Origin of the sequence: Streptomyces sp. NPDC007264, from assembly GCF_042869095.1 — a bacterium.
Taxonomy (GTDB): Bacteria; Actinomycetota; Actinomycetes; order Streptomycetales; family Streptomycetaceae; genus Streptomyces.
This window is the reverse complement of record NZ_JBIAFD010000005.1, coordinates 1-114,710: the sequence shown is the minus strand read 5'-3', so window position 1 is coordinate 114,710 and position 114,710 is coordinate 1. Positions and strand designations below refer to the sequence as shown.

Below are 114,710 nucleotides of genomic sequence, written 5' to 3'. Positions count from 1 at the left end.
AAGCTCCAGTGCTCCCGGGCATCGTCCACAGTTTCGTCACCGCCAACATAGGCGACCGGCGGGGCGGCTGTCCGCATCCCGCGCGACCGAAATTCCGCAGTTGACGGTCAGGATTTCGTCACGCTCGCCTTGTTGATCACGACAGTTGCGTTCGGTGCGCCGTCGCCCGCACCGGTGCTCTCACCGGCCGTCGCGATCTTCTTCAGAACCTTCATGCCGGCCGCGTCGATGGTCCCGAACGGCGTGTAGTTGGGCGGCAACTGGCTGTCCTGGTACACGAGGAAGAACTGGCTGCCGCCGGTGTGCTTCTGCCCGGTGTTCGCCATGGCGACCGTGCCCGCCGGGTACACGTTCCCCTTGAGGCTCTTGTCCTTGAGGTTCTCGTCCGGAATGGTGTAGCCGGGGCCGCCGTTGCCGACACCCTTGGGGTCGCCGCACTGCAGCACGTAGATGCCGTTGGTGGTGAGCCGGTGGCACTTGGTGTGATCGAAGAAGCCCTGGCCCGCGAGGAAGTTGAACGAGTTCACGGTGTGCGGGGCCGCCGCCGTCTTCAGCGCGACGCCGATCTCACCGCACGTGGTCGCGAGCCTCATGGTGTACTTCGCCGACGTGTCGATCGTCATCGTCGGCTCCTTCTTCCAGCTCAGCGACTTGACCTTGCCCGCAGCGGGCTTCTGGCACGGGTCCGGCGCCTTGCTGGTCGCCGCGGCGCTCGGGGATGCCTGGGACCCCGCGTTCGCCTTCTCGTCCTCGTTCTTGAAGGCGCCCGCCGCGTACGACACGACACTCCCCACCAGGACCACGCCGAGGACCGACGCGATCACGGAGGTGCGCAGGCGCGTCTTGCGCCGCGCTTCCGTACGCCGCTGCTGCTGCCGCAAGAACTTCTCCCGGGCGAGCTGTCGCCGCCGCTGTTCCTGGGTGACCACGGGGTTCTCTCCTCATGCGTCTCGTCCGCCGACCGGTACGCGTGCGTCTGGTGTGACGACTGCCCGCGCGTGCCCCGTACCGTATATGGGTTCGCTGAGGAATCGGCAGCGCCGGTAGGCTCTGACCCACAGCGAGTCACCGCCGTACGACACACCGAAGGACGATCGTGCTGATTGCCGGCTTCCCCGCCGGGGCCTGGGGGACCAACTGCTACCTCCTCGCCCCCGCCGCGGGCGAGGAGTGCGTGATCATCGACCCGGGCCACCAGGCCACTCAGGGAGTCGAGGACGCGCTGAGGAAACATCGGCTCAAGCCCGTGGCGGTCGTCCTCACCCACGGGCACATCGACCACGTGGCCTCGGTCGTCCCGGTGTGCGGCGCGCACGACGTGCCCGCCTGGATCCACCCCCGGGACCGCTACATGATGAGCGACCCCGAGAAGGCGCTCGGGCGTTCCATCGGGATGCCGCTGATGGGGGAGCTGACCGTGGGGGAGCCCGACGACGTCAGGGAGCTGACCGACGGAGCGCACCTGCGGCTGGCCGGCCTGGACCTGCGCGTCGCGCACGCGCCGGGCCATACCAAGGGGTCGGTGACCTTCCGGCTGCCCGAGACCGCGGACATCCCGCCGGTCTTCTTCTCGGGCGACCTGTTGTTCGCCGGCTCCGTCGGACGCACCGACCTGCCCGGCGGTGACATGGCCGAGATGCTCGACTCGCTGGCCCGCGTGTGCCTGCCGCTCGACGACTCGACCGTGGTGCTGTCCGGACACGGCCCCCAGACGACCATCGGCCAGGAGCGCGCCACCAACCCCTATCTGCGGCAGGTGGCCGCCGGCCAGGGAGCCGAGCCCGCTCCCCGACGAGGAATGTGACGAGAGACCTTCCGTGAGCACCTTCAAGGCGCCCAAGGGCACCTACGACCTGATCCCGCCGGAGTCCGCCAAGTACCTCGCCGTGCGCGAGGCGATCGCGGCGCCGCTGCGCACCTCCGGCTACGGCTACATCGAGACCCCCGGCTTCGAGAACGTGGAGCTGTTCGCGCGCGGCGTGGGCGAGTCCACCGACATCGTCACGAAGGAGATGTACGCCTTCGAGACGAAGGGCGGCGACAGGCTCGCCCTGCGCCCCGAGGGCACCGCCTCCGTGCTGCGCGCCGCGCTGGAGGCCAACCTGCACAAGGCGGGCAACCTGCCGGTCAAGCTCTGGTACTCCGGTTCGTACTACCGCTACGAGCGACCGCAGAAGGGCCGCTACCGGCACTTCTCGCAGGTGGGCGCCGAGGCCATCGGCGCGGAGGACCCGGCGCTCGACGCCGAGCTGATCATCCTCGCCGACCAGGCGTACCGGTCGCTGGGCCTGAGGAACTTCCGGATCCTGCTGAACAGCCTCGGCGACAAGGAGTGCCGCCCGGTCTACCGGGCCGCGCTCCAGGACTTCCTGCGGGGCCTCGACCTGGACGAGGACACCCGGCGCCGCGTCGACATCAACCCGCTGCGGGTGCTGGACGACAAGCGGGAGTCGGTCCAGAAGCAGCTGACGGGCGCCCCGCTGCTGCGCGACTACCTGTGCGACGCCTGCAAGGCGTACCACGAGGAGGTCCGCGAGCTGATCACCGCGGCGGGCGTGGCCTTCGAGGACGACCCGAAGCTGGTGCGCGGCCTGGACTACTACACGCGGACCACCTTCGAGTTCGTCCACGACGGCCTGGGCTCCCAGTCCGCAGTGGGCGGCGGCGGCCGCTACGACGGCCTCTCGGAGATGATCGGCGGCCCCTCGCTGCCCTCGGTGGGCTGGGCGCTGGGCGTCGACCGCACGGTGCTGGCGCTGGAGGCCGAGGGCGTGGAACTTCAACTGCCCGCCGGCACCAGCGTGTTCGCGGTCCCACTGGGCGAGGAGGCCCGTCGCGTCCTGTTCGCCAAGATCACCGAGCTGCGCAAGGTGGGCATCGCGGCGGACTTCTCCTACGGCGCCAAGGGCCTCAAGGCGGCCATGAGGGCGGCCGACCGGTCCGGCGCGCGCTACGCCCTCGTGCTGGGCGGGCGTGACCTGGCAGAAGGGGTCGTCCAGCTCAAGGACATGGAGTCCGGCGAGCAGCACGCGGTCCCCTTGGGGGAGACGGTGGAAACGCTGCGGGCACGGCTCGCGTGACAGACGGGCCGGACGGCACGCGGCCGTCCGGCCCGGCACCCCGCGTCGGCAGGGACCACGCTCCGCTTCGGTTCGCGCTCTTCATGGCGCCTGGACCACCCCCGCGTCGGCGGGGAACGGCGGTCGGAGCACCCGGGACAACGAGCTGCGCACCCGAACGTCACACCCCCTCCACATCGCGGTGGTCATCGCCGCAGTCCTGTGGTCCACCCCCGACCGGCTGCCTGGGACTGCGGAGGGCAGCGCTCGACGTGCGGTACCGTCTCGCGGACCGTCAACTCCGCGGGCGCCGATTCGTCCTGCCGGACGATCCCCACTTTCGGGTGCCCCGCGCGGGTGCCCCGCGCCGGCCGTCGACCGCGGTCACGTCCCCGTATCCCTTGTGCAGCCCCCGGACGTTCACCGCGAGTCCGTTCGCGTGTGTGGTGGTACCGAACGGACTCGGCCGGAATCGAACGCTCCAGGAGTGCCGTACGTACCTCCCTGTGTCCATCGAAGGGTGAAGATCCGTCCTCGTGCGGCACAATGGCGGCGAGCCAGATCCCTTCCCCGAGCATCGGAAACGGCGTGATGAGCAAGACGACAGTCAAGGACGTCTCCACCGGATCCACCGAGCCGGAGCGCACGGACTCGTCCCGGGCGGCGGGCGGCAGCCGTGCGTTCGCGCTGCTGCTGGTGGTCACGGGCGCGGCCGGCCTGCTCGCCGCCTGGGTCATCACGATCGACAAGATCAAGATCCTCGAGGGCAAGGTGAGCGGGAAGACGTTCACCCCCGGGTGCAGCATCAACCCGATCGTGTCCTGCGGCAGCGTCATGGAGAGCAAGCAGGCGTCCGTCTTCGGGTTCCCCAACCCGATGCTCGGCCTCGTCTGCTACGGCATCGTCATCTGCGTCGGCATGAGCCTGCTCACCCGTGCCCGCTTCCCGCGCTGGTACTGGCTGACCTTCAACGCCGGCACCTTCTTCGGTGTGGCGTTCTGCACCTGGCTGCAGTTCCAGTCGCTGTACCGGATCAACGCGCTGTGCCTGTGGTGCTCGCTGGCCTGGGTCGCGACGATCACGATGTTCTGGTACGTGACGTCGTTCACCGTACGCAACGACTTCCTGCCCGCCCCGCGCCCGGTGAAGAACTTCCTGGCCGAGTTCACCTGGGTGCTGCCGGTCACGCACACCGGCGTCATCGTGATGCTGATCCTGACCCGGTGGGGCAGCCAGCTCTGGGCCTGACCGGACCCGGCGGCGTTGTCGGCGGGGTGACATAGGGTTTTGGGCGTGGAGCCCGACCTGTTCACCGCAGCCGCAGAAGAACGCCAGGAGAAGGACCCGACCCGCAGCCCCCTGGCGGTCCGCATGCGCCCGCGCACCCTCGACGAGGTGGTGGGCCAGCAGCACCTGCTCAAGCCGGGATCACCGCTGCGGAGACTGGTCGGCGAGGGCGGCGGCGGTCCGGCGGGGCCCTCCTCGGTCATCCTCTGGGGCCCGCCCGGCACCGGCAAGACGACGCTGGCGTACGTCGTCTCGAAGGCCACGAACAAGCGCTTCGTCGAACTGTCGGCGATCACCGCGGGCGTCAAGGAGGTCCGCGCGGTCATCGACGGCGCCCGCCGCGCCAGCGGCGGCTTCGGCAAGGAGACCGTCCTCTTCCTCGACGAGATCCACCGCTTCAGCAAGGCACAGCAGGACTCCCTGCTCCCGGCCGTCGAGAACCGCTGGGTGACGTTGATCGCGGCGACCACGGAGAACCCGTACTTCTCGGTCATCTCCCCGCTGCTGTCCCGCTCCCTGCTGCTCACCCTCGAGCCGCTCACGGACGACGACGTGCGCGGCCTGCTGCGCCGGGCCCTGACCGACGAGCGCGGGCTGAGGGGCGCCCTCACGCTCCCCGAGGACACCGAGGACCACCTGCTGCGCATCGCTGGCGGCGACGCGCGGCGCGCCCTGACCGCGCTGGAGGCCGCGGCCGGGGCCGCGCTCGACAAGGGCGAGCCGGAGATCGGCCTGACCACCCTGGAGGAGACCGTCGACCGGGCGGCGGTGACCTACGACCGCGGCGGCGACCAGCACTACGACGTGGCGAGCGCCCTGATCAAGTCGATCCGCGGCTCGGACGTGGACGCCGCGCTGCACTACCTGGCCCGGATGATCGAGGCCGGGGAGGACCCCCGGTTCATCGCCCGCCGTCTGATGATCTCGGCCAGCGAGGACATCGGCCTCGCCGACCCGAACGCGCTGCCGATCGCGGTCGCCGCCGCCCAGGCCGTGGCCATGATCGGCTTCCCGGAGGCCGCGCTCACCCTCAGCCACGCCACCATCGCCCTCGCCCTGGCCCCCAAGTCCAACTCGGCGACCACGGCGATCGGCGCCGCCATGGAGGACGTCCGCAAGGGACTGGCCGGGCCGGTGCCCGCGCACCTGCGCGACGGGCACTACAAGGGCGCGGCCCAGCTCGGCCACGCGCAGGGGTACGTGTATCCGCACGACCTGCCCGAGGGCATCGCCGCCCAGCAGTACGCCCCGGACGCGCTCAAGGACCGCGCCTACTACCGTCCGACCCGCCACGGCGCCGAGACACGGTACGCGGACGCGGTGGAGTGGACCCGCAAGCACCTCGGGCGGAAGCAGTCCTGACCACCCTGTAGACTTGCGCGAAGCGCTGCGTCCCGTGTCCGGCACCTCGACAAGAGGAGGCCGGCACCACCAGAGCGGGACATCCAGCCGGAACCTCGTGGCCGTACGGCACGGGGATCCAGGAGCGTCGCGCACCGTCGAACGGTGTCGCGGGCAGCCCACCACCTTCCCGGCAGCCCCGGGTACGGGTCGGTGGGCCACTCGCGTGCTGCACGTATGTGCCCAGACCAGGGGAGCGGCTGCCCGGCAGGTCCCTCGCGGACCCGCAGGGTTTCCCCGGCTGCGGATGCGACCTCCCCTAACCCTGGTGAAGCCGGTTACAGACAGAAACACGAGGTGTTCGGTTCATGGCGAACCAGTCCCGCCCCAAGGTCAAGAAGTCGCGTGCCCTCGGTATCGCGCTGACCCCGAAGGCCGTCAAGTACTTCGAGGCCCGCCCCTACCCGCCGGGCGAGCACGGCCGCGGCCGCAAGCAGAACTCGGACTACAAGGTCCGTCTGCTGGAGAAGCAGCGCCTGCGCGCGCAGTACGACATCTCCGAGCGCCAGCTGGTGCGCGCCTACGAGCGTGCCTCCAAGGTGCAGGGCAAGACCGGTGAGGCCCTGATCGTGGAGCTCGAGCGCCGTCTCGACGCCCTGGTCCTGCGTTCGGGCATCGCCCGCACCATCTACCAGGCCCGTCAGATGGTCGTGCACGGCCACATCGAGGTCAACGGCCAGAAGGTCGACAAGCCGTCGTTCCGCGTCCGTCCCGACGACGTCGTGATGGTCCGCGAGCGCAGCCGCGAGAAGACGCTCTTCCAGATCGCCCGTGAGGGTGGCTTCGCCCCCGACGGCGAGACCCCGCGCTACCTCCAGGTGAACCTCAAGGCCCTGGCGTTCCGCCTGGACCGCGAGCCCAACCGCAAGGAAGTCCCGGTCATCTGCGACGAGCAGCTCGTCGTCGAGTACTACGCCCGCTGACGCTCTCGTCGGACGCGGTACTCCCAGCACGTCGGCCCGCCGTCTCCCCGCCCTCCCGGGCGGGCGAGCCGGCGGGCCGGCGCGTTCGCCGGGCCAGGGGCCGGGAGCCAGGGGCCGGGAGCCGGGAGCCGGGAGCCGGGAGCCGGGAGCCGCGCAAGGAACGCGGCGCCCCCTGCGCGACCGTACCGGCGCGTCGCGCAACTCCCGCTGTCCGCGGCCCCGAATCCGGTACGGGTCGGCCGTCCCGGCGCGATAGGCTCGGGAGACGACTTTTCGACGTTCAGGCACGTTCTAGGGGAGCGGGTGCACGCGGTGTCCGGTGGAGAGGTGGCCGGGATCCTGGTGGCCGTCTTCTGGGCGATCCTGGTCTCCTTCCTCGCCGTCGCGCTGGCGAGGCTGGCCCAGACGCTCAAGGCGACCACCAAACTGGTGGCGGACGTGACCGACCAGGCCGTGCCGCTGCTGGCGGACGCCTCCACCGCGGTGCGCTCGGCGCAGACCCAGATCGACCGGGTCGACGCGATCGCGTCGGACGTCCAGGAGGTCACGTCGAACGCGTCGGCGCTGTCGACGACCGTGGCGTCCACCTTCGGCGGCCCCCTGGTCAAGGTCGCGGCGTTCGGCTACGGCGTGCGCCGGGCGATCGCCGGCCGTCGAGAGGACGAACCCGCCAAGGCGCCCCGGCGTACCGTGATCGTGGGCCGCACCGTCCCGTCCCCGCGACGGGGGAAGCGGAACACCCGGGAAAAGAGAGACTGACCGAGCGATGTTCCGCCGTACCTTCTGGTTCACCACGGGCGTCGCCGCCGGTGTGTGGGCCACCACCAAGGTCAACCGCAAGCTGAGGCAGCTGACCCCCGAGAGCCTCGCCGCCCAGGCGGCGAACAAGGCCCTCGCCGCGGGCCACCGGATCAAGGACCGTGCGACGGACTTCGCGTTCGACGTCCGCGCGGGCATGCTCCAGCGGGAGGCCGAACTGGGCGAGGCACTCGGTCTGAACGCACCCGTGGACCAACTCCCCGCCCCCCGGCGGCACGCCGCCATCGAGAACCGCAACAGCCCGAAGTACGTCGAGAGCCCGACGCACCCGTACAACCGGAATGAGGACCACTGATGGAGTCGGCCGAGATCCGCCGCCGCTGGTTGAGCTTCTTCGAGGAGCGCGGTCACACCGTCGTTCCTTCGGCGTCGCTCATCGCGGACGACCCGACTCTGCTCCTCGTCCCGGCCGGCATGGTGCCCTTCAAGCCCTACTTCCTGGGTGAGGTCAAGCCGCCGTTCCCGCGCGCCACCAGCGTGCAGAAGTGCGTGCGCACGCCCGACATCGAAGAGGTCGGCAAGACCACGCGGCACGGCACGTTCTTCCAGATGTGCGGCAACTTCTCCTTCGGCGACTACTTCAAGGAAGGCGCCATCAAGCTCGCCTGGGAGCTGTTGACCGCGCCCCAGGACAAGGGCGGTTACGGCCTGGAGCCCGAGCGCCTGTGGATCACCGTCTACAAGGACGACGACGAGGCCGAGCAGATCTGGCGCGACGTCATCGGCGTGCCCGCCGAGCGCATCCAGCGCCTGGGCATGAAGGACAACTTCTGGTCCATGGGCGTGCCCGGCCCCTGCGGCCCCTGTTCCGAGATCAACTACGACCGCGGCCCCGAGTTCGGCGCCGAGGGCGGCCCCGCTGTCAACGACGAGCGGTACGTGGAGATCTGGAACCTCGTCTTCATGCAGTACGAGCGCGGCGAGGGCACCGGTAAGGACAACTTCGAGATCCTCGGCGACCTGCCGAGCAAGAACATCGACACCGGGCTCGGCCTCGAGCGGCTCGCCATGATTCTGCAGGGCGTGCAGAACATGTACGAGATCGACACCTCCATGGCCGTGATCAAGAAGGCCACCGAGCTGACCGGTGTCTCCTACGGCGACGCCCATGACTCGGACGTCTCCCTGCGCGTGGTCACCGACCACATGCGCACCGCCACCATGCTCATCGGTGACGGCGTGACCCCCGGCAACGAGGGCCGCGGCTACGTCCTGCGCCGCATCATGCGCCGCGCCATCCGCAACATGCGCCTCCTCGGCGCCACCGGTCCGGTCGTCAAGGACCTGATCGACACCGTGATCGCGATGATGGGGCAGCAGTACCCCGAGCTCGTCACCGACCGCGAGCGCATCGAGAAGGTCGCCCTGGCCGAGGAGGCCGCCTTCCTGAAGACGCTGAAGGCCGGCACCAACATCCTCGACTCCGCGGTGAGCGAGACCAAGGACACCGGCGGCACGGTGCTCTCCGGCGACAAGGCGTTCCTGCTCCACGACACCTGGGGCTTCCCGATCGACCTCACCCTGGAGATGGCCGCCGAGCAGGGCCTGTCCGTGGACGAGGACGGCTTCCGCCGCCTGATGAAGGAGCAGCGGGAGCGCGCCAAGGCCGACGCCCAGGCCAAGAAGACCGGCCACGCCGATCTCGGCGCCTACCGCGAGATCGCCGACAGCGCAGGTGAGACCGACTTCACCGGCTACACCGACACCGAGGGCGAGTCCACGGTCGTCGGCATCCTCGTCGACGGCGCCTCCTCCCCGGCCGCCACCGAGGGCGACGAGGTGGAGATCGTCCTGGACCGCACCCCGTTCTACGCCGAGGGCGGCGGCCAGATCGGCGACACCGGACGCATCAAGGTGGAGTCCGGTGCCGTCATCGAGGTCCGCGACACCCAGAAGCCGGTACCGGGCGTCTACGTCCACAAGGGCGTGGTCCAGGTCGGCGAGGTGACCGTGGGCGCCAAGGCCCACGCCTCGATCGACGCCCGCCGCCGCAAGGCCATCGCCCGCGCCCACTCGGCCACCCACCTCACCCACCAGGCGCTGCGCGACGCCCTCGGCCCCACGGCCGCCCAGGCCGGCTCCGAGAACCAGCCCGGCCGCTTCCGCTTCGACTTCGGCTCCCCGTCCGCGGTCCCGCACTCGGTGATGACCGACGTCGAACAGAAGATCAACGAGGTGCTCGCCCGGGACCTGGACGTGCGCGCCGACGTCATGGGGATCGAGGAGGCCAAGAAGCAGGGCGCCATCGCCGAGTTCGGCGAGAAGTACGGCGCACGCGTCCGCGTCGTCACCATCGGGGACTTCTCCAAGGAGCTGTGCGGCGGCACCCACGTGCACAACACCGCCCAGCTGGGCCTGGTGAAGCTGCTCGGCGAGTCCTCGATCGGCTCCGGGGTGCGGCGCATCGAGGCCCTGGTCGGCGTGGACGCCTACACCTTCCTCGCCCGTGAGCACACGGTCGTCAACCAGCTCACCGAGCTGCTCAAGGGCCGCCCCGAGGAACTGCCGGAGAAGGTCGCGGGCATGCTCGGCAAGCTGAAGGACGCGGAGAAGGAGATCGAGAAGTTCCGCGCCGAGAAGGTGCTGCAGGCCGCCGCCGGGCTGGCCGAGTCCGCCGAGGACGTCCGCGGTGTGGCCGTCGTCACCGGCCGGGTGCCGGACGGCACCACCGCCGACGACCTGCGCAAACTGGTCCTGGACGTGCGCGGCCGCATCCAGGGCGGCCGGGCCGCCGTGGTCGCCCTGTTCGCCGTCACGGGGGGCAAGCCGCTGACGGTCATCGCCACCAACGAGGCGGCCCGCGAGCGCGGGCTGAAGGCCGGCGACCTGGTCCGCACGGCGGCGAAGACCCTCGGCGGCGGCGGTGGCGGCAAGCCGGACGTCGCCCAGGGCGGCGGGCAGAACCCGGCCGCCGTCGGGGACGCAGTGGACGCCGTCCAGCGTCTGGTCGCCGAGAGCGCCCGGTAGGAACGAGCGGGAAACGGTCACGAGCATGAGAAGAGGACGCCGACTCGCCATCGACGTCGGCGACGCCCGCATCGGGGTCGCCTCCTGCGACCCCGACGGGATCCTCGCCACCCCGGTGGAGACGGTCCAGGGACGGGACGTCCCCGCAGCCCACCGCCGGCTGAAGCAGCTCGTCGAGGAGTACGAGCCGATCGAGATCGTCATCGGCCTCCCTCGCTCCCTCTCGGGGGGCGAGGGCCCCGCCGCGGTGAAGGTCCGCGGCTTCGCCCAGGAACTGGCACGTTTGGCGGCGCCGGTTCCGGTCAGGCTCGTGGACGAGCGGATGACCACGGTGACGGCCGGTCAGGGACTGCGTGCCTCGGGCGTGAAGGCGAAGAAGGGCCGGTCCGTCATCGATCAGGCCGCCGCCGTCGTCATCCTGCAGCAGGCCCTGGAATCCGAACGGGTGTCAGGGAAATCTCCCGGCGAGGGCGTCGAAGTGGTCATCTGATCGCGATACGGTAACGTTCCGCGCGATGTGGCGGTGTTCGAACAGCCGCCGCACAGCAAAAGAGGCGGACCGGAAGCCGGGCCACACGCGCCGCGTGACCGCCGCCTCGCGGCTCTAGGGGATCGATGACTGAGTATGGCCGGGGCCCAGGCCCCGCACCGTGGCATCCGGAGGACCCGTTGTACGGGGACGTCGGATGGGGAGGGCAGCAGGCCGACGTGGCCCCGTCCCCCTACGGGGGCCAGCAGCAGTATCCGCAGCAGCCGCAGCAGCACTACGGCGACTGGGAGGGCGCCCATCAGGCCGGGTACGGCCAGGGGCAGCAGGGCTACCAGCAGTACGCGGGCCAGGGCGGGCAGCAGTATCAGGGCGGTCCGCAGTACCCCCAGGGTCAGGGCGGTCCGCAGTACCCGCAGGATCAGGGCGGGCAGCAGTACCCGCAGGATCAGGGCGGGCAGCAGTACGCACAGGATCAGGGCGGGCAGCAGTACCCGCAGCAGGGTGGAGCGCAGTACGGCGGTCAGCCGCAGCAGGAGTACGGCAACGGCGGCTGGGACGGCGGCCGGCCGCAGGCTCCCTACCCCGCCGACCCCGTCGACCCGTACGGCGCCCAGCCGGGTGCCTACGCCGACGGACAGCCCGACTTCTACCAGACGCCCGACGCGTATCCGCCCCCCGAGCCGCCGCATCGGCGACGCGCCGAGCCGGAGCCCGAGACCGACTGGGATCCCGGGCCCGACCAGGGCGAACACGCCTTCTTCGCGGGCGACGACGGCGACGACGACACCGACGACGAACCGGACGGCCGGCGCGGCCGCGGCGACCGGCGGGGGCGCGGTGGCAAGGCCAAGAAGGGCCGCAGCGGAGTCGCCTGCCTGGTGGTCGTCCTGGTTTTTGTCGGGGGTGTGGGCGGAGTCGGGTACCTCGGTTACCAGTTCTACCAAAATCGTTTCGGCCCGGCCCCCGATTATGCGGGTGACGGCAACGGCGAGCAGGTGACGGTCACCATTCCCAAGGGCTCCGGCGGCTACGCCATCGGCCAGGTGCTGAAGCAGGCCGGTGTCGTCAAGAGCGTCGACGCGTTCGTCGCGGCGCAGGAGCAGAACCCGGACGGCAAGACCATCCAGGCCGGCACGTACACCCTGAACAAGCACATGTCCGCGGCCGCGGCGGTGCAGTTGATGCTCAGCCCGAAGAGCAAGAACAACCTGATCATCGCCGAGGGCTGGCGCAACTCCAGGATCTACGCGGCCATCGACGACCGTCTGAAGCTCGAGGCGGGCACCACCCGGGACGTGGCCAGGAAGGAGTGGAAGACCTTCGGCCTGCCCGACTGGGCCGACGGAGCCAAGGGCGTCAAGGACCCGCTGGAAGGATTCCTGTATCCCTCCAGTTATCCGGTCGCCAAGGGTATGAAGCCCGAGGACGTCCTCCGGCAGATGGTCGACACGGCCAAGGAGAAGTACGCCGAGTTCGGCATCCAGGACAAGGCCGAGAGCCTCAACCTGCAGAACCCCCTGCAGGTCCTGACGGTCGCGAGCCTCGTCCAGGCCGAGGGCAAGTACAAGCACGACTTCGAGAAGGTCGCGACGGTCGTCTACAACCGGCTCAAGCCCGACAACACCGAGACCTACGGCCTGCTCGACTTCGACTCCACGGTGAACTACCTGCGCGGCCAGTCCAAGCTGGCGACGGGTTCCGTCAACGCGCTGCGGCAGATCGACGACCCGTACAACACGTACAAGATCAAGGGGTTGCCCCCCGGGCCGATCGACAACCCCGGAGAGGTGGCCATCAAGGCCGCCCTCAACCCGGCCGAGGGAAACTGGTACTACTTCGTCTCGATCAACGACAACGAGACGCTCTTCGCCGAGACCAACGAAGAGCAGAACCGCAACCGCCAGAAGTACCTCGAAGAGCAGAAGAAGGGTCAATGACGGGCACCGTCAGCAAGCGCCGAGCCGCCGTCCTCGGCTCCCCGATCGCCCACTCCCTCTCCCCGGTGCTGCACCGCGCCGCGTATGACGAGCTGGGGCTGACGGACTGGTCCTACGACCGGTTCGAGATCGACGAGGAGGCGCTGCCCGGGTTCGTCGGGAAGCTCGGTCCCGAGTGGGCCGGGCTGTCCCTGACCATGCCGCTCAAGCGGGCCGTCATCCCGCTGCTCGACTCGATCAGCGACACGGCGGCCTCGGTGGAGGCGGTGAACACGGTCGTGTTCACCGACGACGGGCGGCGCGCGGGCGACAACACCGACATCCCCGGGATGGTCGCCGCGCTGCGCGAGCGCGGCATCGAGGAGGTCGCCTCCGCAGCGATCCTCGGCGCGGGCGCCACCGCGTCCTCCGCGCTGGCCGCCCTGGCCCGGATCTGCACCGGCGAGATCGTCGCCTACGTCCGCAGCGGTGCGCGGGCCGCCGAGATGCGGCAGTGGGGCGAGCGGCTCGGCGTCGACGTCCGCATCGCGGACTGGGCGGACGCCGACCGGGCGCTGCACGCCCCGCTGGTCGTCGCCACCACACCGGCCGGGACGACGGACGCGCTGGCCGCCGCCGTACCGGAGCGTCCGGCGACCCTGTTCGACGTGCTGTACGACCCCTGGCCGACCGCCCTCGCGGCCCGGTGGAGCGCGTACGGCGGCGCCGTCGTCAGCGGCCTGGACCTGCTCGTGCACCAGGCCGTCCTGCAGGTCGAGCAGATGACGGGCCGCTTCCCTGCCCCCCTGGACGCCATGCGCAGGGCCGGCGAGAAGGCGCTGTCGGAGCGCTGACGTCAGCTTTCACGTCCGCTTGATGGACCGCGACCGGTCCGGGCCCCCGAACGTGGGAGGATCGGAGGTGGCGGGCCAGGGCCGCGCACCCGGTCGCGCCACCGCAGTTCCAGGCGCGAGCATGAGGAGCACCGTTGAGCAGGTTGCGTTGGCTGACCGCGGGGGAGTCCCACGGACCCGCACTCGTCGCCACGCTGGAGGGCCTTCCCGCCGGCGTGCCGATCACGACGGAGATGGTGGCTGACCACCTGGCCCGGCGGCGGCTCGGCTACGGACGCGGTGCGCGGATGAAGTTCGAGCGGGACGAGGTCACCTTCCTCGGCGGCGTCCGCCACGGTCTCACCCTGGGCTCCCCGGTGGCGGTCATGGTGGGCAACACCGAGTGGCCCAAGTGGGAGAAGGTCATGGCGGCCGACCCGGTCGACCCGGCGGTGCTGGCCGAACTGGCCCGCAATGCGCCGCTGACCCGCCCCCGCCCCGGGCATGCGGATCTGGCGGGCATGCAGAAGTACGGGTTCGAGGAGGCCCGGCCGGTGCTCGAGCGTGCGTCGGCCCGGGAGACCGCGGCGCGTGTGGCACTGGGCGCGGTGGCCCGGTCGTATCTCAAGGAGACGGCCGGTATCGAGATCGTCTCGCACGTGGTGGAGCTGGCGGCGGCGAAGGCGCCGTACGGGGTGTACCCGACACCGGCGGACGTCGAGCGGCTGGACGCGGACCCGGTGCGCTGCCTGGACGCGGACACGTCGAAGGCGATGGTCGCGGAGATCGACCAGGCGCACAAGGACGGCGACACGCTCGGTGGTGTCGTCGAGGTCCTGGCGTACGGCGTTCCCGTGGGCCTGGGCTCGCACGTGCACTGGGACCGGCGGCTGGACGCGCGGCTGGCGGCGGCGCTGATGGGCATCCAGGCGATCAAGGGGGTGGAGGTCGGTGACGGCTTCGAGCTGGCGCGGGTGCCGGGTTCGAAGGCGCACGACGAGATCCTGACGACGCCCGAGGGCATCAGGCGGGCGACGGGTCGCTCGGGTGGCACCGAGGGAGGTCTGTCCACCGGTGAGCTGCTGCGGGTGCGGGCGGCGATGAAGCCGATCGCGACCGTGCCGCGCGCGCTGAGGACGGTGGACGTCGCGACGGGCGAGCCCACGCAGGCGCACCACCAGCGTTCCGACGTGTGTGCGGTGCCGGCGGCGGGGATCGTCGCCGAGGCCATGGTCGCCCTTGTCCTGGCGGACGCGGTGGCGGAGAAGTTCGGCGGCGACAGCGTGGCCGAGACCCGCCGCAACGTGCAGTCGTACCTCGACCACCTGGGGATCCGATGAGCGCGCCGGTGGTGGTCCTCGTCGGCCCGATGGGGGTGGGCAAGTCCACCGTCGGGCGGGTGCTGGCGCAGCGGCTCGGCGTGGGCTACCGGGACACGGACGACGACATCGTGGCCGCACAGGGCCGCTCCATCGCCGACATCTTCGTGGACGAGGGCGAACCGGTCTTCCGTGCCCTGGAGAAGGCGGCGGTGCGCACGGCGCTCGCCGAGCACGAGGGGGTGCTCGCCCTGGGAGGCGGCGCCGTCCTCGACGGCGGGACGCGCTCGGCGCTCGCCGGCCGGCATGTGGTCTATCTGTCGATGGACGTCGAGGAGGCGGTCAAGCGCACCGGCCTGAACGTGGCCCGGCCGCTGCTGACGGTCAACCCGCGCAAGCAGTGGCGGGAGCTGATGGAGGCGCGCCGCCCTCTGTACGAGGAGGTCGCGACGGCGGTGGTGGCCACCGACGGCCGCAGCCCCGAAGAGGTCGCCCAAGCGGTCCTGGACGCAGTGGAGTTGAAGCAGGCATGAGTGAGGCAGTGACCCGGATCCAGGTCGGCGGCACCGCCGGCACCGACCCGTACGAGGTCCTGGTCGGCCGGCGGCTCCTCGGCGAGCTGGCCGGGTTGATCGGCGACCGGGCCAAGCGGGTCGCGGTGATCCATCCGCAGGCACTGGAGGGGACGGGCGAGGCACTGCGCGCCGATCTCGCGGAGCAGGGCTTCGAGGCCGTGGCCATCCAGGTGCCCAACGCGGAGGAGGCCAAGACCGCCGAGGTCGCCGCCTACTGCTGGAAGGCACTGGGCCGGTCCGGCTTCACCCGCACCGACGTCATCGTGGGAGTGGGCGGCGGCGCGACCACCGACCTCGCCGGGTTCGTGGCCGCGACCTGGCTGCGCGGTGTGCGCTGGATCGCGATCCCCACCACCGTGCTGGCCATGGTGGACGCGGCGGTGGGCGGCAAGACGGGCATCAACACGGCCGAGGGCAAGAACCTGGTGGGTGCCTTCCACCCCCCGGCCGGGGTGCTGTGCGACCTGGCCGCGCTGGAGTCCCTCTCGGTCAACGACTACGTCTCCGGGCTCGCCGAGGTCATCAAGGCCGGTTTCATCGCCGACCCGGTGATCCTGGAGCTGATCGAGGCCGACCCGCAGGCCGCCCGCAGCCCGGCGGGCCCGCACACCGCGGAGTTGATCGAGCGCTCCATCAGGGTCAAGGCCGAGGTGGTCTCCGCCGACCTGAAGGAGTCGGGCCTCAGGGAGATCCTCAACTACGGGCACACGCTCGGCCACGCCATCGAGAAGAACGAGCGCTACACGTGGCGGCACGGCGCGGCCGTCGCGGTGGGGATGCACTTCGCCGCCGAACTCGGCCGCCTGGCGGGCCGGCTGGACGACGCGACCGCCGACCGCCACCGCACGGTCCTGGAGTCGGTGGGGCTGCCGCTGCACTACCGCCACGACCAGTGGCCGAAGTTGCTGGAGACCATGAAGGTCGACAAGAAGTCCCGCGGCGATCTGCTCCGCTTCGTCGTCCTGGACGGCCTGGCCAAGCCCACCGTGCTGGAAGGCCCCGACCCGGCGGTCCTGCTCGCCGCGTACGGCGAAGTGGGGGAGTAGTCCCCTTCCGGGAGGCGTGGGGCGGGTGACTCGTTCCGCTCGGCGCCGGTTGCCCCGATTTGCCTGTGGCAATGGGCACTTCGGGGCACGGCAGGGCGTTCACACAACGGCGGCCGGGGACGGTACCGTTCGGTAGGGAGCGGGGTGCCACGCCCCGCTGCCAGCGTCGATCGCCTGCACGAGACGGAGTGGCACCGGATGCAGCACGCAGTGGGAGCTCCGCTGCCGCCGCCCCACCAGCCGGGGCACGGTCCGGCGACCGCCTGGTCACCGGCCGCACACCACCCGGGACAGCCGGGCGCCCACCCGGGCCCCGTACCGCAGACCCCGCCCGCGCCCGCGTCCGCGCCGGGCTTCGCCGGACCTCAGATGCCCCCGGGCGCACCGCACGCGTCCGTACCGCCGCAGCACGCGTCCGTACCGCCCGTCCCGCCGCAGCACGCGTCCGTACCGCCCGTCCCGCCCGCCCCGGACACCACGGGCCATGTGCGGCTCCCGCCCGGCGGCCCGGTCGGCATGCCGAGCCCACCGCCGGCCGTGAGCGCCCCGGACCCCGCGTCCACCACGCTCGCCGTGCTGCTCATCGGCCCCGCGGGCGCGGGCAAGACCAGCGTCGCGAAGTACTGGGCCGACCACCGCCGGGTCCCGACGGCCCACATCAGCCTCGACGACGTCCGCGAATGGGTGCGCTCGGGCTTCGCCGACCCGCAGTCGGGGTGGAACGACAACTCGGAGGCGCAGTACCGTCTGGCCCGCCGCACCTGCGGCTTCGCGGCCCGCAACTTCCTGGCCAACGGCATCTCCTGCATCCTCGACGACGCCGTCTTCCCCGACCGCCCGGTCGTGGGCCTCGGCGGCTGGAAACGGCATGTGGGTCCCGGTCTGCTGCCGGTGGTCCTCCTGCCGGGTCTGGAGATCGTCCTGGAGCGCAACGCGGAGCGCACCGGCAACCGGCGCCTGAGCGACGAGGAGGTCGCCCGGATCCACGGCCGCATGGCCGGCTGGTACGGCTCCGGGCTGCCGATCATCGACAACTCCCAGCTGGACGTGGAGGGGACCGCACGCGTCCTGGACGAGGTGCTGGCGCGGTCCATCGCGAGCCCCCCGGCGTGGTGAGGCCCTGGGCCCCGAATCTCCGACGCGCATGCCCCGGGCCCTGGCCCCCGGGCGTCCCGCGCGGATGCCCCGCCGCCCGTCCGGCCGCTCTGGAACGGCGACATCCGGCCGCCGCTCATAGGCTCGGGTCATGTCAGAGGTGTACGCGGCCCGCCGCGAGCGGCTGAGGGAACGCTGCAGCGCGGGCGGCAGCGCGACGGCGCTGGTCTCCCGCCCCGCCAACGTCCGCTATCTCGCGGGCGCCGCGCCGCGGGGTGCCGTGCTGCTGCTGGGCGTGGGCGAGGACGTCCTGCTGTGCGCCGGACCACCGGACGACCAGCACGCCGACGGCCGGCCCGACGAGGCGGTGCGGGTGCATCCGCTGCCGGTGTCGAGCGGGGATCCCGCCGTCGCCGCGGCCGATCTGGCGGCCGCACAGGGTGCCGAGTCCCTGGCGGTCGAGGAGCACCACCTGACCGTCGCCCGGCATCGCGCCCTGGGGTCCGTCGCGCCGCGGCTGCGGCTCGCCGACCTCGGCGGGGCCGTCGAGCAGCTGCGGCTGGTCAAGGACGAGGAGGAGATCTCCCTCCTGCGGATCGGCGCGGAGATCGCCGACCAGGCCCTGAGCGAGCTGCTCGAATCGATCCTCGTCGGCCGCACCGAGCGCCACCTCGCCCTGGAACTGGAGCGCCGGCTCGTCGACCACGGCGCCGACGGTCCCGCCTTCCCCACCTCCGTCGCCGCCGGCCCGAACTCCGGCCGCCGCGGGCACCGCCCCACCGACCGGCGGGTGGAGGAGGGCGACTTCCTCTCCGTCTGCCTCGGGGCCGCCTACCGCGGCTACCGCTGCGAGATCGGCCGGACCTTCGTCATCGGCACCTCGCCGGCCGACTGGCAGGTCGAGCTGTACGATCTCGTCTTCGCGGCCCAGCGGGCCGGACGCGAGGCCCTGGCGCCCGGCGCCGGCTACCGCGACGTGGACCGGGCCGCACGGCAGGTGCTGGATTCGGCGGGCCATGGCGAGGGCCTCCCGCCGATGACCGGGCACGGTGTGGGACTCGAAATCGACGAGGACCCACAGTTGGCCCCCACGGCCATGGGTAAACTGGACGCTTGCGTGCCGGTCACCGTCGAACCGGGGGTCCACCTCCCCGGCCGGGGCGGGGTCCGGATCGATGACACGCTCGTCGTGCGCTCCGAGGCGGACGGCGGACCCGAGCTACTCACCATCACGACCAAGGAGCTGCTCGCGCTGTAGCGCGTGCCCCGGGGTCGTACGTCAGTCCAGGAGATTCCGCAACCGTGGCTTCCACGAACGACCTCAAGAACGGCATGGTGCTCAAGCTCGAAGGCGGCCAGCTCTGGTCCGTCGTCGAGTTCCAGCACGTCAAGCCCGGCAAGGGCCCCGCATTCGTGCGCACCAAGCTCAAGAACGTGCTCTCCGGCAAGGTCGTCGACAAGACGTTCAACGCCGGTATCAAGGTCGAGACGGCCACTGTCGACAAGCGCGACATGCAGTTCTCGTACATGGACGGCGACTACTTCGTCTTCATGGACCTGGAGACGTACGACCAGCTCCACGTCGACCGCAAGGCCGTCGGTGACGCCGCCAACTTCCTGATCGAGGGCTTCACCGCCACCGTCGCGCAGCACGAGGGCGAGGTGCTCTTCGTCGAGCTGCCGGCGGCCGTCGAGCTGACCATCGCCGAGACCGAGCCGGGCGTCCAGGGCGACCGCTCCACCGGCGGCACCAAGCCCGCCACGCTGGAGACCGGCCACCAGATCCAGGTCCCGCTCTTCATCACCACCGGTGAGAAGATCAAGGTGGACACCCGTACGAGCGACTACCTCGGCCGGGTGAACAGCTAACCGTGGCTGCCCGTAATACGGCCCGTAAGCGCGCCTTCCAGATCCTCTTCGAGGGCGACCAGCGCGGGGCCGACGTCCGCACGGTCCTCGCGGACTGGATCCGGCACTCGAGGACCGACACCCGGCAGCCGCCGGTGAGCGAGTACACGATGCAGCTGGTCGAGGGCTACGCGACGTACGCGAAGCGCATCGACGAGCTGATCGCGCAGTACGCGGTCGGCTGGACGCTCGACCGGATGCCGGTCGTCGACCGCAACATCCTGCGCCTCGGTGCCTACGAGCTGATCTGGGTCGACGAGACCCCGGACGCGGTGGTGCTCGACGAGATGGTGCAGCTCGCCAAGGAGTTCTCCACGGATGAGTCGCCCTCGTTCGTCAACGGCCTGCTCGGCCGGCTGAAGGAGCTGAAGCCGTCGTTGCGCCGCGACGAGCGCTGAGACGCACGAGCACCGGAGGGCCCGCAGCACATCGGCTGCGGGCCCTCCGGCGTCCGTGCTTCGCGTCCGCGCGGGCGGCTGCCGCGGGCCGCAGCACGCCGCCGGGGTGGCCGGAACCGCATGGTTCCGGCCACCCCGGCGGCACGTTTCTGCTGAGGCTGGAGCGGTCAGCTCTCCTCGTGGGCGACGGCGCGGCGCGCGTCCGCGTCAAGAACACCCCAGTTGATCAGCTGCTCGGTGAGGACCGAGGGCGACTGGTCGTAGATGACCGCGAGCGTGCGCAGGTCGTCCTGGCGGATGGACAGCACCTTGCCGTTGTAGTCGCCGCGCTGGGACTGGATCGTCGCCGCGTACCGCTGGAGCGGGCCCGCCTTCTCGGCCGGCACGTTGGCCAGCCGCTCCAGGTCGAGGACGAGCTTCGGCGGCGGCTCGGCGGCTCCGCCCGGGGTGGTGCCGGGCAGGAGCTCCTGCACCGGGACCCCGTAGAAGTCCGCCAGCTCGGCGAGGCGCTGCACGGTGACGGCGCGGTCGCCGCGCTCGTACGAACCGACCACGACCGCCTTCCAACGTCCCTGGGACTTCTCTTCCACACCGTGGAGGGAAAGGCCCTGCTGGGTGCGGATCGCCCGGAGCTTGGCCCCGAGCTGTTTGGCGTATTCGCTGGACATATGGCTCCCCGGACACGGTGTCGACGTGCGGCTCGGCCGCGCGGCTGGTGACTCACTGTGAGGTTACGCAGCGTGACTCTGCCCCGTCAAGCCGAACGGTCCGCACCGACCCTTCCGTGGCAGACGGACCGCGATGCCGCCGGACGGGTGACGCCCGCGCCCAGGGGGCGATCGGCCGCGAGAGGCGGGCTGGTACCGTGGATGGCGCAATCCCGACGTCCTTTAAGGTCCGTCCCGTGAGACGGAGAAGGAGGTCCGTTTCGTATGGACACACAGCAGCATTCCGATGCCCGGCCCGTCCTCGAAGGCCCTGACATCGCGCGGGTGCTGACCCGCATCGCCCACGAGATCGTCGAGCGCGCCAAGGGCGCCGACGACGTGGTGCTCCTCGGCATCCCGACCCGTGGCGTCTTCCTGGCCCGGCGGCTGGCCACCAAGCTCGAGCAGATCACCGGCCGCGGCATCCCGGTCGGCTCCCTCGACATCACCATGTACCGCGACGACCTGCGCATGCACCCACCGCGTGCGCTGGCCCGCACCGAGATCCCCGGTGACGGCATCGACGGCCGCCTCGTCGTCCTCGTCGACGACGTGCTCTTCTCCGGCCGTACCATCCGCGCCGCCCTCGACGCCCTGAACGACATCGGGCGTCCCCGCGCGGTCCAGCTCGCGGTCCTGGTGGACCGCGGCCACCGCGAGCTCCCGATCCGCGCCGACTACGTCGGCAAGAACCTGCCCACGTCGCTGCGGGAGACGGTCAAGGTCCAGCTCGCCGAGGAGGACGGTCGCGACACCGTGCTGCTCGGCGCGAAGCAGACCCTCCCGGGCGCACCGCAGTAGTGCTCCGGCGGCGCACACGACTGCCGTGCGCCCTCGAGTGCCTCAGACGCGCGCCCGTCTGCCGGGCCGTGCCCTCCGGGCCCCCGGACCCCCGCTTCCCGAATGAACTGCCTTACGGAGCCTGAAAGATGCAGCGTCATCTCATCTCGGCCGCCGACCTCACCCGCGACGACGCCGTCCTGATCCTCGACACCGCCGAGGAGATGGCCCGGGTCGCCGACCGGCCGATCAAGAAGCTGCCGACCCTGCGCGGCCGCACCGTCGTCAACCTCTTCTTCGAGGACTCCACCCGCACCCGGATCTCCTTCGAGGCCGCCGAGAAGCGGCTGTCCGCGGATGTCATCAACTTCTCCGCCAAGGGGTCCAGCGTCTCCAAGGGCGAGTCCCTGAAGGACACCGCCCAGACCCTGGAGGCCATGGGCGTCGACGCCGTCGTCATCCGGCACGGCGCCTCCGGAGCCCCCTACCGCCTGGCCAACTCGGGCTGGATCGACGCCGCGGTGATCAACGCCGGCGACGGCACCCACCAGCACCCGACGCAGGCCCTGCTCGACGCCTTCACCATGCGCCGGCGCCTGGTCGGCCGGGACGCCGGGCTCGGCCGCGACCTGGCGGGCCGGCGCATCACGATCGTCGGCGACATCCTGCACAGCCGCGTCGCCCGCTCCAACGTCGACCTGCTGCACACCCTCGGCGCCGACGTCACCCTGGTCGCCCCGCCCACCCTGCTGCCGGTCGGCGTCGGGTCCTGGCCGTGCGAGATCTCCTACGCCCTCGACAGCACGCTGCCCAAGTCCGACGCGGTGATGATGCTGCGCGTCCAGCGCGAGCGCATGAACGCCGCCTTCTTCCCGACCGAGCGCGAGTACGCCCGCCGCTACGGCCTCGACGCCGACCGCATGGCCCGGATGCCCGAGCACGCCATCGTGATGCACCCCGGCCCCATGGTCCGCGGCATGGAGATCACCGCCGAGGTCGCCGACTCCGGCCGCTGCACCGCCGTCGAGCAGGTCGCCAACGGCGTCTCCATCCGCATGGCGGTCCTCTACCTGCTGCTGGGCGGCAACGAGCCCGCCGTGGCGCAGCCGTCGCCCACCACCACCCTGGCAGCCAGGCCCTTCGCGCCCGCCTCCGACCTGCGTACCGAGGAGAAGTAACCAGATGAGCAAGACCCTGATCCGTGGTGCGAAGGTGCTCGGCGGCGAGCCGCAGGACGTGCTGATCGACGGAGACGAGATCGCCGAGGTGGGTACGGCCCTCGCCGCCGAGGGCGCCGAGGTGGTCGAGGCCGGGGGCAAGGTGCTGCTGCCGGGCCTGGTCGACCTGCACACCCATCTGCGCGAGCCCGGCCGCGAGGACTCCGAGACGGTCCTGACGGGCACGCGGGCGGCCGCGAGCGGTGGCTACACGGCCGTGTTCGCCATGGCCAACACCTTCCCGGTCGCCGACACCGCCGGCGTCGTCGAGCAGGTCTGGCGGCTCGGCCGGGAGCACGGCTACTGCGATGTGCGCCCAATCGGCGCGGTCACCGTCGGCCTCGAGGGCAAGCAGCTCGCGGAGCTGGGCGCCATGCACGAGTCGGCGGCGGGCGTCACGGTCTTCTCCGACGACGGCAAGTGCGTACACGACGCGGTGATCATGCGTCGCGCGCTGGAGTACGTGAAGGCGTTCGGCGGTGTCGTCGCCCAGCACGCGCAGGAGCCGCGGCTGACCGAGGGCGCCCAGATGAACGAGGGCGTCGTCTCCGCGGAGCTGGGCCTGGGCGGCTGGCCGGCCGTCGCCGAGGAGTCGATCATCGCCCGGGACGTCCTGCTCGCCGATCACGTCGGCTCCCGCGTGCACATCTGCCACCTGTCCACCGCCGGGTCCGTCGAGATCGTGCGCTGGGCCAAGTCCCGCGGCATCGACGTCACCGCCGAGGTCACCCCGCACCACCTCCTCCTCACCGACGAGCTGGTGCGCACGTACAACCCGGTCTACAAGGTCAACCCGCCGCTGCGCACCGAGCGCGACGTGATGGCGCTGCGCGAGGCCCTCGCCGACGGCACGATCGACATCGTCGCCACCGACCACGCCCCGCACCCCCACGAGGACAAGGACTGCGAGTGGGCCGCGGCCGCCATGGGCATGGTCGGCCTGGAGACCGCGCTGTCCGTGGTGCAGGAGACCATGGTCGCCACCGGGTTGCTCGACTGGGCCGGTGTCGCCGACCGCATGTCCTACGCGCCCGCGAGGATCGGCCGCGCCACGGGCCACGGCCGGCCCGTCTCGCCAGGCGAGCCGGCCAACCTCACGCTCGTCGACACCGCATACCGTGGGCCGGTGGACCCCGCGGGCTTCGCCTCGCGCAGCCGCAACACCCCCTACGAGGGCCGTGAGCTGCCGGGCCGTGTCACGCACACCTGGCTGCGGGGCAAGGCCACCCTCGTCGACGGGAAGCTCGCGTGACATCTCTCTACCTGCTGGCCGCCGGGAGGAAATCGGCGGAAGTGACCGACTGGGCCGCCCGCGTCGGCTGGCTCGTGGGACTCGCCCTGTTCGTCGCCCTCGTCTACTGGCTGATGCGCGAGGGCTGGAAGTGGCGCGGCACCCTCCAGAGCGACCTGCCGGAGCTCGTCGCCGCGCCGGACGACCCCGGCCCGGTGAAACTGGAGATGACCGGTCGCTACCACGGCTCCACGACCGCCGGGCAGTGGCTGGACCGGATCGTCGCGCACGGCCTGGGGACCCGCAGCCGGGTCGAGCTCACGCTGACGGACGCGGGCCTGGAGGTCGTACGCCCCGGCGCGAGCGACTTCTTCGTCCCGGCCGGACGGCTGCGCGGCGCCCGGCTCGACAAGGGCATCGCGGGCAAGGTCCTCACCGAGGGCGGTCTGCTGGTCGTGACCTGGGAGCACGGCGACAGGCTGATCGACTCCGGGTTCCGCTCCGACCGGGCGGCCGAGCACAGCGACTGGGTCGACGCCCTGAACCAGATGATCAACAAGACGGAAGGCGCACGATGACGACCTCCACCAGGGGAGCCTCCAGGGTTCCCGCCGTACTCGTCCTGGAGGACGGCCGGATCTTCCGCGGCCGCGCCTACGGGGCCGTGGGGGTGACCTTCGGCGAGGCCGTGTTCTCCACCGGCATGACCGGCTACCAGGAGACCCTCACCGACCCGTCGTACCACCGCCAGGTCGTCGTGATGACCGCCCCGCACGTCGGCAACACCGGCGTCAACGACGAGGACCCCGAGTCGCGGCGGATCTGGGTCGCGGGGTATGTCGTGCGCGACCCCGCGCGCGTGCCCTCCAGCTGGCGCGCCCGGCGCTCGCTGGACGAGGAACTGCGCCACCAGGGCGTGGTGGGCATCTCCGGCGTCGACACCCGGGCCCTCACCCGTCACCTGCGCGAGCGGGGCGCCATGCGCGTCGGCATCTTCTCAGGCAACGCGCTGCCCGACGAGGGCGTCATGCTCGCCGAGGTGCGCCAGGCGCCCGAGATGGAGGGCGCGGACCTCTCCGCCGAGGTCGCCACCACCCAGCCGTACGTCGTCCCCGCGATCGGCGAGAAGAAGTTCACCGTCGCCGCCGTCGACCTCGGCATCAAGGGCATGACCCCGCACCGCATGGCCGAGCGCGGCATCGAGGTGCACGTGCTGCCCGCCACGGCGACCGTGGACGACGTGTACGCCGTGCAGCCGGACGGCGTGTTCTTCTCCAACGGCCCGGGCGACCCGGCCACCGCCGACCACCCGGTCTCCGTCATGCGGGCCGTCCTCGAGCGCGGGACGCCCCTGTTCGGCATCTGCTTCGGCAACCAGATCCTGGGCCGCGCGCTCGGCTTCGGCACCTACAAGCTGAAGTACGGCCACCGGGGCATCAACCAGCCGGTGCAGGACCGCACGACCGGCAAGGTCGAGGTCACCGCGCACAACCACGGCTTCGCCGTCGACGCCCCGCTCGACACGGTGTCCGACACCCCCTACGGCCGCGCCGAGGTCTCCCACGTCTGCCTCAACGACGACGTGGTGGAGGGGCTCCGGCTGCTCGACCGGCCGGCCTTCAGCGTCCAGTACCACCCCGAAGCGGCAGCGGGTCCGCACGACGCCGCCTACCTGTTCGACCGCTTCGTATCCCTGATGGAGGGCCAGCGTGCCTAAGCGCACCGATATCCAGTCCGTCCTGGTCATCGGCTCCGGCCCGATCGTCATCGGCCAGGCCGCCGAGTTCGACTACTCCGGCACCCAGGCGTGCCGGGTCCTGAAGGCCGAGGGCCTCAGGGTCGTCCTGGTCAACTCCAACCCGGCGACGATCATGACCGACCCGGAGATCGCCGACGCGACCTACGTCGAACCGATCACGCCGGAGTTCGTCGAGAAGATCATCGCCAAGGAGCGGCCGGACGCGCTGCTGCCCACCCTGGGCGGCCAGACGGCCCTCAACACGGCCATCAAGCTGCACGAGAACGGCGTCCTCGAGAAGTACGGCGTGGAGCTGATCGGCGCCAACGTCGAGGCCATCCACAAGGGCGAGGACCGCGACCGGTTCAAGGAGGTCGTGGAGGCGGTCCGGGAGAAGACCGGGCACGGCGAGTCCGCCCGCTCCGTGATCTGCCACTCCATGGACGAGGTCCTGGCCGGCGTCGAGCAGCTCGGCGGCTACCCCGTCGTCGTCCGCCCCTCCTTCACCATGGGCGGAGCCGGCTCGGGCTTCGCGCACGACGAGGACGAGCTGCGCCGCATCGCCGGCACCGGGCTCACGCTGTCCCCGACCACCGAGGTGCTCCTGGAGGAGTCCATCCTCGGCTGGAAGGAGTACGAGCTGGAGCTGATGCGCGACAAGCACGACAACGTCGTGGTCGTCTGCTCCATCGAGAACTTCGACCCGATGGGCGTGCACACCGGCGACTCGATCACCGTCGCCCCCGCGATGACGCTGACCGACCGCGAGTACCAGATCCTGCGGGACATCGGCATCGCCGTGATCCGCGAGGTCGGCGTCGACACCGGCGGCTGCAACATCCAGTTCGCGGTGGACCCCGCGGACGGCCGGGTCATCGTCATCGAGATGAACCCGCGCGTGTCGCGCTCGTCGGCCCTCGCCTCCAAGGCGACCGGCTTCCCCATCGCCAAGATCGCCGCCAAGCTCGCGGTCGGCTACACGCTCGACGAGATCCCCAACGACATCACGCAGGAGACCCCGGCCTCCTTCGAGCCGACCCTCGACTATGTCGTCGTCAAGGCCCCGCGGTTCGCCTTCGAGAAGTTCCCGAGCGCCGACAGCACGCTGACCACGACCATGAAGTCGGTCGGCGAGGCGATGGCGATCGGCCGCAACTTCACCGAGGCGCTCCAGAAGGCGCTGCGCTCGCTGGAGAAGAAGGGCAGCCAGTTCACGTTCGTGGGCGACCCCGGCGACAAGGCCGCGCTGCTGCGCGAGGCCGTGCGCCCGACGGACGGCCGGATCAACACCGTGATGCAGGCCGTCCGCGCCGGTGCCACGCCGGAGGAGGTCTTCGAGGCCACCAGGATCGACCCCTGGTTCGTCGACCAGCTCTTCCTGATCAAGGAGATCGCGGACGAGCTGGCCGGGGCGGAGCGGCTCGACACCGAGCTGCTCGCCGAGGCCAAGCGGCACGGCTTCTCCGACCAGCAGATCGCCGAGATCCGCGGACTCCGTGAGGACGTGGTGCGCGAGGTGCGGCACGCGCTGGGCGTGCGCCCGGTGTACAAGACGGTCGACACGTGCGCCGCCGAGTTCGCGGCCAGGACGCCGTACTTCTACTCCTCCTACGACGAGGAGACCGAGGTGGCGCCGCGCGAGAAGCCCGCCGTCATCATCCTGGGCTCCGGCCCGAACCGCATCGGCCAGGGCATCGAGTTCGACTACTCGTGCGTCCACGCCTCCTTCGCGCTGAGCGACGCCGGGTACGAGACCGTCATGGTCAACTGCAACCCGGAGACCGTCTCCACGGACTACGACACCTCCGACCGCCTGTACTTCGAGCCGCTGACGCTGGAGGACGTGCTGGAGATCGTCCACGCGGAGCAGCAGGCCGGTCCGGTCGCCGGCGTCGTGGTCCAGCTCGGCGGCCAGACGCCGCTCGGCCTGGCGCAGGCGCTCAAGGACAACGGCGTGCCCGTCGTGGGGACCCCGCCCGAGGCGATCCACGCCGCCGAGGACCGCGGCGCCTTCGGGCGGGTGCTCGCCGAGGCCGGTCTGCCGGCTCCCAAGCACGGGACGGCGACCACCTTCGAGGAGGCCAAGGCCATCGCGGACGAGATCGGCTACCCGGTCCTCGTCCGGCCCTCCTACGTCCTCGGTGGACGCGGCATGGAGATCGTGTACGACGAGGCCCGGCTGTCGTCGTACATCGCGGAGTCGACCGAGATCAGCCCCTCCCGCCCGGTGCTGGTCGACCGCTTCCTCGACGACGCCATCGAGATCGACGTCGACGCCCTGTACGACGGCGAGGAGCTGTACCTCGGCGGCGTCATGGAGCACATCGAGGAGGCCGGCATCCACTCCGGCGACTCGGCGTGCGCATTGCCGCCGATCACCCTGGGCGGCTTCGACATCAAGCGGCTGCGCGCCTCGACCGAGGCCATCGCCCGCGGCGTCGGCGTCCGCGGACTGATCAACATCCAGTTCGCGATGGCCGGGGACATCCTGTACGTCCTGGAGGCCAACCCGCGCGCGTCCCGCACGGTCCCCTTCACCTCGAAGGCGACCGCGGTGCCGCTGGCGAAGGCCGCCGCCCGGATCTCGCTGGGCGCGACCGTCGCCGAACTGCGCGAGGAGGGCCTGCTGCCGGGGAACGGCGACGGCGGCGAGCTCCCGCTCGACGCGCCGATCTCCGTCAAGGAGGCCGTGATGCCGTGGTCGCGGTTCCGCGACATCCACGGCCGGGGCGTGGACACCGTCCTCGGCCCGGAGATGCGCTCCACCGGCGAGGTCATGGGCATCGACTCCGTCTTCGGCACCGCGTACGCCAAGTCGCAGGCCGGCGCCTACGGGCCGCTGCCGACCAAGGGCCGCGCCTTCATCTCGGTCGCCAACCGCGACAAGCGCTCGATGATCTTCCCCGCGCGCGAGCTGGTCGCCCACGGGTTCGAGCTGCTCGCCACCTCCGGCACGGCCGAGGTGCTCAAGCGCAACGGCATCAACGCGACCATCGTGCGCAAGCAGTCCGAGGGCACGGGGCCGCAGGGCGAGAAGACCATCGTCCAGTTGATCCACGACGGCGAGGTCGACCTGATCGTCAACACCCCGTACGGCACCGGTGGCCGCCTCGACGGCTACGAGATCCGCACGGCGGCGGTGGCGCGCTCCGTGCCGTGCCTGACGACGGTCCAGGCGCTCGCCGCGGCCGTCCAGGGCATCGACGCCCTCAACCACGGCGATGTGGGAGTCCGCTCGCTCCAGGAACACGCGGAACACCTGACCGCGGCCCGCGACTAGCAGCCCTGAGGGGGACATCGGAAACGGTGTCCCCCTCTTCGTGAGGACACTGAGAGATGTACAAGCTTTTCTTCCGCCTGGTCTTCTCCCGGATGGATCCCGAGCAGGCCCACCACCTGGCCTTCCGCTGGATCCGTCTGGCCGCGGGCATCCCGGTGCTGCGCACCTTCGTCGCCGCCGTGCTCGCGCCCCGCCACAAGGAGCTGCGCACGGAGGCGTTCGGGCTGCGGATGCACGGTCCCTTCGGGCTCGCGGCGGGCTTCGACAAGAACGCCGTCGGGATCGACGGCATGGCGATGACCGGCTTCGACCACGTCGAGATCGGCACCGTCACCGGGGAACCGCAGCCCGGCAACCCGAAGAAGCGGCTGTTCCGGCTGGTCGAGGACCGGGCCCTGATCAACCGCATGGGCTTCAACAACGAGGGCTCGCTGGCCGTCGCCGCCCGCCTGGCCTCGCGCACGCCCGTCTTCCGGACGGTCGTGGGCGTCAACATCGGCAAGACCAAGGTGGTCCCGGAGTCCGAGGCCGCCGCCGACTACGTGAAGTCGGCCGAGCGGCTCGCACCGTACGCCGACTACCTGGTCGTCAACGTCTCCTCCCCGAACACGCCCGGGCTGCGCGACCTGCAGGCCACCGAGGCGCTGCGCCCCCTGCTGAGCGCCGTCCGCGAGGCCGCCGACCGCACGGTCACCGCCCGGCGCGTCCCGCTGCTGGTGAAGATCGCCCCCGACCTCGCCGACGAGGACGTCGACGCCGTCGCCGACCTCGCCGTGGAACTGGGGCTGGACGGGATCATCGCCACGAACACCACCATCGCGCGTGAGGGGCTCGGCCTGGTGTCCGACCCCGCCGTGGTCGAGGAGACCGGCGGCCTCTCGGGCGCGCCGCTGAAGGCACGCTCCCTGGAGGTGCTGCGCCGGCTGTACGCGCGGGTGGGCGACCGGATCACGCTCGTGGGTGTCGGCGGCATCGAGAACGCGGAGGACGCCTGGCAGCGCATCCTGGCCGGCGCCACCCTGGTGCAGGGCTACAGCGCGCTGATCTACCAGGGGCCCTTCTGGGCCCGCGCCGTCCACAAGGGGCTCGCCGCGCGCCTGCGCACGAGCCCGTACGCCACCCTCGCCGACGCGGTCGGCGCCGACGTGAGGAAGTCCGCATGACCGCCCACCCGTCACCCGACCACCACCCCTCGACGAGGCCCCTCGGGCCGCAGAGTCCTTCCGGAGAACCCTTCGGCGCACGGCTGCGCCGGGCCATGGACGAGCGCGGTCCGCTCTGCGTGGGCATCGACCCGCACGCCTCACTGCTCGCGGAGTGGGACCTGAACGACGATGTCGCCGGCCTGGAGCGGTTCAGCCGCACGGTGGTGGAGGCGGTCGCCGAGCGGGTCGCGGTCGTCAAGCCGCAGAGCGCCTTCTTCGAGCGCTTCGGGTCGCGCGGTGTCGCCGTCCTGGAGAAGACGGTCGAGGAGGCGCGGGCGGCCGGGGCCCTGGTCGTCATGGACGCCAAGCGCGGCGACATCGGCTCGACCATGGCCGCGTACGCCGAGTCCTACCTCCACAAGGACGCCCCGCTGTTCTCGGACGCGCTCACGGTGTCCCCGTACCTCGGCTACGGGGCGCTCAGGCCGGCGGTGGAGCTGGCGAGGGAGAGCGGTACCGGGCTCTTCGTGCTGGCGCTGACCTCCAACCCGGAAGGCGGCGAGGTCCAGCACGCCGTGCGGTCCGACGGCCGAACGGTGGCGGCGACGATGCTCGCCCACCTCGCCGCCGAGAACGCGGAGGAGCGGCCCCTGGGCTCCTTCGGCGCGGTCGTCGGCGCCACACTGGGTGACCTGTCGTCGTACGACCTGGACATCAACGGGCCGCTCCTCGCGCCCGGCATCGGCGCCCAGGGCGCCACTCCCGCCGATCTTCCCGGGGTCTTCGGGGCGGCGGTGCGCAACGTGGTGCCGAACGTGAGCCGGGGTGTGCTGCGGTTCGGCCCCGACGTCCTCGCGCTGCGCGAGGCCGCGGACCGCTTCGCGGAGGAGACCAGGGCCGCCGCGGCCGCGGCCTAGGGCGTTCCCGAGGCCCCGCCGGGCCTCCTGGAAGGCCGCTCGAGTCGGGATACACCCTCAAATCAGGGGCGATATGTCCGAAAAGTCTGGCTCGACGGAGGCTGACCAGGACTTTTCCGCTGTTCTCGCTGACTCTGGCGGACTTGCCCGCTAGTCTCCGACGAGTGGGGGCACCTCCCGCGCCCTCAAGGCAGTGGGGGAGGACGGGCAGCGTGTTGCTCGTGGCTCCCCAGGTGTGGGGCGACTAGGTTCCTCACCGGTCCGTATCCGACAGTTCGACATCCGAGGTGACGTAGGCGTGGCTCTTCCGCCCCTTACCCCTGAACAGCGCGCAGCCGCGCTCGAAAAGGCCGCCGCGGCTCGCCGGGAGCGGGCCGAGGTCAAGAATCGACTCAAGCACTCCGGCGCCTCTCTGCACGAGGTCATCAAGCAGGGCCAGGAGAACGACGTCATCGGCAAGATGAAGGTCTCCGCCCTCCTCGAGTCCCTGCCGGGCGTGGGCAAGGTCCGCGCCAAGCAGATCATGGAGCGGCTCGGGATCTCCGAGAGCCGCCGGGTGCGCGGTCTCGGGTCCAACCAGATCGCCTCCCTGGAGCGCGAGTTCGGCGGCACCGCCAGCTGAGTCCGGGCCACTCCGGTTTGCTGGAATAATCGCTGCATGAGTGAACGTTCGCGGCTGACCGTGCTCTCCGGCCCCTCAGGGGTCGGCAAGAGCACGGTCGTCGCCCATATGCGCAAGGAATACCCCGAGGTCTGGCTCTCGGTGTCGGCCACGACCCGTCGGCCCCGCCCGGGCGAGCGTCACGGAGTCCACTACTTCTTCGTCACCGACGAGGAGATGGACAAGCTGATCGCCAACGGCGAGCTGCTGGAGTGGGCCGAGTTCGCGGGCAACCGCTACGGCACCCCGCGGGCCGCGGTCCTGGAGCACCTGGAGGCCGGCGTGCCGGTCCTGCTGGAGATCGACCTCCAGGGCGCCCGCCAGGTCCGTGAGTCCATGCCCGAGGCCCAGCTGGTGTTCCTGGCTCCTCCCTCCTGGGACGAGCTGGTGCGCAGGCTCACCGGGCGGGGCACCGAGCCGCCCGAGGTGATCGAACGCCGTCTGGAGGCGGCCAAGATCGAGCTGGCGGCCGAGCCGGAGTTCGATGTGACCCTGGTCAACACCTCCGTCGAGAATGTGGCGCGCGAGCTGCTAGCCTTGATGGACGTTGTGTGATCAGGGTTGTGTGATCAGGTCTGATCTTTCCCATCTTTCGGAAGGTAGAGCGTGTCCTCTTCCATCACCGCGCCCGAGGGCATCATCAACCCGCCGATCGACGAGCTCCTCGAGGCCACCGACTCGAAGTACAGCCTCGTGATCTACGCGGCCAAGCGGGCCCGCCAGATCAACGCGTACTACTCGCAGCTCGGTGAGGGCCTCCTCGAGTACGTCGGTCCGCTCGTCGACACCCACGTCCACGAGAAGCCGCTCTCGATCGCCCTGCGCGAGATCAACGCGGGTCTGCTGACCTCCGAGGCCGTCGAGGGCCCCGTTCAGTGATGACCCCGCGGCGGCGCTGAGCGTTTCCGCTCGGCCCACCGCAGAGCGTCTTTGTCCGCAGGCCCGGCAGGGGTCTCCCGGCAGCAGCCGGGACCGACTGCCGGGCCTGTGGCCTGCCCGGGAGTGCGGGAGATCCCCCCGCGGTCATGCAGCATGGAGTCGTACGCCGCCAGTCGTGGCGTACACGCGTCGAGTGCGGGGAGGCCCGGTGGACAAGCCGAAGGTCGTTCTGGGGGTCAGCGGCGGGATCGCCGCCTACAAGGCATGCGAACTGCTGCGCAGACTCACCGAGTCGGGCCACGACGTACGCGTGGTGCCCACCGCCTCCGCCCTCCACTTCGTCGGCGCCGCCACCTGGTCCGCCCTCTCCGGCAACCCCGTCGCCACCGAGGTCTGGGACGACGTCCACGAGGTCCCGCACGTCCGCATCGGCCAGCACGCCGACCTGGTGGTCGTGGCGCCGGCGACCGCCGACCTGCTCGCCAGGGCGGCCCACGGCCTCGCCGACGACCTCCTCACCAACACGCTCCTCACCGCCCGCTGCCCGGTCGTCTTCGCCCCGGCGATGCACACGGAGATGTGGGAGCACCCGGCGACGCAGGACAACGTGGCGACGCTGCGCCGCCGCGGCGCCGTGGTGATCGAGCCGGCGGTCGGCCGCCTGACCGGCGTGGACACGGGCAAGGGCCGGCTGCCCGAACCGGCCGAGATCTTCGAGGTCTGCCGCCGGGTGCTGGCGCGGGGCGTGCGAGAGCCCGACCTCGCCGGCCGGCACGTCGTGGTCAGCGCCGGCGGCACCCGCGAGCCCCTCGATCCGGTGCGCTTCCTCGGCAACCGCTCCTCCGGCAAGCAGGGCTATGCCCTGGCCCGCACGGCCGCGGCCCGCGGCGCCCGCGTCACCCTGGTCGCCGCGAACACCGGCCTGCCCGATCCCGCCGGGGTCGACGTGGTCCAGGTGGGCACCGCGGTGCAGATGCGCGAGGCGGTGCTGAAGACGTCGGCGGACGCGGACGCCGTGGTGATGGCGGCCGCGGTGGCCGACTTCCGCCCGGCGGCGTACGCGACGGGCAAGATCAAGAAGAGGGACGGCCAGGACCCCGAGCCCCTCACCCTGGTCAGGAATCCGGACATCCTCGCGGAGATCTCGGTGGACCGGGCCCGCCCGGGCCAGGTGATCGTCGGCTTCGCCGCGGAGACCGACGACGTGCTGGCCAACGGCCGGTCGAAGCTGGAGCGCAAGGGCTGCGACCTGCTCGTGGTGAACGAGGTGGGGGAACGCAAGACGTTCGGCTCAGAGGAGAACGAGGCGGTCGTGCTCGGCACCGACGGGAGCGAGACGCCGGTGCCCCACGGGCCCAAGGAAGCGCTGGCCGAGACGGTCTGGGACCTCGTCGTGGACCGGCTGACCTGAGTCCCCCGCCGGCGGCGGCCGCCGCCGACTTCGCACATTCGCGCGTGGCGACCCTGGAAAAGAGCGTGTGGCATTGGGCAGAATGCCCGTGCCGCAGGTCACAGGGCTCCCGAGAGGCGAGACGCCGGGCCGGCGGCCGAGCGCGACCGATAAACTGTTCCAGGACGACGCCGGGCGCAGCCCCCGTCCCGTCCGCCAATGATCAGCCAGCAGCCGCTGCAACCACAGGGAGCGTTGTGTCCCGTCGCCTGTTCACCTCGGAGTCTGTCACCGAGGGTCACCCGGACAAGATCGCTGACCAGATCAGCGACACCATTCTCGATGCGCTTCTGCGGGAGGACCCGACGTCCCGGGTCGCCGTCGAGACGTTGATCACGACCGGCCTGGTGCACGTGGCCGGCGAGGTCACGACCAAGGCGTACGCGCCGATCGCGCAGCTGGTGCGCGAGAAGATCCTCGAGATCGGTTACGACTCGTCGAAGAAGGGCTTCGACGGCGCTTCCTGTGGTGTCTCGGTGTCGATCGGCTCCCAGTCCCCGGACATCGCGCAGGGCGTGGACGCCGCATACGAGTCCCGCGTCGAGGGCGACGACGACGAACTGGACCGCCAGGGCGCGGGCGACCAGGGCCTGATGTTCGGCTACGCGACGGACGAGACCCCGACCCTGATGCCGCTGCCGGTCTTCCTGGCCCACCGGCTGTCCAAGCGGCTGTCCGACGCCCGCAAGAACGGCACGATCCCCTACCTGCGCCCGGACGGGAAGACCCAGGTCACCATCGAGTACGACGGCGACAAGGCGGTCCGCCTGGACACGGTGGTCGTGTCCTCGCAGCACGCGAGCGACATCGACCTCGACTCGCTGCTCGCGCCCGACATCCGCGAGTTCGTCGTGGAGCCGGAGCTGAAGGCGCTCCTGGAGGACGGCATCAAGCTGGACACCGAGGGCTACCGCCTGCTGGTCAACCCCACCGGCCGCTTCGAGATCGGCGGTCCGATGGGTGACGCGGGCCTGACCGGACGCAAGATCATCATCGACACGTACGGCGGCATGGCCCGCCACGGCGGCGGCGCGTTCTCCGGCAAGGACCCGTCCAAGGTCGACCGCTCGGCGGCGTACGCGATGCGGTGGGTCGCCAAGAACGTGGTCGCGGCCGGCCTCGCCGCCCGCTGCGAGGTCCAGGTGGCGTACGCGATCGGCAAGGCCGAGCCGGTCGGCCTGTTCGTCGAGACCTTCGGCACCGCCAAGGTCGACGCGGAGCGGATCGAGTCCGCGATCAGCGAGGTCTTCGACCTCCGCCCGGCCGCGATCATCCGCGACCTCGACCTGCTGCGCCCGATCTACGCGCAGACGGCCGCCTACGGCCACTTCGGCCGCGAGCTCCCGGACTTCACCTGGGAGCGCACCGACCGGGTGGACGCGCTGCGGAAGGCGGTGGGGCTGTAGGCCCCGGTCCTTCGGATCGTCCCGGCCCGGGCGGGGTCCGGGTGCACGTCCGCGGCGTCGTCGGTTGCCGACGCTCCGCGTCGGCGCCGGCCTCCGCCTTGCGCCGCACGCCCCGGACTCCGCTCGGGCCGGCTGGAAGGCACCGTGGCCTTCAGCCGGCCCGCTCCCTTGTGTGACGGCGCCTCCCTGCAACCGTTCCCGTCAGCGCCGAACCGACCGGAGGCGGACGATCATCGCTGCTCGGTGACGGGACCGAGCCGGGCCAGGAGCGTCCTCGCCGCGGCCTGCGCCTGCCGACGGCGGGTGGGGTCGGTGACTCCCTGCATCTGGAATGCCCAGTGCGCCTCGACTAGGCAGGCGAGGGCGTAGGCGGTCGCGGCGACCTGCTCGGGCGATGCCGTGGGGTGGGCGGCCCGGAGCCGAAGCTCGGCGTGGGGGAGCCACTGACCGGTCCACACCTGGTGGAGCCGACGGCGGACGTCGGCATCGCGGGCGGCGAGCGCGACCAGTTCGGTCCAGATCACCAGGTCCTCCTGGCGCTGGTAGGCCCCCGGCTCGAACAGCCGCTCCACCTGCTCGTCGATGTCGCCGTCTTCTTCGCCGAGCATGCGCTCTCCGTAGGAGGCGACGGCCTCGTCGATGAACGCGGTCACCAACTCGTCGCGGTCTCGGAAGTAGTGCAGCACGAGAGTGCGCTGCAGTCCGGCGGCGGCCGCGACGTCGGCGATGGTGGTGCCGGCCAGCCCGTTGCGGGCGACGGCAACGGCCATCGCCCGCAGGATCTGCTCGCGGCGTTGACGGGCCGGCCGGCACGCGCTGCGCTGGTCCGTCGACCACCGGCTCACCTCACCGCACCGTGCCGCACTGATCGCCGAACGGGTCGGAAAACGGTCCACCGCGCGACCCTCGAGGCTCCTGCGGCCGGGGCGTCTTCCCCCGCTGTTCGGCCTCGCCGTCGGCACCCGGGACGGCAGGGCGGCGACTGTCGGCTGCGCGCTCGTCCGGGTCCCCGGCGGCCTGACCATGGGCGAAGCGACCGGCATCCCCCTGGGAGCGGCGGTCGGGCTGCTGCCGGGGAGCCGGCCGGGCGTGGCCACTCCGGAGACGCTGCTGGAACCCGCCGACTTCTACGCCGCGCTCGCCCCGCACTGCGTCGGCAGCCCGCGCCCGGAAGAGGTGACCGTCACGACCCGCTCCTGGGATCCCCAGGCCACCGCACACCTCGACGGGGTGCTCGGCCCGGCCCGCTCCCTCCTGCTCTGACCGGACCGCCCGGCGCCTCCCGGGGACGCCAGGGCCCGGAGCGATCTCGGGCGCGGGTCCGTGTCAGTGGTCTTTGCGAGAATGCACCCGTGCACAGCGGGAACGGGCAGCAGGGGGCGGGCGGCGAGGACGCCGTGCCGCCCGAGAGCCTGCCTACGAATCCCCGTCGGGACCCCTCGGGCCCGGGCGAGGGTCCGTACACGGGCCCCGAGCAGCTTGCCCTGATCCGGGACGCCGTGCGGAAGGCCAGGACGCCCAGGGCCCGGCCGCGCACCTGGCGGGGAGCCGCGCTGGCCGGGGAGCTGCCCGTCGCGCGCGTGCTGGTCGACAAGGGCGTGCTGCATCTGGACCGCTACTTCGACTACGCCGTGCCGGAGGACCTCGACGCGGTCGCCAGGCCCGGTGTGCGGGTGCGGGTGCGCTTCGGGGCCGGCGGGCGCACCGTGCGGGAAGGGCGGCGCGAAGGGGGCGGGCTCATCGACGGGTTCCTCGTCGAGCGCGTGCCCGAGTCCGACTACGCGGGGCCCCTCGCCGCACTCGCCCAGGTCGTGTCGCCCGAGCCCGTGCTCTCGCCCGAGCTGCTGGGGCTCGCCCGGGCCGTCGCCGACCGCTACGCCGGCAGCCTCGCCGACGTGCTGCAGCTCGCCGTGCCGCCGCGGCATGCCCGGGCGGAGGCCGCCACGACGGGCCCACCGCCCCCGCCGCCGCCCCCGCCCGTCCCGGGATCCTGGCAGCGGTACGGGAGGGGGCCGCAGTTCCTCGCGTCGCTGGCCGCCGGCGGTGCCCCGCGGGCCGTGTGGACCGCGCTGCCGGGGCCGGAGTGGGCGGAGGAGATCGCCCGGGCCGTGCAGGCCGCGCTCGCCTCGGGACGGGGTGCGCTGGTCGTCGTGCCCGCCGGTCGTCCCGCCGCGCGGGTCGACGCCGCGCTGCGGGCGCTGCTCGGCGACGGGCAGCACGCGGTGCTGACCGCCGACGCCGGGCAGGAGCGGCGGTACCGGGAGTGGCTCGCCGTGCGGCGCGGGTCCGTGCGGGCCGTCGTCGGGACCCGGGCCGCCATGTTCGCGCCCGTGCACAACCTCGGACTCGTCGTGGTCTGGGACGACGGCGACAGCGGGCACAGCGACGACCATGCCCCCCATCCCCATGTCCGCGAGGTGCTGGAGCTGCGCGCCACCCGGGACAAGTGCGGCTTTCTGCTGGGGAGCTGGAGCTGCACCGTCGAGGCCGCCCAGCTCGTCGAGAGCGGGTGGGCCGCCCCGCTCGTCGCCGACCGGGACCGGGTGCGGGCCGCCGCCCCCCTGATACGGACCGTGGGGGACGCGGACCTCGCGCGCGACGAGGCGGCCAGGGCGGCACGGCTGCCGACGCTCGCCTGGGAGGTGGCGCGGGAGGGGCTGCGCCGCGGACCCGTGCTGGTGCAGGTGCCGCGGCGGGGGTACGTGCCCCGGACCGCCTGCGCCCGGTGCCGGGTGCCCGCCCGCTGCCGGTCCTGCGCCGGGCCGCTGGCCGCGCAGCAGGCCGGGGAGCTGCGGTGCGGCTGGTGCGGTCGGGAGGAGACCGCCTGGCGCTGTCCGGAGTGCGGCGGCGCCCGGCTCCGGGCCCAGATCGTGGGGGCCCGGCGCACCGCCGAGGAGCTGGGGCGTGCCTTCCCGGCCGTCGCGGTGCGGACCTCGGGGCGGGAGCAGGTGCTGGACACGGTGCCGGGGACGCCCGCCCTGGTCGTCAGCACGCCCGGGGCCGAGCCCGTCGCCGAAGGCGGGTACGCGGCCGCGCTGCTCCTCGACGGATGGGCCATGCTCGGACGCCCCGATCTGCGCTCGGGCGAGGAGGCACTGCGCCGGTGGCTGGGCGCGGCCGCGCTGGTGCGGCCGCAGTCGGCCGGCGGGACCGTCGTGGTCGTGGCCGAACCGACGCTGCGGCCCGTGCAGGCGCTCGTCCGCTGGGATCCCGTCGGGCACGCGGTGCGGGAGCTTGCCGAGCGGGCCGAGCTGGGCTTTCCGCCGGTGTCGCGGATGGCCGCGGTGTCCGGGCCGCCCGAGGCCGTGTCCGGGCTCCTCGCCGAGGCCCGACTGCCGTCCGACGCCGAGGTCCTGGGGCCCGTGCCGGTGCCGGCCGGGGAGCCCGGGCGGCAGCGTCGGGCCGGGGGACCGCCGCCGGGGGAGCGGTGGGAGAGGGCGCTGGTGCGGGTGCCGCCGGGGAGCGGGGCCGCGCTGGCCTCCGCGCTGAAGACCGCGCTCGCGGCCCGGACGGCACGCGGGGGGAGTGAGGCGGTGAGGATCCGGATCGATCCGCCGGACATCGGCTGACGGCGGGGATGCGTCGCACGGCGGTGCACGAGCGACGGGCCGTGGCGTGCCACTCCGGGACACGGCTGCCTCCCGGTGCGGCCCGGGAGGCATACGGGAGTGTCGCTCAGCCGTTGCGCGGGCCCGGGAAGGCCGTCGGCCTCACCTCGTCCCGCAGGGTGGGACTGCCGGCCGTGGGCTGCGTCGGCATGGAGCGGGCCGCGGGCACCGTGGCCATGCCCGGGCCGACGTTGAGCGTGCGGGTCCCGGACGGTTCCGGTGCGCGATCGGCCTCGGCCGGCGCCTGGGCGGTGGCGCGGCGGGCGCCGTAACGGCGGTGGACCGCCTGCTTGGTGACCCCGAGCGCGGAGCCCACGGCGTCCCAGGAGAAGCCGAGCGAACGGTCGAAGTCCACGGCCGCGGTCACCAGGGTCTCGACGCTGTCCCGCAACTCCTGGGCGAGACGGACGGTCGGCGCGGGGGCGCGTCCGTAGACGACGAAGCCCGTGGAGGGGCCGGAGCGGCGCGGGCGGTAGACGTTGCCCAACTGGGCGGTGAGGGTACGCAGCGCGTCCACCTGCCGGCGGACCCGCTCGATGTCCCGCACCAGCAAGTGCAGGCTGGCCCGGGCCTGGGCGTCGTGGGTTGCGTGGTCGGCCATGAACAAGCCTCTCGAACCGGCGTTGAAAAGGATGGGGCCGCGATCGCGGCCCGTTGCGGTCAACTCTCTCTTGACCAACGCGTGTGCCGGTCTGTGGTCACGGTGCAGGGCGTAACCGCATATGCATACGCCCCCGGAGGGTGGTGTGCGCTGCGGGAGCACACACCGCTGGTCAGGGCGGCTGTCGGGAGGCCGGCGCCCCGGCGCCCCTAGACTGGTGTGCCCGCACGCTCCGGCACCGCCGGGGACCTGTGGGCCCGTCAGAACTCCCGCCCCGAGAGGCCGTCCACCACCCATGAGGCTCGTCTTCGCAGGTACCCCCGAGGTCGCCGTCCCCGCGCTGGACGCTCTGATCGCGTCCGAACGGCACGAGGTGGCGGCCGTCGTCACACGGCCCGACGCACCGGCGGGACGGGGCCGCAGGCTCGTCGCCAGCCCCGTCGCGGAGCGGGCGGAGGAGGCCGGGATCGAGATCCTCAAGCCGAACCGGCCCCGGGACGAGGACTTCCTGGCGCGGCTGAGGGAGATCGCGCCCGACTGCTGCCCCGTCGTCGCCTACGGCGCGCTGCTGCCCCGGGCCGCCCTGGACATCCCCGCCCACGGCTGGGTCAATCTGCACTTCTCCCTGCTCCCCGCCTGGCGCGGTGCCGCCCCCGTGCAGCACTCCCTCCTGTCGGGCGACGAGATCACCGGCGCCTCCACCTTCCTCATCGAGGAAGGGCTCGACTCCGGGCCCGTCTACGGCACCGTCACCGAGCGGATCCGGCCCACCGACACCAGCGGCGACCTCCTCACCCGCCTCGCCTTCGCCGGGGCCGGGCTGCTCGCCGCCACCATGGACGGCATCGAGGACGGCAGCCTCAAGCCCGTGCCGCAGCCCGCCGACGGCGTCACGCTCGCACCGAAGATCACCGTCGAGGACGCACGGGTCGACTGGTCCGCGCCCGCCCTCCGCGTCGACCGCGTGGTGCGCGCCTGCACGCCCGCGCCCGGCGCCTGGACCACGTTCCGGGGCGAGCGGCTCAAGCTCATCCAGGTCGCCCCCGTGCCCGAGCGGTCGGACCTCGCCCCGGGCCGGCTGTCCGTGGGCAAGAACGACGTGTACGCCGGCAGCGGCTCCTACGCGGTCCAACTGCTGTGGGTGCAGGCCCAGGGCAAGAAGCCGATGCGGGCCGCGGACTGGGCGCGCGGGATGCGCATCGAAGCAGGGGAGACCCTGGGGAGCTGACCTGCCGGCCTGGCCGCCGCCCCGCCGACGTAGGCTGGGAGGCGCATTCCCTCCCACACCCGGAGCACCTTTTCGTGAGCGACCAGTCCCGTCGTCCCCGCAGGCCCGCCAAGCCCTACCGCCGGCCCAAGAAGGACCCCGTCCGTGTTCTCGCCTTCGACGCGTTGCGGGCCGTCGACGAGCGGGACGCCTACGCCAACCTGGTGCTGCCGCCGCTGCTGCGCCGGGCGCGGGAGGCGGGCGACTTCGACGCCCGGGACGCGGCGCTCGCCACCGAGCTGGTGTACGGCACGCTGCGCCGGCAGGGCACGTACGACGCCGTCCTGGCGGCCTGCGTCGACCGGCCGCTGGGCGACGTGGACCCACCCGTGCTCGACGTGCTGAGCCTCGGTGTCCATCAGCTGCTCGGGACGCGGATTCCCCAGCACGCCGCCGTCTCCGCCACGGTCGAGCTGGCCCGGGTCGTGCTGGGCGACGGGCGGGCCAAGTTCGTCAACGCCGTGCTGCGCAAGGTCGCCCAGGCCGATCTCGACGGCTGGCTGGAGCGGGTGGCGCCGCCGTACGACGAGGATCCGGAGGACCACCTCGCCGTCGTGCACTCGCACCCGCGCTGGATCGTGTCCGCCCTGTGGGACGCCCTGGGCGGGGGCCGCGCCGGGATCGAGGACCTCCTCGAAGCCGACAACGAGCGGCCCGAGGTCACGCTCGTCGCCCGTCCCGGCCGTGCCACCACCGAGGAGCTCCTGCGCGAGGAGGCCGCGGAGCCCGGACGCTGGTCGCCGTACGCCGTCCGGCTCACCGAAGGAGGCGAGCCCGGTGCCGTCGACGCCGTACGGGAGGGCCGTGCCGGCGTGCAGGACGAGGGCAGCCAGCTCGTCGCGGTCGCGCTCGCGAACGCACCGCTCGACGGACCCGACCGTGCCTGGCTGGACGGCTGCGCGGGGCCCGGTGGCAAGGCCGCCCTGCTCGCCGCCCTCGCCGCCGAGCGCGGAGCCGTGCTCCTCGCCTCCGAGAAGCAGCCGCACCGGGCCGGCCTCGTGGCCCGGGCGCTCGCCGGGAATCCCGGTCCCTACCAGGTCGTCGCCGCCGACGGGACCCGTCCGCCGTGGCGGCCCGGCACCTTCGACCGCGTCCTGATGGACGTGCCCTGCACAGGGCTCGGTGCGCTGCGCCGCCGGCCCGAGGCCCGGTGGCGCCGCCGGCCCGAGGACCTCGACGGATTCGCGTCGTTGCAGCGCGCCCTGCTGCAAACGGCCCTGGAGTCCGTACGCGTCGGCGGAGTCGTCGGCTACGCCACCTGCTCGCCGCACCTCGCCGAGACCCGCGCCGTGGTCGACGACGTGCTCAAGCAGCACGGGGGCGCCGAACTCGTCGACGCCCGGCCGCTGATGCCCGGCGTCCCGGCCCTCGGTGACGGCCCCGACGTCCAGCTGTGGCCGCATCTGCACGGGACGGACGCGATGTACCTGGCGCTCGTCCGAAGGACCCGCTGAGCCGCCGTACCGGCGGGGCCGCGACCACCGAGCGAGGAGCCCCCGACGCAGGGGTGCCCGGCCCGTCCTCGCCCGCGGCCTGCCTTCGGCCGGGTACCGGGGGGAGCAACCCGTCCGGAGCATGGCAGGCTTGGGGCATGGCCGTGCAGATCAACCCCAGCATCCTGTCCGCCGACTTCGCCCGCCTCGCCGAGGAGGCGAAGGCGGTGGAGGGCGCCGACTGGCTCCACGTCGACGTCATGGACAACCACTTCGTCCCGAACCTCACGCTCGGCGTGCCGGTCGTAGAGTCCCTGGTACAGGCGACGGACACCCCGCTGGACTGCCATCTGATGATCGAGGACGTCGATCGGTGGGCACCCCAGTACGTCGAGGCGGGTGCCTCGTCCGTCACCTTCCACGTCGAGGCGGCCGCGGCACCGGTGCGACTCGCCCGCGAGATCCGCGCCAAGGGAGCCCGGGCCTCGATGGCGCTCAAGCCGGCGACGCCCGTCGAGCCGTACGAGGATCTGCTGCCCGAGCTGGACATGCTGCTGATCATGACCGTCGAGCCGGGCTTCGGCGGCCAGGCGTTCCTCGACATCATGCTCCCCAAGATCCGCCGCACCCGGGAGCTGATCAGCAAGCACGGCCTCGAGCTCTGGCTGCAGGTCGACGGTGGTGTCTCGGCCTCCACCATCGAGCGCTGCGCGGAGGCGGGCGCGGACGTCTTCGTGGCCGGTTCGGCGGTGTACGGGGCGGCCGACCCCTCCGCGGCGGTGCATGCACTGCGCACCCAGGCGGAGCGTGCGACGGCCCGCGCCTCCTGGGCCTGCGACGACTGAGCCAACGGAAGCTGAACGCCGACCGTCCGGGCTGAGCGGGCAGGCCGGATCTGCAAGGATGAACGGCGTATGCCGAGTGTGAACAGCAGTGAGGAGATGGCCGTGTCGGGTATGTCGTCGGGCCGGTCAGCCATGCGGATGGGACCCGCTGAGCTGGTGCAGGCGGCGGCCATGGCCCGCCGCTTCTACCTCGAGGGCAAGTCCAAGATCCAGATCGCGGAGGAGTTCGGCGTCAGCCGCTTCAAGGTGGCCCGGGTCCTGGAGACCGCCCTCGAGCGGGATCTCGTGCGCATCGAGATCCGTGTGCCGGCCGAGCTGGACGCCGAGCGCTCCGACGCGCTGCGCGCCCGCTACGGCCTCAGACACGCCGTCGTGGTCGAGTCCCCGGCCGACGCCGAGGAGTCGCCCGACCCCGAGAACCTGGGTGAGGTGGCCGCCGACCTGCTCGGCGAACTGGTGACCGAGGGCGATGTGCTGGGCCTGGCCTGGGGCCGCTCCACCATCCACATGGCGGCCGCGCTGGACCGGCTGCCGCCGTGCACGGTGGTGCAGCTGACGGGCGTGTACGACGCCGGGACCGCCGAGCGAGGCTCGGTGGAGGCCGTCCGCCGTGCCGCGCAGGTCTCGGGCGGTGACGCCCACCCCATCTACGCGCCGATGCTGCTGCCGGACGCCGCGACCGCCGAGGCGCTGCGGCACCAGACCGGGATCGCCCGGGCCTTCGAGTACTTCGACAAGGTCACGGTCGCCTGCGTGTCCATCGGCTCCTGGGAGACGGGCATCTCCACCGTGCACGACATGCTCACCGAGGAGGAGCGCTCCCACTACGCGTCGCTCGGTGTCGCCGCGGAGATGTCCGCGCATCTCTTCGACGCCACGGGCCGTCGCATCGGACGGGACCTGGGGGAGCGGTGCATCACCGTCAAGGCGGACCAGCTCCGGCGCATCCCCGAGGTCGTCGCGATCGCGGGCGGGCAGCGGAAGGCGTCCGCGATCGACGCCGTGCTGCGGTCCGGGCTCGTCACCAGCCTGGTGACCGACACGTCGGCGGCGGACTACCTGATGACGGCGGGACCGACGCCGGCCCCGGCCCTGAACCGTGCCGACCCGGACGGGAGCTGAGGGGACCGGCAGGAGCTGAGGGGACCCGGCGGACCTGACCGCGGATCGTGCGGGCAGGCCCGCGGCGGCAGGCTCCGGGACCGTGCGTCGCGGGCCCGGTGGGCCGCTGCCCCGACCGTTGTCCCGGCCGAGCCCGCCCGGACCGGGCCGGGCCGGACCGAGGCGTGACCGCCGGGGCCGCGCAGCGGAACGCACCGGACCATGATCATGGGCATGCGCGCGGGAGCTGTGTGCCCGTCCGTTCCTTCCGGCGGGCAAGCCCGCATCCGGGTAGTATCTCGATGTAAGGCAGGTCTCACCACCTGGCGCGACCCTCACTTCTCCGTTCGGAGGAACCGACGAAGCTGAGGGCGTTTTGCTGTGTCTTCGTGGTAGTGGCCTGCGTCATCTCGTGTGAACAAATGGGCCCCATGCGTTTTCTTGAGCCTGGAACCGGACGGCTCGTACCGTGCTCCTCGGCACCCTACGACCTGACGTACGACGACGTCTTCATGGTGCCGAGCCGTTCCGCGGTCGGCTCCCGCCACGGCGTTGACCTCGCCTCCCCGGACGGCACGGGCACGACCATCCCGCTCGTCGTCGCCAACATGACCGCCATCGCCGGCCGCCGCATGGCGGAGACGGTGGCCCGGCGCGGTGGCATGGTCGTCATCCCGCAGGACATCCCGATCGACGTGGTGACCGAGGTCGTCTCCTGGGTCAAGGGCCGCCACCCGGTGCTGGACACCCCGATCGTGCTGGCCCCGCACCAGACCGTCGCCGACGCCCTCGCGCTGCTGCCCAAGCGCGCGCACAACGCGGGCGTGGTCGTCGACGGCGAGCACCGGCCGATCGGCGTCGTCACGGACTCCGACCTCTCCGGCGTGGACCGCTTCACGCAACTGGAAGTGGTGATGTCGAAGGACCTGCTGCTCCTCGACGCCGGCATCGACCCCCGCGAAGCCTTCAACGTCCTCGACACCGCCAACCGCCGCTACGCGCCCGCCGTCGACGAGGACGGCAGGCTGGCCGGCATCCTCACCCGCAAGGGAGCCCTGCGCGCCACGCTGTACACGCCGGCCACGGACGCGAACGGCAGGCTGCGCATCGCCGCCGCCGTCGGGATCAACGGCGATGCCGCGGGCAGGGCCGAGCGGCTCATCGAGGCGGGCGTCGACACGCTCGTCATCGACACCGCGCACGGCCACCAGGAGTCGATGCTCGCGACCATCCGGACGGTGCGGGCGCTGAACCCTCGGGCCCCGGTGGTGGCGGGCAACGTGGTCGCCGCCGAGGCCGTGCGCGACCTGATCGAGGCCGGTGCGGACATCGTCAAGGTCGGCGTGGGTCCCGGCGCCATGTGCACGACGCGCATGATGACGGGTGTCGGCCGCCCCCAGTTCTCGGCGGTCCTGGAGTGCGCGGCCGAGGCGAGGAAGTACGGCAAGCACGTGTGGGCCGACGGCGGTGTCCGCCACCCGCGCGACGTGGCGATGGCGCTGGCGGCGGGCGCCTCCAACGTGATGATCGGCTCGTGGTTCGCGGGCACCTACGAGTCGCCGGGTGACCTTCAGCAGGACGCGGACGGCCGCCTCTACAAGGAGTCGTTCGGCATGGCGTCGGCACGCGCGGTCCGCAGCCGTACGGCGGAGGAGTCGGCGTACGACCGCGCCCGCAAGGCCCTGTTCGAGGAGGGCATCTCGACGTCCCGCATGTACCTCGACGCGGCCCGCCCGGGCGTCGAGGACCTGATCGACGCGATCATCGCGGGCGTCCGGTCCTCCTGCACCTACGCGGGCGCCGGCACCCTGGAGGAGTTCGCCGAGCGGGCCGTCGTCGGCATCCAGAGCGCGGCCGGCTACGCGGAGGGCAAACCGCTGGACGTCAGCTGGCTCTGACGCGCCATCAGGAGCGGACTGCGCCCCCGCTCCCCCGCCGGCGGGGGAAGCGGGGGTCGCCGCCGCCACGGCCCGTGTTCTACTTCCGGTACGGCCACCGGAGCTCCCGGCCGCCCGCCGCGCACCCCGCGGCACCGGCGGCAGCCCCGCGGCACCCGCAGCCACCGCACAGAAGTGAACCATCCGCCGTGCTGAACGATCTCGACGAACGCATCGTCCACGCCCTCGCCGAGGACGCCCGCCGCTCCTACGCGGACATCGGGCAACTGGTCGGACTGTCCGCCCCCGCCGTGAAGCGGCGCGTGGACCGGCTGCGCGCGACCGGCGCGATCACCGGCTTCACCGTCCGGGTGGACCCGGCGGCGCTCGGCTGGGAGACCGAGGGATTCGTCGAGATCTACTGCCGCGGCAACACCTCGCCGGAGACCATCCGGCGGGGCCTGGAGCGCTACCAGGAGGTCGTGGCGGCCTCCACCGTCACCGGTGAGGCGGACGCGGTCGCCCAGGTCTTCGCCTCCGACATGCGCCACTTCGAGCGCGTCCTGGAGCGCATCGCCGGAGAGCCGTTCGTGGAACGGACGAAGTCCGTGCTGGTGCTGTCCCCCCTGCTGCGGCGCTTCTCCTCGGGCTCGCCCACCTGAGCGCTCCGCCGGACGTCCGGTACGCGTCCGGTACGCCGCCCGCGGGTGCGCCGTGGCCGGCCGCGGCCACGCGGCGGAGCCGCACACCCGCCCAGCCGCGCTCCCCTTCGGGACACCGCGGAACCGCACCGGACCTCGCCGGGCCCGCTCACCGCTGGTGCTGTGACCGGGAAGGTTCACCGGCTCGCGACGCCCGGCACGGCTCCCCCACGCTCGGCTGCGCTCGCGCGGGAGGGGCCCCCACCGCCGCGTTGTCGCATCGCCCGCGTACATCCGGTACGCGGGCGACACTCCGCCTTGCGATGCTCCCCCGCAGCCCGAAGGGCGCGGGAGGTGCCCCCGGCACCGGACGCCGCGAGCTTCCGGCAAACCTTCCCCGCCACAGCACCAGCCGCGGTCAGAAGGCGAGGTCGCGTGGCTCGGCGCGCACCGTCACCCACTTCAGTTCGGTGAACTCCTCCGCGGCGAAGCCGGTGCCGAACCGGCCCCAGCCGCTGTCCTTGACGCCGCCGAACGGCATCTGCGGCTCGTCGTTGACCGGCTGGTCGTTGACGTGCACGATGCCCGCCTCCAGCCGCCGGGCGACCTCCAGTCCCCGGTGGGGATCGCCCGTCAGGACACCGGCGGCGAGCCCGTAGCGTGAGGCGTTGGCGCGCTCGACCGCCTCGTCCGCGCTGTCGACCGTTTCCAGCATCACGACCGGTCCGAAGGTCTCGTCGAACGCGAGCTCGGCGTCCTCGGGCACATCGGTGAGGACGGTGGCCGGATAGCACGGCGGCTCGGCCGTTCCGCCCGTGAGCACGCGGGCGCCCATCGAGACGGCCTCCTCGACCCGGCGGGTGAGCAGGGACAGCGCCCACTTGTTGATCACCGGCCCGACCACCGTGCGCGGGTCACCGGGGTCACCGGTGGGCAGCGCGGCCGCCTTCGCGGTGAACAGCCGGGTGAACTCCTCGGCGATGGGCCGCTCGACGAAGATGCGCCGGGCGCACATGCACACCTGCCCCTGGTGCACGAACGCTCCGTAGACCGCGGCGTCCACGGCGCGGGGCAGATCCGCGTCGGCGAGGACGATGAGCGGGTTCTGGCCGCTGAGCTGGAGCACGACGCGTTTGAGGTGGCGTCCGGCCGTCTCGGCGAGCCGCCGGCCGGTCGGCGTGGAACCGGTGAAGTCGATGCGGCGCACGCTCGGATGGGAGATCAGCGCGTCACCGATGGCGCCGGCGTCGCCGGGGGCGTGCGTGACGACGTTCAGCACGCCCGGGGGCAGCCCGCCCTCGGCGAAGAGCTCCGCCCAGAGGGTGCCGCCGGTGATCGGGGACTCCTCGGACGGCTTGAGCACGACCGTGTTGCCGAGCGCGATCGGGCCCACGACGCCACGCCCGGACAGCACCAGGGAGGCGTTCCAGGGGGCGATGGCGGCCACGACCCCGACCGGACGCCGTACGGCCAGGGCCCGGGTGCCCGGGATGTCGGACGGAAGGACCTGCCCGACCGCCGCGTAGGGAAGTCCGGCCGCCTGCCGCAGCAGGGAGACGCTGAAGTCGACCTGGATGGTGGCGTAGCGGCGTCCGCACCCCGTCTCCGCGCTCAGCAGGGCCACGACCTCCTCGCGACGCCGCTGGAGGGCGTCGCCCGTGCGCAGCAGGATCTGCTGGCGCTCGGCGGGAAGCGTGTCGGCCCAGCCGTCGAACGCCGTCCGGGCGGCGTCGACCGCCCGGCGCGCGTCGTCGGCGCCGCCGGCGGCGACCGTGGCGAGGACGGAGCCGGTCCACGGCTCGCAGTCCCGATAGGTGCCGCCGCCCAGCGGCTCGGTCCATTCGCCCCCGATGTAGTGGCGCACCACGCGCGGGGTCGCCGGGCGAAGGTCCGCCGTGGGATCGGGACGGGTCACCGGATCAAGTCTCCTCCGCGGACGTGCTCGGGTCGCTCGTCCGTCGCCGCAGATGGTAACCGGCCGGGAGCGACTGGACGTGGCGCCGGTCGTCGACCGGGCTCCACAGCCCGCGGGGCAGGAACAGTGCGAAGGCCACGGCGGTCGGGCCGAGCCCGATGAGGTACAGCCCGATGAGGTACCGGGCGGCCTCGTCGGCGAAAAGGAACTGCCCGGCGAAGAAGAAAGTCCAGCGGCGTTCGAACATATGAAACGTCGAGCTACTATGCGGCATGACCTCACGGCCCCCGTCCCCCGAGTCCGCCCGGCCCCCACGCCCCGCTCCGGCGGCTGGTGCCGAGGGTGAGGCCGCGGGTCGGAAGCCGACCGCCGCGGGCTTCTCCCAGTCCCTCGAGCGCGGACTGCTGATCCTCGCCTCGTTCAGCGAGTCGCGCCCCGTGCTCGGCATCTCCGACCTGGGCCGTTCCGTCGGTCTGAACCGCAGCACGACCTACCGCTACGTGGCGACGCTCGCCAAGCTCGGCTATCTGCAGCAGGATCCGGACTCCAAGAAGTACTCCCTGGGCCCCCGGGTCGTCGATCTCGGATTCGCGGCGATCAACTCCCTGGAGATCACCCGCTTTGCCGGCCCCTCCCTGCAGGGCCTGTCGGACGAGACCGGCTACACCGTGAGCATGGCCGTGCTCGACGGGCCCGACATCGTCTACCTCGACAGGCGCCGCAGCGGCCGGGCCGACAGCTTCGCCCTGGGCCTCCACCTGCACGTCGGCTCACGGCTGCCCGCCTACTGCACCGCCCTGGGCAAGGTCCTGCTGGCCCATCAGGAACCCGCCGCCCTCCGCGAGTTGATCGACCGTACGGACCTCGCCCGGCGCGGTCCGAAGACCATCACCGCCCGCGAGCAGCTGATGGTCGCGCTGGCCCGGGTGCGCCGGACCGGGATCGCGCTGAACGACGAGGAGCTCGCACCGGGACTGCGATCGCTGGCCGCACCGGTGCGCGACCGGACGGGCGCCGTGGTGGCGGCGGTGAACATCGCCGTCCACCTCACCGTGTGGAACGCCTCCGTCGAGTCCGTGATGACGCGCCTCGAAGGCCCGCTGCGCCGCACGACCGCGGAGATCTCGACCCGGCTCGGCCACCGGTCGTACGCCTGAGGTCCGGCCCGTTCGATGGGCGGTCGCACCCCTCATCGTCCGAACAGCTGAGACAGTCGTCTCTCTGTCTCGAACAGTGCGCCCGCGATTCATTGACAGAGCCTCCCGCCGGTTGCAGACTCGCGCAGCCCGAGCTTTCGCGAAGGTGAGTTCACCAGGCGAACAACGCTGTTCTCCGGGTCGGGAGGCTGTCATGCGTATCCGAGCCGCCGTGTTCGACGAGCAGGACGGTCCCTTCCGTCCGGAGGACGTGGAGACCGACGAACCGGGCCCGGGCGAGGTCGTCGAGCCCGCCCTCCGGACGCCCCGCTGACGTCCTGCCCTCTCACCGCATCCACCCGAAGGAACTTCCATGCCCATCACCCGTGAACTCCTCATCGGCGGCAAGGACGTGCCCGCCGCCTCCGGCCGTACCGCTGTGGACGTGAACCCCTACACCGGCGAGGTGTACGCGACCGTCGCCGCCGCGGGCCCGGAGGACGTCGCGCGGGCGGTGGCGGCCGCGGACGCGGCCTTCGCGGGGTGGGCGGCGCTCGCGCCGTTCGCCCGGCGTGCGATCTTCCTCAGGGCGGCGGACCTGCTGGACGCCCGGGGTGAGCAGGTGGCCGAGGTCATGGCGCACGAGGCGGGCGGTACCCGGCCGTGGGCCTTCTTCAACGTGGCGCTGGCCGCGAACATCCTGCGGGAGGCGGCGGCCGCGGTCACCGCGCCGCGTGGCGAGGTGCTCAACGCTCAGGAGGAGGGCACGCTGGGGCTGGCGGTGCGGGAACCGCTGGGCGTGGTGGCCGCGTTCGCGCCCTGGAACGCGCCGGTCATCCTGGGGGTACGGGCGGTGGCCGCGCCCCTGGCGGCGGGCAACACGGTCGTGGTGAAGCCGAGCGAGGACGCGCCGATCGCCTGCGGGCTGCTGGTCGCCGACGTACTGCGCGAGGCCGGGCTGCCGGACGGGGTGCTGAACGTGGTCACCAACGCGCGGGAGGACGCCGCGGCGATCGCCGAGGCGCTGATCGCCGACCCGCGGGTGCGGGCGGTCAACTTCACCGGATCCACTCCTGTGGGCCGCATCGTCGGCACCCACGCGGCGACCCGACTCAAGCCCGCCGTGCTGGAGTTGGGCGGCAAGAACGCGGTGATCGTGCTGGCCGACGCCGACGTGGACCACGCGGTCGACGCGGTCACCTTCAGCGTGTTCATGAACTCCGGACAGATCTGCATGTCCGGCGACCGCATCCTCGTCCACGCGTCGCTCGCCGAGGAGTTCACCCAGAAGTTCGTCGCCAAGGTCGCCGCGCTGGGGACGGGCGACCCCACGCATCCGAGGACCGTGGTCGGGCCCCTGGTCAGCACGGCCGCCGCACAGCGGGTGGCCGCGCTGGTCCAGGACGCCGTCGCCAGGGGCGCCACGGTGCTCACCGGCGGCGGGGAGCCGGAGGGCGCGGTGCACCCGGCGACCGTGCTCACCGGTGTCCCCGAGGAGGCGGACCTGCACCACGCGGAGGCGTTCGGTCCGGTCTGCGTGCTCGACACCTTCACCGACGACGACAGCGCGGTGGCCGTCGCCAACGACACGGACAACGGCCTGACCTGCGGCATCATCACCGAGAACGCCACCCACGGGCTCGCCGTCGCCCGCCGGGTGCACACCGGCATCGTGCATATCAACGACCAGTCCGTCGCCGATGAGCCGCACGCGCCCTTCGGCGGGGTGAAGGCTTCCGGCTACGGCCGCTTCGGCGGACGCTGGGGCATCGAGGCGTTCTCCAACACCCGCTGGGTCACCATCGCCACCCAGCAGCCCCACTACCCGTTCTGACCCTCACCGGGCCCGGCCGCGGCGGCCGGGCCCCGCCCCGCCCCGCGGTCCTGATCGGCCGTCGTGCGGGCCAGCGCATTGTTGCCCATCGAATTGTGCACGCTGAAGCTCACCGCGTCCGAGCGGTAGCGGTCGTCCGACCACTCCACCGGGCGTCCTTCGCGGGTGGTGGTGACCCGGCGGACCCGCAGCAGAGGACTGGTGCGCCGGACGCCGAGCAGCTCGGCGTCCCGGGCGCCCGCCGCGACCGCGTCGATGACGTGCTCCCCGTACGCGAAGACCACACCCGTGTCGTCGAACAGCCGTTGGGTGACGGAGGGGCACTCGGGCTCGATGGCCTCGACCGCCGGGGAGATCCAGTCGGCGTACACCGTCCGTTCCAACAGGACCGGTTCGCCGTCCAGCCCGCGCACCCGCAGGACGTGCAGTACGGGTCTCCCCTCCCGAAGGTGGAGCCGTACCGCGTCCTCCCTCGTCGCCGGGCGGTACTCCTGCGCCACCACACGCCCGGTCGCCTCCCGCCCCATCGCCCGCGCCCACTGGGCGAAGCTGCGCAGTTCCGCGAAGCTCTGGCTGCGCCGGCTCGCCAGGACCACCCGGCGGGCGCCCTGCCGCGATCCGATGAGCCCCTCGCCGGTCAGCGCCGCGAGGGCCTGGCGGACCGTCCCACGCGAGACCCCGTACCGGGACGCGAGTTCCGTCTCCGTGGGCAGCAGGCTGCCCACCGTGTACTCCTCGCGGTCGATCGCCCCCCGCAGTTCGTCGGCGATCTCCTCGTGGCGCGCCGCCATGCTTCCCCTCACCGTCGATTGCTGTGCACAGCGTGGCCAGCCTAGTCGAGATCCGAAGGTGATCGACGGAGCCGCGGATTATGCAAAAAATCAGGGCTCAGGGTTTCGCAGGTGTTTACGGAGAGGACACCATTGGCAGGCTGACTGAGGTCAACTTGTTCAGACAAGTCTCCCGTCCCCCTGAGCCCTGCGCGCACTCCTGGAGAGACCCCGTGACCGTCTTCCTGCCGAGAACCGCCGCCCTCGGCGGCGGCCTTGCCGTCATCGCCGCACTCGCCCTCAGCGCCTGCGGCGCCGCCCCCGACAACGCCTCGGCCTCCGCCGACGGCAAGAGCGCCGCCACCGCCACCTCCGCCGCGGACTTCGGCGGCATGGACGCCCTGGTGAAGGCCGCGAAGAAGGAGGGCACGCTGCATGCGATCGCCCTGCCCCGCGACTGGGCCAACTATGGCGCCCTGATCGACGGCTTCCAGAAGAAGTACGGCATCAGGATCGAAGTCGAGAATCCGGACGGATCCAGCCAGGACGAGATCAACGCGGTCACCTCCCGCAAGGGACAGGGCCGCGCGCCGGACGTCCTCGACCTCGGCAGTTCCTTCGCGCTGAGCGCGGCCCAGCAGGGACTGCTCGCGCCGTACAAGGTCACGGGCTTCGACGGCATCCCCGAGGGGCAGAAGGACGCGCAGGGCCGCTGGTACAACGACTACGGCGGCTATGTGTCCATCGGGTGCGACGCCAAGCGCGTCAAGGAGTGCCCCACCACCTTCAAGGACCTGCTCAGGCCGCAGTACAAGGGACAGGTCGCGCTCAACGGCAACCCGACCCAGTCCGGCTCCGCCTTCGGCGGCGTCTACGCGGCGGCCCTCGCAGGCGGCGGCTCGTTCGACGACATCCGGCCCGGCCTCGACTTCTTCTCCCAGCTGAAGAAGAACGGCAACTACACGCCCGTCGAGTCGACCCCCGCCACCGTCGAGAAGGGCGAGACCCCGATCAGCATCGACTGGGACTACCTCAACGCCGGGTACGCCGACGAGTTCAGGTCGAAGGGCGTCGACTGGAAGGTGTCGGTGCCGTCCGACGGCAGGTTCGCGCAGTACTACTCGCAGGCCGTCAACAAGGGTGCCCCGCACCCGGCGGCCGCCCGCCTGTGGGAGGAGTATCTCTACAGCGCCGAGGGGCAGAACCTGTGGCTCAAGGGGTACGCACGACCGGCCCTGATGGCCGCCATGGAGAAGGCCGGCACGCTCGACAAGGCCGCCGCGGCCAAGCTGCCCGCGGTCTCCGGCACGCCCACCTTCCCCACGGAGGCCCAGCAGGCCAAGGCCAAGGGCGTCCTCGCCCAGGGCTGGGGCAAGGCCGTCTCCGGGTGACGACCGAGTCCCGCGACATGACCCTCGCCGCCGCTCCCGCGCCCACCGCGGCCGACTCCGCGCCCGCCGCCCCCGTGCGGCGGCGCGGCGCGGCCGGGTGGCTCGCCGTCGTCCCGCTGCTCGCCTTCACGGCCGTCGCCTTCGGCGTGCCCGCCGTCGCCATGCTCAACGGCGCCTTCACCGTCAGGGACCAGGCCACCGGCGCCACCGCGTACACCACCGCCAACCTCACGGCCTCACTGCACGGCGCCTACCTCACGGCGCTGCTCGGCAGCGTCAAGCTGTCGGCCGTCTCCGCCGCCATCGGAGCGGTCCTCGGACTGCTGCTCGCCCAAGCCGTGGTGACCTCGCGCTTCCGCGCTCTGCGCGAGGCCGTGCTCACGGCGTCCGGCGTGCTCGCCAACTTCGGCGGCGTGCCGCTCGCCTTCGCCTTCGTCGCCACCCTCGGCAACTCCGGCGTGCTCACCCGGCGGTTCGGCCTGGCCGACCACGGCTGGGACCTCTACAGCTTCTGGGGCCTCACCCTCGTCTACCTGTACTTCCTGATCCCGCTGATGGTCCTCACCATCACCCCCGCCCTGGAGGGCCTGCGCTCCCAGTGGCGCGAGGCGGCGCAGAACAGCGGCGCCACGCACGCCCAGTACTGGCTGCACGTCGCCCTCCCCGTGCTCGCGCCCTCCCTGCTCGGCGGCTTCGTGCTGCTCTTCGGCAGCGCCTTCGCCGCCTACGCCACCGCGGCCGCCATGGTGGGCAGTTCGATCCCGCTGGTCACCCTCCAGATCGCCGACGCCCTGTCCGGGAACGTCCTCGTCGGTCAGGAGAACGTGGCGCTGGCCCTCAGCCTCGACATGGTCCTGGTCGCGGTCCTGGTGATGGCCGTGTACCTGCCCCTGCAACGACGGAGCGCGCGATGGCTCGCCTGACCTTCCGCATCCGCCCCGGACGAGCACTCGTCCTCGTCGCCGCGGGCCTGTACTTCCTGGTTCCGCTCGCCGCCTCCGTGATCTTCACGGTGGACGTCCCGGGCCAGGGCGTCACCTTCGACGCCTACACCGCGATCCTCGGCACCGACGGCTTTCTCGGCAGCCTGCTGCTGTCGCTGGAGCTGGCGGCCGCCACCATCGCCGTCGTCCTGCTCCTGATGGTGCCCGCCCTGGTCGCGCTGCGTCTCGGCGCGCCGAGGCTGCGGGCCGTCGTCGAGATCGTCTGCGCGCTGCCGCTGGTGGTGCCGCCCATCGCGTTCGTCGCCGGCATCAGCACGGTCCTGAAGTGGGGGCCCGACCACCTCTCCCGCACCCCGCTCTTCCAGACGTTCGTGGCCGTCCAGAACCCGGACTTCCCCTTCGTGCTCGTCCTCGCATATGTCGTGATGGCGCTGCCCTTCGTCCACCGGGCCCTGGACGCCGGGCTGCGAGCCATCGACGTGCGCACCCTCGTCGAGGCCGCCCGCAGCTGCGGCGCCGGCTGGCCGCAGGCGCTGGTGCGGGCCGTGCTGCCCAACCTGCGCGGGGCGCTGCTCAACGCCGCCTTCCTCACCCTGGCCCTGGTGCTCGGCGAGTTCACCGTCGCGCACCTGCTGGGCTTCAGGCCCTTCGCCGTGTGGATCGTGGACATCAGCGGCGCACAGGCCCAGATGTCCGTCGCCGTCTCCGTGCTCAGCCTGCTCGTGACCTGGGCGCTGCTGCTGGCCCTCGCAGCCGTCGGCGGGCGTCGCACCCCCTCCCGTACCGCATCTCAGGGATGACACCGCCATGACCCTCACTGCCCCCGAGAACGAGAAGACCACCGGATCCGAGGCCGCGACCGTGGAGTTCCGCGGTCTGCGCCGCGCGTTCGGCAGCACCGTCGCGCTGGACGGCCTCGACCTCGCCGTGCGGCCCGGCGAACTCCTCGCCCTGCTCGGCCCCTCCGGCTGCGGCAAGACCACCGCGCTGCGCATGCTCGCCGGGTTCGAGCACCCCGACTCCGGTGAGGTGCTCCTCGACGGCGAGGACGTCACCCGGGTCCCCGCCCACCGCCGCGACGCCGGGATGGTCTTCCAGTCGTACAGCCTCTTCCCGCACCTCAGCACCCTCGACAACGTGGCCTTCGGGCTGCGCATGCGGAAGGTGCGCACCGCGCAGCGACGTGCCCGCGCCGCGGAACTGCTCGACCTGGTCGGCCTCGGCGATCAGGTCGAACGCTTCCCGCACCAGCTCTCCGGCGGTCAGCAGCAGCGCGTCGCGCTGGCCCGTGCCCTCGCCCTGCGCCCGCGCGTCCTGCTGCTCGACGAGCCGCTGTCCGCGCTCGACGCCAAGGTGCGGCTCACTCTGCGCGAGGAGATCCGCCGCCTCCAGCAGGAACTGGGCATCACCACCCTGTTCGTCACGCACGACCAGGAGGAGGCGCTGTCGATGGCGGACCGGGTCGCGGTGATGCGCACCGGACGGCTCGAACAGTGCGCGGCACCCGCCGACCTGTACCGCCGCCCCGCCACCGCGTTCGTCGCCGAGTTCGTGGGCACGATGAGCCGGGTCCCGGGGCGGCTCTCCTCGGGCGCGGTCGAGGTGCTCGGGCAGCGGCTGCCCGTCGACGGGGACACGCCCGCGGCGGCCGAGGTGGACGTGCTGGTGCGGCCCGAAGCGGTGCGGGTGTCCGCCGACGCCTGCGGTGACGCGCACGTGGTCGCCACCGCCTTCCTCGGAGCCACGGTCCGGCTGACCGTCCGCCTCGCCGACGCCACCGAGGTGAAGGCCGACCTGCCCGCGCACGAGGCCGCCGCGCTGACCGCCGGTGCCGCCGTGACCGTGTCGCTGCCGCAGCGGCCGGTGCTCGTCGCCGAACGCGCCGGGTGAGGCGGCCGCCCCCACCCGTAGCACTCCCGCCCTACTCCCACCCCCCGCGCGAAAGAGAGAACCGTGACCCGACTCCCGCTCCAGGCCGTCCTGTTCGACATGGACGGCACGCTCGTCGACACCGAGCGGCTGTGGTGGGAGGCGGTGGAGCGGGTCGCGGCCGGACTCGGCCGGCCGCTGGCGGAGCACGACCAGCCGCAGGTGCTCGGCCGTGCCGTGGAGGACACGGCCGACTGGCTGGCCGACGTCACCGGCGCCCCGGCCGCGGGCGTCGCCGCCGACCTGCACCGTGAGTTCGCGGGCCGCGTCCGCGGCGGCATCGTGCCCCGCCCCGGCGCCCTCGACCTGCTCGACGCGCTCGCCCGCGACGGCATCCCCGCCGCGCTGGTGACCGCCTCCCCGCGGTCCGTCGCCGACACCGTGCTCGATGCGCTGGGCGCCGGCCGGTTCGCGGTCTCCGTCACGGCCGACGACACCGTGCACACCAAGCCCGCGCCCGACCCGTACCTCGCCGCGTGCCGGGCGCTCGGTGCCGACCCGGCCGGCTGCGTGGCCGTCGAGGACACCCCCACGGGCGTCGCCTCCGCCGAGGCCGCGGGGTGCGCGGTGCTCGCCGTGCCGTCGCTCGTGCCGATCGCCGCGGCGCCCGGGCGGACCGTGCTGAGCAGCCTGGAGGAGGTCACGCCCGAGCGGCTGCGGTCCCTGCTGACACACGAACTCCGCGTGATGAGCTGGAACCTCTGGCTCGGCGGCAGCAGGGTCGACGACCACCGGGCCAAGCAGGTCAAGGCCGTCCTGGAGGCCGGCGCCGACGTCGTGGGCCTGCAGGAGACGGGCGGCACCGCGGCCCAGGAACTGGCGGAGGCGCTGGGCTGGTACCACCACCGGGCGGGCGAGAACCTCGGCGTCATCAGCCGTCACCCGATCACGGCCCGCCTCGGGGACCCCGGTGTCGGCTTCTACGGAGCGGCGGGCGTCCGCATCCGGGTCGGCGGCGGGCGCGAGGTCGACGTCTGGACGGCCCACCTGCACTACACGCCGTACGGGCCCTACGAGTCCGCCTTCGACGGGCTGCCGGCGACCGTGCTGATCGCCCACGAGGAGGTGCGGCTCGCCCAGATGAGGGACACCCTGCGGCGGATCGAGGAGTCGGCCGACGACGGCGTCCCGGTCGTGCTCGTCGGCGACTTCAACTGCCCCTCGCACCTGGACCGGCCGGACGTGGCGTGGCCGGTGACCCGGGCGGCCGAGGAGGCCGGCCTGCGCGACTCCTACCGGGAGGCCCATCCGGACCCGGTCCGCGACCCCGGCCACACCTGGTCCCCGATCCACCCGGTGCACGAGGACGGCAGCGGACGCCCCGAGCCGCAGGACCGGATCGACTACGTCCTGCACCGCGGCCTGACGGTCCTCGACTCCCGCACGGCCGTCACCGGCACCCCCCGCCCGTGGCCCGACGTCGCCGGCAACGACTGGCCCTCGGACCACGCGGCGGTGATCACCGCCTTCGCCGTGCCCGCCTGACCGCACCGCACCCTTCCGACAGTGCGCCGGGCGCGGGTCACGGCTGGCGGCGGCCGGTCCGCGGGCCGGGGCGGGGCGGGGGCGGAAAGGGCCGAGCGTGGGGGTGCGCAACGAATCGACGGTGGCGCCGCGGCGGACGCAACGATCAGCTCATCGGCGCGCAACGGCTCGTCCTTGTCCGGCCGACCGGCCGACCGTACCGTCGAACCAGTCCCCGACCCCCTCCCGTACCGGTGGAGAACACGCATGCGTACCGCCCTGCTCCAGAGCTCCGGCCACCCCGGCTCGGTCGCCGAGAACCTCAAGGTCCTCGACGAGGCCGCCGGCCGTGCCGCCGCCGCGGGCGCCGGACTGCTGATCGCACCGGAGTTGTTCCTCACCGGGTACGCCATCGGCGACGACACCGGCCGGCTCGCCGAGCCGGCCGACGGGGACTCCGCGGACACGGTCGCCTGGATCGCGTCGCGGCACGGCGTCGCGGTCGTCTACGGCTACCCCGAGCGGTCGGGCGCGCGGGTCTTCAACGCCGCCCAGCTCGTGTCGGCCGACGGCACCCGCCTCGCCAACTACCGCAAGACCCACCTCTTCGGCAGCTTCGAGCGCGACCACTTCGCCCAGGGCGACCGGCCGGTCGTCCAGGCCGAGGTGAACGGCCTGCGGATCGGCCTGACGATCTGTTACGACGTCGAGTTCCCGGAGAACGTCCGCGCCCACGCCCTGGCCGGCACCGACCTCCTGGTGGTTCCCACCGCCCTGATGCACCCGTACCAGTTCGTCGCGCAGTCCCTCGTCCCGGTGCGGGCCTTCGAGAACCAGATGTACGTCGCGTACGTCAACCGGGCCGGGCGCGAGGGGGAGTTCGAGTTCGTGGGGCTGTCCACCCTCGCCGGGCCCGACGGGATCGCCCGTGTCCGGGCCGGCCGCGGCGAGGAACTCGTTCTCGGCGACGTCGACCCCGCCCGCCTGGCGGCCTCCCGCGAGGCCAACCCCTACCTCCAGGACCGCCGCCCCGGTCTCTACGGGTCCCTCGTCTGACCCGCGCCCCTCCCCAGAGTTCTTCAGGGACTTCAGAGTTCCTTTTCGCGCAAGGAGTCGTACCCCATGACGTCCACGGTGCCCAACGCCGTCCAGCACGCCGACGAGCAGCAGCCGCCGATCACCATGTTCGGGCCGGACTTCCCTTACGCCTACGACGACTTCCTCGCCCACGCGGCGGGCCTCGGCCAGATACCCGCGACCGAGCACGGCACGGAGGTCGCGGTCGTCGGCGGCGGCCTGTCCGGCATCGTGACCGCGTACGAGCTGATGAAGATGGGCCTCAAGCCCGTCGTGTACGAGGCCGACCGGATCGGCGGCCGGCTGCGCACCGTGGGCTTCGAGGGGTGCGACCCGTCGCTCACCGCCGAGATGGGCGCCATGCGGTTCCCGCCGTCCTCGACCGCGCTGCAGCACTACATCGACCTGGTGGGCCTGGAGACCAGGCCGTTCCCCAACCCGCTGGCCGAGGCCACCCCGTCGACCGTCGTCGACCTGAAGGGCGTGACCCACTACGCCGAGACGCTCGACGACCTGCCGCAGGTCTACCGTGACGTGGCGGACGCGTGGAACGCCTGCCTGGAGGAGGGCGCCGACTTCTCCGACATGAACCGCGCCCTGCGCGAGCGCGACGTGCCCCGCATCCGCGCGATCTGGTCCAGGCTCGTCGAGAAGCTCGACAACCAGACCTTCTACGGCTTCCTCTGCGACTCGGAGGCGTTCAGGTCCTTCCGGCACCGCGAGATCTTCGGCCAGGTCGGCTTCGGCACCGGAGGCTGGGACACCGACTTCCCCAACTCCATCCTGGAGATCCTGCGCGTCGTGTACACCGAGGCCGACGACCACCACCGGGGCATCGTCGGCGGCTCCCAGCAACTGCCGCTGCGCCTGTGGGAGCGGGAGCCGGGGAAGATCGTGCACTGGGCCCACGGGACGTCGCTGAAGTCGCTGCACGAGCGCGGCGAGCCCCGCCCCGCCGTGACCCGGCTGCACCGTACCGCCGGCAACCGGATCACCGTCACCGACGCGGGCGGCGACATCCGCACGTACAAGGCGGCCGTCTTCACCGCCCAGTCGTGGATGCTGCTGTCGAAGATCGACTGCGACGACTCGCTCTTCCCGATCGACCACTGGACGGCGATCGAGCGCACCCACTACATGGAGTCGAGCAAGCTCTTCGTGCCGGTCGACCGGCCGTTCTGGCTCGACGAGGCCGTCGACGAGCAGGGCCGGCCGACAGGCCGGGACGTGATGTCGATGACGCTCACCGACCGCATGACCCGCGGCACCTACCTCCTCGACGACGGACCGGACCGGCCGGCCGTCATCTGCCTCTCCTACACCTGGTGCGACGACAGCCTGAAGTGGCTGCCGCTGTCCGCGAACGAGCGGATGGAGGTCATGCTGAAGTCGCTCGGCGAGATCTATCCGGACGTCGACATCCGCAAGCACATCATCGGCAGCCCGGTGACCGTCTCCTGGGAGAACGAGCCCTGCTTCATGGGGGCGTTCAAGGCGAACCTGCCCGGCCACTACCGCTACCAGCGGCGCCTGTTCACGCACTTCGTGCAGGACCGTCTGCCCGCCGACAAGCGGGGTGTCTTCCTCGCGGGCGACGACATCTCCTGGACGGCCGGATGGGCCGAGGGCGCGGTGCAGACCGCGCTGAACGCCGTGTGGGGCGTCATGCACCACCTGGGCGGCGCGACGGACCCGGCCAACCCCGGCCCCGGCGACGTCTTCGACGAGATCGCGCCGGTGGAGCTGCCGGAGGACTGACCGGGTCCCGCGGGCGGCCGGTCAGACCCCCGCCGCCCGCGCCTTCTCGTACACCTCGGCGGCGACGTCCTTCAGCTCCTGAGCGTCCCGCACGGCGCTCTGGAGGTCGACGAGGATCTCCTCCAGGCCGATCGCGGCGTGTGCGGCCAGGTCCTCGACGATCTGGTCCGCGTTGCCCTGGAAGGGCCGCCGGTCGGCGCCGTCGTACGCCCCGGCCGAGTACGTCGCGTTCACCCGCAGGACCGTCTGGATCGGCTCCTTGCGCCCGCGCTCCTCCGCCAGCTCCTGCAACGCGCTCCACTGGGCGGCGATCTGCTCGAGGCCCATGCCCACCGGCAGCCAGCCGTCGGCGTGGTCGACGAGCCGGCGCTGCGCCTTCCTGCTGCCCGCGGCCAGCAGGATCGGGATCGGCCGGGCGGGCTTGGGGCCGACCACGGCGGAGGCGATCCTGGTGAGCCCTCCCTCGTACACCACGGGGTCCGGCCCCCACACGGCCCGGCACACCTCGATCACCTCGTCCAGCACCTGGCCGCGTTCCTCGAACGGCCGCACGGACGCGGCCGCGTACTCGTCGAGGGACCAGCCCGTGCCGAAGCCGGCGACCACCCGGCCGCCGCTCGCCGCGTCCAGCGAGGCGAGGGCCTTGGCGAGCTGGAACGGCACGTGCAGCGGCGCCACCAGGACGCTGGAGCCCAGCCGGGCCCGCTCGGTGGCCGCCGCGGCCAGGGTGAGCGTGATCAGCGGGTCGGCCACGCCACGGTAGGTGTCCGGCCAGGGGAGCCCTTCCACGCCGTACAGCCCCTGCGTCGCGGGATCGGGAACCAGGGCCCTTTCATACACCCACAGGCTTTCGTATCCGATCTGCTCGGCGGTGCGTGCCACGTCGGGCACGTCCCGTCCCAGGGTGTACTGCCGGTTCTGCGGAAGACCGAGTCCGAGCCGGGTCGCCATGCGTGGGTGCTCCTTCGCAAGAGATCGGTGGGGCCGTCAACGTACAGCGGCGCGACCGGAGTTCTGGGGGAGATGGGCCGGGATGGCCGGATTCGGCGGCGTCAGCCGGGAAACGGGGTGAGCAGCATGCGTCCGGCGAACCCCACCGCGGCGTCCAGCCGCCGTGCGAACTCCTCGGTCAGCTCCGGCAGTTCCCGCAGCGCCCACAGTGCGCGGGCGGCCGACCAGGCGGCCTCGCGGGCCCGCTCCAGGCTCCACGCGCCGAGCAGATGCGTGAGCGGGTCGGCGATCTGCAGCAGGTCGGGACCCGGCATCAGATCCTCGCGGATGCGCTCCTCCAGCGAGCCGAGAAGGCACCCCACACGCTCGAACTCGTCCTCCAGATCGGCCGGTTCGCAGCCGAGCGCACGGCAGGCGTCCACGACGGCCAGCGCGAGGTCGTGCCCGATGTGCGCGTTGATGCCGGCGAGCGCGAACTGCAGCCGCCGCACGCCGGGATGGCGCCGGAACTGGAACAGCGGCCGCCAGCACGCGGGCAGGGGCCCTTCCTCGGCCACGGACAGATACCGTTCGGCGAACCGGACGTCCAGGGTGGTCGCGGCCCGTTCGTCCGGGAAGCACCCCGCGTCCAGGCGGCGGCCGACCTCCTCGGTGACGGCGAGGTAGACGCGGTTGAAGACCGCGACACCGTCGTGTTCGGGCCAGATCCCGGCGAGCGCGCGCATGCGTGAGACGACCGTGTCCACTCCGGTCGTGGGATGTTCCGTCGGCACCATGGGGGAAGGGTTCCAGTCCGGGACCGGGCGGGGTGCCACCGGCCCGCCCGCTTCCCCATAACGGGGGAACCCGCCGATGGCCCGGGAGAGGGACGGACGGTACGGCGCGGGGCCGAGCCCCTGCTCTGCGGACCTGACCTGCGGATCGGCCGACTGAGCGACCGCTTACCATGGTGGGGTCCGGGGCCGCACCGTCGCGCGCCCCCCAGGCCCACTTCCAGGAGCACGCCCGTGACCGCCGAGACCCAGACCGCGCCCGCCGTGTCGTACGGGCGGCTGGTCCCCGTCGCCGTCCACTTCGACGACCTGGACGCGCTCGGTCTGCTGCACAACGCCCGCTATCCGGTCATGGTCGAGCGCGCCTGGACCGCCCTGTGGCACGAGCGGGGCTTCGGATTCGACGGCGACTGGGAGGCGGCGGGCGACTTCTGCAGCGCGGTCAAGGAACTGCGGATCAGCTACGAGGTCCCGGTCGACAGGCCGGGCCCGTACGCCGTGCACCTGTGGCTGGAGCGGCTGGGGAACACCGGTCTCACCTACGGGTTCCGGTTCTGCTCGGCCGACGGGGCGGTGACCTACGCGCACGGTTCCCGGGTCCTCGTCCGGCTCGACGCGGCCACGCTGCGCCCGACGTCGTGGAGCGGGTCGTTCAGGGCCGTGGGTCGGGAACTGCTGCGCCGCGCGAGCTGACCGCGAGGCGGTCGCGCTCACCCGCCCGCAGCACCCCGGCGAGCCCCGCGAGCCCGCAGGCCAGCACCGTCACCAGGCCGAACGACACGACGAGGCTCGTGGCCTGGGCCAGGGTGCCGATGGCGCCGGGCGCCACCAGTCCCGAGGTGTAGGTGATGGTCGCCACGCCGGCGATGGCCTGGCTGGGGTTGGGGCCGCTGCGGCCCGCCGCGGCGAAGCACAGCGGGACCACGACGGCGATACCGAGACCCATCAGCGCGAAGCCGCCCATCGCCACCGCCGGACGGCCCGCGAGGACGACGAGCAGGCCGCCGAGCGCGGCCAGGACGCCGCCCACCCGGACGGTGCGCACCGCCCCGTACCGGTCCACCACCCGGTCGCCCGCGACGCGCGCGATCGCCATGGCGAGGGTGAAGCCCGTGGTGCAGGCGGCAGCGAGCCCGGCCGAACTCCCCAGCCGGTCGCGCAGATAGACCGCCGACCAGTCCAGGCTCGCCCCTTCCGCGAACACCGCGCAGAAGCCGATCGCGCCGATGAGCAGCGCCGACCTGGGCGGCAGCGCGAACCGGGGCGGCGGTTCCTCGTCCTCGGCGGGCTGCAGGTCGAGCACCCATGTGCAGGCGGCCACGCCCAGCACGGTCAGGACCGCGGCGGCCAGGGCGTGGTGCAGCCGGGCGTCCGAGCCCAGGTGCGCGGCGAGGGTGCCGGCCGCCGAGCCCACCAGGGCGCCCGCGCTCCACAGTCCGTGCAGACCGGACATGATCGACCTGCCGAGACGGTTCTCGACCTCCACGCCCAGGGCGTTCATCGCCACGTCCGCCATGCCCGCCGTGGCGCCGAACGTGAACAGGGCCAGGCACAGCGTCGGCAGGTTCGGCGCGAGGGAGGGCAGGGCCAGGGCGAGCGTCCACAGCGACAGCAGCCCGCGCAGCGCCGTCCGGGCGCCGAAACGGTGACTGATCCGGCCCGCGAGCGGCATCGCGACGGACGCGCCGAGCGCGGGGAACGCGAGGGCGAACCCGAGCTGGCCCGGGCCGGCGTGGGCATGGTCCTGGATCCACGGCACACGGGTGGCGAAGGAGCCGGTGACCGCGCCGTGCACGGCGAAGACCGCGGCCACGGCGTACCGGGCGCGCCTCACCTCGGACTGCTGACGGACCACGTCCCCCATTCTCGGATGCCCTCCCTGTCCGTGTCCGCACCGTCCGTGCTCCCGTAAACTATCAGGAACCCTGCCTGATAGATAGGGAGGGTGACGAGCCGCCCGCCGGGCGGCACCGTAGATCTGGAAGGATCCCGGCATGCCCGCATCCCCGAGCACCGCCCGGGCCATCAACGACCGGCTCGCCCTGCGCCTGCTCCAGCAGGAGGGCGCGTTGACGGCGGGGCAGCTGAAGCAGCTCACCGGACTGTCCCGGCCGACGGTCGCCGACCTCGTCGAACGGCTCACGGCCGCCGGGCTGGTCGCGGTCGTGGGGGAGTCGGGGGAGCAGCGGCGCGGTCCGAACGCGCGGTTGTACGGGATCGTCGCCGACCGCGCCCGTCTCGCGGCCCTCGACGTGCGCACCGAGGGCGTCTCCGTCCTCGTCTCGGACCTCGTCGGCGATGTGCTCGCGGAGGCGTCGGTGCCCATCGGCGGCGACATCGGCACGGGGCTCGCGGTCGAGCGGGCGGTGGCGCTGGTCGAGCGCACGGCGGAGGAGGCCGGCGCCCCGGGGGCGCCCCCGGGCGAGCGTGGTCCGGCGCGGGGGAGGCTGCACACGGTGGGGATCGGGGCGCCCGGCCTGATCGACCCCGCCACCGGCGACCTCCGCGACTCCTCGGGGCTGCCGGAGTGGCATCGCCGACTGGTCGCCGCGCTGCAGGAGCGGCTGCCCGCGCGCGTGATCGTGGAGAACGAGACCAACCTCGCCGCCGTGGCCGAACAGCGTGAGGGCGCCGCCCGCGACCGCGACACCTTCGTGCTGCTGTGGCTGGGGCACGGCACGGGTGCGGCCGTGGTGCTGGACGGCGCGCTGCGCCGCGGCGCGTCCGGCGGCACCGGCGAGATCGGCTTCCTGCCGGTGCCCGGCACCGCGACCTTGCCCTCGGCGACGGACTGCGCGGGCGGGTTCCACTCGCTGGCCGGGGCGGCGGCCATCGCGGAGCTGGCGGACGCCCACGGGCTGGTGACGGAGGGGCCGGCGCCCGGGCTCCGCGCGGCGGCGCTGGTGCGCCGGGCCGTGCGGGAGGCGGAGGGGGCGGATGCCGCGGTTCCCGAGGGCGGCCCGGGGGCCGGGCGTTCGGGTGGCGCGGCTCGTGGCCGCGGGGCCGGCCGCCCCGCCGCCTCCGGGCGTGCCGCCGCCCGCTTCCTCGACGTCCTCGCCGACCGGCTCGCCATCGGCGCCGCCTCCGTGACCGCCGTCCTCGACCCCGGCTGCGTGGTGCTCGGCGGTGAGGTCGGGCAGGCCGGCGGGGAGGTGCTCGCCGCGCGCGTCGGGGAGCGGCTCGCCCGCATGTCGCCCCTGCGGACCGAGGTGCGGGCGAGCATGCTCGGCGGCGGCGCGGTCCTGCGCGGCGCACTGCTGACCGCGAGGGACGGCGCACAGGACGAACTGTTCGCTCCCCCCGCCCGCTGACCGCTTGCTGACCCGCCCGCAGACCGCCCGCAGACCGCCCGCAGACCGCTTGCCGACCGCCCACAGGCCGCCCGCGACGGCGCACGGCCGGGCGGATGCCCCGGTGAAGGCCCGGCGGCGGGGCAAGGGCCTTCGTCACCACCGCCGGGCCGCCCGCGGACGGCGTGACCGCGCCGGGACCGCCGACCCTAAGAGGACTAGACCAAGTTGGTCAATAGGTATGGACCAATTGTGGAACGGTGGTCGCGGGCAGGGGTGTTGCCCCGGCGCCAGGAGGGCCGGTTCCGCACGGGCGGCCGAGGAAGTCCAGTATGTGAACCTGTGAGCCACCACACAGCGGTTCACCCGCATGGCCGTCGAGCGCGCGTGGCACACTGAGGCTGTACCAGAAGCAGCGCACTCCGGGGTCGGTGAAAGTCCGAACCGGCGGTTACAGTCCGCGACCCGGTCGCTTCCAGCGGCCGGTTGACCAGGTGAAATTCCTGGACCGACGGTTAAAGTCCGGATGGGAGGCAGTGCGCGGCGGGCGGGCATCCATGCGCGCCGCCGTCCGGCTCGTCCTGTGGACGGGCCGTCGTCCGGCGACGTCCCGGTGTCCCTGCCCGTGTTCACTGTCGTCATCGACAGGCCCCGGAGTCCGTGCCCGATCGAGGCAGGAGGACCCGGGAAGTGTTCACCGGAATCGTCGAAGAGCTGGGTGAGGTCACCGCCGTCGAGAACCTCGGCGACTCCTCCCGCTTCCGGCTCCGTGGACCGGTCGTCACCGAAGGCGCCCGGCACGGTGACTCCATCGCGGTCAACGGGGTCTGTCTCACCGTCGTCGAGCACGAGGGCGACGAGTTCACCGCCGACGTCATGGCGGAGACCCTCAAGCGCTCCAGCCTCGGCGCCCTCACCGTCGGCTCCCGCGTCAACCTCGAACGTCCCACGGCCGTCGGCGCGCGCCTCGGCGGGCACATCGTGCAGGGCCACGTCGACGGCACGGGCACGCTCCTCGCGCGCGAGCCCTCCGACCACTGGGAGCTCGTCACCGTCTCGCTCCCCGCGGACCTGAGCCGCTACGTGGTCGAGAAGGGCTCCATCACCGTCGACGGCATCAGCCTCACCGTCGTCGAGGCCGGTGCCGACCGCTTCACCGTCAGCCTCATCCCGACCACCCTCGCGCTGACCACGCTCGGTATCAAACAGCCGGGCGACCCGGTCAACCTGGAGGTCGACGTCATCGCCAAGTACGTCGAGCGCCTGCTGGCCGGTCAGGGGGCGGCCCGGTGAACTGGCTCAACTCCGAGGCCTTCACGCTCCTCGGCCAGCACATCAAGTGGTCGGACATGATCGGCAACGTGATCGGCCTGACCGCGCTCGCCTTCGGCTGGCGGCGCTCCATATGGAGCTGGCCGGTGCAGTTCCTGTCCGGCGTCGTCCTGTTCGCGGCCTTCGCCACGGCCCACCTCTCCGGCAGCGCCGGCAAGCAGGTCGTGGTCATGGTCGTCGCCGTCTACGGCTGGTGGCAGTGGAAGCGGGGCACGGGGCAGGCGGCGGACGGGCACATCTCCGTGCGGTTCGCGACCTGGCGCGAGCGGGTCGCCCTCACCGTCGCCGCCGCCGCGGGCACGCTCGCCGTGGCGGGCCTGTTCACCGCCTTCCCGACGCTGTCCTGGGACCCGTGGCCGGACGCGTACATCTTCGTCGGCACCGTCGTCGCCATGTACGCACAGGCACGGGGCATGGTCGAGTTCTGGTTCGCCTGGCTGCTGGTCGACGTGGTCGGCGTCCCCCTCAACTTCGCCAACGGCTTCGCCTTCTCCGGCTTTGTCTACGTCCTCTACGGCGCGCTCGTCCTGTGGGGCATGCGCGACTGGTGGCTGCGCTCCCGCAGGGCCGCGCGGCCCGTCCTGGAAGGAGCCCCGGCATGACGTCCCGCCCCTCTCCCACCGCCCTGAACGAGGCGTCCCCGGAGACGAACGCCTGGGCCGACCCGCATCGCGCCGCCCTGCGGACCCCGGTCCTCTTCGGCGCGGACGACATCGACGACTTCACGCTCGACCCGGTCGAGCAGGCCATCGCCGACATCGCGGCCGGCCGCCCCGTCGTGGTCGTCGACGACGAGAACCGGGAGAACGAGGGCGACCTCGTCATCGCCGCCGAGAAGGCGACCCCCGAGATCGTCGCCTTCATGATGAGCGAGTGCCGCGGCCTGATCTGCGCCCCCATGGAGGGCGCCGAACTCGACCGCCTCCGGCTCCCGCAGATGGTCGACCGGAACACCGAGTCGATGCAGACCGCCTTCACCGTCTCCGTCGACGCCAGCGGCGCCCACGGCGTGAGCACCGGCATCTCGGCCTCCGACCGCGCCACCACGCTGCGGCTGCTGGCGGGCGGAGAGGCGGGCCCCGGCGACTTCGTCCGCCCCGGGCACGTCTTCCCGCTGCGCGCCAGGCCCGGCGGCGTGCTCGTCCGCAACGGGCACACCGAGGCGGCCGTCGACCTCGCCAGGCTCGCGGGACTGCGCCCGGCCGGCGCCATCGTGGAGATCGCCGGCGAGGACGGCCACATGCTGCGGCTGCCGGAACTCATCCCGTTCGCCCGCAAGCACGGCCTGACGATCATCTCCATCGAGGACCTGATCGCCTACCGCCGTACCTCCGAGCCCACCGTCCGCCGCGAGGCCGAGGTCCACCTGCCCACCGCCTTCGGCGAGTTCACGGCCTACGGCTACCGCTCCACCGTCGACGGCGTCGAGCACATCGCCCTGGTGCACGGCGAGATCGGGGACGGCGAGGACATCGTCGTCCGCATCCACTCCGAGTGCCTCACCGGTGACGTCCTCCACTCCCTGCGCTGCGACTGCGGCCCCCAGCTGGAGGCCTCCCTGCGGCGCATCCAGACCGAGGGCCGCGGCGTGGTCGTCTACCTGCGCGGCCACGAGGGACGCGGCATCGGGCTGCTGTCCAAGCTGCGCGCCTACGAGCTCCAGGAGCGCGGCCGCGACACCCTGGACGCCAACCTGGAGCTGGGCCTGCCGGCCGACGCCCGCGACTACGGCGCCGGCGCCCAGATCCTGGAGGACCTCGGCGTCCGCAGCGTGCGGCTGATGACCAACAACCCCGACAAGACCGCCGCACTGCACCGGCACGGCCTCAGGGTCACCGCCCGGGAGCCGATGCCCGTCCAGGCGGGCGAACACAACCTCCAGTACCTGCGCACCAAGCGGGACCGGATGGGGCACGACCTGCCCTGGCTGGACACGAGCGGCGTGTCCACCTGCGGCAACCAGTAAGAGAGCACTGAGGAGAGACGTGAGCGGCAAGGGTGCACCGGAGCTGTCCGTACGCAACGCGAGCGACCTGCGGGTCGCCGTCATCGCGGCACAGTGGCACGAGAAGGTGATGGACGGTCTGGTGGACGGGGCCCTGCGCGCCCTGCGCGAGCTGGGGATCGACGAGCCGACCCTGCTGCGGGTCCCCGGCAGCTTCGAGCTCCCGGTCGCCGCCAAGGTTCTCGCGGGCCGCGGCTACGACGCGGTCGTCGCCCTCGGGGTCGTCGTCCGCGGGGGGACCCCGCACTTCGACTACGTGTGCCAGGGCGTCACCCAGGGCCTCACCCAGGTCTCCGTCGAGACCGGCGTCCCCGTCGGCTTCGGCGTCCTGACGTGCGACACCGAGGAGCAGGCCCTCGACCGCGCGGGCCTGCCCGGCTCCGCCGAGGACAAGGGCCACGAGGCGGTGACCGCGGCGGTGGCGACCGCCGCCACGCTCCGCTCGGTATCCGAACCCTGGCACTGAGGCGCGCACCGGAGCGCGTAGGGTGAGGACCACCATGTCCAAGAAGACGTTCGAGGAGCTCTTCACCGAGCTCCAGCACAAGGCCGCCCACGGCGATCCCGCCACCTCCCGCACCGCCGAGCTGGTCGGCAAGGGTGTCCATGCCATCGGCAAGAAGGTCGTCGAGGAGGCCGCCGAGGTCTGGATGGCCGCCGAGTACGAAGGCAGGGAGGCGGCCGCCGAGGAGATCTCGCAGCTGCTGTACCACGTCCAGGTGATGATGGTGGCGCGCGGGATCTCCCTCGACGACGTCTACGCCCACCTCTGAGCCGTACAGCACACCGCACACCGTACGCACGAACGAAGGAAGCCGACCTCATGCTGCGCATCGCCGTCCCCAACAAGGGTTCACTGTCCGGCCCTGCGGCGGACATGCTGCATGAGGCCGGCTACCAGCAGCGCCGGGAGTCCAAGGAGCTCAGGATCGTCGACCCGGAGAACGAGGTCGAGTTCTTCTACCTCCGCCCCCGCGACATCGCGATCTACGTCTCCTCGGGCCGCCTCGACATCGGCATCACCGGCCGCGACCTGCTGATCGACTCCGGCGCCAACGCCGAGGAGATCCTCCCGCTCGGGTTCGCCCGCTCCACCTTCCGCTTCGCCACCAAGCCCGGCACCGCCGGCGGCGTGGAGGACCTCTCCGGCATGACGGTCGCCACCTCGTACGAGGGCATCGTGGCCAAGCACCTCGCCGACAAGGGCATCGACGCCTCCGTCGTGCACCTCGACGGAGCCGTCGAGACGGCGATCGAGCTCGGAGTCGCCGAGGTCATCGCGGACGTCGTCGAGACGGGCACCTCGCTGCGCAACGCGGGCCTCGAGGTCATCGGCGAGCCGATCATGAAGTCCGAGGCCATCGTCATCCGCCGCGCCGGCGCCGAGGCCGAGGAGACCTCCGAGTCGAAGGTGCAGCAGTTCCTGCGCCGCCTCCAGGGTGTCCTCGTCGCCCGCACGTACGTGATGATGGACTACGACTGCCGCGTCGAGCAGCTGGAGAAGGCGGTCGCGCTCACTCCGGGCCTGGAGTCCCCGACCGTTTCGCCGCTGCACAACGAAGGCTGGGTCGCCGTCCGGGCCATGGTCCCGGCCAAGGAGGCCCAGCGGATCATGGACGACCTGTACGCACTCGGCGCCCGGGCCATCCTGACCACGGCCATCCACGCCTGCCGTCTGTGAAAGACACCACACCGATGCAAGATCTGCCCGTCCTCCCCCTGACCTTCCGTCCCGGGCGCACCCGCGCCGTGCTGCTGTCCGCGGGGACCGCGCTCTTCGCGGCCATCACCGTCCTCGGGATGCTGCTCGAACAGCTCAGCACGGCGGAGCGCCTCGGCTTCGCGCTGACCGGGGCCCTGCTGGGCGGCGTGCTGTTCCTGCTCGCCCGTCCCAGGGTCGTCGCCGAGGAGACCGGGGTCACCGTCGTCAACATCGTCAGCCGGCGTGCCCTCGACTGGGCGGAGATCCTCCGGGTCAACCTGCGTCCCGGCGACCCGTGGGTGTTCCTCGACCTCAGCGACGGCACGAGCCTGCCCGCCCTCGGCATCCAGCCCGGCATCGCCAAGCAGCGCGCGATCGAGGACGCGTGCACCCTGCGGGCCCTCGTCGAGGCCCGCTCCACGGTCGATCCGGAGGTCCGCCGGGGCTGACCCGGGCCCTCCACCCTGCCGCACCCGGCGATGTCTTGACTAATCTGGTGGGCGGAGGTCCCACATCGAGCCTCCGCCCCTGATGCTCCGCCCGGTGCTCAGGGGTTCCTGCTACCCGAGGAGTGACCCCCTCCGGCGATGGACGGATCGTCCTGTAGTACCTGCGCCGCCCCCTGCCGACACGGCGCGGACCCGGTCCGCGACCGCTTTCACGGCGCGGAGGCGGCGGCATCATGACCACCCCCCTGCTGCTCCTCGGGGCGGCGTTCCTGCTGATCCTGGCCAACGGCTTCTTCGTCGCGGCCGAGTTCGGCCTCGTCACGGTCGAACGGCCCGACGCCGAGAAGGCCGCGGCCGAGGGCGACCGGCGGGCCGCTACGGTCGTCGAGTCGCTCAGGGAGCTGTCCTTCCAGCTCTCCGGCACCCAGCTGGGCATCACCATCACCTCGCTCGTCGTCGGCATGCTCGCCGAGCCCGCGCTCGCCGAGGTGCTGCGCGGACCGTTCACCGCGGTCGGCGTCCCCCGCAGCCCGGCGAACGGCATCGCCGTGGTCGTCGGCATGCTGCTCGCCTCGGCCGCGCAGATGGTGATCGGCGAGCTGGTGCCCAAGAACTGGGCGGTGTCCCGGCCGCTCCAGGTCGCGCGCTTCGTGGCCGGCCCGCAGCGCCTGTTCTCACGGCTGTTCCGGCCGGTGATCGCCGCGCTCAACGCGGTCGCCAACCGGCTGGTGCGCGCCTTGGGCGTCGAGCCGGCCGAGGAGCTGGCCTCCGCCCGCACCCCCGGGGAGCTCGTCTCCCTCGCCCGGCACTCGGCACGGGCCGGCGCGCTCGAACAGGACACGGCGGACCTGTTCGTCCGCACCCTGTCCCTGGGCGAGCTGACCGCGCAGCACGTGATGACCCCCCGCGTGCGGGTGAGCGCGCTCCAGTCCACCGCCACGGCCGAGGACGTGGTCAACCTCACCCGGGCCACCGGCCTGTCCCGCTTCCCCGTCTACCGGGAGAAGATCGACGAGGTCGTGGGCATGGTGCACCTCAAGGACGCGCTCGCGGTGCTCGCCCACGAACGGCTGCGCACCCCGGTCGTCCGGATCGCCCAGGCGCCGCTGCTCGTCCCCGAGACGCTGCCCGTGCAGCCCCTCCTGGAGCGGCTGCGCAGCGAGCAGCCGATCGCCGTCGTCGTGGACGAGTACGGCGGCACGGCCGGTGTCGTCACCCTGGAGGACATCGTCGAGGAGCTGGTCGGCGAGGTGCGCGACGAGCACGACCGGCAGGACCTGCCCGAGCTCGCCGCCGCGCCGCCCGAGGACGGCCGGTCGGCGTGGGACGCCGACGGCAGCTGCCGGGTCGACGTCCTGAAGCGGATAGGGCTCGACGTACCGGAAGGGCCGTACGAGACCGTCGCCGGACTCGTCGCCGACCTGCTCGGCCGCATCCCCGCTCCCGGGGACCGGGCCGAACTGCCGGGCTGGCGGCTCACGGTGCGCCAGGTCGGGCACTACCGTGCGGAGCGGGTCCGGCTGGTGAGGGTCGCCGACGCGGCCGTGCAGATCGCGGAGGCGGCGCGATGAGCCTGCTCCAACTCGTGTTCGCCGCGCTGCTGGTGCTGGCCAACGGCTTCTTCGTGGGCGCCGAGTTCGCGCTCGTGTCCGTGCGGCGCAGCCAGATCGAGCCGCTGGCCACCGCGCGGTCCCGGCAGGTGCTGTACGGACTGGAGCGGCTGCCGCAGATGATGGCCGCGGCCCAGTTCGGCATCACCGTGTGCTCGCTGACGCTGGGCGCCGTGGCCGAGCCGACGGTGGCGCATCTGCTGGAGCCGGTGTTCGCGGCGGCGCGCCTCCCCGACGAGATGGTTCATCCGCTCGGGTACGTGATCGCGCTCGCCGCCGTCGTCTTCTTCCACCTGGTGATCGGCGAGATGGTGCCGAAGAACCTGGCGATGGCGGCGCCGGAGAAGGCCGCGCTGTGGCTGAGCCCGGGGCTCGTGGCGTTCGCGCGGCTGTGCCGCCCGGTGACCGTCTCGCTGAGCGCCTGCGCCAAGGTGATCCTCGCCCTGTTCCGGGTCGAGCTGAGGGACGAGGTCGAGGCGGTCTTCACCAGTGAGCAGCTCAACCAGCTGGTGGAGGACTCGGGACAGGCCGGACTGCTCGATCCCGAGGAGCAGGAGCGGCTGGAGGACGCGCTGGAGCTGGGCTCGCGCCCGGTCACGGACGTGCTCCTGGACCCCGTCTCCCTGGTGACCGTGGAGCCCGCCGTCACCCCGGGACAGGTGGTGGCCCTCACCGCGCGCACGGGTTACTCGCGCTTTCCCGTGGTCGCGGGGAACGGCGCCTTCATGGGCTACGTCCATGTGAAGGACGTCCTCGACCTGGAGGACTCCGAGCGGGCGGTGCCGCAGCAGATCTGGCGGCCGATGACCACGCTCGCGGCGGAGCTGCCGCTGGACGACGCGCTCACGGTGATGCGCCGGGCCGCCGCGCACCTCGCCCAGGTGGCGGACGCCTCCGGCCGGGTGCTCGGCCTGGTCGCTCTGGAGGACGTGCTGGAACTCCTGGTGGGCGAGGTCAGGGACCCGGCGCACCGGGAGGCCCCGCCGCAGCCGAGGGCTGCCGAGCCGAAGGAAGCGGTTCCGGGCTGATCCGGGCGGGTGCCCGCCCCCGCGGGGACGCGGGCACCCGCCGGTCCCGGAGCCCGTGTACGAACCTCCGTCCGGAGGTTCGTACACGGGCTCTCACACCCCCGGAGGGGCCTGCGGTCCGCGCCCGGACAGCACCTCTCCGTACGCCTGCATCAGGTCCGGCAGCCGCAAGGTGGACAGGTCGTCCCGGGACGGGATCCCGGGGTACCCGCTCAGCCGCAGGTCCCGGTAGGCACAGCTCTTCTCGTAGAGGGTGCGCAGGAAGCGGCCGTTGCCGAGTTCGTCGATCCAGCCCTGGTCCACGACGTGGCCGGCGATCGAGCGGAGTTCGTCCAGCGCCTCCTCGTCCCAGACGTCACCGTTCTCGGCCGCCAGGACCTCGCCGATCGCGGTCAGTTCCAGAGGGCGGTACGAGGGGAAGTCGACCCGGGTCGTGAAGCGGGAGGACAGGCCGGGGTTGGCGGTCAGGAGGCGGTCCATGCCCTCGGGGTAGCCCGCGAGGATCACCACCAGGTGGTCGCGGTTGTCCTCCGCCCGCTTCAGCAGCACCTGAAGCGCCTCGTCGCCGTACGCGTCCCCCTTGCCGTAGCCCGAGTTGGACAACGAGTACGCCTCGTCCACGAACAGCACGCCGCCGATCGCCGAGTCGATCAGCTCGTTCGCCTTCACGGCGGTCTGGCCCAGGTACTCGCCGACCAGGTCCGCCCGCTGTGCCTCCACCAGATGGTCGCCGCCGAGCAGCCCGAGGGCGTAGAAGACCCGGCCCAGGATGCGTGCCACCGTGGTCTTGCCGGTGCCCGAGGGGCCGGAGAAGACGAAGTGGCGTTTGGGCGGCTGCACGGGCAACCCCTGGCCCGCCCGCAGCCGCGCCATGTTCAGCTGCGCGGACAACGCCTTGACCTGGCGTTTCACCGGCTCGAGACCGACCATGCGCTCCAGCTCGGCCAGCGCCTCCTCCAGCAGCGCGGGATCCGTCGGCCCGGCCGGCAACGCCTGCGCGGGCACCGTGGCCTTTTCGCGGACGGCGTCCCGCTGCGCCGCCAGGCCACCCGGGGGCGGCGGCTCCGGCTCGGAGAGCCTCAGGTCCCGGCCCTCGGCGCCGAAGAGCGGATCGAGACCGTCCGGTCCCTCCAGCGCGTCCCCGCCCACGGTGAGCGCCATCGCCGTGAAGTCGGCCGACTCGTCGTACCCGTCCCCCTCGGCTATGGCCGCGAGCCGCGCCGAGGTGTCCATGAACGCCGGGTCCACCCGGTGCACCGCCCGGTACAGCGGCAGAGCGGCCGCCGAGCGGCCCGTGCCCTCGTGGGCCCTGGCCAGCCAGTACCGCAGCTCCTTGCGCTGCGGCTGCTCGCTGCGGCAGCGCATGAGGGCGGCGGAGAGCAGCGGCTCGGCCTGCCCGTACATCTCCAGACGGACCCGGGCCATCCCTCCGAACAGGCCGGCCTCTATGCCGAGCATGGGGTCGTCGATCAGCGGATCGGTGTGCCGGACCAGCTGCTCCCAGTCCTTGGCCAGGTAGGCCCGGCAGGCGTGCAGGAACCGTACCTGGGGGTCGGCGTCGACGGGGGGCAGCCCCGCCAGCGCCCGGTCCAGTTCGGGGACGTGGCGGCCGTCCAGCCAGTGCGAGGCGTGCGCGAGCAGCAGGTCGCGCGGGCTCTCCAGCACGGGCTGCACCCACCAGCCGAGCCAGTACCAGGAGTTCAGGGTGCGCCGGTGCCGGGAGCGCTGCTCCCCGAAGCGGTCCCGGTGGCGGAACATCCGCAGCAGCGCGGTCGTCGTGTCGATGCGCAGCGCGTGCAGCCCGAGCCAGCCGTCGGCCATCCCCGGGTCCATCCGGACCGCCGCCCGGAACTCCTCCTCCGCCTGTGGATAGGCGCCCATGGTGTAGGCGTCGACACCTCGCAGCCAGGCGAGGTCGGCCGGGGCCTCGGGGCCCTGCGTGCCGAAGTCCATCACGTCCCCCACAAACCGTGCCCCCGATGGTTCACCGCCGGGCGTGTGCCCGGCGGCTGCCTTGCTCGAACCGCGGTGCCGCGGACCGGAGTTGCGACGGTGCGCGGAGCAGCCGCCCGAAGGTCGCACCCAGAGGCATCGTACCTGCGGGGGAGTGGCGCACCGAAGGGTGCCGCACGGGCCGTTCGACGAGGTGGGAGCAGACGGGGCGCACGCCGCGCGGTGACCGTGTGTGAGCGGATCACGTCCCTGGAGACCCGGAGAAGGTGTCCGGGGCAGAACGAAGCCCCCGATCACGGGGGAACAACCGGGGGCTTCGCGTTTGCGGACGGCTCCGAGAGCCGCACATTGAGAACGTAAGACCTGTACGGCCCCCGGGTCAAGCCGACCCGGAGCACTCAAGCAAGTTCTCCCGCAAGGGTCTTCACAAGTTCAGCACACTGATGATGGCTCATCACTGTGGGTGAGCGTGCGGTCCGGGTCGGCGATCCCGGCAGGTCCCGGGGCCACCTCGTACCCCTCCGGTCGCTGCCGCACCAGGAGCTCGGCGAAGGGTCGCGAGGGGTCGTCGGCGAAGTGCCGGCGCTCCGCCTCGGTCCAGGCGGCCCAGAACGCGCGCTGCTCCTCGCCGTCCCTGGCCCGCCCGCGGGCCCAGGCCTCGTCGGCCGGGAGGTCCATCCACAGCAGCCGCGCCAGATGCGGGCGCAGCTCCCGGCGGCCGGCGCCGACGCCCTCGACCAGGACCACGGGGGCGGGCGGCAGTGTGCGCGGGCGCCCGAGACGTCGTGCGCCCCAGTCGTAGGGGCGGTAGTGCGCGCTCTCGCCGCGGCCGAGCGGCTCGACCACCTCGCGCAGCAGCCGCCGGGTCCAGGAGAACAGTTCCTCGTGGGTGGCGATGTCGTCGAGGTGCAGCACGGGCGCGCCGCCGAGCGCGGCCGCCAACCGCCCGGCGAACGTGGACTTCCCGGAGCCCGCGTGCCCGTCGACGCCGACGAGGCGGACGGGGCCGCAGGACGGCGGCAGCCGTCGCAGACGGGGCGCGAGGACGTGAATGACGGTTCCCGGGGTGAGGGGGTGGGCATATTTCGACGGAACATTTTACGCGCGTGTGCCGTGGGCCCCGCGGGCGGGTGCCGGGGAGGGATTCCGCGGACGGCGAAATTTGGTGCGAGGTTGAACAGTTCATTGGTCAATCACCTTGTCCGCGCTTTACCGGCACACCGACGAACCGGTTATTTGGGAATCGCCGTTCCGGTTGCCCCGGATGCTGAGTAGGGTGCCTGATGCGTGACCGGTGAGACGCACGGGGATGGACGGGGAGCATGGCCGCGGGGTTATTCGAGGGGCAGTACGTATGGCATCCGGCGGCCGACGACCGTGAGCTGGCGAGCGTGTGCGTGGAAGTGCGGGCCGGGCGCTATCTGAGCGCCTGCGAACTGCTCGTCGCCACCCGCGAGGACCTGGGGCTGCGTGCCCACCGCTCCCTCGTCCTCGCCTCCGAGGCCGCGGACTCCGACCTGGCCGAACGGTGGCTGGCCGAGGAACCCAGCCAGGAGGCCGCACTGATGTGGGCGCGCGTCGCCGTCCTGCGGGCGCTGCGCGCCGCCGATGCCCATGACGAGCGGGCTCGCGCGCTGGAGCGGATCGCCCTGAACGCGTGCGAGCGCGCCACCGCCGTGGCGCCCCACGACCCCACTCCCTGGGTGGCCAGGCTGGCACTCGCGCGGCTGCACGAGACCGGTGAACACGCTCCGCGGGGACTGCTCACCGAGCCACCCGGCCCCTGGCGGCTGTTCTCGCACATCCTGCGCCTCGATCCCTTCCACCGGGAGGCGCACCACCGCTTCCTCGCCTACTTCTTCAGCCGCCACTGCGGCTCCGTGAACGCCGCCTGGGACGTCGCCGCCTTCCTCAGCCAGCGGGCGCCGGCCACCTCACCGCTGCGTCTGCTGCCCCTGGTCGCGCTCGTCGAGAGCTACAACCCCTCGCAACTGCTCGCGGACCGCGTCTGGGAGCAGCCCCAGTGGCGCTCCACCGCGCTCGCCGTCTACCGGCACTGGCTGCCGGAGGCCGCCGGCTACCGCTTCACCCCGGTGCTCGACCTCGCCTACCTGGCGCACGCCCTGATCATGGGCCAGCGCGAGTTCGAGGCCCGCGCCGTCTTCGTGGCCATGGGGCCCTACGCCTCCCGGATGCCCTGGAGCGTCTTCGGCGAGCCCGAGGAGCAGCTCTCGCGGGCTCGCCGCGCCTGCGGACTGCCCGTGCCGGGAGCCGCCTGACCCGTCCCCCCTTACCGATCGCCCCCACCGACAGAAAGGTCCGGCTGTGTCAGAACGCATGTCAGCGCCCCGTACGAGACGACGTGCGGGCCGGGATCCCGTCACGATCGACGACGACGCGACCCTGCACGCGATGGGTTATCCGCGAAAACTCACACGGCGGTTCCAGGCGTTCGACAATTTCGCCATATCCTTCACCATCATCAACATCCTCTCCGGAATTTTCTCGTCGTTCGGATTCGGCATGAATGCGGGCGGCCCGCGCATTCTCGTCTTCGGCTGGATCGGTGTCTCCGTCATGGTGCTGTTCATCGGCGCCGCGATGGCCGAAGTGGCCTCCGCCTATCCGACGAGCGGGGCCCTTTACTTCTCCGCGGGAAAGCTCGCCAAGCGGCATCAGGGCGCCTGGTCCTGGTACACGGGCTGGCTGAACTTCGTGGGACAGGTGGGCGGCACGGCGGCCACCGGATACGCGGCCGCCACGTTCATCCAGGCGTTCCTCGCGCTGCAGTGGCCCTCGTACGAGCCGACCGCGCACCAGACCGTGCTGATCACGGCGCTCGTCATCGTGATCCAGGGGCTGGCCAACACCTACACCGTGCGGCTCGTCGCCGTCCTCAACCGGATCTCTGTGTGGTGGCTGCTGATCGGGCTCGTGGTGATCGTCGGCGCGCTGGTGGCGGGGCCGGACGAACACCGGCCGGCGTCCTTCGTCACGCATTTCGCGAACAACACCGGCTTCACCAACGGACTGTACGGGGGCATGCTCGGCCTGCTCGTCACCAGCTGGACCTTCACCGGCTTCGACGGAAGCTTCCACATGTCCGAGGAGACGGTCCGGGCGACGGTCAACGCGCCCAGGGGCATCACCCGCTCCATCGGCTACTCCGCCGTCGCCGGACTGGTCCTCATGCTGGCCCTCGTCTACAGCATCGGCGACTACGGCAAGGTGGCGGGCTCCTCGGCGCCGCCCGTCCAGATCCTCATCGACGGTCTCGGGGTGGGCACGGCGAAGCTGCTGCTCCTGATCGTCATCGGCGCCATGCTCTTCTGCGGACTGGCCAACCTGACCAGCAACACCCGGCAGATCTTCGCCTTCTCCCGGGACGGTGCGATGCCCGGCTCCCGCTGGTGGCACACCGTCTCGCCCCGCACCCGCACGCCCGTCAAGGCGGTCTGGCTCGCCGTCGCCTGCTCGCTCGCCCTGGTGCTGCCCGGCTGGTGGTCCCACACCGCCTTCACCGCGATCGTGAGCGTCAACGTGGTGGGACTCTTCCTGGCCTACGCCGTGCCGATCTTCCTGCGGCTGCGGCTCGGCGCCGGCTTCCGGCCCGGCCCCTGGCACCTGGGACGCTGGAGCGCGCCCGTCGGTGTCGTGGCGGTCGGCTGGATCCTGCTCAGCAGCGTGCTGTTCATGCTGCCCCAGGCGTCGCCGATCACCGTCGACTCCTTCAACTACGCGCCCATCGCCCTGGCGGTGGTGCTCGTCGTCGCCACGGTGTGGTGGTTCGCCACCGCCCGGCGCCGCTTCCGGGGTCCGGTCAGCTACGGCCGCCCGGACGAGGTCGCCGCGATGGATCTGGTCTGACCGGGAGCGTGCCCCGTCCGTCCGTCCGGCGGGACGGCGGCCCGGGGCACGTCGGTCCCGGCGCGGGCCCGCGGGTGAGCGGGCCCGCGACCGGTGGCCGTGTCCGGCGGAGCCCACGTTCGTCACCAGTGGTCGAGACCATTATTGGTGGGCGCGCCGAGGGTGAAGGTGCTGGCAGAAGTCGCCGCGGAACGGCCATAGTTGGCGGGCACCATGCGTCTGAACAGCCGCTTCCGGACACCTGGGGGTCACCCACCGATGACCAGAGCCTCACAGCCGTCCCGCAGAACCATCCTCGCCACGGCCGTCGCCGCGGCCACGGCGGCCGGTGCCGCGGGCCGGGCGGCCGCGGCCACCCCGGCGGCCCCCGCGGCCCCGGCCACCCCGGCGGCCCCGCCGGCGACGTCGGGCCCGGTCCCCGTGGACAACCGCGCCTGGACCTCGTACACCGACTGGTGCGGTGGCACCGCCGAGGGCGCCCGTGCCGTCGCCGGGCTGCGCCCCGGTGTGGTGATCGCCGCTCCCGCCGGGCGCACCGACTACACCGACCCGCACACCGGTACGACCTCCACCTGGGAGTACGCCACCTGGACCTCGCCGGTGCACAGGCCGGCGGTGGCGTCCACGGAGGTGATCGCCTCCTGGAACGCGCACACCCCGGCCGGTACGTGGCTCCAGGTGGAGCTGGAGGGCACCTACTCCGACGGCACGGACACCCCCTGGTACGTCATGGGCCGCTGGGCGGCCGGCGACCAGGACATCCGGCGGACGTCCGTCGACGACCAGAGCGACGGCAAGAGCGACATCTGGACCGACACCTTCGCCGTCTCCGACCCCGCGTCGGGGCTCCGCCTGGTCTCGTACCGTCTGCGTCTGACCCTCTACCGCGCGCCCGGCACGCAGCTGACCCCGATGGTCTGGCGGCTCGGAGCCATGGCCTCCGACATCCCCGACCGGTTCACCGTCCCGGCCTCCACGCCCGGGCTCGCCCGGGAACTGGCCGTCCCGCGCTTCTCGCAGGAGATCCACAAGGGCCAGTACCCCCAGTACGACAACGGCGGCGAGGCGTGGTGCAGCCCGACCTCCTCGCAGATGATCATCGAGTACTGGGGCCGACGGCTCACCCGGGAGCAGCTGTCCTGGGTCGATCCGTCGTACGCCGACCCGCAGGTGTGCCACGCGGCCCGGTTCACCTACGACCACCAGTACCAGGGCTGCGGCAACTGGCCCTTCAACGCGGCGTACGCGGCGACCTTCCCCGATCTGCAGGGCGTGGTCACCCGGCTGTCCTCGCTCACCGACCTGGAGACGCTGATCGCGGCGGGTGTTCCGGCCATAACGTCCCAGTCCTTCCTGAAGGAGGAGCTGACGGGGGCCGGGTACGGCACCTCGGGCCATCTGATGACGGTGATCGGATTCACCGCCGAGGGCGACGTGATCGCCAACGACCCGGCCTCGCCCGGCGACGAGGCGGTGCGCCGCGTCTACCGGCGGCGCGAGTGGGAGAACATCTGGCTCAGGACCAAGCGGTACAACGCCTCCGGCAAGGTGGTCTCCGGCACGGGCGGCGTCTGCTACCTGTACTTCCCCGCCCACCTGATGCCGTGGCAGCGCAGGGCGCTGGCGGCGGTGGGCGTCCGCTGACGGCCCCGGGAACACGGCACCGACGGCGCGGCACCCGGGGGACCCGGGGCCGCGCCGTCGGTGTGACCGGGGCGGCCCGGGCAATTCCGGAACGGCTCCGCGTCATTCCGCAATACCGCCGATGTTCCTGTCGGCAGTCGGAGGCGTGGGCCGAAATCGAATGACGGTCAAGAGCGCGGCACGGAACGCCCCTGGCGCGCGGCATCGACCGCTCACGGGCGCGCCGTTCCGAACTCACCACCAATGGAAGGAAGTTATTCGCCGACACCTCGTGCGACGCGTCGTCGACGGATGGTAATCGCGCGTCATGCGCAGGGGCCGAAGGGCTGATCTGCTTCTTCGGATCCCAGCGCGGCCATTACCTCGCCCTTTTCGGGGATTCACCGTCGACGGCCGTCCGCGCCACACCGAGCACACGATCGCACCCGCCTGCGCGGCCCCGTCGGCCGCCCGTCGGCCCCTCGTCCGACTCCCTCCGCCGCGGCCCCGGGCGGCAGCCGCCCCGCGTCTCGTCCCGCGGGCGGACGCCCCCGGTCGGTCCCCGTCCCCGAGCGGGCAGGAGGGCCGAGCCCCATCATTCGAGATGTGGACCGGTTCCGGGGTACTGTGCCTTTCTTGAAGTAAGCGGTCGTTAACTGGTGACTCGGTGCCTCCGATCGGGCATACTCCAAGCGCCAGCCGCTGGTCAGCCGCGTCCGCGACCCGGAGCGGCGAGCATCGACAGGCCCCGTGAGACCCGGCGGAGCCGCCCCACCCAAGGCGCCAGTCCGCCGATATGCCCGAGAGGGAGGAGAGCGTCGCCATGCCCGACCGCGCCCCACAGCCGGTGGACCGTCAACTGCCCACGGAGGAGGCCCGGGACCTGATCTCCCTCGTCCGTGACATCGCGCAGCACGAGATCGCCCCGAAGGCGGCCGAGGAGGAGGACGCCGGGCGCTTCCCGCGCGACGTCTTCGGACTGCTCTCCGCATCAGGGCTGCTCGGCCTGCCCTACGACTCCGAGTACGGCGGTGGTGACCAGCCGTACGAGGTCTATCTGCAGGTCCTGGAGGAGTTGGCCGCCGCCCGCCTCACCGTGGGCCTCGGCGTCAGCGTCCACACCCTGGCCTGCCACGCCCTCGCCCACTACGGCACCAAGGAGCAGCAGGCCGAACATCTGCCCGCGATGCTCGGCGGCGGACTGCTGGGCGCCTACTGTCTGTCCGAGCCGGCGTCCGGATCGGACGCGGCGTCCCTGCGTACCAGGGCCGACCGCGCGGAGGGTGCCGCCCCTGGTGCGGGCGGCGGCGCGGGCGGCGGTGACTGGGTGATCAACGGGACCAAGGCGTGGATCACGCACGGCGGGGTCGCCGACTTCTACACCGTGATGGCACGCACCGCCGGGGAGGGCGCGCGAGGGATCACCGCCTTCCTGGTCCCCGGCGACGCCGAAGGGCTGGGCGGCGCGGTGCCCGAGAAGAAGATGGGCATGAAGGGCTCGCCGACCGCGCAGGTCCACTTCGACGGCGTGCGGGTGCCCGACGAGCGGCGCATCGGCGAGGAGGGCCAGGGCTTCGCGATCGCCCTGTCCGCGCTCGACTCGGGGCGCCTCGGTATCGCCGCCTGCGCTGTCGGAGTGGCCCAGGCCGCGCTCGACGAGGCCGTCGCGTACGCCACCGGACGGCAGCAGTTCGGGCGGCCGATCGCGGACTTCCAGGGGCTGCGCTTCATGCTCGCCGACATGGCGACGCAGATCGAGGCGGGCCGGGCGCTGTACCTGGCGGCGGCACGGCTGCGTGACGCCGGCAGGCCGTTCGCGAAGCAGGCGGCCATGGCGAAGCTGCACTGCACCGATGCGGCGATGAGGGTCACCACGGACGCCGTCCAGATACTCGGCGGATACGGCTACACCGCGGACTTCCCGGTCGAGCGCTACATGCGCGAAGCCAAGGTGCTGCAGATCGTCGAGGGGACGAATCAGATCCAGCGGATGGTCATCGCCCGTCACCTCGCTGGTCCCGAGTCGCGCTGAACGAGTCCCGGCCCGCCGCGAGCCGGGTCGGGCCGGCCGGGGGCGCCGCGAGCCGCACCCACTCCGGGTCGTGGCGTCCCGGCAGCGTGCGCCCGCGGTCGGCCCATGCCTTCATCAGCGCGCGGTAGATGGGCGGGTCCTGGGGCTGGGGCGGCGGGAGCGCCGCCGCCGGTGCCGGAACGAACACCCGTCGCCGGGGCCCGGCCGCCGAAAACATAGGGGTCATACCCGGGGAAACGCCGGGGCGAGGGCACAGGTCACCGGAGCCGGTAATCGAGCGTGAGTTCCCCGTCGGCCCGCAGGGGGCATGGCACACCGTGACCGGCCACGGGCTCGGTCTCGCGACGGCCATGGCGTCGGTGCCGCCGCTGTGCGCACGGCGGGGCCGCCGCGCCGTCCCGGCGGGTGCGGGCGTGCGGGTCGTGCGCCACGACGGCGTGCGGTCGTGGCGCGGGGGCAGATGCTGCGGGGCGGGCGAGGACGCCCGGAGAGCGGTGCGTGAGGTGTCAGGCGGCCTGGCGCCGCATCGCCGGCATCCGCATCGGGCGCGAGCCCGGGCCGCCGACGTGGGAGAACGGCTGCATGCGCCAGTCGAGCCCCTGGGGAAGGGTCAGCAGAAGGGCCGTCTGCTGCCCCTGCGGCTCCACCGCCTCGTCCGCGGGCCGGGCGTCGCCCGCCGCGCGTCCCGTGCCGGCGCAGACCGTGAGACCGAACGGGTTCCACGGGGAGGCGCACAGCGCGTGCTCGGGCAGGACCTCCTCGTCCGCCAGCAGCGCGATGGGCTGCGCGCAGTCCGGGCAGACCACCCGGTACATCTCGAAGGTGTCGTACGCGTCGAACTCCTCGTCCGGTTCGACGCCCTCCGGCTCGGGCTCGACGAGGGGCCGCTGCCGCTTGGACACGGAACGACCGGGGCGCTTCAGACTCTGCATTGGGATTCTCCCCCTCGGGCTGGGCCGACAAGGCGCTGTGGCGTCGACCACAGCAAGCACTTCCCGTCCCGTCCCGACGGTAATCACGAGATCATCACGCGGCCCGCCCGTGGACTGTGGTGTTCGTCACATGCCGCCCGCAGGTGCCGGGCACGGCGCATTTGTCCCACGGACGGCTCACGGACAGCCCTTTGCCAGATCACGAAGCGGGCATGACCTGCGCCGCTGAGGTGTCGGAGGGATCAAGCGCCCTGTAGGTTCTAACGCCATGGAGGAGCTGGACCGACAGATCGTGCAGCTGCTCGTCAAGGACGGGCGGATGAGCTACACCGACCTGGGCAAGGCCACTGGCCTGTCCACGTCGGCCGTGCACCAGCGGGTGCGCCGGCTGGAGCAGCGCGGCGTCATCCGCGGGTACGCCGCGGTCGTCGACCCGGAGGCCGTCGGGCTGCCGATGACCGCCTTCATCTCCGTGAAGCCGTTCGACCCCAGCGCACCCGACGACATCGCGGAGCGGCTCGCCGGCGTGCCGGAGATCGAGGCGTGCCACAGCGTCGCGGGCGAGGAGAACTACATCCTCAAGGTCCGCGTGGCCACGCCCCACGAGCTGGAGGAGCTGCTGGCGCGCGTACGGACGCTCGCCGGGGTGTCGACGCGCACCACCGTCGTGCTGTCGACGCCGTACGAGGCGCGGCCGCCCCGCATCTGACGGACCTGCGTACCGGCCGGCCCCGGCGAGGCGCGAGACTGTTCCCCATGAACGAGCGCACCGCCCCCTCGCAGACCGTCCTGCTGCGCCGAGGAGAAGTCCACAGCCCCGCAGACCCCTTCGCGACCGCCATGGTCGTCGAGCGGGGGCAGGTTGCCTGGGTCGGCTCCGAAGGGGCCGCCGACGCCTTCGCGGACGGCGTCGACGAGGTCGTCGACCTGCACGGCGCGCTCGTCACCCCGGCGTTCACCGACGCTCATGTGCACACCACCGCCACCGGTCTCGCGCTCACCGGCCTCGATCTGTCGGGCGCGCCCTCCCTGGCGGCCGCCCTCGCCCGCGTCCGCGACTTCGCGGCGGCCCGCCCGGACGACCGCGTCCTGCTCGGCCACGGCTGGGACGCGGCCCGCTGGCCCGAACGGCGGGCGCCGCGGCGGGACGAGCTGGACGAGGCCACCGGTGGCCGCCCGCTCTACCTCAGCCGTATCGACGTCCACTCGGCCGTCGGCACCACCGCCCTGCTGGCCCTGGTGCCGGACGTGCGGGGCATGGCCGGCTTCGCGGAGGACGAGCCGCTCACCCGGGACGCGCACCACGCGGTGCGGGCGGCCGCCTTCGCCGCGATCGGCCCCGCCCAGCGGGCCGCCGCCCAGCGTGCGGCCCTCGCCCGCGCCGCGGCCCTCGGCATCGGGTCCGTCCACGAGTGCGGGGGCCCGGAGATCTCCTCGGAGGAGGACTTCACCGCGCTGCTGCGCCTCGCCGCCGGGGAGCCCGGGCCCCGTGTCGTCGGCTACTGGGCCGAGCGGGGCGAGGAGGGCGTCGCCCGGGCCCGGGACCTGGGCGCGCTCGGTGCCGCGGGGGACCTCTTCGTCGACGGTGCGCTGGGCTCGCACACCGCCTGCCTGCACCGGCCGTACGACGACGCCGGGCACACCGGCACCGCGTACCTGGACGCGGCCGAGGTCACCGCGCATGTCGTCGCCTGCACGGAGGCCGGGCTGCAGGCGGGCTTCCACGCCATCGGCGACGCCGCTGTGACCGCCGTGGTGGAGGGGGTCCGTGCCGCCGCCGAGAAGCTCGGCCCGGGGCGCGTCCGCGCCGCCCGCCACCGGGTGGAGCACGCCGAGATGCTCACCCCCGAGACCGTCGCGGCCTTCGCCGAACTCGGCCTGACCGCGTCCGTCCAGCCCGCCTTCGACGCGCTGTGGGGCGGCGAGGACGGCATGTACGCCCAGCGCCTGGGCGCCGGGCGGGCCCGCACGCTGAACCCGTTCGCGGCCCTGCTGCGGGCCGGCGTCCCGCTCGCCTTCGGCTCCGACAGCCCCGTCACCCCGCTGGATCCATGGGGCACGGTCCGTGCGGCGGCCTTCCACCGCACGCCCGAGCACCGGGTGTCGGTGCGGGCCGCGTTCACCGCCCACACGCGTGGCGGCTGGCGGGCCGTCGGCCGCGACGACGCGGGTGTGCTGGTGCCCGGCGCGCCGGCGGACTACGCGGTGTGGCGCACCGGTGAACTCCTCGTCCAGGCCCCCGACGACCGGGTCGCCCGCTGGTCGACCGACCCCCGCTCGGGCACCCCCGGACTGCCCGATCTGACCCCGGGTTCCGAGCCGCCGGTCTGCCTGCGCACCGTGGTGCACGGCCGGACGGTGTTCGTACGGCCGGGCGAGTGATCTCCCGGGGTGGCGCGGGGCCGGACGCCCGCCGTCCCGCCGTCGCGCGACCTGCGTATCCTCTGCCCTGACCAGGGCGTTACTGGAAGAACCGCAGGTCGAACGACTGTTGACAGTAAGGCGCGGAGGGCCGGTAGGTTCGGCGGCGTCCACCACCGGACGTCCGACCGGGGAACCTCCGCGCAGTCGCCTCGGCGCCGCTGGGTCAGGGGTCGTGTGCCGCACCGGCGCATCGCCACTGGGAGCCAGGCTCAGCGCCCGCGTCACGGCGAGGACCGTTCCGGGTGGTCTGGTCGGCAGGGTGTGACCCGGGTGGGGCCCGGACGTTCAGTAGACAACGGCTTTCGGTCGACCCGCAGCCAGCGGGTGCCAGGTCGGCCCGAAGGGCGCCGGGCCCCCATCCGCAGCAGGAGCCGGGCGGCAGCGCGCACCCGCCCCGATCCACGGCGGACGAGGGCTGCCGGATCCGCGGGATGCGGGAACCAGCACTTTTACCCGACTCATGTGTAATCGACACCACCACACGAATGCGCTGTCGCGTCGGTGCAGGCCGTGGCCACTATGGTGGTCCCCTGCGTACGGAGATGAAGGGGCAGCAGTGAACGACGGCGACGGGACCCTCGCGGCAGGAGCCCAGGGGAGGCAGTTCGGTCCGCTCGGCACCGCCTTGGTGATCATTCCGACCTACAACGAGGTGGAGAACATCAGCGCGATCGTCGGCCGGGTGCGGTCGGCCGTGCCCGAGGCGCACATCCTCGTGGCCGACGACAACAGCCCCGACGGCACCGGCAAGCTCGCGGACGAGCTGGCGGCCGAGGACGACCACGTCCACGTACTGCACCGCAGGGGCAAGGAGGGCCTGGGCGCCGCGTACCTGGCGGGCTTCCGCTGGGGCCTGGAGCACGACTACGGCGTCCTGGTCGAAATGGACGCCGACGGCTCCCACCAGCCCGAGGAACTGCCGCGCCTGCTGACCGCGCTCAAGGGTGCCGACCTGGTGCTCGGCTCCCGCTGGGTGCCCGGCGGGCGGGTCGTGAACTGGCCCAAGAGCCGCGAGTTCATCTCCCGCGGCGGCAGTCTGTACTCGCGCCTCGCCCTCGACCTGCCGCTGCGCGACATCACCGGCGGCTACCGCGCCTTCCGCCGCGAGACCCTCGAGGGCCTCGGGCTCGAGCAGGTCGCCTCGCAGGGGTACTGCTTCCAGGTCGACCTCGCCCGTCGCGCGGTCAAGGCCGGGTACCACGTGGTGGAGGTGCCCATCACCTTCGTCGAGCGGGAGCTGGGCGACTCCAAGATGAGCCGGGACATCCTCGTCGAGGCGTTGTGGCGGGTCACGGCGTGGGGCGTGGGGGAGCGCGTCGCCAAGGTCACGGGACGCGGCAAGTCCTCCTGAGCCGAGCGGCCGGCGACGGCGCACGGCGCGCCACGGCCCACGTCAACCGGACGCCGCGTCGCGCCGTCGCTCGTTCGGGGGCACGGGCGGGGCTCCAGGGGGCGCGGAAAGCGGCCGAACGTCCCTTATCCCGCGCTGAGCCCGGCCCAGGCACACTGGGAGCATGACGACTGGCGCACCGACCTCTCCGTACCCCGCCCGGCCGCGGCGTTCCCGGCTGCGCACGTTTCTGGCGCCGGCCGTCGCGGCGTGGCTGGTGCTGGAGATCTGGCTGCTCACGGTGGTGGCGGGGGCGGCCGGCGGGGTCACGGTGTTCCTGCTGCTCGTCGCCGGTTTCGTGCTCGGCTCCGTGGTGGTCGGGCGGGCCGGGCGCCGTGCCTTCCGCAGCCTCGGCGAGACGCTGCAGGCCCGGCAGCCCCAGGCGGCGCCGAGCGGCGGCAACGGCAGCGGCAACGGACCGATGATGCTCGGGGGCCTGCTCCTGATGCTGCCGGGACTGATCTCCGACGCGGCGGGCCTGCTGCTCCTGCTCCCGCCGGTCCAGAAGACGGTGCGCGGGTACGCCGAGCGCACGATCGACCGCAGGCTCGGCTCGGCGCCCTTCGGCAGCTTCGCCAGCGCCTTCCAGCAGGCCCGCATGCACCGTCCCGACGGCAAGGTCGTCCAGGGCGAGGTCATCCGGGACGACGCGCCCGGCACCGACGGAACCGGACAAGGCCCGCTCCCCCCGCTGATGCGCTGATCGACGGCGAACGCTGATCGACGGCAAACAGGGGCGCCGCACGTCACCATGACGTGCGGCGCCCCTGTCGTCCGGCGTGCGTGGTGCCCGCCACCCCTGCCGGGGTCACGCGGACTTGCGGCTGTCCCTCGGATGCACCGCGATGTTCATCGCGCCGGAACGGAGAACGGCGAGACGCTCCTCGAGGACCTCTTCGAGCTCCTCACGGGTGCGCCGCTCCATCAGCATGTCCCAGTGCGTGCGCGCGGGCTTGGCCTTCTTCTCCTCGGGGCCGTTGCCGTCCACCAGAAGTGCCTGGGCGCCGCAGACCTTGCACTCCCACTCCGGCGGGATCTCCGCCTCGACCGAGAAGGGCATCTCGAAGCGGTGCCCCTTCTCGCATGCGTACTCCACGGCCTGGCGCGGGGCCAGGTCGATGCCGCGGTCCGTCTCGTAGCTGGTCACCACGAGGCGCGTGCCGCGAAGAGCTCGCTCACTCATGAATCGTGCCTCCCGGGCTTGTCGCCCACAGGACAGGTGTCGCTGTCGTCGTCATCCGGTCAACGTCCGGTCGGCGGTAAAGATTCCCGTTCCGAGTCCCGTTCCGGGTCGTGCGTCGCCGTCGTAGCCGCCCCTTGTTGTACCCACCGGCGCCCGGTTTGTCACATCTGCTAGCAGATGTCACCCAGCGTTTCGGCTCCATTGCCGCGCAGTAACGGTACGCCTGGCAGGCCAAACGCGTACACTACAGCCTTTTCCCGCGGAGCGTTAAATCGTTTCGGGGACCGGATTGCCCGCGTCGCGCACCGCCCGCCGCACCGGGACCCGTGCCAGCAGCACGAACCCGACCGCGAAGAACGCCACCAGCGAGATGATCGCGTCCCGGTAGCTGCCGGTCAGCTGATAGGTGAGACCGAACAGCAGCGGCCCCAGCCAGCTCATGCCCCGGTCGCTCATCTCGTACGCCGAGAAGTACTCGGCCTCCTTGCCGGGCGGCACGAGATGCGAGAAGAGGGAGCGCGACAGGGCCTGGCTGCCGCCGAGGACCAGTCCGATACCGGCGGCGAGGACGAAGAACCACACCGGCGCGCCCGCGGGCAGGAAGTAGCCGGCCGCGAGCGTCAGGGCCCAGGCGACGAGCGAGCCGAGGACGGTGCGCTTGGCGCCGTAGGTCCGGGCCAGCCGGCCCATGCCCAGCGCGCCGCCCACCGCCAGCACCTGCACCAGCAGCACGGCGGCGATCAGCGTGGACTGGCTCAGGCCCAGTTCCTCGGAGCCGTACACCGACGCCTGCGAGATCACCGTCTGGATGCCGTCGTTGTAGACGAGGTACGCCAGCAGGAAGGCGAGGGTCAGGGGCGTGCCGCGCATGTCCCGGACCGTGGCCGCCAGCTGCCGCCAGCCGTGCGCCGCGGGGGCTGCGGACGACGGCACCCGCCGGTCGCGCAGCCGCCTGAGGGGGACGAGGGTGAAGGTACCCCACCAGACGCCGGCCGAGGCCAGGCAGATGCGCACGGCCGTCGTCTCGGACACCCCGAAGGAGTCGTGCGCGGTGAACAGGACCAGGTTCGCGACCAGGACCGCGGAGCCGGCGGCGTAACCGAAGGCCCAGCCGCGCGAGGAGACCGCGTCGCGCTCCTCGGGCGGGGCGATCTGCGGCAGGTAGGAGTTGTAGATCACCATCGAGACGGCCACCGACGCGTTCGCGACGATCAGCAGCAGTCCGCCGAGCAGATAGCGCTCGCCGGCCAGGAAGAACATGCCCGCGGTGGCCGCGGCGCCCAGATAGGCGCTCAGCGCGAGCAGGGGCTTTTTACGGCCGCTGCGGTCGGCAGCCGAGCCCGCGAGCGGCATGACGATCACCGCCAGGACGACGGAGGCGGAGACGCAGTAGGCGAAGAAGGACCCCGCGCGGACGGGGATCCCCAGTGGGTGCACATAACCGTCCGCGTCCGCCGCCGCCTTGGCCACCGACGTCAGATACGGGCCGAGGAACACGGTCAGCACGCTCGTCGAATAGACGGAGCAGGCCCAGTCGTAGAAGTACCAGCCGCGCTGTTCGCGCCGCCGCTCGGCGGCCTCGTCGGCTGCCGCTGTCAGCACGGTGTCGGTGCCCACCCGCGCCCTCGCTTCCCCGTGGAACGTGATTGCGCGGGGGCGTTCAGACCCAGGTGCCCCGGTCCTCGAGGACCTTGCGCAGCGTGTCGATGTGATCGGTCATGATGCCATCCACGCCGAGGTCCAGGAGCCGGTGCATGTGAGCGGCCTCGTTGACCGTCCATACGTGCACCTGCAGCCCGCCGGCGTGGGCCGCGCGCACGAAGCGGTGGTCGACCACGGGGATGCCCGACTGGGCCACGGGGACCTGGGCGGCGACCGCCGAGCGGCGCAGTGCCGCCGGTATGCCCCAGGAGCGCAACCGCAGGCCCAGCACACCGCGCGTGCCGTACGACGTCGCCAGGCGCGGTCCGGCCAGCCGCTGGGCGCGCACCACACGCGCCTCGGAGAACGAGCCGACGCAGACGCGCCCCCAGGCGTTCGCGCGCTCGATCAGGTCGAGCAGGGGACGCAGCGCGGGCTCCGCCTTGATGTCCACGTTCCAGCGGACCTCGGGGAACTCCTCGAGCAACTCCTCGAAGAGAGGCACCGGTTCGCTGCCCGCCACGCGCGCGTGCCGCACGTCCGTCCAGGGCAGGTCGGCGATCCGGCCCGCCCCGTCCGTCACCCGGTCCAAGGTCGCGTCGTGGAACGCCACCAGCCTCCCGTCGGCCGTGGCGTGCACGTCCGTCTCGATGTAGCGGTAGCCCGCCGCCACCGCGCGCCGGAACTGGGCCGCGGTGTTCTCCAGGCCGTCCGCCGCCCCGCCCCGGTGGGCGAACGCGATCGGGCCGGGGTGGTCGAGATAGGGGTGGCGCGGAAGCGAGGTCACCGCGGCAGTATGGCCTGCTCCGGTTGCCCGGCGGCAACGACCGTGCTGCGTCCCGGTGCCGGGGGAACGGCGAACACGCGCAGGAAGAACTGGGCGAGCGGGCCGATGGACAGCGCGTACAGGACGGTGCCGACACCGACGGTGCCGCCGAGGGCGAAGCCGGTGGCGACGACGGCGACCTCCACGGCCGTGCGGATCAGCCGGATCGAGCGTCCCGTGCGCCGGTGCAGCCCGGTCATCAGGCCGTCCCGCGGTCCCGGGCCGAGGTTCGCCGCGATGTAGAGCCCGGTCGCCACACCGTTGAGCACGATGCCGGCCAGGAGCAGGAACGTCCGCAGGACCAGGGGGCGGACGTCGGGCAGGACGGCCAGGGCGGCGTCCATGGCGACCCCGATCACGAGGACGTTGGAGACGGTGCCGAGGCCGGGGCGCTGGCGCAGCGGGATCCACAGCAGCAGCACACTCGCGCCCACGATCGTCAGCACCACGCCCATGCTCAGGCCGGTGAGCTCGGACAGGCCCTGGTGCAGCACGTTCCAGGGCTCCAGGCCCAGGCCCGCCTCCACCAGCAGGGCGGAGCTCGCGCCGTAGAGCACGAGGCCCGCGTACAACTGGACGAGGCGCCGCCCCAGCCGTCGGCCCGACGTGGACGCGTCAAATGGCAGCACGACATACCCCCCTGTGGTGGTCCTGGACTGATGCATGTCACTCTGTGGCTTGGAAAGAGAAGCCATCCATGGCCAATTCGGGGAAGGTGGACTGGGAATCATGGCGCAGTGGACCTCGGCAGTGGGTGCGGCACAGCTCGCCCGGCTGCTCAGCTCCCAGCAGGACCGCCCCGCGGGCCCGGGCTCCCGCCGCCCGCCCGCCTATCGCGCCCTCGCCGACGGCATCCGGCTGCTCGTCCTGGAGGGGCGCGTGCCGGTCGCGGCCCGGCTGCCCGCCGAGCGGGAGCTGGCGCTCGCCCTGTCGGTGAGCCGTACGACGGTGGCGGCCGCGTACGAGGCGCTGCGCACCGAGGGTTTCCTGGAGTCACGCCGCGGCGCGGGCAGTTGGACCGCGGTGCCGGCCGGGAACCCGCTTCCGGCGCGCGGACTCGAACCCCTCCCGCCCGAGGCGCTCGGCTCGATGATCGACCTGGGCTGCGCGGCCCTGCCCGCACCCGAGCCCTGGCTCACCCGTGCCGTACAGGGGGCCCTGGAGGAGCTGCCGCCGTACGCGCACACGCACGGCGACTATCCGGCGGGCCTGCCCGCACTGCGCTCCATGCTCGCCGACCGCTACACGGCGCGGGGCATCCCGACGATGCCCGAACAGATCATGGTGACCACGGGTGCCATGGGCGCGATGGACGCGATCTGCCATCTCTTCGCCGGGCGCGGCGAACGCATCGCGGTCGAGTCGCCGTCGTACGCCAACATCCTCCAGCTGATGAGGGAGGCGGGCGCCCGGCTGGTGCCGGTGGCCATGTCCGACGGGCTCGGCGGCTGGGACCTGGACCGGTGGCGTCAGGTGCTGCGCGAGGCGGCGCCGCGGCTTGCCTACGTGGTCGCGGACTTCCACAACCCCACGGGCGCGCTGGCCGACGAGGACCAGCGCCGCCGCCTCGTGGACGCGGCCCGCTCCGCCGGGACGGTCCTGGTCGTCGACGAGACGATGAGCGAGCTGTGCCTGGAGGAGGGCCTGGAGATGCCGCGGCCGGTGTGCGGCTTCGACGCGGCGGGCTCCACGGTCATCACGGTCGGCTCGGCGAGCAAGGCGTTCTGGGCGGGCATGCGCATCGGCTGGGTGCGCGCCGCCCCCGATGTGATCCGCAGTCTGGTCGCGGCCCGCGCCTACGCCGACCTGGGCACCCCCGTGGTGGAACAGCTCGCCGTGAACTGGCTGCTGAGCACGGGCGGTTGGGAACAGGCGGTGGACCTGCGGCGCGCGCAGGCCCGTGAGAACCGGGACGCGCTGGTCGCCGCGGTGCGCGCCGCGCTGCCGACGTGGGAGTTCTCGGTGCCGCAGGGCGGCCTGACGCTGTGGGTGCGCGCGGGCGGGCTGTCCGGCTCCCGTCTCGCGGAGGCGGGGGAACGGGTCGGCGTCCGGGTGCCGTCGGGACCGCGCTTCGGTGTGGACGGTGCCTTCGAGGGGTATGTGCGGCTGCCGTTCACGGTGGGCGGCGCGGTGGCGGAGGAGGCGGCGGCGCGCCTGGCGGCCGCGGTCCGTCTGGTGGAGACGGGCGGGTCCGGACCGGGCGACGCGCCGCGCACCTTCGTCGCCTGATTCAGCCGTCCCCGGCGGCCGCCGCCACCGCCTCGACGGGCGTGTTGCGCCGGGGCAGCAGCTCCAGTACCGCCTGCCGGTGGTCGTCGCTGGTCGCGTCGTCGTACGGGTCCGGGGTCGCCGGCACCTGCAGGCGGTGGACCGGGCCCGAGCCCAGGCGGGCGTAGCCGCGGCCGGGCGGGATGTCCTGGGCGGGCGTGGTGTGCGGCGGGGCGCCGAGCACGGCCTCCAGCTCGTCCGGGGACGCCGCGCCGAGCACCACGCGCGCGCGGGTGTACTGCCGGACCGCCGGGGACAGGCCGTCCAGGCCGTCGAACTGCTCGGCGACCACGACCGTGACGTTCGCCGCGCGCCCGTGCCGCAGGGGCACCTGCAGCAGCGTCTGCGGGTCCTCGCGCCCGTCGGCCGCGGCCAGGTGGCCGAGCGCGCCCGGCCGGTCCAGCAGGATCCACAGCGGGCGCCTCACGTCGTCCGGCGGGGGCTGCCCCGCCTGCCGTGCGCGATGGGCGGCGATCAGCCGCCGCTCGGTCTCACGGGTCGCCCACTCCAGGCTCGCGACGGCCCCGGTGAGTCCGCATTCCACGGCCAGCACGCCGTCCCGGCCCGTCAGACACGCGTACTCGCCGGCGTCGCCGCCCTCGACGATCAGGACGTCGCCGTGCTGCAGCGCCTGGAGGGCGACGGAGCGCACCAGCGTCGTCGTGCCGCTGCCGGGCCCGCCGACGATCAGCAGATGCGGCTCGGTGGAGCGCGGGCCCGTGCGCCACACCACCGGCGGCACGTCGCGCCGCTCCTCGCCGTGCGCGAGGGGGAGCGTGCGCCGGACGACGGTCGGGTCGGTGAAGCCGAGCACCGTCTCGCCCGGGGAGGTCACGAAGCGCTGTGCGGCGATGTCGGTGGGCAGGGGCGGCAGCACGGTGAGCGTCAACTGGTTGCCCTCCTCGTCCCAGCCGAAGTGGTACTCCCGGCCCCGGCCGGACTTGGCGTGCAGGAGGTGCTCGATGCGGGCCCGCGCCTCGGCCTCGCCGTCCGTGAAGTAGGCGGGGTAGCGGACGAGGAGGCGGGAGACGCGGCCGCTCTCGTCGAACTCGTACGACGGGAAGGCGTGCGTCCAGTCCCCGCCGTGCGCGTACAGCGGGGCCGGGTCCTCGGCCGTCGAGAAGTACGGCACGAGGGCCTCGTACAGCGAGCGCAGGCGCTTGGTCTGCGATTCGTCCGGGCCCTTGGGCGCCGGCTGTCTCCGGCCGCGGCCCTTCCAGGCCGCCGCCGCCATGAGCGCGATGCCGGCGAGCAGCGGCCCGTAGGGCACCAGGGCCACCACCAGGAGCACCGAGGCGACCAGGAAGAGGAAGGGGCCCCGCCTGTCCTTCGGTGTGTCGGCCCAGGTGCGCCGCCCGGCTTCCGTCAGCAGGCGCAGTCCGCGGGTGACCGTGAGCACCGGCTGGAGGACGTCGGTGGCGCCGTGGGCTGCCGTCCGGGCCAGCTCCCGGCTGCGGGCGATGTGTGCGCTGCCGGTGCTCAGGATGCGGGGGAGGGGGCGGGGGGCCACGGTGTTCTCCTGGTGCTGCGTGCGGAGGGGCGGGTCAGAAGTTGAGCCCGCCCAGGAGACCCGCGAGGCTCGCGCCGCCGGCCTTGATGCCCGGGGCGACGGCGGTGCTCGACAGGTAGAAGCCGAAGAGGGCGCTGACCGCCGCGTGCGAACCCTTGAGCCCGTGCTTGCGGGACAACAGGACGACGACGACGCCGAGAACAAGGACGCCCGACATGTTCAGAACTGGCATTTTCTCTCTCCTGGTTCGTGGGGACGGTCACCATGAGTCCTTCCAGGCTCACAGAATGTATCCATACGATAAAAGGTGCAACAGGGTGAAATTCCACCGTTTTCCCTCGGCCGGCCGAGCTGTCCCGTGTTCCCGTGCGGGTCCATTGCGCTCGTACGGCGCACCTGTGATCCTTGCCGCGCGCGGTGCGGCCGATGTGCCGTGGAAGCCAGTACGCTGGCGATTCACCCGTACGGCGTCACCGCTCGCCGCCGTGCGTACGCGTGTACGACCTTCCCGCGGGCCGTCGTGCGCTCCCGCAGTCCCCAGCAGTCGCAGTGAGAGGCGGTCCGGCCGATGAGTGAAGCCCCCGACCCCGAGGTCGTGGAGCTGGCCACCAAGATCTTCGATCTGGCGCGCCGAGGCGAGACCGAGGCGCTCATCGCGTACGTCGACGCCGGCGTGCCGGCCAACCTCACCAACGACCGCGGCGACTCCCTCGTGATGCTCGCCGCCTACCACGGCCACGCCGATGCCGTCCGCGCCCTGCTGGAACGCGGCGGGGCGGCCGACCGGGCCAACGACCAGGGTCAGACACCGCTCGCCGGCGCGGTCTTCAAGGGTGAGCTCGAGGTCATCCGGGCCCTGCTGGACGGTGGCGCCGACCCGGCCGCGGGCACGCCCTCGGCCGTGGACACCGCACGCATGTTCGGGAGGGCGGACTTGCTCGAACTGTTCGGCGCACCCTGATGCGACCGTTCTGACCGGCGAGAACACCGACAACGGGGGAGGCGGTACGGGGCCGCCCGAAATAAGGTCGCGGCAGCGCAAGACGCCGAGTCATCATGACGTCGTGGTTCACGGACGCGATGGCTGGGCAGGTGTTGCCGCACCGCGCGGACCGTGATGCGGCCCGCAGGGCCACCGACGAGAGGCAGAGGAAGATGGTCTACAGCAAGCAAGAGACGGCGGGCGCCCCGACGTGTTGTCACGCGGCCAGGTAATCCGTGGTCCCCGGTCGCGTCGACGCTTGATGTGAGGCTGTTTCCCATGTTCGAACCGGTCATAGCGCCCAGCGGTACGCTGCTCGGCCTCCTCCAGAGGGGCCGCGGCGACGGCACGCTGCACGCACTCACCGCACCGCGCGCCGAGGCGCTCGCGGCCCTCAACCACTGCGTGCTGCGCGACCCCCGCCACGACTGGCAGGTGGAGAACCGCTCCCTGTACTACGCCCGGCTCTATCTCGACCTGCACGGCGAGCTGGACGAGATCGAGGCGCACCTCTTCGGCGCGGAGGACGTCCTCGACACCGAGGAGTGCCGCACCGGGCTCGCCCTCGCCGTCCTCGGGCACCTCGCCTCGTACGGCAGGCACGACGCGCTCGAACTGCTGCGCAGGTACGCGTCCGTCGGCACCAACTGGGCGTGGGCCCTGGACGAGCTGGCGCTGCGCGACGACGACGCGGGTCTGCGCGCCCTCGCCGCGCCCGTCCTGGCCCGCTTCCCCGCCGATGCCGAAGGGGAGGCCGAGCTCGCCGCCGCCGTGCGGGACGCCTTCGAACCACGGCCCTGGCGGCTGTGGGCCGACGACCCGCGCGAGTCCGTCGCCACCCGCGTGCGCGCCGCCCAGGAGGCCGGGTCCTTCGACCGGTGGCAGCGGCAGCTGCGCCCGCAGGGACCCCGGCCCGGGTGGAGCGTGCAGGCCGTCTTCGATTGGGCCCAGCAGGGCATCGAACGCGGCGCCGCGCTCCATGTGCCCGCCGCCCGCTGCCTCAGCGCCGTCGCGGGCCCCGAGGACCGGCCGCAGATCATCGAGGCCGCCCGCTCCGGCAGCGACGGAGCCCGTTGCACCGCCCTGCGCCACCTGGCCGACGGCAACGACCCCGCCGCCCTCGACCTCATCGAGGGCGCGGTGTCCACCGGGTCCGCCGCCGTCGCCGACGCGGCCGTGGACGCCCTCGAACGGATGCGGAGCGTCGCCGCCGTCGACCGGGCGCGCGGCTGGGCCCGCCGGCCCGACGCCCTGGGCGCCGCCGCCGGGCGCCTGCTCGCCTGCCGGGGCGGCGCCCAGGACAGCGACCTGGTGCTCGCGGCCCTGCGGGAGGCGGTACGGGGCGAGGGCCCCGACGCGCTGACCCTGTGGACCCTCGTCGACGGCACCGGACGGCTCGGCATCGCCTGCGCCGCACCGGTCCTGCGCCATGTCTACCGCGAGACCGCCTCGTCCCACCTCCGTGGCCGCGCCGCCCGCGCCCTGGCCGCCACCGACCCCTCCTTCCCCGCCGGATTCGCCGTCGAATGCCTGTGGGACTGCGAGGAATCCACCCGCGAGATCGCCGCACGGCACGCCGAGACCGGGGACGTCCGCGTCGTCGAGCAGCTGCGCCGGCTCGCCGCGGATCCGGCCGAGGAGGCCGAGGTCCAGACCGCCGTACGCAGCCGGATAGGGCCCGACATGCCGGCCGTGTGAACGCGGGATGACCCGGGCGTCAGGAGCGTGTGGACGCGGGCCGGCCTGCGCGGTCGCACAGCCCAACGCTCATGGGACGTTCCCCGGCCGGAAAGATCGACGTTGACGCGCCCACGTCCGGTGCGGCGAGAACACGGGTATGCGTGTCGTCATCGTGACCGAATCCTTTCCCCCCGATGTGAACGGCGTGGCCCACTGCGCGCTCCAGACCGCCCGGCACCTCGTCGATCGCGGTCACGCTCCCCTCGTCGTCGCCCCCGCCTCCCCCGGATTCGCGGCGCCGCTCGACCAGAGAGCGGCCCCCGCGGCCGGAACCGGGCCCGACGCCCTCGCGCCGTGCCCCGTCGTCCGCGTCCCCTCCCTTCCGCTCCCCGGCTACCCCCAGGTGCGCGTCGCGCTCCCCAGCCGGCGCGTCGCCGCGGCCATCGGCGAACACCGCGCCGACATCGTGCACCTGGCCAGTCCCTTCGTCCTCGGCGTCCGGGGCATGTCAGCCGCCGCCCGGCTCGGCCTGCCGGCCGTCGCCGTCTACCAGACAGACCTGGCCGGATACGCCCGCACCTACATGGGCGCCGGCGAGGCGGCGGCCTGGCGGCGGATCCGCTCCGTGCACGCCGCCGCCGACCGTACCCTCGCGCCCTCCAGCGCGGCCCTGCGCGACCTGGAGGCACACGGCGTGCCCCGGGTGCGGCTGTGGCCGCGCGGCGTGGACACCGCCCGTTTCCGTCCCGCCCTGCGGGACGAGTCGCTGCGCCGCGACCTCGCCCCGGACGGTGAGCTGATCGTCGGCTACGTCGGCCGGCTCGCCCCCGAGAAGCATGTCGAACTCCTCGCCGGCACCTGCGGACTGGACGGCGTGCGCGTCGTCGTCGTGGGTGACGGGCCGAGCGATACCGCCCTGCGCGGCGCCCTGCCCGGGGCCGCCTTCCTGGGCCGCCGCACGGGCGACGACCTCGCCAGGATCTTCGCCTCGCTGGACGTCTTCGTGCACACCGGCCCCTTCGAGACGTTCTGCCAGACCGTGCAGGAGGCCATGGCCAGCGGTGTGCCGGTCGTCGCGCCCGCGGTGGGCGGACCGCTCGACCTGGTGGACCACGGGCGCACCGGGCTGCTCGTGCCGCCGGGCGACCCGGCCGCCGTACGGGAGGCGGTGCGCTCCCTGGCCGCCGACCCGGCGCTGCGCGCGGCCTACGGTGCCGCGGGACGCGCCACCGTCGAGGGCCGCACCTGGGCTGCCGTCGGGGACCAGCTCATCGAGCACTACGGCGATGTGCTCGCCGCACGCAGGACGGCGGTGGCGGTGTGATGCCGGCGTCCGGCCACGACACCGCGGGTGCCGCCACCGGGCGCCCCGCCGGCCGTCTGCGGATCGTGCGGCTCGCGAACTTCGTGACGCCCGCCTCCGGCGGACTGCGCACGGCGCTGCGTGAGCTGGGCAAGGGCTTCAAGGAGGCCGGCCACGAACCGGTGCTCGTCGTGCCCGGCGAGCACCACACCGACCGCGAGACCGAGCAGGGCCGCGTCATCACCCTGCCCGGGCCCCTGCTGCCGGGCACCGGCGGCTACCGCGTCCTCGTCGACAAGCGGCGTGTCGCCGCCCTCCTAGAGGAGCTGGGCCCCGACCGCCTGGAGGTCTCCGACCGGACCACGCTGCGTTGGACCGGGAAGTGGGCGCGGCGCGCCCGTGTCCCCGCCGTCATGGTCTCCCACGAGACCGCCGACGGTGTGCTGCGCACGTGGGGTCTGTCCGAGAACCTCTCCCGGCGGGCCGCCGACGCCCTCAACACCCGGACGGCACACACCTACGCGCGCGTCGTGTGCACCACCGAGTTCGCCGAGCGCGAGTTCGTGCGGATCGGCGCGCGCAACGTCGTACGGGCGCCGCTGGGCGTCGACCTGGAACAGCGGCACCCCGGGCTGCGGGATCCGGGACTGCGGGACGGGTACGTGCGCGGTGCCGGGGCGCTGCTCGTCATGTGTTCCCGCCTCTCCGTGGAGAAGCGGCCGGGCACGGCCCTGGACACCCTGGAGGCGCTGCTGCGGCGCGGGCGGCGTGCCGTGCTGGTCGTCGCCGGGGACGGGCCGCTGCGGCCCCGGCTCGAACAGCGGGTGCGCGAGCGGGGCCTGCCCGTCACCTTCCTCGGCCACGTCGGCGACCGGGACCTGCTCGGCGCGCTGCAGGCGTCGGCCGATGTGTGCCTGGCCCCCGGGCCCGCCGAGACGTTCGGGCTGGCCGCCCTGGAGGCGATGGCCTGCGGCACGCCCGTGGTGGCCAGCGCGTCCTCCGCGCTGCCCGAGGTGATCGGCTCGGCCGGGGCGACCGCTGCCGACGACGGCGACGCCTTCGCGGACGCGGTGGACCTGCTCCTGCAGCGGCCCGCGGACGAGCGCCGGGAGACGGCACGCGCGCGTGCCGAGTGCTTCGGATGGCGGACCGCGGTGGAGGCGTTCCTCACGGCGCACGACGCGCCGTCGAGCGCCCTGCCGTCGGGCGCCCTGCCGTCGGGCGTCGCGCGGCCGGGTGCCGCGTCGCCGGGTGTCGTGACCCCGGCGGCGGGGGACGCAGGCGTGCGTGGCGCGGCCCGGGAGGGCATCCGATGAGACCCGTGCGGTTCGTCGCGCTCGGGGACTCGCTGACGGAAGGCGTGGGCGATCCCGTCGGGGACGGCTGGCGGGGGTGGGCCGCGCTCCTCGCCGAGGGGCTCGCCCCCGCGGACGCCCCGGCGGAGTTCACCAACCTCGCCGTCAGCGGCGCCCAGACCCGGGACGTCCTGGAGCGGCAGACCCCGGCGGCGCTCGCCCTGCGCCCCGACGTGGTCTCCGTCGTCATCGGCGTCAACGACACCCTGCGCTGCACCTTCGACATCCACGCCGTCGCCGCCCGGCTCGACGAGGTGTACGCGGCCTTCCGGGCCCAGGGCGCCGTACTGCTGACGGCCTGTCTGCCCGACCCGGGGACGATGCTCCGTCTGCCGGGGGCGCTGGCGCGTCCGCTGGCCCGCCGTCAACGGGCCGTGAACACGGTCGTGCACGCGCTGTCCGAGCGGTACGGGGCGCTGCACCTGCACGCCGCGGACGGCGCGTGGATCGCCGACCGCGCCATGTGGAGCGCGGACCGGTTGCACCCGGGGGAGAGCGGGCACCGGCAGCTCGCGCTCCGGTTCCACGCGCTGCTCGCCGGAGCGGGACTCGCGGCCGGCACCGCGCCCTGCGCGGAGCCCGGGTCGCCCCCGCCCGGCCGCTCGGCCGGCCTGTGGTGGCTGGCCACCGCCGGCACCGGCTGGGTGGCGCGGCGCTGCACCGACCTGCTGCCGCAGCTGCTCACCCTGGCCGCCGCCGAGGTGCGGCACAGGGCCGGGGGGACCAGCGCCCGACTGGACCTCAGCGCCTCCCACGCGGTGGCGTCCGCGCTGGCCGCGCTGTCGGTGGCGGAGCGGCCCGACCCGGCGTGAGCGGGGGCGGCCGGGGTGCTGTGGGCGGGGGCGGTCGGACCTGGCGTGGGCGGGGGCGGTCGGGGTGCTGTGGGCGGGAGCGGCCGGACGCGGCGTGGGCGGGAGTGGTCGGGGTGCTGTGGGCGGGAGCGGCCGGACCTGGCGTGGGCGGGAGTGGTCGGGGTGCTGTGGGCGGGGGCGGCCGGACGCGGCGTGAGCCGGTCGGCTACCGGCGGCCCACAGCGGTGAAGCGGACGGGGGTGCCCGGGGCCGCCTGGGCGGCGGCCGCGAGGTCGGTGGCCCGGACGACCGCGATCACCGGGTAGCCCCCGGTGGTCGGATGGTCGGCCAGGAACACGACCGGTCTGCCGTCGGGCGGCACCTGGACCGCCCCCAGCACCATTCCCTCGCTGGGGAGTTCACCGGTCCGGGCGCGCTCCAGGGCGGGCCCCTCCGTGCGCAGGCCGATGCGGTTGCTCGCGGAGGACACGCGGTACGCGCGCGTGACGAGCGTGCGCACCGCGTCCGCCGTGAACCAGTCGTCGCGGGGCCCCGGCGTCACCCGCAGCACCAGCTCGGCCGGCGGACCCGGCTGCGGAACGGCGTCCACGCGTGCGGGAGGGCCGGCGGGTCTCCCCAGCGGCAGCACGGCACCGTCCGTGAGCGGTGGCGGGCCGAGCCCGGAGAGCAGGTCCGTGGAGCGGCTGCCGAGCACCGGCTCCACGGCCACCCCGCCCGAGACACCGAGGTAACTGCGTACCCCGGAGCGCGCGGGCCCGATGTCGAGCAGCGCGCCGGCCGGTACGCGCACCGGTGCGCCCCAGGGCGCGGGCCGCCCGTCCACGGTGACCGGGCAGGGCGCGCCGCCGACCGCGACGGTGACCGCGGAACGCGGCCGCACGGCGCAGCCGTTCAGCGTGGTCTCCAGCACGGCCGCCTCCGGCGGATTGCCGACCAGCCGGTTGACGAGTGCCGCGGCGGGCGCGTCGAGGGCGCCCGAGCGGGGCACCCCGAGGTGGGCGTGGCCGGGACGTCCCAGGTCCTGCACGGTGGTCAGCGCCCCGGCCCGTACGACGGCGAGCGCGCGGTCCGTCATCCCCGCCCCACCGGGACGAAGCGGACGAGGGCGCCCGGGGCGAGCAGCGCGGCCGGCACCCGTGTGTCGTCCCACAGCACCGTGTCGGTCGTGCCGATGAGCTGCCAGCCGCCCGGCGACGAGCGCGGGTACACGCCGGTGTACGGTCCGGCGAGCGCCACCGAGCCGACGGGGACGGCGGTGCGCGGGGTGGCCCGGCGGGGCACGGCACGGTGCTCCGGCAGGCCGGTGAGATAGCCGAAGCCGGGCGCGAAACCGCAGAACGCGACCCGGAACCGGGCCGCCGCGTGGATGCGTGCCACCTCGTCCGGCGGCACACCCCACAGTGCGGCCACATCCGGCAGGTCGGGGCCGTCGTACCGTACGGGGATCTCGATCGCCTCCTGCGCGCGCGCAGGGAGCGGCGGGACCTCCCAGCCCGCGAGGCGGGCCGCGAGCCGGGCGGGTTCGGCGAGTCCGTCGAGGAGGACCGTACGGGCCGCGGGGACGATCTCGCGGACCGCCAGCTCCCCGGCCGTCCGGCGGCGCAGCAGCTCGGCGTGCAGGGCCTGGGCCTGCTCGCCGGAGGGGAGTTCGACGAGCAGCGCCTCCTCGCCGACGGGCAGCACCCTCATGCGAAGGCCCCCACACGGATTCCGGAGGACTCCAGGGCGCCGCGCACCCGGCGGGCCAGGGCGACCGCGCCGGGCGTGTCGCCGTGCAGGCACAGGGAGCGGGCCCGGACGGGGATGTCCCGCCCGGAGTGCGAGGGGACGACTCCGAAGCGGGCGAGGCTGACCGAGCGCTCCACGACCGTGTCGGGGTCGGTGACCACCGCGCCGTCCCGGCCGCGCGGCACGAGCGTGCCTTCCTCCGTGTAGGCGCGGTCCGCGAACGCCTCCGTGACGACCGGGAGCCCGGCCTTCTCGGCCACTTCCAGGAACCGTGATCCGGGCAGCCCGAGCACGGGCAGCGCGGCGTCGGCGAGGAGCACGCCGTCGACGACCGCCTCGGCCTGCCGCTCGTCGTGGACCACCCGGTTGTAGAGCGCGCCGTGCGGCTTCACGTAGGACACCCGGGAGCCCGCGGCGCGGGCGAAGACCTCCAGCGCACCGATCTGGTAGGCGACCTCGGCGGCCAGTTCCTCGGGCGGCACCTCCATCGCGCGCCGCCCGAAGCCGGCCAGGTCGCGGTAGGAGACCTGGGCGCCGATCCGTACGCCGCGCTCGGCCGCCAGCTCGCAGACCCGTCGCATGGTGGCCGCGTCCCCCGCGTGGAAGCCGCAGGCCACGTTGGCGCTCGTGACGACGGACAGCAGCCGCTCGTCGTCGGTGAGCCGCCAGTGGCCGAAGCCCTCGCCGAGGTCGGCGTTCAGATCGATCATGGTCCCTCCCGGTCGTCCGGCGTCACACGACGCGGTACTTGTCGTCGCGGGCGTCGGTGATGAACATCTGTCCCGGTGCGTGGGTGATGGCGAACGGCGGGCGCGAGGCCATCACCGCGGCCTGCGGGGTCACTCCGCAGGCCCAGAACACCGGGATGTCGTCCGGCGCGGCGTCCACCGGGTCGCCGAAGTCGGGCCGGCCGAGGTCGTCGACGCCGAGGCCCGAGGGGTCGCCGCAGTGTACGGGGCCGCCGTGCACCGCCGGCAGCAGACTGCTCTCCCGGATCGCCGCTCCCAGGTGCTCGGGCGGAACCGGGCGCATGGACACCACCATCGGGCCGTGCAGCCGTCCCGCCGGACGACACTGGCGGGCGGTCACGTACATCGGGACGTTGCGGCCCTGCTCGACGTGGCGCAGCGGGACGCCCGCCGCGGTGAGCGCCCACTCGAAGGTGAAGCTGCAGCCGATGAGGAAGGACACCAGGTCGTCGCGCCAGTGGGCGAGCACGTCCGTCGGCTCGTCCACCACCTCGCCGTCCCGCCACACCCGGTAGCGGGGCAGATCGGTGCGCAGGTCGGCGCCCTCGGCGAGGGCCGTCGTCCAGGAGCCGGCGTCCGTGACGTCGAGGAGGGGGCACGGCTGCGGGTTGCGCGCGCAGAACAGCAGCATGTCGTACGCCCAGGACGCGGGGACCGAGATCAGGTTGGCCTGGGTGTGGCCGGCCGAGGTCCCGGCCGTGGGGCCGGCGAGCCCCGCCCGGAAGCGGGCCCGGGCCTCGGCGGGGCGCCATGCGTGCGCCTGCTCGTCGACGAGGGTCAGGGGGCGGTCGTCCGTACGGTTCACCGGAGCTCCTTCCCGCGCGTCTCCGGCAGCCCCAGCAGGGCCAGCGCCGCCAGGCCGTATCCGAGCGCGCCGAAGACCAGCGCACCGCCCACGCCCCAGCTGTCGGCCAGGAAGCCCACCAGGGTCGGGAAGACGGCGCCCACGGCGCGGCCCGTGTTGTACGTGAAGCCCTGCCCCGTGCCCCGCACCGCGGTCGGATACAGCTCGCTCAGGTAGGACCCGAAGCCGCTGAAGATCGCCGACATGCAGAACCCGAGCGGGAAACCGAGCACCAGGAGAAGGGTGTCGGCGCCGCTGGGGATGTTCGCGTACGCCAGGACGCAGATCGCCGAGAGCAGGGCGAAGAGCCAGATGTTGCGCCTGCGGCCCAGGCGGTCGGTGAGATGACCGCCGGTGAGGTAGCCGATGAAGGCCCCGGAGATCAGGAACGTCAGGTACGAGCCGGTGCCGACGACGGAGAGGCCGCGCTCCGTCTTCAGATAGGTGGGCACCCAGGTCGCGAGCGTGTAGTAGCCGCCCTGGACGCCGGTGGAGAGCAGCCCGGCGAAGACCGTGGTGCGCAGCAGGCCCGGCGCCTCGGCGGTGCCCGGCTTGAAGATGGCCGTGAAGGAACCCTTCCGGGTGCTCCGTTCGCGCTGGGCCGCCGCCTGGGGGGCGTCGTGCACCCGGCGGCGTATCCAGACCACCAGCAGGGCGGGCAGCGCGCCGGTCCAGAACATCACGCGCCAGGCCATGTCGTCGCCCACGAAGGAGAAGACCAGGGTGTAGACGACGACGGCCAGGGCCCAGCCCACGGCCCACGAGCTCTGGATCGCGCCGAGCGTGCGGCCCCGGTGCCTGGCGCTCGCGTACTCGGCGACCAGGATCGCGCCGACCGCCCACTCGCCGCCGAAGCCGAGGCCCTGGAGGGCGCGGAAGACCAGCAGGGTCTCGTAGGTGGGCGCGAAGCCGCAGGCGACGGTGAAGACGGCGTAGGTGGCCACGGTGACCATCAGGGCCCTGACCCGCCCGACGCGGTCGGCGACCACGCCGGCCACGGCGCCGCCGACCGCCGAGACGACCAGGGTGACCGTGGTGAAGAGCCCGGTCTGTCCGCTGTCCAGTCCGAAGTACGCCGCGAGCGCGACCATGCTCAGCGGCAGCGTGAAGTAGTCGTAGGAGTCCAGGGCATAGCCGCCGAAGGCGCCCGCGAAGGCGCGGCGGCCGCGCGGGCCCAGGGCCCGCAGCCAGCCCAGGGCGCCGCCGTCGGTGACGCGTTCGTCCGTTCCCGGCCGGGTGCCGGAGTCCATGGCCGGTGAGGGAGGGATCGTGCTCATGTGCACCTCGCAGTTGAAGGACGGAGGGTGCTGGGGATCGAGCCTGGCCGTGCGGGACGTTCCGGCGCCGCGGTGGGAGCGGAGCGGTGCCGTGCGAAGCAAGGTAGAGGATCGTTGAACGATCCTTCAATACCCGTGTTGTTTCGTCCTTGTATCTGCGATTGAATTCCGGGCATGACGGAGCAGCTGACGGGACTGGCCGGCGACCGCGCCCTGCTGGGGCGCACCAGCACCGCGGAGCGGGTCTCGGACATCCTCAGGAGCCGTATCGCCGAGGGCTACTTCCCGCCCGGCACCCGGCTGTCCGAGGACAGCATCGGCGGCGCCCTCGGCGTCTCCCGCAACACGCTGCGCGAGGCGTTCCGGCTGCTCACGCACGAACGGCTGCTCGTCCACGAGCTGAACCGGGGTGTCTTCGTGCGGGTCCTGACCGTCGAGGACGTCGAGGACATCTACCGCACCCGCGCCCTCGTCGAGTGCGCCGTGGTAAGGGGCCTCGGCGCGCCGCCGTACGCCCTCGCCGGCCTCGCCGAGGCCGTCGCGGAGGGGGAGCGCGCGACCCGCGAAGGTGACTGGAAAGAGCTGGGCACGGCCAACATCCACTTCCACCGCGAACTGGTGGCGCTCGCGGGCAGCGACCGCACGGACGAACTGATGCGCAGCGTCTTCGCCGAACTGCGCCTCGCCTTCCACGTCGTGGACGACCCGCAGCGGCTGCACCAGCCCTATCTCGCGCGCAACCGGCAGATCCTGGAGACCCTCAGGGCGGGCGAGCGCGACCGGGCCGAGGCACTGCTCGCCGGCTACCTCGACGACTCGCGGGCCGGCCTCGTCGCGGTCTACGGACGCCGCGTGGCCGACGCGGGACAGGACGCCGGCTGAGCGCGTCTGCGTCGTTTGGGCCGTTGTCAGACCGAGGACCTAGTCTGTGCACCGTGACTTCGCCTGCTTCGACGGACCGTGTTCCGCCCCAGCTCAGCGCGGGGCCGCGCCCGGCTTCGGGCCCGGCCGCCGACGAGGGGCTGGCGCGGCGGCTGCGCGCGCTCGCCTGCACCGCGCCGCTGCACGACCTGGACGCGCGCAAGGCCAACCTCGCCGGCGAGTACTCGGTGTACGGGATGGCGGAGGTCGCCCTCGCCGCCATCGACCTGGTCACGCTGAACATGGACTTCGACACGGGCGCCGACCACGACCAGATAGTCGCCCGGCTCATCCCGCGCATCGCCGCCCAGGCCCCGCAGCGCCCCGTCGCCGAGCACGAGCGCGTGGCCCGCTGGGTCCTCGAGAACCTGATCAACGTCGGAAGCGTCGACCGTGGCTTCCGCGCCGTGTACGGCACCTTCGCGCCGGACGGCACGTACGTCCGGCGCGACTACGACTTCAAGCTGATCGAGGAAGTGCCGGGATACGGCGGAAGCGTCTACCTGCGCACCACGGACGAGGCGGTCAACGTCCTCGTCGGCGCTCTCGACACGGACGTCACCAGCGCCCAGATCGCCGCCGAGGTCAAGCTGGAGGTGCTCATCAGCCGCGGCCGCCTCGCCGACGCCCAGCTCGCCGCGGAGCAGGCCCGCTACCGCACCGTGCAGTACTCGGAGTCGCTGCGCAGGGCCCTGGAGGCCACCCGGCGCAACGTCCGCGCGGTGGACTGGCTGAGCGCGGTGCCGGACATGATCGCCGAGGCACTCGACCACGTCGCCGACCGCTACCGCCACGAGAACGCGATCCTCACCAACATCCGCAAGGCCCGCGACGAATCCGAGGACCCCGAGCAGAAGCGGCGCGCCGCCGAACTCGTCGACATCGTCAAGGACTGCATCCGCCGCCACACTCAGCTGCAGTCCCGCCTCCTGGAGGCGGGCCCGCTCTTCCGCGCCGAGCAGGACCGGCAGGCGTTCGCCACGCCGATGACCACGTCGGGGACGGACCTGTACGGACACCTCCTCGCGCCACTGCTGCCGCTCCCGCTGGAACGCGCGATCCGCGTCACCGACGCCTTCTTCACGCACGGGACGGGGCTGCGCACGCCGGCGTCGGTGCGGGTCGGGGATCTCGTCGACCTGCTGCTGACGCCTCCGGTGGAGCGCGAGCACCTCGGGGCCGAGATGCCCGAGCCGGACCTGGTCGCCACGCCGGACGACAGCCGGTTCAGCGAGGAGCAGCTGGCCGCGGCGCTGGAACTGCTCGACCTGTCGGCGGACGCCCCGCGCCGGCTGTCCGGGCTGCTCGCGGACGCACGCCGCCAGGACCCCGACCTGCCCTACCTGGTCGCCCTGCTGGCCGTGCACGCCGCCAGCCCTCCGGTCGGCACGGCCTACCGGCAGGGCGAGGAGAAGCTGCTGTTCGCCGTGGACGACGGCACGGAGCTCGACGACCCCGAGTTCGGCGGCGCCGACCTCGTCGTCGGGACCGCTCTGCTGGATGCGGCGGGCATGGCCGCGGACCGGACAGAGGCGGCATGAGCAGGGACGAGTACCAGCGCAGCAAGGAGCCCCGCCCGTGACCGAGCACGCCGAGTGGAGCGAGCCGGAGGCCGCCGCCGCACCGGTGGGCGCCGCCGTCACCCCCGCCGACGCCGCCGACGCGGCACGGCTCGTCGCCTTCGGGCTGCAGCCCAGGCTGCAGCCCGCACGCGACCTGGAGTACGCCGAACTGCTGCGCCGCTACCGCGAGGACCCGCCGTTCGCACGGCTCGCCGACGCCGTCGCCGCCGGGCTCGGTCTTGTGGTCCTGGAGGTGTCCCCGCGCGCGGGCATGGCCGTCACCGCCGCGGAGGACTCCGTCTTCGCCGTCCGCATGAGCGACTACGCGCGCCGCACCTCGGCCGACTCCGGCGACCGCTTCCTGCACGGGCTCGCCCATCTCGCGGTCGCCGCCCTGTCCTTCCCGCGCCCCGAGGACCTGGCCGACGACGGCTACATCGGGCGGGTCACGGTCCACGGCATCGACGCCTTCGTGCGCCAGGCGTGCCGGCGCCTGGAGGAGCGGGCCGAGGAGCAGGGCGAGAACACCGATCCGGCGACCGGTGCGCCGGGTCTCGAGGCGGCCTGGCGCATCTGGGCCAGACGCAGCGCGACCGGGGCCACCAAGGACGCGCGCAGGCTGGCGGGTTCCACCACCGGCATCGTCGGCAAGGCCGTCGCCTTCCTCACGGACTCCGGGTTCCTGCAGCGCACCGGGGACGAGAACGGCGGCACCTACCGCACGACGGCCCGCTACCAGCTCCAGGTGCGCGACATGGCGGGCAGCGCCGCCCTGTCCGAACTCCTCGACCTCGGCATCGTCCCGGTGACCGACGGCACGGCCACCCTGCTGCCCCCCGAGGACACCGACGACCTGGAGTTGGCGGCGGACGCCGGACTGCCGTTCCACTCCTGACACTCCGCGTTCTTCGAAGACCGAGCACGACCGACGACGAGAGTCCCCCGCCATGTACGAGCTGTCCCGGGTCCGCCTCTATTCCATCGGGCCGGCCGGTGCGCGCTATGCCGACACCGTGCTGGACCTGCGGGGTGTGGGCGATCCGGTGCCCGATCCCGCACCCGTCCAGGCGGAGTTCTTCGCGGAGGAGCCCGCCGGCCCGCCGCGCCGGCCCGCCCCCGCGGGCGTGCTCTTCCTGGAGAACGGCGGAGGCAAGTCCGTCCTGCTCAAGCTGATCTTCTCGGTGATGCTGCCCGGCCACCGCAACACGCTCGGCGGCGCCAGCTCCGGTGTCCTGCGGAAGTTCCTGCTCGCCGACGACTGCGGGCACGTGGCGCTGGAGTGGCAGCACACGCTCACCGGCGAGTGCGTCGTGGTGGGCAAGGCGAGCGAATGGCGCGGGCGCCAGGTCTCCAACGACCCGCGGAAGTTCGCCGAGGCGTGGTACTCCTTCCGTCCGGGTCCCGGGCTCAGCCTCGACAACCTGCCCGTCGCCGAGTCCACCGCCGTGCGGCCGCCGGTGGAGGGCACGTCAGGGGCGCAGGGGCGACGCCGCACGATGAAGGGTTTCCGGGACGCCCTGACGGAGGCGGGCAAGGCGTATCCGCATCTGGAAGTGCACTGGGAGGAGATCCACGACCGCTGGAACGAGCACCTGACGGACCTCGGCCTGGACCCCGAACTCTTCCGCTACCAGCGCGAGATGAACGCCGACGAGGGCGAGGCCGCGGGCCTCTTCGCGGTCAAGAAGGACTCCGACTTCACGGACCTGCTGCTGCGCGCGGTGACCGACACCCGGGACACCGACGGACTGGCCGACCTGGTCAGCGGGTTCGGCAACAAGCTGGGACGGCGCGCCGAGCTGATGGCCGAACGCGACTTCACGGCGGGGTCGGTGGACCTGCTCGGACGCATCGTCGACGCCGCCGGGACACGGGCGCGGGCGCGCGACATCCACGCGGGCGCCGAGCGGCGGACCCGCACGCTGGCACGCCGGCTCGTCGCCCGCGCCGTGCGGGAACGGCTGCGCGCCGCCGACCTGGCCCGGCAGGTGACCGCCGCCGCCCACGCGGTCACGCACGCGGAGGGTGCCCGTGAGCGCAGCGCGCTCATCGCCGCCGAACTGGCCTACCGGCACGCCTCGCTGGCCCTGGCGGGCGCGGAGAAGGCCGCGGCCGCGCAGAAACGGGAGCTCGCCGACGCGCGCCAGCTGTACTCCGCGTGGCAGGCCGCCGAGGCCGTGCTGCGCCATCGTGCCGCCGCCGACCGCTCCGCGCGTGTGGCCGCCGCGATCCGCGAGGCCGAACGGGACGCCGCACCCGCGCTCGCCGCGCGCGCCAAGGCCGCCGTCGATCTCGTACGGGCGCTGCACGCGGCCGCCGAGAGCGCCGAGTCGCTCGCCAACGCGGAGGAGGAGCGCTCCGCCGCACTCCAGGAGGCCGGAGAGTCCGCCCACCGGGACGCGACGACGGCGGCCACGGAGGCGCAGCGCGCCCGCAGCGAGGCGGGACATCTGCGGCAGCGGCTCACCGAGGTCGAACAGGAGACCGCCGAGGCGGTACGCGCGGGCTGGCTGGACGACAGCACGCCCGACGCCGACCCGGCGCGCGCCGCACTCGCCGCGAGCGACGCCGAGAAGACGGCCGTCGCCGCCTGGGACACCGCGCGGGAGGCGTCCCGCCGGGCGTCCGAGCAGGCGCGCGAGACGGCGGCCGCCGAAGCCCGCGCGGAACTGACGGCGGCCCGCGCGGCGGACGCCGCCACGGCCGCCGAGCGGTCCTACCAGGCGGAGCGCGGCACGGCCCAGGTGCTGGCGGCGGAGGAGCGGCTGGCGGAACTGCTCGGCGTGTCCGGCACCGGCGTACGCGGCCGGGTCCCCGGGCCACGGCGCGACGCGGACGCGGCCCCGGCCGACGCGCCGGCCGGGGGAGAAGCCCCCTTCGGCCCCGAGGAACTGGACCGCTTCGCGGACGAACTGCGCGAACTGCTCGACGACTCCGTCTCCTCGGCCGAGCGCCAGCTCTTCGAGCTGCGCACCGCGGCGGCCGACGACGCGCGCATCCTCGGCGCGCTCGGCGACGGCGGGCTGCTGCCGCCCGGACCGGACGTGCTGGCGACGGTCGAGTTCCTCGGCGAACACGGCATCCCGGCCCTGCCGGGCTGGCGCTACCTCGCCCAGGCCGTCGACCCGGTCGACCACGCGCGCGTGCTGACCGCCCGCCCCGAGCTGGTCGACGGCGTGATCATCACCGACCCGGACTCGCACGCCCGGGCCCGCGAGGCGCTGAGCGAGGCGGCCCTGCTGCCGCGCTCCACCGTCGCCGTCGGTACGGCCGCCGCGCTGCTCGCCCCCACCCCGGCCGACGGCCGGGACGGCGGCGACGGCGGTGTGTTCCTCGTGCCGCCGAACCCGGCCATGCACGACGAGCACGCCGCCGACGAGGAGCGGCAGGCGCTGCGCGCGCGGGCCGGCGAACGCGACGAGGAGATCCGCACGCTCGCGGCCCGGCTCGGCAAGGACCGCGAACTCGCGGCCCGGCTCGCCTCGTGGCGTTCCGGCTGCCCGGCGGGCCGGCTCGGTGAACTGGCCGGGACCGCCCGGGACGCACGCGCCTTCGCCGAGGAGGCCGAGGCCGAGCTGGCCGAGGCCCGCACCGCCCGCGCCGAGGCCGACGAGGCCGCGGCCGAGGCGGCCCATGCGCGCGAGGAGCGGCAGGAGGCCGCCCAGAAGGCCCGGCGCGCCGCCGACGCGCTCGCCGGACTCGCCTTCCGGCTGCGCGAACGCGCGGGATGGCAGGTCAAACTGCGCGAACTGGCCGACGACGCGGTGGAGTCGGAGGCCCGTGCCCAGTCGTGCCTGGAGCGTGCCCGCGCCGCCGACGAGGACCGGCGCGCCGCCCAGCGCGCCGCCGACGACGCCCGCCGCACGGCGCGTGCGCTGCGCGCCGAGCGCGCCGAGATCGCGGGCGCCCCCGACGACGTACCGGAGGACGAGGCGGAGGCACCGACGGCGTCCCTGCCCGCCCTCCGGGAGGCATACCGCGCCGCCTCCCAGCTGTACGAGAAGGTCGGCGTCGGTGCCGACCTGCGGGCCGAACAGGCGCGGGCCGAGAGCGACGAGTCCGCCGCCCTCGCCGAGCTGGACCGGCTCAGCAACAAGGTGCGCTCGCGTGCCGAGCAGCTCCTTCAGTCACCGGACGGCTCCGACGGACCCTCCCGGCAGGCCGCCGCCGCGCGTGCCGAGGAGCTGGTGCAGCTTCTGGAGACCCGCATGTCCACGGCGAGCGAGCAGCTCGGCCGACTGCGCGGCGAGGCCGAGCGGCACGCCCCCGAGAACGGCGAGGCCCACACCGAGCTGCCGGAGGAGCTGGTTCCGCGGGACGCCGAGCACGCCCAGGCGCTGCTGCGCACGGCGACCGGCGAACTGGCCGCCCGCACCGAGGCGTTGAGCCAGGCCCGCGAGGCCCACGCCGAACTCCTCGGCGCCCACCGGGCCGCCGAGGACGCGGCGGGCGGCTTCGACGAGATCGCGGCGATGCTCCGTGACCTGTTGCGCGAGCACGCACCCGACGAGGAGCAGGACGAACCGGAGCCCTATCCCGGCACCCTCGAGGAGGCCCGCCGGGCCGCCGCCGAGACCCGCCGGTCGCTGCGCGGCTGCGCCGCGGACCTGTCCGCCGCCGAGGCGGCGGTGCGCGAGGCGAGCGACGTGCTCGTCCGGCACGCCAACTCCACGCGGTACGAACAGGTCCGCACCCCCGCCCGCCAGCAGATCCGGGAACTGCCCGCGTCCGCACTGCCGGAGCACGCCCAGCGGTGGGCGGATGCCTTCGCGCCCCGGCTGAGGGTCCTCACCGACGAACTGGTCCAGCTCGAGCGCAACCGGGACTCGATCGTGGACCGGCTGCGCGGGCTGGTCGAGTCGTCCCTGGCCACGCTGCGGTCGGCGCAGCGCCTGTCCCGGCTCCCCGAGGGCCTGGGCGAATGGTCCGGGCAGGAGTTCCTGCGCATCCGCTTCGAGGAGCCCGACCCGGCCACACTCGCCGAACGGCTCGGTGAGGTCATCGACGACGCGACCCGCGCGGCCGTCAAGAAGAACTCCGATCTGCGCCGCGACGGCATGTCCCTGCTGCTGCGGGGCGTGGGGGCGGCGCTGCGGCCCAAGGGCGTCGCCGTCGAGATCCTCAAGCCGGACGCCGTGCTGCGCGCCGAGCGTGTGCCGGTCGGGCAGATGGGCGACGTGTTCTCGGGCGGGCAACTGCTGACCGCCGCCATCGCGTTGTACTGCACGATGGCCGCGCTGCGTTCCAACGACCGCGGCCGGGACCGGCACCGCCACGCGGGCACGCTGTTCCTGGACAACCCCATCGGCCGCGCCAACGCGACGTATCTGCTGGAGCTCCAACGGGCCGTCTCGGACGCGCTCGGCGTCCAGCTGCTCTACACGACGGGTCTGTTCGACACCACCGCGCTGGCCGAGTTCCCCCTGGTCATCCGGCTGCGCAACGATGCCGACCTGCGGGCCGGGCTGAAGTACATCCGGGTGGAGGAGCACCTGCGGCCGGGACTGCCGCAGCAGCCCCGGGCCGGAGAAGCGGTACACAGCGAGATCACGGCCACACGGATGTTCAAACGGCCCGCCTAGTGCTGTGACCGGGAAGGTTCACCGGCTCGCGACGCCCGGCACGGCTCCCCCACGCTCGGCTGCGCTCGCGCGGGAGGGGCCCCCACCG

At 72.9% G+C, this 114,710-nt stretch carries 102 protein-coding genes and 1 riboswitch; of the genes, 77 read left to right on the top strand and 25 right to left on the bottom strand.

Annotation, left to right across the window (positions count from 1 at the left end; all coding sequences use genetic code 11):
* Nucleotides 1–107: 107 nt before the first annotated feature.
* The gene (locus tag ACFYMU_RS09875; RefSeq protein ID WP_388370597.1) at nt 108–929 is read right to left on the bottom strand and encodes a peptidylprolyl isomerase; all 822 of its coding nucleotides are present in this window, start codon (nt 927–929) and stop codon (nt 108–110) included.
* 167 nt (nt 930–1,096) lie between these two features.
* Here ACFYMU_RS09875 and ACFYMU_RS09870 point away from each other — a divergent pair, with 167 nt between their 5' ends.
* The 18 genes from ACFYMU_RS09870 to nusB all read left to right on the top strand — a co-directional run bounded on the left by ACFYMU_RS09870 (nt 1,097) and on the right by nusB (nt 20,036).
* A complete protein-coding gene (locus tag ACFYMU_RS09870) occupies nt 1,097–1,804 on the top strand; it encodes an MBL fold metallo-hydrolase (RefSeq protein WP_388370595.1) in 708 nt (235 codons plus the stop codon).
* A 13-nt stretch (nt 1,805–1,817) separates the two neighbouring features.
* The gene (gene hisS / locus ACFYMU_RS09865; protein WP_388370592.1) at nt 1,818–3,080 is read left to right on the top strand and encodes a histidine--tRNA ligase; all 1,263 of its coding nucleotides are present in this window, start codon (nt 1,818–1,820) and stop codon (nt 3,078–3,080) included.
* A gap of 570 nt (nt 3,081–3,650) precedes the next feature.
* Nucleotides 3,651–4,307, top strand: a complete 657-nt coding sequence (locus ACFYMU_RS09860; protein ID WP_388370589.1) for a vitamin K epoxide reductase family protein — start codon at nt 3,651–3,653, stop codon at nt 4,305–4,307.
* Nucleotides 4,308–4,352: 45 nt separating this feature from the next.
* Nucleotides 4,353–5,708, top strand: a complete 1,356-nt coding sequence (locus tag ACFYMU_RS09855; protein WP_388370586.1) for a replication-associated recombination protein A — start codon at nt 4,353–4,355, stop codon at nt 5,706–5,708.
* Nucleotides 5,709–6,055: 347 nt separating this feature from the next.
* Nucleotides 6,056–6,670, top strand: coding sequence for a 30S ribosomal protein S4 (rpsD, locus tag ACFYMU_RS09850; protein WP_208781099.1), 615 nt, complete (start codon nt 6,056–6,058; stop codon nt 6,668–6,670).
* A gap of 303 nt (nt 6,671–6,973) precedes the next feature.
* The gene (locus tag ACFYMU_RS09845) at nt 6,974–7,429 is read left to right on the top strand and encodes a DUF948 domain-containing protein (RefSeq protein ID WP_388370583.1); all 456 of its coding nucleotides are present in this window, start codon (nt 6,974–6,976) and stop codon (nt 7,427–7,429) included.
* Between the two features lie 7 nt (nt 7,430–7,436).
* On the top strand, nt 7,437–7,784 hold the full coding sequence (locus tag ACFYMU_RS09840) for a hypothetical protein (protein WP_388370580.1): 348 nt from the start codon (nt 7,437–7,439) through the stop codon (nt 7,782–7,784).
* Nucleotides 7,784–10,456, top strand: a complete 2,673-nt coding sequence (gene alaS, locus ACFYMU_RS09835) for an alanine--tRNA ligase (RefSeq protein WP_388370577.1) — start codon at nt 7,784–7,786, stop codon at nt 10,454–10,456. The genes ACFYMU_RS09840 and alaS overlap by 1 nt, the downstream gene beginning before the upstream one ends.
* A 25-nt stretch (nt 10,457–10,481) precedes the next feature.
* Nucleotides 10,482–10,946, top strand: a complete 465-nt coding sequence (ruvX, locus tag ACFYMU_RS09830) for a Holliday junction resolvase RuvX (protein WP_388370574.1) — start codon at nt 10,482–10,484, stop codon at nt 10,944–10,946.
* Nucleotides 10,947–11,071: 125 nt separating this feature from the next.
* Entirely contained in the window at nt 11,072–12,883 is a 1,812-nt protein-coding gene (gene mltG, locus ACFYMU_RS09825; protein WP_388370571.1) for an endolytic transglycosylase MltG, read from the top strand.
* Nucleotides 12,880–13,716, top strand: a complete 837-nt coding sequence (locus ACFYMU_RS09820; protein WP_388370568.1) for a shikimate dehydrogenase — start codon at nt 12,880–12,882, stop codon at nt 13,714–13,716. Before mltG ends, ACFYMU_RS09820 begins: the two co-directional genes overlap by 4 nt.
* A gap of 134 nt (nt 13,717–13,850) precedes the next feature.
* A complete protein-coding gene (gene aroC / locus ACFYMU_RS09815; RefSeq protein ID WP_388370566.1) occupies nt 13,851–15,035 on the top strand; it encodes a chorismate synthase in 1,185 nt (394 codons plus the stop codon).
* Complete coding sequence (locus ACFYMU_RS09810; RefSeq protein ID WP_388370563.1) at nt 15,032–15,547, top strand: shikimate kinase; 516 nt, start codon at nt 15,032–15,034, stop codon at nt 15,545–15,547. Before aroC ends, ACFYMU_RS09810 begins: the two co-directional genes overlap by 4 nt.
* On the top strand, nt 15,544–16,635 hold the full coding sequence (gene aroB / locus ACFYMU_RS09805; RefSeq protein WP_388370560.1) for a 3-dehydroquinate synthase: 1,092 nt from the start codon (nt 15,544–15,546) through the stop codon (nt 16,633–16,635). Before ACFYMU_RS09810 ends, aroB begins: the two co-directional genes overlap by 4 nt.
* A 198-nt stretch (nt 16,636–16,833) precedes the next feature.
* Complete coding sequence (locus ACFYMU_RS09800) at nt 16,834–17,751, top strand: Pro-rich N-terminal domain-containing protein (protein WP_388370558.1); 918 nt, start codon at nt 16,834–16,836, stop codon at nt 17,749–17,751.
* 130 nt (nt 17,752–17,881) lie between these two features.
* Nucleotides 17,882–18,988, top strand: a complete 1,107-nt coding sequence (locus ACFYMU_RS09795; protein WP_388370555.1) for an aminopeptidase P family protein — start codon at nt 17,882–17,884, stop codon at nt 18,986–18,988.
* Between the two features lie 44 nt (nt 18,989–19,032).
* Nucleotides 19,033–19,599, top strand: a complete 567-nt coding sequence (efp, locus tag ACFYMU_RS09790; RefSeq protein ID WP_388370552.1) for an elongation factor P — start codon at nt 19,033–19,035, stop codon at nt 19,597–19,599.
* A gap of 2 nt (nt 19,600–19,601) precedes the next feature.
* Nucleotides 19,602–20,036 carry a transcription antitermination factor NusB gene (nusB, locus tag ACFYMU_RS09785; protein ID WP_388370550.1) on the top strand — a complete coding sequence of 145 codons (435 nt, stop codon included), beginning with the start codon at nt 19,602–19,604 and terminating at the stop codon, nt 20,034–20,036.
* Between the two features lie 167 nt (nt 20,037–20,203).
* On the opposite strand, the gene bldD is transcribed toward nusB, so the two are convergent.
* Nucleotides 20,204–20,704, bottom strand: a complete 501-nt coding sequence (gene bldD, locus ACFYMU_RS09780; RefSeq protein ID WP_388370548.1) for a transcriptional regulator BldD — start codon at nt 20,702–20,704, stop codon at nt 20,204–20,206.
* Between the two features lie 264 nt (nt 20,705–20,968).
* Here bldD and pyrR point away from each other — a divergent pair, with 264 nt between their 5' ends.
* The 13 genes from pyrR to metK all read left to right on the top strand — a co-directional run bounded on the left by pyrR (nt 20,969) and on the right by metK (nt 35,447).
* On the top strand, nt 20,969–21,544 hold the full coding sequence (gene pyrR / locus ACFYMU_RS09775) for a bifunctional pyr operon transcriptional regulator/uracil phosphoribosyltransferase PyrR (protein ID WP_388370545.1): 576 nt from the start codon (nt 20,969–20,971) through the stop codon (nt 21,542–21,544).
* 128 nt (nt 21,545–21,672) lie between these two features.
* On the top strand, nt 21,673–22,701 hold the full coding sequence (locus ACFYMU_RS09770; RefSeq protein ID WP_388370543.1) for an aspartate carbamoyltransferase catalytic subunit: 1,029 nt from the start codon (nt 21,673–21,675) through the stop codon (nt 22,699–22,701).
* A gap of 4 nt (nt 22,702–22,705) precedes the next feature.
* Nucleotides 22,706–23,992, top strand: coding sequence for a dihydroorotase (locus ACFYMU_RS09765; RefSeq protein WP_388370541.1), 1,287 nt, complete (start codon nt 22,706–22,708; stop codon nt 23,990–23,992).
* Entirely contained in the window at nt 23,989–24,549 is a 561-nt protein-coding gene (locus ACFYMU_RS09760; protein ID WP_388370538.1) for a hypothetical protein, read from the top strand. Before ACFYMU_RS09765 ends, ACFYMU_RS09760 begins: the two co-directional genes overlap by 4 nt.
* Nucleotides 24,546–25,688, top strand: a complete 1,143-nt coding sequence (carA, locus tag ACFYMU_RS09755) for a glutamine-hydrolyzing carbamoyl-phosphate synthase small subunit (protein WP_388370535.1) — start codon at nt 24,546–24,548, stop codon at nt 25,686–25,688. The genes ACFYMU_RS09760 and carA overlap by 4 nt, the downstream gene beginning before the upstream one ends.
* Nucleotides 25,681–28,989: a carbamoyl-phosphate synthase large subunit gene (gene carB / locus ACFYMU_RS09750; RefSeq protein ID WP_388370532.1), complete on the top strand. Its 3,309-nt coding sequence runs from the start codon at nt 25,681–25,683 to the stop codon at nt 28,987–28,989. The genes carA and carB overlap by 8 nt, the downstream gene beginning before the upstream one ends.
* Nucleotides 28,990–29,045: 56 nt before the next feature.
* On the top strand, nt 29,046–30,152 hold the full coding sequence (locus tag ACFYMU_RS09745; protein WP_388370529.1) for a quinone-dependent dihydroorotate dehydrogenase: 1,107 nt from the start codon (nt 29,046–29,048) through the stop codon (nt 30,150–30,152).
* Nucleotides 30,149–31,051, top strand: coding sequence for an orotidine-5'-phosphate decarboxylase (pyrF, locus tag ACFYMU_RS09740; RefSeq protein ID WP_388370526.1), 903 nt, complete (start codon nt 30,149–30,151; stop codon nt 31,049–31,051). The genes ACFYMU_RS09745 and pyrF overlap by 4 nt, the downstream gene beginning before the upstream one ends.
* 298 nt (nt 31,052–31,349) lie before the next feature.
* Nucleotides 31,350–31,673 (top strand): integration host factor, encoded by a 324-nt coding sequence (locus tag ACFYMU_RS09735; protein WP_103844829.1) that lies wholly within the window; start codon nt 31,350–31,352, stop codon nt 31,671–31,673.
* Between the two features lie 36 nt (nt 31,674–31,709).
* Nucleotides 31,710–32,267: a guanylate kinase gene (gene gmk, locus ACFYMU_RS09730; protein ID WP_388370523.1), complete on the top strand. Its 558-nt coding sequence runs from the start codon at nt 31,710–31,712 to the stop codon at nt 32,265–32,267.
* A 51-nt stretch (nt 32,268–32,318) separates the two neighbouring features.
* The gene (rpoZ, locus tag ACFYMU_RS09725; protein ID WP_030493615.1) at nt 32,319–32,591 is read left to right on the top strand and encodes a DNA-directed RNA polymerase subunit omega; all 273 of its coding nucleotides are present in this window, start codon (nt 32,319–32,321) and stop codon (nt 32,589–32,591) included.
* Between the two features lie 208 nt (nt 32,592–32,799).
* Nucleotides 32,800–34,002 (top strand): bifunctional phosphopantothenoylcysteine decarboxylase/phosphopantothenate--cysteine ligase CoaBC, encoded by a 1,203-nt coding sequence (gene coaBC / locus ACFYMU_RS09720; protein WP_388370520.1) that lies wholly within the window; start codon nt 32,800–32,802, stop codon nt 34,000–34,002.
* 236 nt (nt 34,003–34,238) lie between these two features.
* Complete coding sequence (gene metK / locus ACFYMU_RS09715) at nt 34,239–35,447, top strand: methionine adenosyltransferase (RefSeq protein WP_388370518.1); 1,209 nt, start codon at nt 34,239–34,241, stop codon at nt 35,445–35,447.
* A gap of 230 nt (nt 35,448–35,677) precedes the next feature.
* Here the strand turns inward: metK and ACFYMU_RS09710 are convergent, their stop codons facing one another.
* The gene (locus ACFYMU_RS09710; RefSeq protein WP_388370515.1) at nt 35,678–36,217 is read right to left on the bottom strand and encodes a TetR family transcriptional regulator; all 540 of its coding nucleotides are present in this window, start codon (nt 36,215–36,217) and stop codon (nt 35,678–35,680) included.
* A gap of 253 nt (nt 36,218–36,470) precedes the next feature.
* Here ACFYMU_RS09710 and ACFYMU_RS09705 point away from each other — a divergent pair, with 253 nt between their 5' ends.
* Entirely contained in the window at nt 36,471–36,710 is a 240-nt protein-coding gene (locus ACFYMU_RS09705) for a hypothetical protein (protein ID WP_388370513.1), read from the top strand.
* A gap of 149 nt (nt 36,711–36,859) precedes the next feature.
* Nucleotides 36,860–39,016, top strand: coding sequence for a primosomal protein N' (locus ACFYMU_RS09700; RefSeq protein ID WP_388371385.1), 2,157 nt, complete (start codon nt 36,860–36,862; stop codon nt 39,014–39,016).
* Nucleotides 39,017–39,122: 106 nt separating this feature from the next.
* On the opposite strand, the gene ACFYMU_RS09695 is transcribed toward ACFYMU_RS09700, so the two are convergent.
* Complete coding sequence (locus ACFYMU_RS09695; protein WP_388370510.1) at nt 39,123–39,656, bottom strand: hypothetical protein; 534 nt, start codon at nt 39,654–39,656, stop codon at nt 39,123–39,125.
* Nucleotides 39,657–39,951: 295 nt separating this feature from the next.
* Here ACFYMU_RS09695 and fmt point away from each other — a divergent pair, with 295 nt between their 5' ends.
* From fmt to ACFYMU_RS09665, 6 genes are all read left to right on the top strand, one after another.
* Nucleotides 39,952–40,884: a methionyl-tRNA formyltransferase gene (fmt, locus tag ACFYMU_RS09690; RefSeq protein WP_388370508.1), complete on the top strand. Its 933-nt coding sequence runs from the start codon at nt 39,952–39,954 to the stop codon at nt 40,882–40,884.
* Between the two features lie 74 nt (nt 40,885–40,958).
* Complete coding sequence (locus ACFYMU_RS09685; protein ID WP_388370505.1) at nt 40,959–42,377, top strand: RsmB/NOP family class I SAM-dependent RNA methyltransferase; 1,419 nt, start codon at nt 40,959–40,961, stop codon at nt 42,375–42,377.
* A gap of 137 nt (nt 42,378–42,514) precedes the next feature.
* Nucleotides 42,515–43,201, top strand: coding sequence for a ribulose-phosphate 3-epimerase (gene rpe / locus ACFYMU_RS09680; protein WP_388370503.1), 687 nt, complete (start codon nt 42,515–42,517; stop codon nt 43,199–43,201).
* Nucleotides 43,202–43,279: 78 nt separating this feature from the next.
* Nucleotides 43,280–44,323, top strand: coding sequence for a sugar-binding transcriptional regulator (locus tag ACFYMU_RS09675; protein ID WP_388371382.1), 1,044 nt, complete (start codon nt 43,280–43,282; stop codon nt 44,321–44,323).
* 410 nt (nt 44,324–44,733) lie between these two features.
* A complete protein-coding gene (locus ACFYMU_RS09670) occupies nt 44,734–46,200 on the top strand; it encodes a GuaB1 family IMP dehydrogenase-related protein (RefSeq protein WP_388370500.1) in 1,467 nt (488 codons plus the stop codon).
* Between the two features lie 188 nt (nt 46,201–46,388).
* Nucleotides 46,389–46,841 carry an Lrp/AsnC family transcriptional regulator gene (locus ACFYMU_RS09665; protein WP_388370497.1) on the top strand — a complete coding sequence of 151 codons (453 nt, stop codon included), beginning with the start codon at nt 46,389–46,391 and terminating at the stop codon, nt 46,839–46,841.
* Between the two features lie 397 nt (nt 46,842–47,238).
* On the opposite strand, the gene ACFYMU_RS09660 is transcribed toward ACFYMU_RS09665, so the two are convergent.
* Together ACFYMU_RS09660 and ACFYMU_RS09655 are read right to left on the bottom strand one after the other, a co-directional pair.
* Nucleotides 47,239–48,735, bottom strand: a complete 1,497-nt coding sequence (locus ACFYMU_RS09660; RefSeq protein WP_388370494.1) for an aldehyde dehydrogenase family protein — start codon at nt 48,733–48,735, stop codon at nt 47,239–47,241.
* 4 nt (nt 48,736–48,739) lie between these two features.
* A complete protein-coding gene (locus ACFYMU_RS09655; RefSeq protein ID WP_388370491.1) occupies nt 48,740–48,982 on the bottom strand; it encodes a hypothetical protein in 243 nt (80 codons plus the stop codon).
* A gap of 25 nt (nt 48,983–49,007) precedes the next feature.
* Here ACFYMU_RS09655 and ACFYMU_RS09650 point away from each other — a divergent pair, with 25 nt between their 5' ends.
* Both ACFYMU_RS09650 and ACFYMU_RS09645 read left to right on the top strand, forming a co-directional pair.
* A complete protein-coding gene (locus ACFYMU_RS09650) occupies nt 49,008–49,892 on the top strand; it encodes an IclR family transcriptional regulator (RefSeq protein ID WP_388370488.1) in 885 nt (294 codons plus the stop codon).
* Between the two features lie 352 nt (nt 49,893–50,244).
* Nucleotides 50,245–51,705 (top strand): aldehyde dehydrogenase family protein, encoded by a 1,461-nt coding sequence (locus ACFYMU_RS09645; protein WP_388370485.1) that lies wholly within the window; start codon nt 50,245–50,247, stop codon nt 51,703–51,705.
* On the opposite strand, the gene ACFYMU_RS09640 is transcribed toward ACFYMU_RS09645, so the two are convergent.
* Nucleotides 51,693–52,496, bottom strand: coding sequence for a GntR family transcriptional regulator (locus ACFYMU_RS09640; protein ID WP_388370482.1), 804 nt, complete (start codon nt 52,494–52,496; stop codon nt 51,693–51,695). The two genes, ACFYMU_RS09645 and ACFYMU_RS09640, sit on opposite strands and share 13 nt — an antisense overlap.
* Before the next feature lie 212 nt (nt 52,497–52,708).
* On the opposite strand from ACFYMU_RS09640, the gene ACFYMU_RS09635 reads away from it, so the two are divergent.
* The 7 genes from ACFYMU_RS09635 to ACFYMU_RS09605 all read left to right on the top strand — a co-directional run bounded on the left by ACFYMU_RS09635 (nt 52,709) and on the right by ACFYMU_RS09605 (nt 61,038).
* Nucleotides 52,709–53,866 (top strand): ABC transporter substrate-binding protein, encoded by a 1,158-nt coding sequence (locus ACFYMU_RS09635; RefSeq protein ID WP_388370479.1) that lies wholly within the window; start codon nt 52,709–52,711, stop codon nt 53,864–53,866.
* 17 nt (nt 53,867–53,883) lie between these two features.
* Nucleotides 53,884–54,789 (top strand): ABC transporter permease, encoded by a 906-nt coding sequence (locus ACFYMU_RS09630; RefSeq protein ID WP_388371380.1) that lies wholly within the window; start codon nt 53,884–53,886, stop codon nt 54,787–54,789.
* Complete coding sequence (locus ACFYMU_RS09625; protein WP_388370476.1) at nt 54,777–55,610, top strand: ABC transporter permease; 834 nt, start codon at nt 54,777–54,779, stop codon at nt 55,608–55,610. Before ACFYMU_RS09630 ends, ACFYMU_RS09625 begins: the two co-directional genes overlap by 13 nt.
* Nucleotides 55,611–55,617: 7 nt before the next feature.
* Nucleotides 55,618–56,700, top strand: a complete 1,083-nt coding sequence (locus ACFYMU_RS09620) for an ABC transporter ATP-binding protein (RefSeq protein ID WP_388370473.1) — start codon at nt 55,618–55,620, stop codon at nt 56,698–56,700.
* Nucleotides 56,701–56,763: 63 nt separating this feature from the next.
* A complete protein-coding gene (locus tag ACFYMU_RS09615) occupies nt 56,764–58,224 on the top strand; it encodes an HAD-IA family hydrolase (RefSeq protein WP_388370470.1) in 1,461 nt (486 codons plus the stop codon).
* Nucleotides 58,225–58,470: 246 nt separating this feature from the next.
* The gene (locus tag ACFYMU_RS09610; protein ID WP_388370467.1) at nt 58,471–59,259 is read left to right on the top strand and encodes a carbon-nitrogen hydrolase family protein; all 789 of its coding nucleotides are present in this window, start codon (nt 58,471–58,473) and stop codon (nt 59,257–59,259) included.
* Between the two features lie 66 nt (nt 59,260–59,325).
* Nucleotides 59,326–61,038, top strand: a complete 1,713-nt coding sequence (locus tag ACFYMU_RS09605; protein ID WP_388370464.1) for a flavin monoamine oxidase family protein — start codon at nt 59,326–59,328, stop codon at nt 61,036–61,038.
* A 21-nt stretch (nt 61,039–61,059) separates the two neighbouring features.
* Here ACFYMU_RS09605 and ACFYMU_RS09600 read toward each other — a convergent pair whose 3' ends face one another.
* Complete coding sequence (locus ACFYMU_RS09600) at nt 61,060–61,989, bottom strand: LLM class F420-dependent oxidoreductase (protein WP_388370461.1); 930 nt, start codon at nt 61,987–61,989, stop codon at nt 61,060–61,062.
* 101 nt (nt 61,990–62,090) lie between these two features.
* Complete coding sequence (locus ACFYMU_RS09595) at nt 62,091–62,765, bottom strand: DUF5995 family protein (RefSeq protein WP_388370458.1); 675 nt, start codon at nt 62,763–62,765, stop codon at nt 62,091–62,093.
* A gap of 231 nt (nt 62,766–62,996) precedes the next feature.
* Here ACFYMU_RS09595 and ACFYMU_RS09590 point away from each other — a divergent pair, with 231 nt between their 5' ends.
* Nucleotides 62,997–63,455, top strand: coding sequence for an acyl-CoA thioesterase (locus ACFYMU_RS09590; RefSeq protein ID WP_388370455.1), 459 nt, complete (start codon nt 62,997–62,999; stop codon nt 63,453–63,455).
* Here the strand turns inward: ACFYMU_RS09590 and ACFYMU_RS09585 are convergent.
* Entirely contained in the window at nt 63,415–64,626 is a 1,212-nt protein-coding gene (locus tag ACFYMU_RS09585) for an MFS transporter (protein ID WP_388370452.1), read from the bottom strand. The genes ACFYMU_RS09590 and ACFYMU_RS09585 overlap by 41 nt on opposite strands.
* Nucleotides 64,627–64,756: 130 nt before the next feature.
* On the opposite strand from ACFYMU_RS09585, the gene ACFYMU_RS09580 reads away from it, so the two are divergent.
* The 10 genes from ACFYMU_RS09580 to ACFYMU_RS09535 all read left to right on the top strand — a co-directional run bounded on the left by ACFYMU_RS09580 (nt 64,757) and on the right by ACFYMU_RS09535 (nt 74,178).
* Nucleotides 64,757–66,073: an ROK family transcriptional regulator gene (locus ACFYMU_RS09580; RefSeq protein WP_388370449.1), complete on the top strand. Its 1,317-nt coding sequence runs from the start codon at nt 64,757–64,759 to the stop codon at nt 66,071–66,073.
* 392 nt (nt 66,074–66,465) lie between these two features.
* Nucleotides 66,466–66,596, top strand: a riboswitch (FMN riboswitch).
* A 146-nt stretch (nt 66,597–66,742) separates the two neighbouring features.
* Nucleotides 66,743–67,345, top strand: a complete 603-nt coding sequence (locus tag ACFYMU_RS09575) for a riboflavin synthase (RefSeq protein ID WP_388370446.1) — start codon at nt 66,743–66,745, stop codon at nt 67,343–67,345.
* On the top strand, nt 67,342–67,986 hold the full coding sequence (locus tag ACFYMU_RS09570; protein ID WP_388370444.1) for a nicotinamide riboside transporter PnuC: 645 nt from the start codon (nt 67,342–67,344) through the stop codon (nt 67,984–67,986). Before ACFYMU_RS09575 ends, ACFYMU_RS09570 begins: the two co-directional genes overlap by 4 nt.
* Nucleotides 67,983–69,350: a bifunctional 3,4-dihydroxy-2-butanone-4-phosphate synthase/GTP cyclohydrolase II gene (locus tag ACFYMU_RS09565; RefSeq protein ID WP_388370441.1), complete on the top strand. Its 1,368-nt coding sequence runs from the start codon at nt 67,983–67,985 to the stop codon at nt 69,348–69,350. The genes ACFYMU_RS09570 and ACFYMU_RS09565 overlap by 4 nt, the downstream gene beginning before the upstream one ends.
* 19 nt (nt 69,351–69,369) lie before the next feature.
* Nucleotides 69,370–69,855, top strand: a complete 486-nt coding sequence (ribH, locus tag ACFYMU_RS09560; RefSeq protein WP_388370438.1) for a 6,7-dimethyl-8-ribityllumazine synthase — start codon at nt 69,370–69,372, stop codon at nt 69,853–69,855.
* A 34-nt stretch (nt 69,856–69,889) separates the two neighbouring features.
* On the top strand, nt 69,890–70,162 hold the full coding sequence (locus ACFYMU_RS09555) for a phosphoribosyl-ATP diphosphatase (RefSeq protein ID WP_061930286.1): 273 nt from the start codon (nt 69,890–69,892) through the stop codon (nt 70,160–70,162).
* Nucleotides 70,163–70,212: 50 nt separating this feature from the next.
* A complete protein-coding gene (gene hisG / locus ACFYMU_RS09550) occupies nt 70,213–71,070 on the top strand; it encodes an ATP phosphoribosyltransferase (protein WP_388370434.1) in 858 nt (285 codons plus the stop codon).
* 14 nt (nt 71,071–71,084) lie between these two features.
* The gene (locus ACFYMU_RS09545; protein ID WP_388370431.1) at nt 71,085–71,540 is read left to right on the top strand and encodes a PH domain-containing protein; all 456 of its coding nucleotides are present in this window, start codon (nt 71,085–71,087) and stop codon (nt 71,538–71,540) included.
* Between the two features lie 233 nt (nt 71,541–71,773).
* Entirely contained in the window at nt 71,774–73,111 is a 1,338-nt protein-coding gene (locus ACFYMU_RS09540) for a hemolysin family protein (protein ID WP_388370428.1), read from the top strand.
* Nucleotides 73,108–74,178 (top strand): hemolysin family protein, encoded by a 1,071-nt coding sequence (locus ACFYMU_RS09535; RefSeq protein ID WP_388370425.1) that lies wholly within the window; start codon nt 73,108–73,110, stop codon nt 74,176–74,178. The genes ACFYMU_RS09540 and ACFYMU_RS09535 overlap by 4 nt, the downstream gene beginning before the upstream one ends.
* Before the next feature lie 93 nt (nt 74,179–74,271).
* Here ACFYMU_RS09535 and ACFYMU_RS09530 read toward each other — a convergent pair whose 3' ends face one another.
* Nucleotides 74,272–76,131, bottom strand: coding sequence for an AAA family ATPase (locus ACFYMU_RS09530; RefSeq protein ID WP_388370422.1), 1,860 nt, complete (start codon nt 76,129–76,131; stop codon nt 74,272–74,274).
* 432 nt (nt 76,132–76,563) lie between these two features.
* Nucleotides 76,564–77,184: a uridine kinase gene (locus ACFYMU_RS09525; protein WP_388371377.1), complete on the bottom strand. Its 621-nt coding sequence runs from the start codon at nt 77,182–77,184 to the stop codon at nt 76,564–76,566.
* Between the two features lie 269 nt (nt 77,185–77,453).
* Here ACFYMU_RS09525 and ACFYMU_RS09520 point away from each other — a divergent pair, with 269 nt between their 5' ends.
* The 4 genes from ACFYMU_RS09520 to ACFYMU_RS09505 all read left to right on the top strand — a co-directional run bounded on the left by ACFYMU_RS09520 (nt 77,454) and on the right by ACFYMU_RS09505 (nt 83,653).
* Nucleotides 77,454–78,410: a hypothetical protein gene (locus tag ACFYMU_RS09520; protein ID WP_388370420.1), complete on the top strand. Its 957-nt coding sequence runs from the start codon at nt 77,454–77,456 to the stop codon at nt 78,408–78,410.
* A gap of 46 nt (nt 78,411–78,456) precedes the next feature.
* A complete protein-coding gene (locus tag ACFYMU_RS09515) occupies nt 78,457–79,998 on the top strand; it encodes an amino acid permease (RefSeq protein ID WP_388370418.1) in 1,542 nt (513 codons plus the stop codon).
* A 258-nt stretch (nt 79,999–80,256) separates the two neighbouring features.
* The gene (locus tag ACFYMU_RS09510; RefSeq protein ID WP_388370416.1) at nt 80,257–81,642 is read left to right on the top strand and encodes a peptidase C39 family protein; all 1,386 of its coding nucleotides are present in this window, start codon (nt 80,257–80,259) and stop codon (nt 81,640–81,642) included.
* Between the two features lie 802 nt (nt 81,643–82,444).
* Nucleotides 82,445–83,653, top strand: a complete 1,209-nt coding sequence (locus ACFYMU_RS09505) for an acyl-CoA dehydrogenase family protein (RefSeq protein ID WP_388370414.1) — start codon at nt 82,445–82,447, stop codon at nt 83,651–83,653.
* On the opposite strand, the gene ACFYMU_RS09500 is transcribed toward ACFYMU_RS09505, so the two are convergent.
* Together ACFYMU_RS09500 and ACFYMU_RS09495 are read right to left on the bottom strand one after the other, a co-directional pair.
* Entirely contained in the window at nt 83,616–83,879 is a 264-nt protein-coding gene (locus ACFYMU_RS09500; protein ID WP_388370412.1) for a hypothetical protein, read from the bottom strand. The two genes, ACFYMU_RS09505 and ACFYMU_RS09500, sit on opposite strands and share 38 nt — an antisense overlap.
* A 280-nt stretch (nt 83,880–84,159) precedes the next feature.
* Nucleotides 84,160–84,585 (bottom strand): hypothetical protein, encoded by a 426-nt coding sequence (locus ACFYMU_RS09495; RefSeq protein WP_388370409.1) that lies wholly within the window; start codon nt 84,583–84,585, stop codon nt 84,160–84,162.
* 268 nt (nt 84,586–84,853) lie between these two features.
* Between ACFYMU_RS09495 and ACFYMU_RS09490 the strand changes: the two genes are divergently transcribed.
* The 4 genes from ACFYMU_RS09490 (at nt 84,854) to fxsA (ending at nt 89,102) form a co-directional block, all read left to right on the top strand.
* Nucleotides 84,854–85,294 (top strand): Lrp/AsnC family transcriptional regulator, encoded by a 441-nt coding sequence (locus tag ACFYMU_RS09490; protein ID WP_388370406.1) that lies wholly within the window; start codon nt 84,854–84,856, stop codon nt 85,292–85,294.
* Nucleotides 85,295–85,341: 47 nt separating this feature from the next.
* Nucleotides 85,342–86,967 carry an amidohydrolase gene (locus ACFYMU_RS09485; RefSeq protein ID WP_388370404.1) on the top strand — a complete coding sequence of 542 codons (1,626 nt, stop codon included), beginning with the start codon at nt 85,342–85,344 and terminating at the stop codon, nt 86,965–86,967.
* 598 nt (nt 86,968–87,565) lie between these two features.
* On the top strand, nt 87,566–88,360 hold the full coding sequence (locus ACFYMU_RS09480) for a polyprenol monophosphomannose synthase (protein ID WP_388370401.1): 795 nt from the start codon (nt 87,566–87,568) through the stop codon (nt 88,358–88,360).
* A 163-nt stretch (nt 88,361–88,523) separates the two neighbouring features.
* Nucleotides 88,524–89,102: an FxsA family membrane protein gene (fxsA, locus tag ACFYMU_RS09475; protein WP_388370399.1), complete on the top strand. Its 579-nt coding sequence runs from the start codon at nt 88,524–88,526 to the stop codon at nt 89,100–89,102.
* Between the two features lie 105 nt (nt 89,103–89,207).
* On the opposite strand, the gene ACFYMU_RS09470 is transcribed toward fxsA, so the two are convergent.
* The 4 genes from ACFYMU_RS09470 to ACFYMU_RS09455 form a co-directional block, all read right to left on the bottom strand.
* Nucleotides 89,208–89,582: an RNA polymerase-binding protein RbpA gene (locus tag ACFYMU_RS09470; RefSeq protein ID WP_042173984.1), complete on the bottom strand. Its 375-nt coding sequence runs from the start codon at nt 89,580–89,582 to the stop codon at nt 89,208–89,210.
* A gap of 267 nt (nt 89,583–89,849) precedes the next feature.
* Nucleotides 89,850–91,199 (bottom strand): MFS transporter, encoded by a 1,350-nt coding sequence (locus tag ACFYMU_RS09465; protein WP_388370396.1) that lies wholly within the window; start codon nt 91,197–91,199, stop codon nt 89,850–89,852.
* 43 nt (nt 91,200–91,242) lie between these two features.
* A complete protein-coding gene (locus tag ACFYMU_RS09460; protein WP_388370393.1) occupies nt 91,243–92,010 on the bottom strand; it encodes a glycerophosphodiester phosphodiesterase in 768 nt (255 codons plus the stop codon).
* A complete protein-coding gene (locus ACFYMU_RS09455; protein ID WP_388370390.1) occupies nt 92,007–92,714 on the bottom strand; it encodes a YitT family protein in 708 nt (235 codons plus the stop codon). The genes ACFYMU_RS09460 and ACFYMU_RS09455 overlap by 4 nt, the downstream gene beginning before the upstream one ends.
* A 64-nt stretch (nt 92,715–92,778) precedes the next feature.
* Between ACFYMU_RS09455 and ACFYMU_RS09450 the strand changes: the two genes are divergently transcribed.
* Nucleotides 92,779–94,278: a PLP-dependent aminotransferase family protein gene (locus tag ACFYMU_RS09450; protein ID WP_388370388.1), complete on the top strand. Its 1,500-nt coding sequence runs from the start codon at nt 92,779–92,781 to the stop codon at nt 94,276–94,278.
* Between the two features lies 1 nt (nt 94,279).
* On the opposite strand, the gene ACFYMU_RS09445 is transcribed toward ACFYMU_RS09450, so the two are convergent.
* On the bottom strand, nt 94,280–95,827 hold the full coding sequence (locus ACFYMU_RS09445; RefSeq protein ID WP_388370385.1) for a hypothetical protein: 1,548 nt from the start codon (nt 95,825–95,827) through the stop codon (nt 94,280–94,282).
* Nucleotides 95,828–95,861: 34 nt separating this feature from the next.
* Nucleotides 95,862–96,059 carry a hypothetical protein gene (locus ACFYMU_RS09440; RefSeq protein ID WP_388370383.1) on the bottom strand — a complete coding sequence of 66 codons (198 nt, stop codon included), beginning with the start codon at nt 96,057–96,059 and terminating at the stop codon, nt 95,862–95,864.
* A 336-nt stretch (nt 96,060–96,395) separates the two neighbouring features.
* On the opposite strand from ACFYMU_RS09440, the gene ACFYMU_RS09435 reads away from it, so the two are divergent.
* The 5 genes from ACFYMU_RS09435 (at nt 96,396) to ACFYMU_RS09415 (ending at nt 101,959) form a co-directional block, all read left to right on the top strand.
* The gene (locus ACFYMU_RS09435) at nt 96,396–96,788 is read left to right on the top strand and encodes an ankyrin repeat domain-containing protein (protein ID WP_388370380.1); all 393 of its coding nucleotides are present in this window, start codon (nt 96,396–96,398) and stop codon (nt 96,786–96,788) included.
* Nucleotides 96,789–97,088: 300 nt separating this feature from the next.
* Complete coding sequence (locus ACFYMU_RS09430; RefSeq protein WP_388370377.1) at nt 97,089–98,507, top strand: HEAT repeat domain-containing protein; 1,419 nt, start codon at nt 97,089–97,091, stop codon at nt 98,505–98,507.
* 139 nt (nt 98,508–98,646) lie between these two features.
* On the top strand, nt 98,647–99,813 hold the full coding sequence (locus ACFYMU_RS09425; RefSeq protein WP_388370375.1) for a glycosyltransferase family 4 protein: 1,167 nt from the start codon (nt 98,647–98,649) through the stop codon (nt 99,811–99,813).
* A complete protein-coding gene (locus ACFYMU_RS09420; RefSeq protein ID WP_388370372.1) occupies nt 99,813–101,108 on the top strand; it encodes a glycosyltransferase in 1,296 nt (431 codons plus the stop codon). The genes ACFYMU_RS09425 and ACFYMU_RS09420 overlap by 1 nt, the downstream gene beginning before the upstream one ends.
* Entirely contained in the window at nt 101,105–101,959 is an 855-nt protein-coding gene (locus ACFYMU_RS09415) for an SGNH/GDSL hydrolase family protein (RefSeq protein WP_388370369.1), read from the top strand. The genes ACFYMU_RS09420 and ACFYMU_RS09415 overlap by 4 nt, the downstream gene beginning before the upstream one ends.
* Nucleotides 101,960–102,164: 205 nt before the next feature.
* On the opposite strand, the gene ACFYMU_RS09410 is transcribed toward ACFYMU_RS09415, so the two are convergent.
* The 5 genes from ACFYMU_RS09410 to ACFYMU_RS09390 are packed head-to-tail and all read right to left on the bottom strand — an operon-like array spanning nt 102,165 to nt 106,557.
* Nucleotides 102,165–103,034 carry a biotin-dependent carboxyltransferase family protein gene (locus tag ACFYMU_RS09410; RefSeq protein ID WP_388370366.1) on the bottom strand — a complete coding sequence of 290 codons (870 nt, stop codon included), beginning with the start codon at nt 103,032–103,034 and terminating at the stop codon, nt 102,165–102,167.
* Nucleotides 103,031–103,648, bottom strand: a complete 618-nt coding sequence (locus ACFYMU_RS09405; protein ID WP_388370364.1) for an allophanate hydrolase subunit 1 — start codon at nt 103,646–103,648, stop codon at nt 103,031–103,033. Before ACFYMU_RS09405 ends, ACFYMU_RS09410 begins: the two co-directional genes overlap by 4 nt.
* Nucleotides 103,645–104,397 (bottom strand): LamB/YcsF family protein, encoded by a 753-nt coding sequence (locus tag ACFYMU_RS09400; protein WP_388370361.1) that lies wholly within the window; start codon nt 104,395–104,397, stop codon nt 103,645–103,647. The genes ACFYMU_RS09405 and ACFYMU_RS09400 overlap by 4 nt, the downstream gene beginning before the upstream one ends.
* Nucleotides 104,398–104,419: 22 nt before the next feature.
* The gene (locus ACFYMU_RS09395) at nt 104,420–105,241 is read right to left on the bottom strand and encodes a putative hydro-lyase (RefSeq protein ID WP_388370359.1); all 822 of its coding nucleotides are present in this window, start codon (nt 105,239–105,241) and stop codon (nt 104,420–104,422) included.
* The gene (locus tag ACFYMU_RS09390; protein WP_388370356.1) at nt 105,238–106,557 is read right to left on the bottom strand and encodes an MFS transporter; all 1,320 of its coding nucleotides are present in this window, start codon (nt 106,555–106,557) and stop codon (nt 105,238–105,240) included. The genes ACFYMU_RS09395 and ACFYMU_RS09390 overlap by 4 nt, the downstream gene beginning before the upstream one ends.
* A gap of 174 nt (nt 106,558–106,731) precedes the next feature.
* Here ACFYMU_RS09390 and ACFYMU_RS09385 point away from each other — a divergent pair, with 174 nt between their 5' ends.
* Genes ACFYMU_RS09385 through ACFYMU_RS09370 form a run of 4 tightly spaced genes read left to right on the top strand, consistent with a single transcriptional unit; the run spans nt 106,732 to nt 114,622 of the window.
* Nucleotides 106,732–107,439 (top strand): GntR family transcriptional regulator, encoded by a 708-nt coding sequence (locus ACFYMU_RS09385; RefSeq protein ID WP_388370353.1) that lies wholly within the window; start codon nt 106,732–106,734, stop codon nt 107,437–107,439.
* A gap of 53 nt (nt 107,440–107,492) precedes the next feature.
* Nucleotides 107,493–109,019 (top strand): hypothetical protein, encoded by a 1,527-nt coding sequence (locus tag ACFYMU_RS09380; protein WP_388370350.1) that lies wholly within the window; start codon nt 107,493–107,495, stop codon nt 109,017–109,019.
* A 37-nt stretch (nt 109,020–109,056) separates the two neighbouring features.
* The gene (locus tag ACFYMU_RS09375; protein ID WP_388370347.1) at nt 109,057–109,935 is read left to right on the top strand and encodes a hypothetical protein; all 879 of its coding nucleotides are present in this window, start codon (nt 109,057–109,059) and stop codon (nt 109,933–109,935) included.
* Between the two features lie 52 nt (nt 109,936–109,987).
* Entirely contained in the window at nt 109,988–114,622 is a 4,635-nt protein-coding gene (locus ACFYMU_RS09370) for a hypothetical protein (RefSeq protein ID WP_388370344.1), read from the top strand.
* The last annotated feature ends 88 nt before the right edge of the window (nt 114,623–114,710 follow it).

Coding starts and splice junctions, on each gene's coding strand:
- ACFYMU_RS09860 (WP_388370589.1), top strand. CDS start 3,651: ATGAGCAAGACGACAGTCAAGGACGTCTCCACCGGATCCACCGAGCCG.
- rpsD (WP_208781099.1), top strand. CDS start 6,056: ATGGCGAACCAGTCCCGCCCCAAGGTCAAGAAGTCGCGTGCCCTCGGT.
- ACFYMU_RS09840 (WP_388370580.1), top strand. CDS start 7,437: ATGTTCCGCCGTACCTTCTGGTTCACCACGGGCGTCGCCGCCGGTGTG.
- alaS (WP_388370577.1), top strand. CDS start 7,784: ATGGAGTCGGCCGAGATCCGCCGCCGCTGGTTGAGCTTCTTCGAGGAG.
- ruvX (WP_388370574.1), top strand. CDS start 10,482: ATGAGAAGAGGACGCCGACTCGCCATCGACGTCGGCGACGCCCGCATC.
- mltG (WP_388370571.1), top strand. CDS start 11,072: ATGACTGAGTATGGCCGGGGCCCAGGCCCCGCACCGTGGCATCCGGAG.
- ACFYMU_RS09820 (WP_388370568.1), top strand. CDS start 12,880: ATGACGGGCACCGTCAGCAAGCGCCGAGCCGCCGTCCTCGGCTCCCCG.
- ACFYMU_RS09810 (WP_388370563.1), top strand. CDS start 15,032: ATGAGCGCGCCGGTGGTGGTCCTCGTCGGCCCGATGGGGGTGGGCAAG.
- aroB (WP_388370560.1), top strand. CDS start 15,544: ATGAGTGAGGCAGTGACCCGGATCCAGGTCGGCGGCACCGCCGGCACC.
- ACFYMU_RS09800 (WP_388370558.1), top strand. CDS start 16,834: ATGCAGCACGCAGTGGGAGCTCCGCTGCCGCCGCCCCACCAGCCGGGG.
- ACFYMU_RS09795 (WP_388370555.1), top strand. CDS start 17,882: ATGTCAGAGGTGTACGCGGCCCGCCGCGAGCGGCTGAGGGAACGCTGC.
- bldD (WP_388370548.1), bottom strand. CDS start 20,704: ATGTCCAGCGAATACGCCAAACAGCTCGGGGCCAAGCTCCGGGCGATC.
- pyrR (WP_388370545.1), top strand. CDS start 20,969: ATGGACACACAGCAGCATTCCGATGCCCGGCCCGTCCTCGAAGGCCCT.
- ACFYMU_RS09770 (WP_388370543.1), top strand. CDS start 21,673: ATGCAGCGTCATCTCATCTCGGCCGCCGACCTCACCCGCGACGACGCC.
- ACFYMU_RS09765 (WP_388370541.1), top strand. CDS start 22,706: ATGAGCAAGACCCTGATCCGTGGTGCGAAGGTGCTCGGCGGCGAGCCG.
- carA (WP_388370535.1), top strand. CDS start 24,546: ATGACGACCTCCACCAGGGGAGCCTCCAGGGTTCCCGCCGTACTCGTC.
- ACFYMU_RS09745 (WP_388370529.1), top strand. CDS start 29,046: ATGTACAAGCTTTTCTTCCGCCTGGTCTTCTCCCGGATGGATCCCGAG.
- pyrF (WP_388370526.1), top strand. CDS start 30,149: ATGACCGCCCACCCGTCACCCGACCACCACCCCTCGACGAGGCCCCTC.
- gmk (WP_388370523.1), top strand. CDS start 31,710: ATGAGTGAACGTTCGCGGCTGACCGTGCTCTCCGGCCCCTCAGGGGTC.
- ACFYMU_RS09710 (WP_388370515.1), bottom strand. CDS start 36,217: ATGGCCGTTGCCGTCGCCCGCAACGGGCTGGCCGGCACCACCATCGCC.
- ACFYMU_RS09705 (WP_388370513.1), top strand. CDS start 36,471: ATGGGCGAAGCGACCGGCATCCCCCTGGGAGCGGCGGTCGGGCTGCTG.
- ACFYMU_RS09695 (WP_388370510.1), bottom strand. CDS start 39,656: ATGGCCGACCACGCAACCCACGACGCCCAGGCCCGGGCCAGCCTGCAC.
- fmt (WP_388370508.1), top strand. CDS start 39,952: ATGAGGCTCGTCTTCGCAGGTACCCCCGAGGTCGCCGTCCCCGCGCTG.
- rpe (WP_388370503.1), top strand. CDS start 42,515: ATGGCCGTGCAGATCAACCCCAGCATCCTGTCCGCCGACTTCGCCCGC.
- ACFYMU_RS09670 (WP_388370500.1), top strand. CDS start 44,734: ATGCGTTTTCTTGAGCCTGGAACCGGACGGCTCGTACCGTGCTCCTCG.
- ACFYMU_RS09655 (WP_388370491.1), bottom strand. CDS start 48,982: ATGTTCGAACGCCGCTGGACTTTCTTCTTCGCCGGGCAGTTCCTTTTC.
- ACFYMU_RS09650 (WP_388370488.1), top strand. CDS start 49,008: ATGACCTCACGGCCCCCGTCCCCCGAGTCCGCCCGGCCCCCACGCCCC.
- ACFYMU_RS09645 (WP_388370485.1), top strand. CDS start 50,245: ATGCCCATCACCCGTGAACTCCTCATCGGCGGCAAGGACGTGCCCGCC.
- ACFYMU_RS09640 (WP_388370482.1), bottom strand. CDS start 52,496: ATGGCGGCGCGCCACGAGGAGATCGCCGACGAACTGCGGGGGGCGATC.
- ACFYMU_RS09630 (WP_388371380.1), top strand. CDS start 53,884: ATGACCCTCGCCGCCGCTCCCGCGCCCACCGCGGCCGACTCCGCGCCC.
- ACFYMU_RS09625 (WP_388370476.1), top strand. CDS start 54,777: ATGGCTCGCCTGACCTTCCGCATCCGCCCCGGACGAGCACTCGTCCTC.
- ACFYMU_RS09620 (WP_388370473.1), top strand. CDS start 55,618: ATGACCCTCACTGCCCCCGAGAACGAGAAGACCACCGGATCCGAGGCC.
- ACFYMU_RS09610 (WP_388370467.1), top strand. CDS start 58,471: ATGCGTACCGCCCTGCTCCAGAGCTCCGGCCACCCCGGCTCGGTCGCC.
- ACFYMU_RS09605 (WP_388370464.1), top strand. CDS start 59,326: ATGACGTCCACGGTGCCCAACGCCGTCCAGCACGCCGACGAGCAGCAG.
- ACFYMU_RS09600 (WP_388370461.1), bottom strand. CDS start 61,989: ATGGCGACCCGGCTCGGACTCGGTCTTCCGCAGAACCGGCAGTACACC.
- ACFYMU_RS09595 (WP_388370458.1), bottom strand. CDS start 62,765: ATGGTGCCGACGGAACATCCCACGACCGGAGTGGACACGGTCGTCTCA.
- ACFYMU_RS09585 (WP_388370452.1), bottom strand. CDS start 64,626: ATGGGGGACGTGGTCCGTCAGCAGTCCGAGGTGAGGCGCGCCCGGTAC.
- ACFYMU_RS09580 (WP_388370449.1), top strand. CDS start 64,757: ATGCCCGCATCCCCGAGCACCGCCCGGGCCATCAACGACCGGCTCGCC.
- ACFYMU_RS09565 (WP_388370441.1), top strand. CDS start 67,983: ATGACGTCCCGCCCCTCTCCCACCGCCCTGAACGAGGCGTCCCCGGAG.
- ACFYMU_RS09555 (WP_061930286.1), top strand. CDS start 69,890: ATGTCCAAGAAGACGTTCGAGGAGCTCTTCACCGAGCTCCAGCACAAG.
- hisG (WP_388370434.1), top strand. CDS start 70,213: ATGCTGCGCATCGCCGTCCCCAACAAGGGTTCACTGTCCGGCCCTGCG.
- ACFYMU_RS09545 (WP_388370431.1), top strand. CDS start 71,085: ATGCAAGATCTGCCCGTCCTCCCCCTGACCTTCCGTCCCGGGCGCACC.
- ACFYMU_RS09540 (WP_388370428.1), top strand. CDS start 71,774: ATGACCACCCCCCTGCTGCTCCTCGGGGCGGCGTTCCTGCTGATCCTG.
- ACFYMU_RS09535 (WP_388370425.1), top strand. CDS start 73,108: ATGAGCCTGCTCCAACTCGTGTTCGCCGCGCTGCTGGTGCTGGCCAAC.
- ACFYMU_RS09530 (WP_388370422.1), bottom strand. CDS start 76,131: ATGGACTTCGGCACGCAGGGCCCCGAGGCCCCGGCCGACCTCGCCTGG.
- ACFYMU_RS09520 (WP_388370420.1), top strand. CDS start 77,454: ATGGCCGCGGGGTTATTCGAGGGGCAGTACGTATGGCATCCGGCGGCC.
- ACFYMU_RS09510 (WP_388370416.1), top strand. CDS start 80,257: ATGACCAGAGCCTCACAGCCGTCCCGCAGAACCATCCTCGCCACGGCC.
- ACFYMU_RS09505 (WP_388370414.1), top strand. CDS start 82,445: ATGCCCGACCGCGCCCCACAGCCGGTGGACCGTCAACTGCCCACGGAG.
- ACFYMU_RS09500 (WP_388370412.1), bottom strand. CDS start 83,879: ATGACCCCTATGTTTTCGGCGGCCGGGCCCCGGCGACGGGTGTTCGTT.
- ACFYMU_RS09495 (WP_388370409.1), bottom strand. CDS start 84,585: ATGCAGAGTCTGAAGCGCCCCGGTCGTTCCGTGTCCAAGCGGCAGCGG.
- ACFYMU_RS09490 (WP_388370406.1), top strand. CDS start 84,854: ATGGAGGAGCTGGACCGACAGATCGTGCAGCTGCTCGTCAAGGACGGG.
- ACFYMU_RS09485 (WP_388370404.1), top strand. CDS start 85,342: ATGAACGAGCGCACCGCCCCCTCGCAGACCGTCCTGCTGCGCCGAGGA.
- fxsA (WP_388370399.1), top strand. CDS start 88,524: ATGACGACTGGCGCACCGACCTCTCCGTACCCCGCCCGGCCGCGGCGT.
- ACFYMU_RS09470 (WP_042173984.1), bottom strand. CDS start 89,582: ATGAGTGAGCGAGCTCTTCGCGGCACGCGCCTCGTGGTGACCAGCTAC.
- ACFYMU_RS09455 (WP_388370390.1), bottom strand. CDS start 92,714: ATGCATCAGTCCAGGACCACCACAGGGGGGTATGTCGTGCTGCCATTT.
- ACFYMU_RS09450 (WP_388370388.1), top strand. CDS start 92,779: ATGGCGCAGTGGACCTCGGCAGTGGGTGCGGCACAGCTCGCCCGGCTG.
- ACFYMU_RS09440 (WP_388370383.1), bottom strand. CDS start 96,059: ATGCCAGTTCTGAACATGTCGGGCGTCCTTGTTCTCGGCGTCGTCGTC.
- ACFYMU_RS09435 (WP_388370380.1), top strand. CDS start 96,396: ATGAGTGAAGCCCCCGACCCCGAGGTCGTGGAGCTGGCCACCAAGATC.
- ACFYMU_RS09430 (WP_388370377.1), top strand. CDS start 97,089: ATGTTCGAACCGGTCATAGCGCCCAGCGGTACGCTGCTCGGCCTCCTC.
- ACFYMU_RS09425 (WP_388370375.1), top strand. CDS start 98,647: ATGCGTGTCGTCATCGTGACCGAATCCTTTCCCCCCGATGTGAACGGC.
- ACFYMU_RS09420 (WP_388370372.1), top strand. CDS start 99,813: ATGCCGGCGTCCGGCCACGACACCGCGGGTGCCGCCACCGGGCGCCCC.
- ACFYMU_RS09415 (WP_388370369.1), top strand. CDS start 101,105: ATGAGACCCGTGCGGTTCGTCGCGCTCGGGGACTCGCTGACGGAAGGC.
- ACFYMU_RS09410 (WP_388370366.1), bottom strand. CDS start 103,034: ATGACGGACCGCGCGCTCGCCGTCGTACGGGCCGGGGCGCTGACCACC.
- ACFYMU_RS09405 (WP_388370364.1), bottom strand. CDS start 103,648: ATGAGGGTGCTGCCCGTCGGCGAGGAGGCGCTGCTCGTCGAACTCCCC.
- ACFYMU_RS09400 (WP_388370361.1), bottom strand. CDS start 104,397: ATGATCGATCTGAACGCCGACCTCGGCGAGGGCTTCGGCCACTGGCGG.
- ACFYMU_RS09390 (WP_388370356.1), bottom strand. CDS start 106,557: ATGAGCACGATCCCTCCCTCACCGGCCATGGACTCCGGCACCCGGCCG.
- ACFYMU_RS09385 (WP_388370353.1), top strand. CDS start 106,732: ATGACGGAGCAGCTGACGGGACTGGCCGGCGACCGCGCCCTGCTGGGG.
- ACFYMU_RS09370 (WP_388370344.1), top strand. CDS start 109,988: ATGTACGAGCTGTCCCGGGTCCGCCTCTATTCCATCGGGCCGGCCGGT.